This window comes from bacterium, from assembly GCA_035419245.1.
Taxonomy (GTDB): domain Bacteria; phylum Zhuqueibacterota; class Zhuqueibacteria; order Residuimicrobiales; family Residuimicrobiaceae; genus JAKPUX01.
In genome coordinates this window covers 1-81,108 of record DAOLSP010000018.1, presented here as the reverse complement: position 1 = coordinate 81,108, position 81,108 = coordinate 1, and the positions used below count along the sequence as shown (strand labels likewise).

General features: G+C 59.2%; 67 protein-coding genes and 4 tRNA genes. 36 read left to right on the top strand and 35 right to left on the bottom strand.

The window, feature by feature from the left end; all coding sequences use genetic code 11:
• Positions 1–115: 115 nt before the first annotated feature.
• The 13 genes from PLH32_15575 to PLH32_15515 all read right to left on the bottom strand — a co-directional run bounded on the left by PLH32_15575 (position 116) and on the right by PLH32_15515 (position 8,674).
• Positions 116–191 (bottom strand) — tRNA-Thr (locus tag PLH32_15575).
• Positions 192–239: 48 nt separating this feature from the next.
• Positions 240–316 (bottom strand) — tRNA-Gly (locus tag PLH32_15570).
• 202 nt (positions 317–518) lie between these two features.
• Positions 519–601 (bottom strand) — tRNA-Tyr (locus PLH32_15565).
• Positions 602–623: 22 nt separating this feature from the next.
• Positions 624–696, bottom strand: a tRNA-Thr gene (locus tag PLH32_15560).
• 521 nt (positions 697–1,217) lie between these two features.
• On the bottom strand, positions 1,218–2,702 hold the full coding sequence (gene cysS / locus PLH32_15555; protein HQJ66027.1) for a cysteine--tRNA ligase: 1,485 nt from the start codon (positions 2,700–2,702) through the stop codon (positions 1,218–1,220).
• Entirely contained in the window at positions 2,683–3,186 is a 504-nt protein-coding gene (gene ispF / locus PLH32_15550) for a 2-C-methyl-D-erythritol 2,4-cyclodiphosphate synthase (protein HQJ66026.1), read from the bottom strand. The genes cysS and ispF overlap by 20 nt, the downstream gene beginning before the upstream one ends.
• Before the next feature lies 1 nt (position 3,187).
• A complete protein-coding gene (ispD, locus tag PLH32_15545) occupies positions 3,188–3,877 on the bottom strand; it encodes a 2-C-methyl-D-erythritol 4-phosphate cytidylyltransferase (protein ID HQJ66025.1) in 690 nt (229 codons plus the stop codon).
• 18 nt (positions 3,878–3,895) lie between these two features.
• On the bottom strand, positions 3,896–4,924 hold the full coding sequence (gene queA / locus PLH32_15540; GenBank protein HQJ66024.1) for a tRNA preQ1(34) S-adenosylmethionine ribosyltransferase-isomerase QueA: 1,029 nt from the start codon (positions 4,922–4,924) through the stop codon (positions 3,896–3,898).
• A gap of 104 nt (positions 4,925–5,028) precedes the next feature.
• On the bottom strand, positions 5,029–6,057 hold the full coding sequence (gene ruvB / locus PLH32_15535) for a Holliday junction branch migration DNA helicase RuvB (GenBank protein HQJ66023.1): 1,029 nt from the start codon (positions 6,055–6,057) through the stop codon (positions 5,029–5,031).
• A 14-nt stretch (positions 6,058–6,071) separates the two neighbouring features.
• Positions 6,072–6,668, bottom strand: a complete 597-nt coding sequence (gene ruvA / locus PLH32_15530; protein ID HQJ66022.1) for a Holliday junction branch migration protein RuvA — start codon at positions 6,666–6,668, stop codon at positions 6,072–6,074.
• 18 nt (positions 6,669–6,686) lie between these two features.
• Positions 6,687–7,184: a crossover junction endodeoxyribonuclease RuvC gene (gene ruvC / locus PLH32_15525; protein ID HQJ66021.1), complete on the bottom strand. Its 498-nt coding sequence runs from the start codon at positions 7,182–7,184 to the stop codon at positions 6,687–6,689.
• A gap of 6 nt (positions 7,185–7,190) precedes the next feature.
• Positions 7,191–7,940: a YebC/PmpR family DNA-binding transcriptional regulator gene (locus PLH32_15520; protein ID HQJ66020.1), complete on the bottom strand. Its 750-nt coding sequence runs from the start codon at positions 7,938–7,940 to the stop codon at positions 7,191–7,193.
• A gap of 158 nt (positions 7,941–8,098) precedes the next feature.
• The gene (locus PLH32_15515) at positions 8,099–8,674 is read right to left on the bottom strand and encodes an SPOR domain-containing protein (GenBank protein HQJ66019.1); all 576 of its coding nucleotides are present in this window, start codon (positions 8,672–8,674) and stop codon (positions 8,099–8,101) included.
• Between the two features lie 148 nt (positions 8,675–8,822).
• On the opposite strand from PLH32_15515, the gene PLH32_15510 reads away from it, so the two are divergent.
• The 9 genes from PLH32_15510 to PLH32_15470 all read left to right on the top strand — a co-directional run bounded on the left by PLH32_15510 (position 8,823) and on the right by PLH32_15470 (position 21,119).
• Positions 8,823–9,491 (top strand): tetratricopeptide repeat protein, encoded by a 669-nt coding sequence (locus PLH32_15510; GenBank protein HQJ66018.1) that lies wholly within the window; start codon positions 8,823–8,825, stop codon positions 9,489–9,491.
• Positions 9,492–9,543: 52 nt separating this feature from the next.
• Positions 9,544–10,908 (top strand): 2-isopropylmalate synthase, encoded by a 1,365-nt coding sequence (locus PLH32_15505; protein ID HQJ66017.1) that lies wholly within the window; start codon positions 9,544–9,546, stop codon positions 10,906–10,908.
• A gap of 67 nt (positions 10,909–10,975) precedes the next feature.
• Positions 10,976–12,931 carry a gamma-glutamylcyclotransferase gene (locus PLH32_15500; GenBank protein HQJ66016.1) on the top strand — a complete coding sequence of 652 codons (1,956 nt, stop codon included), beginning with the start codon at positions 10,976–10,978 and terminating at the stop codon, positions 12,929–12,931.
• A 105-nt stretch (positions 12,932–13,036) separates the two neighbouring features.
• Positions 13,037–14,233: an isocitrate/isopropylmalate family dehydrogenase gene (locus PLH32_15495; GenBank protein ID HQJ66015.1), complete on the top strand. Its 1,197-nt coding sequence runs from the start codon at positions 13,037–13,039 to the stop codon at positions 14,231–14,233.
• 184 nt (positions 14,234–14,417) lie between these two features.
• A complete protein-coding gene (locus PLH32_15490) occupies positions 14,418–15,146 on the top strand; it encodes a (Fe-S)-binding protein (protein HQJ66014.1) in 729 nt (242 codons plus the stop codon).
• Between the two features lie 3 nt (positions 15,147–15,149).
• Positions 15,150–16,583, top strand: a complete 1,434-nt coding sequence (locus tag PLH32_15485; GenBank protein ID HQJ66013.1) for a LutB/LldF family L-lactate oxidation iron-sulfur protein — start codon at positions 15,150–15,152, stop codon at positions 16,581–16,583.
• A complete protein-coding gene (locus PLH32_15480; protein HQJ66012.1) occupies positions 16,580–17,278 on the top strand; it encodes an LUD domain-containing protein in 699 nt (232 codons plus the stop codon). Before PLH32_15485 ends, PLH32_15480 begins: the two co-directional genes overlap by 4 nt.
• A gap of 32 nt (positions 17,279–17,310) precedes the next feature.
• On the top strand, positions 17,311–20,013 hold the full coding sequence (gene acnA, locus PLH32_15475; GenBank protein HQJ66011.1) for an aconitate hydratase AcnA: 2,703 nt from the start codon (positions 17,311–17,313) through the stop codon (positions 20,011–20,013).
• 14 nt (positions 20,014–20,027) lie between these two features.
• Entirely contained in the window at positions 20,028–21,119 is a 1,092-nt protein-coding gene (locus PLH32_15470; protein ID HQJ66010.1) for an Ldh family oxidoreductase, read from the top strand.
• Positions 21,120–21,296: 177 nt separating this feature from the next.
• Here the strand turns inward: PLH32_15470 and PLH32_15465 are convergent, their stop codons facing one another.
• The 3 genes from PLH32_15465 to PLH32_15455 all read right to left on the bottom strand — a co-directional run bounded on the left by PLH32_15465 (position 21,297) and on the right by PLH32_15455 (position 26,472).
• Positions 21,297–22,517, bottom strand: a complete 1,221-nt coding sequence (locus PLH32_15465) for a C1 family peptidase (protein ID HQJ66009.1) — start codon at positions 22,515–22,517, stop codon at positions 21,297–21,299.
• 54 nt (positions 22,518–22,571) lie between these two features.
• Positions 22,572–23,846 (bottom strand): hypothetical protein, encoded by a 1,275-nt coding sequence (locus PLH32_15460; GenBank protein ID HQJ66008.1) that lies wholly within the window; start codon positions 23,844–23,846, stop codon positions 22,572–22,574.
• 514 nt (positions 23,847–24,360) lie between these two features.
• Positions 24,361–26,472: a GEVED domain-containing protein gene (locus PLH32_15455; protein ID HQJ66007.1), complete on the bottom strand. Its 2,112-nt coding sequence runs from the start codon at positions 26,470–26,472 to the stop codon at positions 24,361–24,363.
• A 394-nt stretch (positions 26,473–26,866) separates the two neighbouring features.
• On the opposite strand from PLH32_15455, the gene PLH32_15450 reads away from it, so the two are divergent.
• From PLH32_15450 to PLH32_15440, 3 genes are read left to right on the top strand one after another with little or no spacing between them, the layout of a single operon-like run.
• Complete coding sequence (locus tag PLH32_15450; protein HQJ66006.1) at positions 26,867–29,185, top strand: glycoside hydrolase family 2 TIM barrel-domain containing protein; 2,319 nt, start codon at positions 26,867–26,869, stop codon at positions 29,183–29,185.
• 24 nt (positions 29,186–29,209) lie between these two features.
• A complete protein-coding gene (locus PLH32_15445) occupies positions 29,210–30,715 on the top strand; it encodes a class I SAM-dependent RNA methyltransferase (protein HQJ66005.1) in 1,506 nt (501 codons plus the stop codon).
• Complete coding sequence (locus PLH32_15440; GenBank protein HQJ66004.1) at positions 30,712–31,152, top strand: GNAT family N-acetyltransferase; 441 nt, start codon at positions 30,712–30,714, stop codon at positions 31,150–31,152. The genes PLH32_15445 and PLH32_15440 overlap by 4 nt, the downstream gene beginning before the upstream one ends.
• Positions 31,153–31,349: 197 nt before the next feature.
• On the opposite strand, the gene efp is transcribed toward PLH32_15440, so the two are convergent.
• Complete coding sequence (gene efp, locus PLH32_15435) at positions 31,350–31,916, bottom strand: elongation factor P (protein ID HQJ66003.1); 567 nt, start codon at positions 31,914–31,916, stop codon at positions 31,350–31,352.
• A gap of 230 nt (positions 31,917–32,146) precedes the next feature.
• Between efp and PLH32_15430 the strand changes: the two genes are divergently transcribed.
• The 17 genes from PLH32_15430 (at position 32,147) to PLH32_15350 (ending at position 49,962) form a co-directional block, all read left to right on the top strand.
• Positions 32,147–32,608 (top strand): NfeD family protein, encoded by a 462-nt coding sequence (locus PLH32_15430; protein HQJ66002.1) that lies wholly within the window; start codon positions 32,147–32,149, stop codon positions 32,606–32,608.
• A gap of 61 nt (positions 32,609–32,669) precedes the next feature.
• Entirely contained in the window at positions 32,670–33,617 is a 948-nt protein-coding gene (locus tag PLH32_15425) for a stomatin-like protein (GenBank protein HQJ66001.1), read from the top strand.
• Positions 33,618–33,692: 75 nt separating this feature from the next.
• Complete coding sequence (locus PLH32_15420; GenBank protein HQJ66000.1) at positions 33,693–35,312, top strand: phospholipase D-like domain-containing protein; 1,620 nt, start codon at positions 33,693–33,695, stop codon at positions 35,310–35,312.
• 195 nt (positions 35,313–35,507) lie between these two features.
• Positions 35,508–36,206, top strand: a complete 699-nt coding sequence (gene radC, locus PLH32_15415) for a DNA repair protein RadC (protein HQJ65999.1) — start codon at positions 35,508–35,510, stop codon at positions 36,204–36,206.
• 159 nt (positions 36,207–36,365) lie between these two features.
• Positions 36,366–37,976 carry a M14 family zinc carboxypeptidase gene (locus PLH32_15410; protein ID HQJ65998.1) on the top strand — a complete coding sequence of 537 codons (1,611 nt, stop codon included), beginning with the start codon at positions 36,366–36,368 and terminating at the stop codon, positions 37,974–37,976.
• A 62-nt stretch (positions 37,977–38,038) separates the two neighbouring features.
• Positions 38,039–40,009 carry a DNA mismatch repair endonuclease MutL gene (gene mutL / locus PLH32_15405; GenBank protein HQJ65997.1) on the top strand — a complete coding sequence of 657 codons (1,971 nt, stop codon included), beginning with the start codon at positions 38,039–38,041 and terminating at the stop codon, positions 40,007–40,009.
• Between the two features lie 43 nt (positions 40,010–40,052).
• The gene (miaA, locus tag PLH32_15400) at positions 40,053–41,075 is read left to right on the top strand and encodes a tRNA (adenosine(37)-N6)-dimethylallyltransferase MiaA (protein ID HQJ65996.1); all 1,023 of its coding nucleotides are present in this window, start codon (positions 40,053–40,055) and stop codon (positions 41,073–41,075) included.
• Positions 41,059–41,559 (top strand): adenylyltransferase/cytidyltransferase family protein, encoded by a 501-nt coding sequence (locus PLH32_15395; protein ID HQJ65995.1) that lies wholly within the window; start codon positions 41,059–41,061, stop codon positions 41,557–41,559. Before miaA ends, PLH32_15395 begins: the two co-directional genes overlap by 17 nt.
• A gap of 522 nt (positions 41,560–42,081) precedes the next feature.
• Complete coding sequence (locus PLH32_15390; protein ID HQJ65994.1) at positions 42,082–42,402, top strand: AraC family transcriptional regulator; 321 nt, start codon at positions 42,082–42,084, stop codon at positions 42,400–42,402.
• Positions 42,403–42,476: 74 nt separating this feature from the next.
• Positions 42,477–44,906: a peptidase domain-containing ABC transporter gene (locus PLH32_15385; protein HQJ65993.1), complete on the top strand. Its 2,430-nt coding sequence runs from the start codon at positions 42,477–42,479 to the stop codon at positions 44,904–44,906.
• Positions 44,903–45,562, top strand: a complete 660-nt coding sequence (locus PLH32_15380; protein ID HQJ65992.1) for a hypothetical protein — start codon at positions 44,903–44,905, stop codon at positions 45,560–45,562. Before PLH32_15385 ends, PLH32_15380 begins: the two co-directional genes overlap by 4 nt.
• Positions 45,563–45,708: 146 nt before the next feature.
• The gene (locus PLH32_15375) at positions 45,709–45,909 is read left to right on the top strand and encodes a hypothetical protein (protein ID HQJ65991.1); all 201 of its coding nucleotides are present in this window, start codon (positions 45,709–45,711) and stop codon (positions 45,907–45,909) included.
• Positions 45,910–45,921: 12 nt separating this feature from the next.
• Positions 45,922–46,131 carry a hypothetical protein gene (locus tag PLH32_15370; protein ID HQJ65990.1) on the top strand — a complete coding sequence of 70 codons (210 nt, stop codon included), beginning with the start codon at positions 45,922–45,924 and terminating at the stop codon, positions 46,129–46,131.
• A 68-nt stretch (positions 46,132–46,199) separates the two neighbouring features.
• Positions 46,200–46,367, top strand: coding sequence for a hypothetical protein (locus PLH32_15365; GenBank protein HQJ65989.1), 168 nt, complete (start codon positions 46,200–46,202; stop codon positions 46,365–46,367).
• A 384-nt stretch (positions 46,368–46,751) separates the two neighbouring features.
• Positions 46,752–47,153: a hypothetical protein gene (locus PLH32_15360; protein ID HQJ65988.1), complete on the top strand. Its 402-nt coding sequence runs from the start codon at positions 46,752–46,754 to the stop codon at positions 47,151–47,153.
• A gap of 263 nt (positions 47,154–47,416) precedes the next feature.
• Positions 47,417–47,974 (top strand): hypothetical protein, encoded by a 558-nt coding sequence (locus PLH32_15355; protein HQJ65987.1) that lies wholly within the window; start codon positions 47,417–47,419, stop codon positions 47,972–47,974.
• A 137-nt stretch (positions 47,975–48,111) separates the two neighbouring features.
• Positions 48,112–49,962, top strand: a complete 1,851-nt coding sequence (locus PLH32_15350; protein ID HQJ65986.1) for a T9SS type A sorting domain-containing protein — start codon at positions 48,112–48,114, stop codon at positions 49,960–49,962.
• A gap of 289 nt (positions 49,963–50,251) precedes the next feature.
• Here the strand turns inward: PLH32_15350 and PLH32_15345 are convergent, their stop codons facing one another.
• Positions 50,252–50,686, bottom strand: coding sequence for a hypothetical protein (locus tag PLH32_15345; GenBank protein HQJ65985.1), 435 nt, complete (start codon positions 50,684–50,686; stop codon positions 50,252–50,254).
• 350 nt (positions 50,687–51,036) lie between these two features.
• On the opposite strand from PLH32_15345, the gene PLH32_15340 reads away from it, so the two are divergent.
• Positions 51,037–54,789, top strand: coding sequence for an ATP-binding protein (locus tag PLH32_15340; GenBank protein ID HQJ65984.1), 3,753 nt, complete (start codon positions 51,037–51,039; stop codon positions 54,787–54,789).
• Between the two features lie 374 nt (positions 54,790–55,163).
• Here PLH32_15340 and PLH32_15335 read toward each other — a convergent pair whose 3' ends face one another.
• Positions 55,164–55,373: a hypothetical protein gene (locus tag PLH32_15335; GenBank protein HQJ65983.1), complete on the bottom strand. Its 210-nt coding sequence runs from the start codon at positions 55,371–55,373 to the stop codon at positions 55,164–55,166.
• A gap of 217 nt (positions 55,374–55,590) precedes the next feature.
• On the opposite strand from PLH32_15335, the gene PLH32_15330 reads away from it, so the two are divergent.
• The 5 genes from PLH32_15330 (at position 55,591) to PLH32_15310 (ending at position 59,876) form a co-directional block, all read left to right on the top strand.
• Positions 55,591–56,487 (top strand): hypothetical protein, encoded by an 897-nt coding sequence (locus PLH32_15330; protein HQJ65982.1) that lies wholly within the window; start codon positions 55,591–55,593, stop codon positions 56,485–56,487.
• The gene (locus PLH32_15325) at positions 56,484–57,692 is read left to right on the top strand and encodes a radical SAM protein (protein ID HQJ65981.1); all 1,209 of its coding nucleotides are present in this window, start codon (positions 56,484–56,486) and stop codon (positions 57,690–57,692) included. The genes PLH32_15330 and PLH32_15325 overlap by 4 nt, the downstream gene beginning before the upstream one ends.
• 42 nt (positions 57,693–57,734) lie before the next feature.
• Positions 57,735–57,917 carry a hypothetical protein gene (locus tag PLH32_15320; GenBank protein ID HQJ65980.1) on the top strand — a complete coding sequence of 61 codons (183 nt, stop codon included), beginning with the start codon at positions 57,735–57,737 and terminating at the stop codon, positions 57,915–57,917.
• A 212-nt stretch (positions 57,918–58,129) separates the two neighbouring features.
• Positions 58,130–59,023, top strand: coding sequence for a UPF0489 family protein (locus tag PLH32_15315; GenBank protein HQJ65979.1), 894 nt, complete (start codon positions 58,130–58,132; stop codon positions 59,021–59,023).
• Between the two features lie 70 nt (positions 59,024–59,093).
• Positions 59,094–59,876 (top strand): class I SAM-dependent methyltransferase, encoded by a 783-nt coding sequence (locus PLH32_15310; protein HQJ65978.1) that lies wholly within the window; start codon positions 59,094–59,096, stop codon positions 59,874–59,876.
• Between the two features lie 365 nt (positions 59,877–60,241).
• On the opposite strand, the gene PLH32_15305 is transcribed toward PLH32_15310, so the two are convergent.
• The 16 genes from PLH32_15305 to PLH32_15230 all read right to left on the bottom strand — a co-directional run bounded on the left by PLH32_15305 (position 60,242) and on the right by PLH32_15230 (position 80,625).
• On the bottom strand, positions 60,242–60,985 hold the full coding sequence (locus PLH32_15305) for an ATPase domain-containing protein (GenBank protein HQJ65977.1): 744 nt from the start codon (positions 60,983–60,985) through the stop codon (positions 60,242–60,244).
• 28 nt (positions 60,986–61,013) lie between these two features.
• The gene (locus PLH32_15300; protein ID HQJ65976.1) at positions 61,014–61,880 is read right to left on the bottom strand and encodes an HD domain-containing protein; all 867 of its coding nucleotides are present in this window, start codon (positions 61,878–61,880) and stop codon (positions 61,014–61,016) included.
• 116 nt (positions 61,881–61,996) lie between these two features.
• A complete protein-coding gene (locus PLH32_15295; protein ID HQJ65975.1) occupies positions 61,997–63,835 on the bottom strand; it encodes an ABC transporter ATP-binding protein in 1,839 nt (612 codons plus the stop codon).
• A gap of 119 nt (positions 63,836–63,954) precedes the next feature.
• On the bottom strand, positions 63,955–64,665 hold the full coding sequence (locus PLH32_15290) for a YjbH domain-containing protein (GenBank protein ID HQJ65974.1): 711 nt from the start codon (positions 64,663–64,665) through the stop codon (positions 63,955–63,957).
• A gap of 103 nt (positions 64,666–64,768) precedes the next feature.
• Positions 64,769–66,400, bottom strand: a complete 1,632-nt coding sequence (locus PLH32_15285) for a hypothetical protein (GenBank protein HQJ65973.1) — start codon at positions 66,398–66,400, stop codon at positions 64,769–64,771.
• 34 nt (positions 66,401–66,434) lie between these two features.
• Positions 66,435–67,688, bottom strand: a complete 1,254-nt coding sequence (locus PLH32_15280) for a YjbH domain-containing protein (protein ID HQJ65972.1) — start codon at positions 67,686–67,688, stop codon at positions 66,435–66,437.
• A 178-nt stretch (positions 67,689–67,866) separates the two neighbouring features.
• Positions 67,867–68,991 (bottom strand): radical SAM protein, encoded by a 1,125-nt coding sequence (locus PLH32_15275; protein HQJ65971.1) that lies wholly within the window; start codon positions 68,989–68,991, stop codon positions 67,867–67,869.
• A 495-nt stretch (positions 68,992–69,486) separates the two neighbouring features.
• Positions 69,487–70,092 carry a hypothetical protein gene (locus PLH32_15270; GenBank protein ID HQJ65970.1) on the bottom strand — a complete coding sequence of 202 codons (606 nt, stop codon included), beginning with the start codon at positions 70,090–70,092 and terminating at the stop codon, positions 69,487–69,489.
• Positions 70,093–70,317: 225 nt separating this feature from the next.
• Positions 70,318–70,854 carry a GNAT family N-acetyltransferase gene (locus PLH32_15265; protein ID HQJ65969.1) on the bottom strand — a complete coding sequence of 179 codons (537 nt, stop codon included), beginning with the start codon at positions 70,852–70,854 and terminating at the stop codon, positions 70,318–70,320.
• Positions 70,855–71,342: 488 nt separating this feature from the next.
• Positions 71,343–71,573 carry a PqqD family protein gene (locus tag PLH32_15260; protein ID HQJ65968.1) on the bottom strand — a complete coding sequence of 77 codons (231 nt, stop codon included), beginning with the start codon at positions 71,571–71,573 and terminating at the stop codon, positions 71,343–71,345.
• Positions 71,527–72,801, bottom strand: a complete 1,275-nt coding sequence (locus PLH32_15255) for a radical SAM protein (protein ID HQJ65967.1) — start codon at positions 72,799–72,801, stop codon at positions 71,527–71,529. The genes PLH32_15260 and PLH32_15255 overlap by 47 nt, the downstream gene beginning before the upstream one ends.
• Positions 72,802–72,938: 137 nt before the next feature.
• Entirely contained in the window at positions 72,939–73,865 is a 927-nt protein-coding gene (locus PLH32_15250) for a hypothetical protein (protein HQJ65966.1), read from the bottom strand.
• Entirely contained in the window at positions 73,865–76,129 is a 2,265-nt protein-coding gene (locus tag PLH32_15245) for a polysaccharide biosynthesis tyrosine autokinase (GenBank protein ID HQJ65965.1), read from the bottom strand. Before PLH32_15245 ends, PLH32_15250 begins: the two co-directional genes overlap by 1 nt.
• 348 nt (positions 76,130–76,477) lie before the next feature.
• Positions 76,478–77,980, bottom strand: coding sequence for a hypothetical protein (locus PLH32_15240; protein ID HQJ65964.1), 1,503 nt, complete (start codon positions 77,978–77,980; stop codon positions 76,478–76,480).
• Positions 77,981–78,088: 108 nt separating this feature from the next.
• On the bottom strand, positions 78,089–80,092 hold the full coding sequence (locus tag PLH32_15235) for a sugar transferase (protein ID HQJ65963.1): 2,004 nt from the start codon (positions 80,090–80,092) through the stop codon (positions 78,089–78,091).
• Positions 80,093–80,193: 101 nt separating this feature from the next.
• Positions 80,194–80,625 carry a hypothetical protein gene (locus tag PLH32_15230; protein ID HQJ65962.1) on the bottom strand — a complete coding sequence of 144 codons (432 nt, stop codon included), beginning with the start codon at positions 80,623–80,625 and terminating at the stop codon, positions 80,194–80,196.
• Between the two features lie 202 nt (positions 80,626–80,827).
• Between PLH32_15230 and PLH32_15225 the strand changes: the two genes are divergently transcribed.
• Positions 80,828–81,073, top strand: a complete 246-nt coding sequence (locus tag PLH32_15225; GenBank protein ID HQJ65961.1) for a hypothetical protein — start codon at positions 80,828–80,830, stop codon at positions 81,071–81,073.
• The last annotated feature ends 35 nt before the right edge of the window (positions 81,074–81,108 follow it).

Sequence of the window (81,108 nt, the reverse complement as noted above, 5' to 3'; positions counted from 1 at the left end):
CAATCGTGCCGATGTTCACATGCGGCTTGGTCCGCTCGAACTTTTGCTTTGCCATTTTTACATCCTCCGGACAATAATCTAGTTTGAAAGCTGTTACTTGTGCGCTTGTGATGAATGGAGCCCGAGACCAGGATTGAACTGGTGACCTCATCCTTACCAAGGATGCGCTCTACCGACTGAGCTACTCGGGCATACGGAGTGATTCGAAGCGTGGCATGGAGCAACCTGGTTCCATCTTCTGGAGCGGGAGACGGGACTCGAACCCGCGACCAACAGCTTGGAAGGCTGTGACTCTAACCAACTGAGTTACTCCCGCCTGAAGGGGCTCTGCGGAGATAAAAAAAGCCGGCATCGATTAAAACAGCGCCAACCGAGACCGACCGGATAAACCATACCGAGAAATAGTAACCCTCCTCGCCTGGTTTGTCTTCCGGGTTGGGATGAAGACACAGGTTGTGATCCGCTCACACGCTTCGAGTCGTACAGGGCCGGCAGCATGCACCCCGCCGGACCGAGAGTGGAGAGGGGAGGATTCGAACCTCCGAAAGCGTCAGCTGACAGATTTACAGTCTGTTCCCTTTGACCACTCGGGTACCTCTCCATATCCAGACTTTATATCAAAGAGCCACCAGCAGGAATCGAACCCGCGACGTCCTCATTACAAGTGAGGTGCTCTACCTACTGAGCTATGGTGGCGCGGTTTCGCACCATAACCAAGTTAGCCGTATAAGTTAGCAATTTCTTGGAAATATGCAAGAAAAAAATTCATTCAGTACTAACAATATCGCCCCACACTGGCACGGCCTGCCGGCGCGGATCAGGGTGCATCGGCTCACCTCTGTCCGATCAGAGGTTATGTGCCCGATACCATCGGCCGGGACCAGCCGCTCTAAATGGCCTGCGATCGCTGTAAGTTTTGCGAGGGATGACGACATAGGAAGCCCATCCAGCCTTGGCGAACGGCATTTTGTCGCTTCAAAGTGCGTCGAGGATAATGGTGGTCATCATTATTTGGTACTCAAGGCACCCAGCCATTAAATAAGGCCTATGAAAGGACCCCAAATTCACGACTCAAGCAGAACAAACCGGCAAGGATGGGGATTGCCAATATTCGCCTCTGGCAAGATCGCGGCAATGCCGCAAATTTACTCCATGGAGGAGGATGCTTTACGTACTGATTCGATGACTTGTCTAGCAAATTTGCGAGATTGTTTTCGTCATCGCATCACCTTCCAGCGCGTCCCCTCCTTGCCGTCCTCTATCACCACCCCCAGTTCCTGCAGCTGATCGCGCACCTGATCGGCCATCTGGAATTCCCGCTTCTGCCGCAGCGCCGCACGTAACTTCAGCAGCAACTCGATGAAGGGCGCCGCCTCCACCCCGCCGCTTTCCTCCTGCTGCAGCCGCAGTCCCAATACCTCGCCGGCCAGGCTGGTCAGGGTCGCCCCAAAGAGCTGCGCGTCGGCTGGGCTGCCGCCCACATCGAGATGCTTGTTGATCTCGCGGCAGAAATCGAAAAGGTGACCGATCGCCGCGGGGGTATTGAAATCGTCGTCCATGGCCTCGAGGAAGCGGTTGCGATAGGTGTCGATGAGAGCGGCAGCCGCCTCAGAGGCCGTGGCGCTCCCACTATTGGAGGGTGTTGCCGCCGCAACAGCCGCCGCATCGGCAGTCCCGCCCCGCTCTGCAGCCCGCCGCCGGACAGCCGCCAGCGTGGTGCGCAGCCGCTCCAGCCCTTGGCCGGCCGCGGTGATCGCCGCATCGCTGAAATCAACCGGAGAGCGGTAATGGCTCTGCAGGATGAAAAAGCGCACCTGCTCGCCGCTGAACTTGCCCAGGGCCTGCTCGACAGTGGTGAAATTGCCCAGGGATTTGGACATCTTGATCCCATCGACCAGCACCATGTTGTTGTGCAGCCAGTACTTGACAAAGCGTTTGCCGGTGGCCGCCTCGCTCTGGGCGATCTCGCATTCGTGGTGGGGGAACTGGTTCTCCATGCCGCCGCCGTGGATGTCGATGCTCTCGCCGAGATACTTCATCGACATCGCCGAGCACTCGATGTGCCAGCCGGGAAAGCCGCGGCCCCAAGGACTGTTCCACTGCATGATGTGCTCCGGCTCGGCCTTTTTCCACAGCGCGAAATCGGCCGGATGGCGTTTCTCCTCGATCACATTCAGGCGCGCCCCCGCCATCTGCTCCTCCACCTTGCGGCCGGAGAGCTTGCCGTATGCAGGGAATTTGCCGACGTCGAAATAGACCGAGCCGTTGACCACGTAGGCCATCCCCTTCTCAATCAGTTTTTGCACCAGTTCGATTTGCTCGGGGACGTGGCCGCTGGCGCGCGGCGAGATGTCGGGGCGCAGCACATTGAGGGCGTCCATGGCGGCGAAATAGGCGCGGGTGTAGCGCTCGACCAGTTCCATCGGCTGCAGCTGCTCGCGTTCGGCCCCGCGCAGGATGCGGTCCTCGCCGCTGTCGAGCAGATGGCCGACGTCGGTGATGTTCTGCACATAGCGCACCTTGTAGCCGAGAAAACGGAGATAACGCACAATCACATCGAAGGAGACATAGCTCTTGACGTGACCGATGTGGGGATTGTCGTAGACCGTCGGGCCGCAGACGTACATGGTGACGCGGCCGGGAGTGATCGGCTCGAAAAGCTCTTTGCTGCGGGTGAGACTGTTATAGACTGTGAGTGGCATCCTTTTCCTCTCCTATCCGTTCGACCAGCACCACCGCATGACACGAGGCGCCCTCGCCGCGCCCCTCGTACCCCATCCCTTCGCTGGTCGTCGCCTTGACCGAGACCGCCTCGACGGCCACTCCCAGTGCGTGGGCGATATTCGCGCGCATCCGTTCCACATACGGCGCCACTTTCGGCCGCTGCAGGATGAGGGTGGCATCGACGTTGACTACCGCGTAGCCCCGTTCCCTTGCCAGTCCGGCCACCCGGCCGAGCAGCATCAGGCTGTCGGCGTCCTTCCAGCGCGGATCGCTGTCGGGAAAGTGCTTGCCGATATCCCCCAGAGCCAGTGCTCCGAGCAGGGCGTCGCTGACGGCGTGGCAGAGCACATCGGCGTCGGAGTGGCCGAGCAGCCCGAGTTCGCAGGGGATCTCGACCCCGCCGAGGATGAGCTTGCGCCCTGCGACGAGGCGGTGAACATCGAATCCGTGACCGATGCGCATTTCAGGGCTCCAGGAGGGCATGGACCAGAATCAGGTCTTCCGGAGAGGTGACCTTGATATTGCGGTAGTCGCCGGGGACGACCCGCACCGGATGGCCGAGCGCCTCGACCAGGGCGGCGTCGTCGGTGCTGAAAACCCCGCAGCGGGAGGCCTCTTCATAGGCGCTGCGGATGAGGTCGCTGCGGAAGACCTGCGGGGTTTGCACCAGCACCAGGCGGCGGCGGTCGAGAGTGGCCGTGATCCGCCCCGCCTCGGTCTCCTTGATGGTATCCTTGGGCGGCACCGCGGCGATAGCGGCACCCCCCTCCCGCGCTGCGGCAATGCAGGCGGAGATGATCTCCGGGGTGATCAGGGGCCGCACCCCGTCATGGATGGCGACCAGTGGGCTCGCCGGGGGCAGAGCGGCCAGGCCGTTGGCGACGGAATCGTGGCGTTCGGCGCCGCCCGCGAGGGCGAGCATGTATTTGGCAAATCTCCAGCCGGCGATCTCGGCGCCGCGTTCGGCGACAGCGTCGGGCGGGAGGATGACGATCACCGCCCCGATCTCCGGACAGGCCTCAAAGGCCCGCAAAGTGTACCACAGCAGCGGCCGCCCGTGCACAGCGATGAACTGCTTGCTCACCGCCCCGCCGAAGCGCTTGCCCTGGCCGGCGGCAACAATGAGGGCAGTACAGCTCGCGCTCTTTTCCATCCGTTCGAAGTCAGCCGGTTAGAGGATCAGCATGCTGTCGCCGTAGCTGAAGAACATGAACTTGTCGCGGATCGCCTTGCGATAGGCCTTGAAGACCAGATCGCGGCCGGCGAAGGCGGAGATCAGCATCAGCAGGGTCGATTGCGGCAGATGAAAATTGGTGATGAGCCGGTCGACGATCTTGAAATCGTAGGGCGGATAAATGAACTTATCGGTCCAGCCGTGGCCGGACTTCGCCCAACCCTCGGAGGTGACATTGGCTTCGAGAGCGCGCACGACACTGGTGCCGACGGCGATGACCTTGTGCTTGCTGCGCATGGTCTCGTTGATCGCCGCAGCCGCTTCATCGGAGATCTCAAAAAACTCGGAGTCCATCTTGTGGCGGCTCAGATCCTCGACCACCACCGTACGGAAGCTGCCCAGGCCGAGATGGAGGGTGAGCGGAACCACCTTGACCCCCTTGGCCTTGATCTTTTTTAAAAGGGCGGGTGTAAAGTGCAGACCGGCGGTCGGCGCCGCGACCGCGCCGCGGTCCCGGGCGTAGACGGTCTGGTAGCGTTCTTTGTCGCTCGGCTCGGGTTCGCGCTTGATATAGGGCGGCAGCGGCGACTTGCCGATGCGGTCGACGATCTCGTAAAAATCGCCGCTGTAATTGAAGCGGACGACGCGTCCGCCGGAGACGGTGTTATCGATGACGTCGCAGGCCAGTTCGTTGCCGATAGTCAGGCGATTGCCGACGCGCACCTTGCGCGCCGGTTTCACCAGGACCTCCCAGAGACCCAGTTCAAGTTCGCGCAGGAGAAAGACCTCGACGCGGGCGTCGGTCTTGTCCTTACTCCCCTCCAAGCGGGCCGGGAAAACCTTGGTCTGGTTGATGACCAGGCTGTCGCCCTTTTCCATGTAATCGATCACATCGGCGAAGATGCCCTCCTCCATGGTGCCGGTTTCTCGGTTGAGGATCATCAGGCGGCACTGGTCGCGCTCCTCGCTGGGATATTGCGCAATCAACTTCTCGGGCAGATTATACTTGAAATCGGACAATTTCATCGCGGCGATTCCTCCTCTATAGAGTGGTGAATCCGGATCGCGCCGGATTTCGCGACGGGGATCAGGTACTCCAGCATCGTAATGCTGTTTTGCCAGGGACAGCGTTACTCGAAGAGCTGTCCCTGCAGGGGATGGCCTTGTTTGCGGCCGAAATGGGCATAAGCGGCCGCTGTAGCGACCCGGCCACGGGGCGTCCGGTTGAGGAACCCGGACTGGATCAGATAGGGCTCGTAGAGCTCCTCGATGGTATCGCTCTCCTCGCCGATGGCGACGGCCAGGGTGTTGAGGCCGACCGGTCCGCCGCTGAACTTGTCGATCACCGTCAGCAGGATGCGCTTGTCCATGTCATCGAGGCCGGACTCATCGACGTCGAGGCGTTGCAGCGCCGCCATGGTGCGTTCGAGGGTGATCTCGGGTTCGCCGAGGATCTGGGCGAAATCGCGGACGCGGCGCAGCAAGCGGTTGGCCACGCGCGGGGTACCGCGGCTGCGCCGGGCGATCTCGAGGGCGGCCTCGGGCGCGATCGCCTTGTCGAGGATCCGCGCCGAGCGCAAGACGATCTCGCGCAGCCGCTCGGGCTCGTAGAAATCGAGGCGGAACGAGACCCCGAAACGAGCGCGCAGGGGCGAGGTCAGCAGGCCGGCCCGCGTCGTCGCCCCGACCAGGGTGAAATGGGGCAGCTTGAGCTGGATCGAACGGGCGTTGGCCCCCTTGTCGAGGATGATGTCGAGTTTGAAATCCTCCATGGCCGGGTAGAGATACTCCTCGACCACCCGGTTGAGGCGGTGGATCTCATCGATGAAGAGGACGTCATGCTCGCTGAGGTTGGTCAGCAGCCCGGCGAGGTCGCCGGCGCGTTCCAGCGTCGGACCGGACGTCAGGCGGATATTGGCGCCCATCTCCCTGGCGATGATATGGGCCAGGGAGGTCTTGCCGAGGCCCGGCGGTCCGTAAAAGAGCACGTGATCCAACGCCTCGCCGCGGGCGCGGGCGGCCTGGATGAAGATATGGAGATTCTCCTTGACCTTGTCCTGTCCGATGAACTCGGCAAAGCGTCCCGGCCGCAGGGTCGCGTCGAATTCCCGTTCGCCGTTGAGGGCGTCCGGACAGGTGGGACGGTCATTCGGATTCACCATACTCCTTCAGCTCAGCCCTGCAGGGCCGTGCGTAGCAGATCTTCCAGTTTGGCTTCAGCGCCCAGCCGGGCGGAGGCTTTATCGATGGCCCGTTGCGCCTCCAGCTTGCTGAAGCCGAGTCCGGTGAGCGCGAGGATAGCCTGTTCGCTGAGCTCGGGAGCGGCCGCGGGGGCCGGGGTGGCATCCGCACTGCCCTTTTGCAGATGCTGCGCCGCCTTTTCGCGGAGATCGAGGATCACCCGCTGGGCGGTCTTTTTGCCGAGGCCGGGGATGCGTGTCAAGGCGGCCTCATCGCCGCGGGCGATCCAGCCGTAAAGTTCTTCGGGGCGGCTGCCGGAGAGAATGGCCAGACCCGAGCGCACGCCGATGCCGGAGACCGAGAGCAGGAGTTCGAAGAGCTCCTTTTCGGCGGGAGTGGCGAATCCGATCAGGGTCAGGGCGTCTTCGCGCACATGAAGATGGGTGTGAAGCAAGACCTCGGCGCCCACCCCCGGCAAGGCGGCGAAGGTCGAGAGCGGAATGAGGAGTTCCATGCCCATACCGTCGCGCTCGACGACCACGCGGGTCGGTTCTTTGAGGGTGAGAAGGGCGCGCAGGAATGCAATCATCTTCAGGGTATCCGTCTCTCAAACAGGCACCTGGTGCCGTTGGCTCTGCCAGCGCAGGGCGTGGCAGAGGGCGATGGCCAGGGCGTCGGAGGCATCCAGGGCCTGATCCTGGAGGTCGACGCCGAGGAGCCGGGTCACCATGCAGCAGACCTGCTCTTTGCCGGCGCCGCCGCGGCCGGTGACGGCCATTTTCACTTCCGATGGCGCATAGGCTGAAACCGGCAGCCCGGCGTTCAAGGCGGCGAGAACGGCCGCGGCGCGCGCCTGCCCCAGCATCAGGGAGGAACGGGCGTTTCGGGCGTAAAAAATATCCTCGCAGGCCGCCACGTCCGGCCGGTGCTCCGCGATCAACCTCGCTACTCCGTCGTAGATCTCTTTAAGCCGCGCGAAAAAGCCATCGGCGCGGCCGGGGCGGATGGTCCCGCAGGCGAGATAACGGGGTCCATCGCCGGCGGTGATGGAGACGATGCCATAGCCGGTGACCTGACTGCCCGGGTCAATGCCCATCACCACCATGCGGCTTTACTCTTCCATCGCTTCCAGGGTTTTTTCGTCGATGTCGAAATTGGCATAGACATTCTGGACATCCTCGTGCTCTTCGAGAGCGTCCATCAGTTTGATCACCGATTCAGCGGCCTTGCCTTCGACCTTGACGGTATTGGCCGGCTCGCGGGTGAGTTCAGCCGAATCAAAGGCGATTTTGGCGCCATCGAGGGCTTTTTTAACCGCTTCGAGCTTGGCCGGATCGGTGGTGACGCGGAAGAAATCCTCTTCGAGGGTGATGTCCTCGGCCCCGGCATCAAGAGTAACCATCATCAGGTCGTCCTCGGTGGTGTTTTTGGCCGGGATCACGATCACGCCCTTTTTGGTGAACATCCAGGCGACGCTGCCCGATTCGCCGAGGGCGCCGTTATACTTGGAGAGCAGGTGCCGGATTTCGGCCACGGTGCGGTTCTTGTTGTCGGTCAGCACTTCTATATAGACGGCGACGCCGCCCGGCCCGTATCCTTCGTAGGTGATCTCTTCATAATTGACGCCCGGGAGTTCGCCGGTGCCGCGCTTGATGGCGCGGTCGATATTGGCGGCCGGCATGTTGGCGGCTTTGGCAGCGAGCACAGCGGTGCGCAGCCGGGGATTGGACGATTCATCGCCGCCGCCGTGGCGCGCCGCGATGGTTATTTCCTTGATCAGCCGGGTGAATGCGCGTCCGCGGGCGGCATCCGTTTTTTCCTTTTTACGCTTGATCGTTGCCCACTTGGAGTGGCCTGACATAGTACCTCCCAAAAATAAACCCGCCACCCCAGCGAAGGGATGAACGGGAGTTACCTTAAACCGGCGGTATTTTCATGCGATTTATGCCCGCTGCGGATAATTCACCAGTTTTTATAAAACGGCGTTAAATATAATAAAAAAATGGCTTAAAATCAATACTAATTTTGCTGGCGGTCCCATTCCAGTGCCGTGGAATCGGGAGGCGTGGTGTAGAAGATATTGAGTTTCGGGGTGAATTCATGCACTTGCGAGCGGACGATCCAGGCGCCGGAGAAGCCCTTGCTGATGGCGCGCTGCTGTAGCGAGTCGGCGGCGGCTCGGGTCAGACAGTCGCCGAGGCGCAGTTTGTAGTAGGGATTGTCATAGAGCAGATAACTGTTTTCGGGAAAAAAGCTGCGCGCATCGTCGCGGGCGCGCCGGGCCTCGCTCTCATCCCGGGTGGCGAGCAGCTGGATACGGAAGCCCTCGACCATGCGGCTGCTGTCGATGACGGCCTTGTTCTTGATGCGGCTGAGCAATTCGCCGCCGCTGATCGCGTCGCCGCGGCCGACGGTGAAGTCTCCGAGAAAGGCGCCGAGCTCAACCGGATCCCAGTTCTCCTCCTGCTGCAACGCGGAATCGGCCGGCGCTGCCACCGTCGTGGCGACGGCCTGCGCCGGGAGACGCTGCTGCGCGGCTGCGGCGCTGCAAAGAACGACGAAAAGCGTCAGGAGCCCATACATTCTGATTTTCATGGAATTCTCGCCGAAATTGTCGCGTTATTCAGTATGGACCGAATTTATTACTATTCCTGTTCAAAATCAATGAAAATATCCCTTGACTATCAAAGACAAAGGGCTTATAATACCAGCTACGCAAGCTGTCTATAATCAGGAGAGAAAGATGACCACTTCATCGGGTTTGATGGACGACATGGAGCTGCTGGAATCGGATCAGCTGGATGACCTGCTCCGCGATCTGGAGAAACAGATCACCGGGGATCCGACCGATCTGCGTTCGCTGCTTATGCTGGGCAACGGGTACTATTTGCGCGGCCGGATCGACGCCGCCGCGGAGACCTTCCAGAAAGCCATCGCCGTCAATCCACGCCTGCCTTACGCCTATTACTACCTCGGCATCTGCCATTACCGCGCCATGCGCCTGGAGAAAGCCATCGAGGCCCTCGAGCAGTCCATCGCCTCCTCCCCTACCATGATCATGGCCTATTATTGGTTGGGTATGGCCTACTATCACTGCGGCCATTATTACAAGGCGCGGCTGGCCTTCGAGAAACTCCTGGAGAATAATCAGGAATCGGCGATCGCCCACTATCATGCCGCCCTCGCCTGCATCGCCGATCAGGCCTACGATTGCGCCCTGCACCACCTCGATAACCTGCGCGAACAGGGCCACACCGATCCCCATATCATGCTCTATCTCGGCAATGTCTATTTCCGGCTCAACCGCACCCGCGAAGCCATCGCCGCCTACAAGAACGGTCTGGACAAATTCCCCGGCAACCGGCTTTTACGTGATGCTCTGGAACATCTCACTGAGGTCCAGGAGCCCTGAGGTTTGCTTTAGCACTGGAGGCAGCTCCATCCATGATCCTGTCGGAGGTCCCATGTCCATTCACCCAGCAAATTGGCAAAGAATTGAAAAGGCCCCAAGTCATCCCCTGGTGGATGTCGAAGAGCCCAACCTCATGCGCGATGTTTTTCCCTACGATGAGGTTCCCAGAACGGTCTTTGACGGGGTGACGGTCGATGCTCGTCCGGCCCCCGAGATCTGGATGACCGACACCACCTTCCGTGATGGACAGCAAGCGCGCACCCCCTTCACTGCCGAGCAGGCGAGCACCCTCTTTGATCTGATCCACCGCCTCTCCGGCCCCAACGGCATCATCCGTCAATCCGAATTTTTCATCTACTCCGAACGCGACCGCGAGGTCCTCGAGGAGGTGCGCAACAAGGGATACCGCTTTCCCGAAGTGACCGCCTGGATCCGTGCCAATCCCAGCGATTTTGAGCTGGTCCGCCAGGCCGGGCTCAAGGAAACCGGCCTGCTCACCTCCATCTCCGACTATCATATCTTTTTGAAATTTAAAAAGACGCGCCGCCAGGTGCTCGACGATTTCATGAAGGTCGTCCGCGCTGCCGCCGAGGCCGGCCTTGAAGCCATCCGCTGCCATTATGAGGATGTCACCCGCGCCGATTTCTGGGGCTGCGTCGTCCCCTTCACCGAGGAGTTGATGGAATTTTCGGCCCATAGCGGTTTGCGGATCAAAATCCGCCTTTGCGATACCATGGGCTACGGCCTTCCCTATGCGACTGCCGCCCTGCCGCGCTCGGTCCCCAAGATGATCTATTACCTGCAACGCGAATTCGGCATCCCCTCCGCCAACCTCGAATGGCACGGCCATAACGATTTTCACAAGGTGCATATCAACGGCGTCGCCGCCTGGCTCTCCGGCGTCGCTGCGGTCAACGGCACGATCCTCGGCTTCGGCGAGCGCACCGGCAACTCGCCCCTGGAGGCCCTGGCCGTCGAATACGCTTCGCTCACCGGATCAACCAATGGCATGGATCTTTCGGCCATCACCGACATCGCCAACTACATGCGCAGCATTGGCACGGTGATCGCCCCCAATTACCCCTTTGCGGGAGAGAATTTCAACGTCACCATGGCCGGCATTCACGCCGACGGAGTGATCAAGAACGAGGAGATCTATAACATCTTCGACACCGGCAAGATCCTCAACCGGCCGCTCGGCGTCCATATCACCGACCGTTCCGGCATCGCCGGCGTCGGCTATTGGGTCAGCCAGCAGCTGCAGAAACAGGGCAAGCCGCCGGTCGACAAGCGCGATGCCCGCGTGGCCAAAATATTCGAGTGGATCGAGGCGCAGTATGCCAACGGCCGCGTGACCGCGATTTCGCAGGATGAGATGCAACAGCAGTTTGCGCTCCATTTCAAACAGGACGCCTGACCCCACCGGCCGGGCCGCACACTAACCCTCGTGAGCGCGCGGCGCCAACCGCCGCGCGGCCTTCTCCATGGTCGTCGATGCCCAAACACCGCCCGCGCCCGCCGCGGCAGCCCGGGACAGCGCGCCGCAGCTTTCACCCCATTCCGGCGAGGAGCTCGACGCGCTCTTTGTCTATGGCTCGCTCAACGACGATCATCATTTCCGTCTCCTCACCGGTCAGACCCTGAAGGGCATCCCGGCCCGGCTCGACCATTTCCGCCGCGTGCAGCCGCAAAACGCCTTTTCCTTCGCTATTCCCTGGCGCGGGGACCACATCGACGGCCGGCTGCTCACCGGCGTCACACCCGCCTTGCTCGCCCGCCTCGACGACTATGAATCGGCCGGCGCCCTATACCAGCGCCAGGTGGTGGAGGTCAACGCCGATGGCCGCCGCTTCAAGGCCTGGGTCTATATCGCCGATCCCGAGGCCATCCGCCCCTGGCTGGAACGCGGCTTCGCCGAACGTGACCGCATCGAGGCCTTTGTCGAACGCACGGTGCAGCACTATCTCGAGGAAAAGGCCGACCGCTGCCTGCTGATCGACCGCAAGCAGCTCGCCCTCGCCGTCACCGAAGAGCTGCTCTCCGAGGAGATCCAGAGCCTGATGACTACCGCCTTCCGCGAGGAGGGCATCGCTCCCTGGATCCTCAAGCATGAGATCGAAAAGGCCAGCCTCCCGGACCTTGGCTGGCTCGAGAGCGACGCCAAGGCCCGGCGCTACGCGGGCGCCTACCTCAACCTCGCGGTCAAATTTATGATTTTCAATCAGATCGAGACCCGTTTCCGCCGCGACTTCCGCGGTCTCTCGCGCACCGACGCCACCCTTTACGAACATACCCTCTCCTCCCTGATGGCGCTGCGCCTGCTCGTCGATCAGGAGAGCGCCCTCAAGAACGCTATGAGCCAGCTCGGCGTCGACTCCCTCCGCCCCGATTACGCCTATCCGGACTATGCCGTGGCGGCGATCTTCATCGCCGAAGAACTCTGGCAGGAAGAGCGCGCCCGCGAGGTCGCGGCCTGGCTCGACCAGAACCGCCAGAACGGCCAGACCCCCCTCGGGGCGGAGCTGGAATTTTCCCCCCTGGGCGTTCGCGCCGTCCAGGCCCGCGAAAATGAGGATCCCCTCTTCGACAGCTTTTTCTATTTTCACGACTTTGACCTGCATCGCCGCGGTTGGAAACTGGGCGCCCACGTCGACGACCATGGCTTCGCCGCAAACCGCCGCGAGCGCTCGCGCGGCTTCCTCGAACTCGCCTTCGGCCGTTACCGCCTCTTCGGAGACGTCTCCAAGCCGGCGACGCAGGATCCCTGGGTCCTCGCCCAGCTCATCAATCTAGCAACGCGCTACCTCGGCATCAAGCCCCACAGCCTCCATCTCAGCCTTCAGGCCGACGAGACCATTCCTTTCCGCCCGCTGGACCGTTCCGAGTACTTCCTCTGCCTGGTGATGCTCGGCGGCGACCTGCGCGAGGACGCCGGCGGCCGGCTGCGCGAGATGCGCATTTTTCAGGAGGAGATCCTCCATCCCGATACCGGGCTCTATCTGTCCCGGCTCAACCGCCACAGCCAGGAGCCCGATGCATCGAGCCGCACCGCGGTGGTCGAGTTCCAGTTCTCCCGGCTGCATTACGATTACGATTACCAGCCGTTGATCATGGCCCTCAAGGGTTTCCAGCGGGCGGCCAATCCCGCACCCTTCAAGGACTGTAATGGCTGTCCGAACCAGGAAGCGAACCGCGACCTTGAGATCGCCTTGAAGCAGTGGGCCGCTTACCCGACGCCGGTATCGCCGGCGGATTGCAGCACCTTCCTGGGGCTTGTCGAGTCCGGACTCGAACAGGAGGCGACGGTTGCGGGACCCGAGTACGCCCGCTATGCCCGCCAGATTCTCGAACAGATCGCCCAGAGGCTCGAGCGCCGCAACCAGCGGATCATCGATTATCACCAGCGCTCGCGCCGACCCGAAGATCATGACCATTATTAACCAGCCCGCATTCGACCGGGTCGCAGGGCCAGAGGTCATCGTCACTCCCGCCGTCAACCACCGGACGGCGGCAACCTTTAACCGCATCATTCTACAGGAGCCGTTATGCAGAACGAGGTAATCGATCGCGCCAAAGAGCACTTTGCCAAAATCATCACCGATCAGCTCGCCCGTGTGGAGCGCATGAAAGCAGGAGAGCAACCGCTCAATTTCACCACCCTGAAGCCTATCATCATCGGCTTCTGCTGGGGCGACGGGATCGGTCCGATCATCTCGCAGGAGACCCAGCGGGTGCTGGAATACCTGCTGAAAGAGGAGATGGCCGGCGGCAAGGTGGACTTTCGCGCGATCGAGGGTCTCACCATCGAAAACCGGGTCCGGCATCTCAAGGCGATTCCGGATGATGTGCTGGCTGAACTGAAAGCCTGCCATGTCATCCTCAAGGCCCCGACCACCACCCCCGAAAAGGGCGGGCCCTATCCCAATATCGAGAGCGCCAATGTAGCCATGCGCCGCGAACTCGACCTCTTTGCCAACGTCCGCCCGGTCAAGGTGCCGAAGGATAACATCGACTGGATCTTTTTCCGCGAGAATACGGAGGGGGCTTATATCCTCGGCAGCAAGGGCATTCAGGTCACGCCCGATCTCGCCATCGATTTCACCGCCACCACCCTGCAGGGCTCGGAACGCATCATCCGCATGGCCTTCGACTATGCGGCGAGGAATGGCATCAACAAGGTGACGGTGGTGACCAAAGCCAACGTCATCAAAACCACCGACGGCCTCTTCCTCGAAACCGCCGAGCGCATCGCCAAGGAATACCCCGCCGTCAAATGGGACGCGTGGTACATCGACATCATGACCGCCAAGCTGATCGATCCCAAACGCCGCAGCCAGTTCCGCGTGGTGGTGCTCCCCAACCTCTACGGCGATATCATCACCGATGAGGCCGCCGAATTCCAGGGCGGCGTTGGCACCGCCGGCAGCGCCAATATCGGCACGCGCTATGCCATGTTCGAAGCCATCCATGGCTCGGCGCCGCGCATGATCTCCGAGGGCCGCGGCGCCTACGCGGATCCCTCCAGCCTGATCCGCGCCGCCGCCATGATGCTGCGCCATATCGGCCTCGGCGCCAAGGCCGACCAACTCGAGATGGCGCTCGACATCTGCGGCCAGTTCGAGAAGGAGGTGGTGATCACAGGCCGTGAGGACGGCGCCACCGGCCGGGAATTCTGCGATTACCTGCTCGAGACCATGCGGGATCCCTACCTGGCCAAGCGCTGGCAGGCACTGGCGGGCTGAGGCGGCTGGAAGGCCGTGCGCGGTGCGCGAATCCGCCGACGCTCTCACTTCTCGTCCCCACCCACCCGGGTGGGAATGGGAGGGGGGCGCCGGGCTCTCGCGGCTACCTGGGTTCTGGTGCCCACCCGGGCTCCTGCAGCCGCTGCATGGAATAATTCTATCCTATTAATATAAAAAGGTTTATATGAATGTCGCCCTTTTCATACCCTGTCTTTCCGAACACCTCTATGCCGAGTCGGCCCTATCGATGGTCAAGGTGCTCGACCATTTCGGCATCACCATCGATTATGTCGAGGATCAGACTTGCTGCGGCCAGCCGGCCTTCAACTCCGGTTACCGCAAGGAGATCGTCCCGGTCGCTGAGCGCCTGATCCGCCTCTTCGAGGGGCATGAATATATCATCGCCCCCTCCGGCTCCTGCACAGCCATGGTGCGGGTCTTTTACAAGGAGCTGGGAATCGATCCCGCTCTCAAACCGGCTCTCGAGAGTCTGGGCACGCGCATCTTCGAATTCAGCGAGTTTCTCGTCGATGTCGCCAAGGTGGCCACGGTCGACGGCTCCTTTCCGCACCGGGTCACTTATCATGACTCCTGCCACCTCCTGCGCGAGCTCGGCGTGCGCGAGCAGCCGCGCCGCCTCATCCGTGCCATCAGCGATATCACCTTCGTCGAGATGGAAAAACCCGACACCTGCTGCGGCTTCGGCGGCACCTTTTCCTACAAGATGGCGGAGGTCTCGCTCGCCATGGTGGAGCGCAAATGCCGCTACATCGAAGCCAGCGGCGCCGACTACGTCATCGGCGCGGACTCGAGCTGCCTGATGAACATCGACGGCTGGCTGCGCAAGCACAACATGCACGCACGCGGATTGCATATCGCCGATCTGCTGGCCCGGAGCCTTTCACTGGAGTGAACAATGCAAACCTCCCCTATCCACATTAAAACCTATCTCCACGAAGCCCTGGCGGACGGCCGTCTGCGCGAGGCGGTGGACAAGGCGACCCAGACCGCCCTTAAAAAGCGCCTCGACAAGGTCGAGCAGCTCCCCTACTGGGAGGATCTCCGTCATCAGGCCCACCAGATCAAGAAGGAGACGCTCGAGCACCTCGACCATTACCTCGAGCGCTTCGAATCCCGGTGCCAGGAGAACGGCATCGTCGTCCATTGGGCGCGCGACGCCGAGGAAGCGCGCAGCCTTATCCTCGAGCTGATGCGCGACAAGGGCGTCAAGACTGTGGTCAAGTCCAAATCCCTGACCACCGAGGAACTCCATCTCAATCATTTTCTCGCCGAAAACGGTGTGGAATCGCTCGAGACCGACCTCGGCGAATACATCGTTCAGCTCCTGGATCAGATTCCCTCGCACCTGACCGCGCCGGCCCTCCATCTCACCCGTGTCGATGTCGGCCGGATCTTCCATGAGAAGCTCGGGGTTCCCTACACCGAAGATCCCGACGCGCTGCTGCAGATCGCCCGCGCGCGCCTGCGCGAGAAATTTCTCTCCGCCGACATGGGCATCTCGGGCGTCAACTTCGCCATGGCCGAAGAGGGGAGCTTTTGCATCGTCGAAAACGAAGCCAACGGCTTTCTGACCCTGGGGATGCCGCGCCTCCATCTGGCGGTGATGGGCATCGAAAAACTCCTCCCTGATCTGGCCGCGCTTCCCCCCTTTCTCAAGCTCCTGCCGGCGAGTGCCACCGGACAAAAAATGACGAGCTACCTCCACCTCGTTGGCGGGCCGCGGCGGCAAGCGACCGGCGAAGGACCTGAGGAGGTTCACCTGCTCCTCCTAGACAACGGCCGCTCCAAGATCCTCGCCGACGGTCAGCTGCGCGAGACCCTCTGCTGCATCCGCTGCGGAGCCTGCCTCAACGTCTGCCCGATCTACCAGCAGGTGGGCGGCCACGCCTACGGCTGGGTCTACATGGGGCCGATCGGCATCACCCTGATCCCGCAGTATCTCGGCGAGGTGGAGGGGCGTTATGCTCCCTACGTTTCGAGCCTCTGCGGCGCGTGCTTCGAGATCTGTCCGGTGCGGATCAACATCCCGCATCACCTTCTCAAGCTGCGCAACCGGGTGGTGGAAACCGGCAACACCGGTGCCATGGAACGCGCTGTCTTCCGCGGCTTCGGCTGGCTCGCGAGCCATCCACGCCTCTACCGTTTTGCCACCTGGTTTCCGGGCAAGCTGCAGCAGCTGTTGCCCGGCGAGCGCGCCTTCGTGGTCCCCGGCTACGGCAGGGCGCGCGCCCTCGGCCGCTTCGACAGCCGGGGATTCCGCAAGCGCTACAAGGCCTGGCTCAAGCGCCGCTCGAATCCCGCAACCGCGGGAAAGGAGGTTCGGTCATGAACAACGCACGTGAAGTCATCCTCGCCCGGGTGCGCGCCGCTCTGGAACAGCCCTCCCATCTCCCGCAGGCCCCTGAGGGGGTTGTGGCACGGATCGAGGCCGCGATACGGACGCTGACGCCGCCGGACCTCCGCGGGCTCGCTGCACAATTCAAACGCGAGCTCGAAGCGGTCTCCGGCGAGTGTTACCTGCTCTCAAGCCCGCAAGCCGCGGCGGAAAAACTGAAGGAGCTGCTCGGGGCTGCGCCGGCCGCGGAGTTGGCCCTCGACGGCGATCCGCTCAGCCGTGCCGCAGCCGAGAGGCTTGAAACGACGGCGCGCTTCGATGCCAGCACCCTGGCAACGGAGGAACGCCGCAGCCAGCTGGCCGCCGCCTCCGCCGGCCTGGTGACGGCCGATTTCGGCATTGCGGACACGGCCACCTGCGTGCTCCGCCATGACGCGGCGCGTTCGCGCTGGGCCGCGGTGCTTCCGGAGACCCTCTATGTGCTGCTGCCGGCTGAGCGGCTGGTGCCGCATCTGCAGGCGCTGACGGCGAGGCCGGATGCGGCTGCAATCCGCGATATGGTGATGATCACCGGCCCCAGCCGCACCGCGGACATCGAAAAGATCCTGATCCTCGGCGCCCACGGCCCCAAACGCCTGGTCGTACTGATCATCCTGAACCAAACACACTTTCACCAGAGTAACTCATAAGAGCCTGGTTTTGCCAAGTGAAAGGAAAGCCCATGTCACCCGTATCACAGGATCCCTTCTCCGCAAAGCGCAAACTGAACACCGCCGCCGGGCCGGTCACCTTCTACGCCCTCGACACCCTTGACCAGCACGCTTCCGTCTCCCGCCTCCCCTTCAGTATCAAGGTACTGCTCGAATCCCTGCTGCGCAACTGCAACGGCTTTGACGTGACGGAAGCGGATGTGATCCATGTCGCCGGCTGGAATGCGGCCAAACCCGCGGAAGTGGAGATCCCCTTCAAACCGGCGCGGGTGATCATGCAGGATTTCACCGGCGTCCCCGCCGTCGTCGACCTGGCGGCAATGCGCTCGGCCATGCAACGCATGGGTGGCGACCCCAAAAAGATCGAGCCCCTCATCCCCGCCGAGCTGGTCATCGACCACTCGGTCCAGGTTGACACCTTTGGCAGCCGCGAGGCCCTCGGCCGCAACATGGAGATCGAGTTCCAGCGCAACCGCGAGCGCTACGAGTTCCTCAAATGGGGCCAGAAGGCCTTCGAAACCTTCAAGGTCATCCCCCCAGGGGTCGGCATCATTCACCAGGTCAACCTCGAATATTTTGCCCGCGGCGTTTTCACGGCCGACACGCCGCAAGGCCGGGTGGCGTATCCCGACAGCCTGGTCGGCACCGACTCGCACACGACCATGATCAACGGCCTCGGCATTGTCGGCTGGGGCGTCGGCGGCATCGAGGCCGAGGCAGTAATGCTCGGCCAACCCCTCTACATGCTCATGCCCGAGGTGATCGGCTTCCGCCTCAGCGGTCGCCTCCAACCCGGGGCCACGCCGACCGACATCGCCCTCACTGTAACCCAGATGCTGCGCAAAAAAGGAGTGGTCGGCAAGTTCGTCGAATTCTACGGCAGCGGCCTCTCGCAGATCACCCTGCCCGACCGTGCCCTGGTCGCCAACATGGCCCCCGAGTACGGCGCCACCATGGGCTTCTTCCCGATGGATGCCGAGGCCCTCGCCTACCTCACCCGCACCGGCCGCTCCAGAGAACTGGTCGACCTGGTCGAGCGCTACAGCAAGGAGCAGGGACTCTTCCGCAGCGATGAAACCCCCGATCCGATTTTCACCGACAGCCTCGAGCTCGACCTCGGCACGGTCGAGCCCAGCCTGGCCGGACCCAAACGGCCGCAGGACCGCATCCCCCTCTCGCGGGTCAGCAGTGCTTTTAAAACCACCCTCAGCGCTCCGGCCGAGCAGCGCGGTTTCAATCTGCCCGCCGAAAAACTGGACGAGAAGGTCGAGATCGAGCTGGCGGGACACAAGGCGGCCCTCGAGCACGGCAGCGTCGTTATCGCCGCGATCACCAGCTGCACCAACACCTCCAACGCCTCGGTGATGGTCGGCGCCGGTTTGCTCGCCAAAAAGGCGGTCGAGAAGGGGCTGAAGCAAAAGCCATGGGTCAAGACCAGCCTCGCCCCGGGTTCGCGCGTGGTCACCGCCTATCTCGAGAAGAGCGGCCTGCTGCCCTGGCTGGAGCAGCTTGGCTTTGCGGTGGTCGGCTACGGCTGCACCACCTGCATCGGCAACAGCGGGCCCCTGCCGGAGGCGATCGGTGCGGTAGTCAAGAGCAACGAGCTGGTGGCGGCAGCGGTGCTCAGCGGCAACCGCAATTTTGAGGGACGCGTCAATCCCCTGGTCAAGGCCAACTATCTCGCCTCGCCGCCGCTGGTGGTCGCCTACGCCCTCGCCGGCACGATGAACCTCGACCTGGCGACCGAGCCGCTCGGTACCGGCAAGGATGGCAAACCCGTCTATCTAAAGGATATCTGGCCCTCCCCGGAGGAACTGCAGGCGGCGCTGTCGTTTGCAGACGATCCGGAGAATTACCGAGCGATGTACGCCGATGTCAACGCCTTCAGCCCGGAGTGGAACGAAATTCCGGTCAAGGGCGGCGCCATCTTTGAATGGCAGGCCGATTCGACTTACATCCAGGAGCCGCCCTTCTTCGTTGGTCTGCCGGCGCAGCCCGGGGCGATCAGCTCCATCGAGGCAGCGAGGGTTCTGGCCCTGCTCGGCGATTCGGTGACCACCGATCATATCTCCCCCGCCGGATCGATCCCGGCCGAGAGTCCAGCCGGCAAGTATCTGATCTCTCTCGGGGTGCAGCCGAAGGATTTCAACTCGTACGGCGCCCGCCGCGGCAACGACCGGGTGATGGTGCGCGGCACCTTCGGCAACATCCGCCTCAAGAACCTGCTCGCCCCCGGTACCGAGGGCGGCGTCACCCTCCACCTGCCCGACGGAGAAAAAATGTGGATCTACGATGCCGCCATGCGCTACAAGGAGGAGGGAACGCCCCTGGTGGTGCTGGCCGGCAAGGAGTACGGCACCGGCTCCTCGCGCGACTGGGCGGCCAAGGGCACCCTGCTGCTGGGGGTGCGCGCGGTCATCGCCGAGAGCTTTGAGCGGATCCACCGCAGCAACCTGGTCGGCATGGGCGTGCTGCCCCTGCAGTTCAAGGAGGGCGACTCCGCAAAAAACCTCGATTTGACCGGCCACGAGGCGTTCACCATCCGCCTTGACGACCATCTCAAGCCGCGCCAGGAGGTACAGGTGGTCGCCCGCGCCGCGGATGGCAGCGAAATCGTCTTCAACACCCTCTGCCGCATCGACACCCCGGTGGAGGTCAGCTATTACCGCCACGGTGGTATCCTGCCGGCGGTGCTGCGGGAGATGTTGAAATAAATCGGGAGGTCCCCATGTCCATCATCGTCAACGATCAAAAGCTCCTCCAGTTCGTGCAGGCGGTTTTTCAGACCTTCGGGGTCGCGCCGGACCAAGCCCATATCTGCGCTGAAAACCTGGTTCTAGCCGACCTGCGCGGCATACCCTCACACGGTGTGGCCCGTCTGAAACGCTATGTCGACGGGATGATCAACGGCACGATCCTGCCGCTGGCAGCGCCCGAGATCGTCCGCGAGGCGCCCTCCACGGCCACAATCGACGGCCACGCCGGTCTCGGCCAGGTGGTTGCCCACTTCGCCACGGAGTTGGCCATCGCCAAGGCCAGGCAGAGCGGCGTCGGGGTGGTCACGGTGCGCAACTCCAACCACTACGGCATCGCCGGCTACTACAGCCAGATGATGCTCGAGGCGGGACTCCTCGGGATCTCGATGACCAACTCCGCCCCCCTGGTTGTGCCCACTTTCGGCAAGGAAATGATCATCGGCACCAACCCGATCTCCCTGACCGCGCCAACCAGGCGCAACCGCCCCTTCTTCCTCGACATGGCCACCGCGGTGGTGCCGCGCGGCAAGCTCGAGGTCTATGATCGCCTCGGCAAGGCGCTGCCGCAGGGCTGGGCGGTGGATGCCGAGGGCCGGGTGACCACCAGCGCCGCCGAGGTGCTGAAAAACATGACCAGCCGTGCAGGCGGCGGCATCCTCCCCCTCGGCGGCGCAGGCGAACTCTTCAGCGGCTACAAGGGCTACGGCATGGCCGTGCTAGTCGACATCCTCTGCGGCGTCCTCTCGGGCGGGGCCTATGGCGATAGGGTCGACAGCAAGGGTCCGCATGGAGAAAACCAGCCGGCCGAGGTGGCTCACTTTTTCATGGCCCTCCGGATTGAAAATTTTGTCGAGTTGGAGATTTTTCAGGACAAGATGGACGATTTCATCGACCGGCTCAAGGCTTCGGCCAAGGCCGATGGCGCCAACCGGATCTTCATCCACGGCGAAAAGGAGTATGAGCTCTTCGAAAAGCACAAGCAGGAGGGCGTGCCGCTGGAGGAGAAGGTTTACGAGATCCTCAAGAGCATCGGCGCGCAGCGAGGCGTGGCCTTCTCGCTCTGATGCGTACCAGCCCCGCTTTCTGGCGGACACCCGAAACGGAACGAGCTGAACCGGACCGGGTAGGACCGAAGCGCTCAAGTGGGACCGAAGTGCGCGCGTGCGACAGAGCCGCGCGGGTGAGATCGAGGCAAGCCCGGGTCCGGAGGGACCCGGGCTTTTATCGTCTGCATCCTTGTACTATTTGAATTTAGCCAGCACCTCTTTGGCGGCATCCTTGTGCAGGGTGCAGCCAAGCATCTTCAGCCGTACATAATCTTCGTGAAAGAAATAGTAGCCGGGATGACTGCTGTTGTAAGCCGAACTCCACGAGTCCTTGACCAGATACCAGTCTTTTCCCTCCTTCTCCACAAAGCCGACCAGGTGCAGGCCATGGTCATCGGCGGTGGTGCCGTTGCTGAAGCGGAACTGGCGCGCCGCGTTATCGATGTAGGCCGAGGGGATGTCCCAGGAGGGGACCACCGCCATACCAGCGACGCCGCGCGAGTAGCCGGGCTCGCTCATATCCCCGCCGATCTCGATCGAATAGCCCTTGCGGATGGCGCTTTTAATGACGGCCATGAAATCGTCAAGCGGGACATTGTAGTAGTCGGCGTTATGCCACCAGTTGTCCGGCACCTCGTACTCCACCCTCGCATACCAGGGCTTTTCCATCAGCGAAAGCAGATCGACATAGTCATCGGGATTGATCCGCACCACTTTGGCGAGATACTCCTGAGGGGTGTAGACAGCCCCGTCGGCCGTGACGGTTGCCGGCGGCGCGCCGAGGTAATGGTCGAGAATGGCGCGCACCGTGGCGACGACGGCCTCTTCATTCCAGCTGTTGGTGGATTTGACGCTCTCGAGGTAGGCATGGATCTCGGGGAAAAGGGTGTTTTCGTGGTTGTGATAGATCGCACCCGACCTGAGCCCGGTGTAAGCGGCCGCCGGGACGCAGCCGTACTTTTTCCAGATGCGGAAGACCGCATTGGCCTCCGAGCCCTCGCCGTGAAAGCTCTGGCCGCGGCTGCGCACAAACTCGCGCGCCTTTTCGACATGCTCCCAGTAGACCGTGTAGAGCTCGGAAAGGTCGATCTTGCGCCCGCTCTGGCGGTAGACCTCCGATTCGAGCATCGAGGTCGTCGAGAAACACCAGCACATACCCGAGAGGCCTTGCAGGATCGGCGGCAAATGCCAGACGCTCTTGAACTCCGCGACGGAGGCGGGCGCGGCAATCGTCGAGAAATCGAGCTGCATTACCTTTTTCGGTTCGCGGGGCGGTTTGGCCTTTTGCAGGGCAGCCGAAATCGAGTCGAGCTTCGCATCCCGGCGCACCTCGAACACCGCGCGATCGCGGCGCTCCTGGGCGCGCAGGGGGATCAGGAGGGAAAAGACGAGGAGGATGGGAAGGCATCGTTTCATGGTGGTTCTCCTTGTTACGATCCGTGAAAGGCCCTGAGCGATCTTGCGGGGGGGTCAGGCCGCTTCGAGGCCGACTCTTGCCGTCGCTGATCCGGGGAGCCGTTCGAGGCTGAGCGTGTAAACGAATTGATCCTTTTCCGTTTTACTGGATTCCTCCAGCACTCGGATTTGATTGGGGCTGAAACGCAACCGGACCGGGCTGCTGATTTTTAGGATGAAACGCCGGCCGGCAAGGGCCTCCGGCACCGGCCGGATGGCGCCGAAATCCAGATCAATTAAGGGCCCTTTGAGCGCAACCGCCGTGCCCACATGATGCGCCAGCTGCTGCTGGAAGAAGGTGGAGTCGGGGGCCAGCAGAGTCTCCACGCCGGTATTGAAATCCGCGAGATAGCGCACCCAGCCCTCCACCACCTCCCCATTGCGCGCCGGGTCCTCGTGCAGCAGGTTCGGCCAATGCATGCCGCAGGTCGGGCCGCTTATCCGGTTCGCCGGGGTGCCGCCGATGACATCCCAGTCAAAGAGATCCTCCCCGCGATCGACCGTCATCACTCCGTTATCGACACCCAAAACCGCGAACTGCACTGCCCCGGCGTTGGCCATCGTGCTGAAAGGGGTGTTGATATAGGTGATGCCGCGCTGCTTGAGCACTTGGGCCATGCTCACCGTTTCACCCGGAGCCGGGCCGAAGCCATGCAGGAAGGCAGTGGGGACGAAGGATTTGGGAAAGGGGCCGAGTTGGTTTTGCTCGAGCAGACGGGCGTAATAGTCGAGGTGGCGTTCGACTTGGTCCAGCGGCCGCATGCGGCCGCTCCGGTCGGCCCATTCGGCCCGGGTGAAGTGGCGGTCGGCCCAGTACTCATGTCCGAGGCCGTGCAGGGTCAGTTCAATATGGCGCGTGTTGCTGCGGATGATATCGGCGGCCTCTTCCAGCCAGGGTCCCACCCATTTACGGTTATCCCATTTCTCGCGCATCCAGGTGCTGGTCGGAACCTCGCGCAGAATATTATGCCGGTCCCATTCGCAGAGAATCGTCGCGGCTTGCGGCCGCACACCCAGCGTTTTGCCCAGATCGGCTATGGCCTGGTAATCCGCCGGGACATGATGGCGCCTTATGCCGGTTCGATAGGGCTCCTGACGGGCGCTGCCATCCTCGCCCGACCACCAGCCCACGTCATCGATCACGATCTGGATCGGCATCGGGACCTTTGCCGATATGCCGCGGGAATCGATCTTCGTCCTTCCTTTGCAGCCCGCCAGTCCGCTGAAAGCCAGTCCCGCCGTCCATTGGGCGGTCTGCCGGATAAACTCACGTCGCGGGATCTTCTTCATATTCTCTCCCTGTTGCGGTATCCCATCCGTTTCAAAAATCGCTTCATCGCCGGCCACCACTCCGGCGGAATGGCGTTGGATTTGTTCTTGAAGATCGAGGTATGCAGTTCGAGACAGACGCTGTCGATGAACGCTCACAGCCCGCGGCGAGCCACGTTTCCATGGCGCCGCAAGATTTCATCAGCATCTTCCGGAATGATCTGGGGCGTGTCCAGGCACCGATAAGATAAGACTTGAAACGAGCAGCGTATGAGTACGCATTTCGCTCTGGACGCCTTTCTTCAACCGGTTGGCGGTCATGCCTGCCAGGGGATGGAGAGCAGGCGCAGCTCCGGTTTGCGTCCAATTTAACCAGGGAGGCGGTGAAAAGCAAGCAAATACCGCATCGCGAGGCGTATCTTGCCCTTGCAGCCCGAAGACGGCGTACCTTAGAAGAAGGGATCGACAGGGACGAAGGGGGGAGGCGCTGCTGCACAGTGGTGGGGGCACTGGCAGCAGCGCCTTAGGGGAAACCTTATTTAATATATTCCATCCGCCGGGCGTGCTCGAAACCGGCGGTCTTCAGTTTATAGATGTAGGAACCGCTCGGGAGCGCGCTGCCCTTTGCGTCACAGCCGTCCCATACCACCGCATGCGATCCCGCGGGCAGAGCCCGCCGGACGAGCGAGCGCACCAGCTGGCCCTTCATGTTGAAAATATCCAGCGAGACAAAGCCGGCATTTTTCAGCTTGAAGGGAATGATGGTCGTGGGATTGAAGGGATTGGGATAATTCTGCCCCAGATCAAAGTCACTCGGCGCCGCCACGGTGATCTCGACCGGCGCGCCGAACTGCAGATGGCCGCTGCGGTCAAGGTCTGCCAGCTTGTAGCGGTAGGTCTTCCCGGGCTCGACCGCTTCATCCGCATAGCTGTAGGTGTGGGTGCCGGAGCTGGTGCCGGCCCCGTCGATCAGTCTTGCGGTGATCTGGGCGAACTCGCCTGAACCCTCGGCGCGGAAGAGATGGAAACCGAGATTCTCGGTCTCGGAACGGGTCACCCATTCGAGCACCACCGCCCCGGCCTGGATTCTTGCTGTGAAAGAGGACAATTCGACAGGGACGTCGAGGCGGATCTTGTAATCCTCGACCTCGCCGTCTTCGGCGGCCCCGGCAGGTTCAAGTTTGCCGGTTGAATTGAAACGGAACCGGGCGCACACAGCCCGGGTCTTGGCGGTATCCGGAATGTAGAAGCTCAGGGCATTCTCGCCGGCGTTGAGGATCTTATCCTTGAATATTTGTTCCCCGGCCTCGCTCCAGTGGCCGTTGTCGTTGAAATCGATCCAGGCGTTAAGAAAACCCGGAGAGGAAGCCGTCACCACCACCGATCCCTTGTGGCCGGTGATCAGGCTCTTCTCGTCAAAGACCACGCCATCCTCATCGGCCAGGCTGTCGGCATCATCCCCTTTGGCATCGGCAGACTGGAGGCCATCGGGTTCCGCATCGATGAGCTTACCGAGGCGCAGATTGCCGAGGCGGTGGCGGGCGCCGTCACTGGCGAGCAGGGTCGGGAATAAAGGATCGGGAGCATCGCCGAAGTCGTACTCAGCCGGGAGGATGGTGATCGGATAATCTTCAACCTCGCCGTCACCCGCCGGGCCGGTGAACGAGAGCGTCCGATCCGTGCCGAACCGGAAGCGGGCGAAGGTAACTCCGACCTTGGCTTCTGCAGGAATGGTGAAATTCAAGGTATTGGCGCCAGCCTGTAGCGCAACCCCGGCAAAGACTTGCTCGCCGGCTTCCGCCCAGCTGCCGTTACCATTAAAGTCAACCCAGGCATTGAGCCAGCCGGCCTTCGAGGCGGTGACGGTGAGAGCGGACGGACTGCCCTGAGTGAGATGATCGGGCTCCGCAAAGATGACGCCGTCCTCATCATCGCCGTTGAGGTCATCGCCGCTGGCATCGGCATTGGGCTGGCCATTTTCCTCCTTGTCGATGGCTGTGCCGAGAAAGCAATCGGCTGTGATGATGTGGCGCGCGCCATTGTTCTTTAACAGAGTCGGATAGGTGGGATCCGGGGCGTCGCCGAAATCCCAGTTGATGCAGACCGTCTGGATCTCGACCCGGTAATCGATGCGGCTGTTGGGTCCGACCTCGAACCGGACCTCAAGACGCTCGCAGGCCGGCTGCGGGGTGATCTTGGTGTAGGAGAGTTCGTAGCCGTTGGCGAAGCCAAATTCAGGGACAAAATCGCCTTCACATTTCATAAAGCCATAGCCGTCCGGTTCGGGATACTCCGTCTCGGGCGTGGGCGGGCACTGCTCGACACTGTTGAGCCATTTGATCAGGTGATCGGTGAAGCCGGTCATGAATTTGCCGGTGCCGTTGACCAGGCTCCACTCCACTTGGGCCCAAACATACTTGGAGTAATTCTCGCGGTAGGTATTGGGCACATCGATCTTGGCGATGATGTACTGGGCCTGGGGGCCGGTGTTGGAGGCGGTGCCCGTGGCCTCGGTTTTGGTCCAGTTGGGCAGTCCCTTGGGATTATCCCACCAGACCGGGGTTCCGGCCGCGAAGGACAGACCGGTCAGGGTAAGAAGCAGGCAAAGGCCCCTTCGGCCTGTAGCGATCACACTCTGCGGTTTCATCAACGCTCCTCCCATAAAAAGCTGACACCTGTCACTTCAGGATGACAACGGCGCCGGCTTCTGAAACCCCCGGCGCGTTAATTATGTGCTTAATCTCTTTATTTACAGCACCAGGAATTAAGGCGGCCCTGGTACGCTGCAAAGCTGGCAAACCGTGTGCCACATTCCTCTCGACCGCGCCCGTCACCGCAGCAGCCGAGGCCCATGCCGTTTCCGGGTGGGCGCGGGAGCCCGCCCTCCTCTCCTACCGACCCGGCTGGCGCCACCGCTCGGGCCCACCTCATCGACCGCAACCCCCTTCCCTGCTATTTTTATTTTTTATTCTCCTGCAAATCTCGTATATTATCACTGTTATCCTCCGCAGCGCCATTAACCCTCTGCAAAGGGCCCATCCATGAAACCCATGACGCTCCTGACCAGCCTCTTCCTGCTCGCCGCCGTCGCGTGCCAGAGCCAAACCGCCACCCTCGAGCCCACACTCGAACTGCGCACGGTGGACGGGGTCACGGTCCCCTATCAAAACAACATGCCCATGCCGGCCTTTGAAAAACAGCAGCGCCCCACAATCTCCCTTGCCGGCACCTGGCGCAAGAAACGCTTTGCCGCCAACGACGCCCTGACCCTGAGCAACCGCGCTGCCGCAATGCCCGGCATCCTCAGCGAGTCCATGGGGCGCGAAGGCCGCGATTATAACGACAGCGCCTGGCCGGTCATCACCCTCCCGGCTGTCGAGAACCGGATGAATGCCTATGAGGTGCAGCCCGAATTCTACGAGGACGGGGTATGGTACCGCCGCACTTTCTCAGTTCCCGACAGCCTCCGCGGCCGCTACATCAAGCTGATCTTCTACGCTGTCAATTACGTCGCCGACGTCTGGATCAACGGTGAATACATCGGCTACCACGAGGGCGGTTATACGCCCTTCGCCTTCGATGTCTCGGCCGTCCTCAATTATGGCACCGACAACACCATCGCCTTGCGCATCGACAACCCGGCTTGGGGCTCCCGCAAGGATATCGTCCCCTTCGTCAAGGTCGACTGGTTCAATTACACCGGGGTCATTCATGACCTCTACCTCGAGGCCACCGACCCGGTCAGCATTGTCCGCTGCCAGGCCGTACCGCAATCGACAACCGGCGAGTTGCTGATCCGCACGGTGATCGGCAACCAGAGCGAGAACGCCCAGAGCGCTACCGCCACCCTCGAGATCTTCAAGGCCAACGTCACGGCCGCCAACCAGGCAAGCGAGCAGGCCGCGGACCTTATCGGCGAGCCCGCCGCCTTCTCCGGCACGGCCGAGACGACGCTCGAAATTCCGGTTTATAACTGCCGGGTCTGGCAGACGAGCCTGCAGATTGCCGATCCCGCCCTTTGGACGCCCAAAAACCCGAATATCTACATCCTCCGCGTCACTCTGCGCCGGGACGGCAAAATTATCGACCGCTTCCACTCCCAGTTCGGGCTCCGCACCCTGGCCACCAGCGGCAACAAGGTGCTGGTCAACGGCAAGCCGATCTTTTATACCGGCGTGGCGCGGCACGAGGACAGCCCCGATTACGGCCGCAGCATTCCGGTAGCCAAGATCTTCTCCGACATGCAGCTCCTCAAAAAGAGCCTGGCCGTCCAGTTCGTGCGCACGGCGCATTATCCCAATCATCCCGCGACCTATCTCTTCGCCGACCGCCTCGGTCTGGCCATTGAGGAGGAGATCCCGGTCTGGTGGTTTGACGATCAGGAGGCCTGGGATATCCAGAACAACGTGCGCCACATCCATGAGCAGATGTGGCGCGAGATGGTCTTCCGCGATTACAACCGGCCGAGCATCTATCTCTGGAGCACCTGCAACGAATGCCTTGACGTCGACCACCGCAAGATCTTCATCGAGCGCGTCAATGCCGAGCTTGACAGTCTCTACCCCGATGGCCGCTTCGTCACCCAGTCCGCCGCCGCCGACCGGCCCGGGGCTAACGACGCTTCCCAAGGCGCCTGTGATGTGATGGGCTGGACCATGTACTTCGGCATCTTCCATGGCGGTGCCTACGGCTCCGGCACCGCCAGTTTCCTCACCAAGGTCGCCACTGCCTGGCCGGACAAACCCGCCCTCTGCACCGAATACGGCTACTGGTCCACCCCCGACGGCAGTTCGGAAGCGACGCAGGTCAAGGTTTTCAAGGACACCTTCACCGAACTCGAGGCGCGCAGCGCTGTGACCCGCACCGGCACCGTCCGCGACAGCGGCATGCTCATGGCCGCCACCTGGTGGTGCGCCTTCGACTGGTACTCCCACACCCAAGGCAACGACAGCTGGCAGACGATGGGGCTCTATCATATGGACCGCGTCACCAAAAAGAAGGTCGCCGGCGAGCTGATCCTGCGCTATTTGTCCTACAGCATCACGGGCGGCACGGTCAGCGCCGTCAAACAGCCGCAGGAGGAGGCTGCCCGCCCCGGGAGCTTCCGCCTCACCGCTGCTTACCCGAACCCCTTCAACAGCCGGACGGTCATCAGCTATGATTTGAGCCAGGCCGCGGAGGTCCACCTCGATCTCCTCAACCTGCGCGGCGAGGTGGTTGAGACGCTGTACCGCGGAATGCGCCCGGCCGGCCATTTCGAGCAGGTCTGGGACAGCCGCAGCGCAGCCAGCGGCCTCTATCTGGTCCGGCTGCGCAGCGGCGCCAGGGCGCAGATGCTCAAGGTCACCCTGTTGAAATAGGGTCCGTTAACCAAAGGAAAAACCGTGCCCCTTCGCACCGAGATACCTGCACTGCCGGTTTCCGGCCGCTTCGATTTCAACCGCAGCTTGGCGCAGCACCTCCGCCGCCACAAGGCCACCTCCCTCCTGCCGCTCGACTATGCGACCGAGCTGGAGGTCAAGCAGGGCGCTTTCGAGCAGTTCTGGGAGCAGCATCGCCTCCCCGGCAAACCGGAGCGGATCGTCCCCTCGCCGCTGCCACGCCATTACCGCACCACCAGCAAGCGGCGCATCGAGATTCGCGAAGGCCGGGTGACCGCCGAACTGGACCACATCGAACTCGAGGCCCTTCCCGAGCAGGCGCACCTGGTGCTGCTTGAACCCGAGGCGCACCGGCAAATCTATACCCTGCTCCTCGGCTATCTCGAAAAGCCGGCCTACCGCGAGTTCGCCCGGCACGTCAACTTTATCATCATCCGCGGCACCTATGAGCAGCACAGCGTCATTTTCAACGTGGATCAGTTCGACGCCGAGGTGATCCGCAAGGGGAAACTCCTCGCCGAACACCTCCAGGCCAGTCCCATCCCCATCCTTTCGGCTTTTATGTTTCTCGATCCCTCGCGTTCCGACTATTATTTCGAGAGCCGCCGGCCTGACGCCCCGCTCCATTTTAAAAAACTCTTCGGTCCGGAGACGCTCAGCGTCGAGGTCGAGAGCCGGCGATTTCATTATGCCCCTACCGGTTTCTCACAGGTCAACCTCGCCATCGTGCCGGATTTGGTCCGGACGGTGCGCGGCCTGCTGCCGCAGGATCCCGAGGGGATACTGCTCGACCTCTACTGCGGGTATGGTCTCTTCGGATTGAGCCTCGTGGCGGGATACCACGGCGTGGCTGGTTTCGATGCCGCACCGGGGGGCATTCGGGCAGCGGAGGAGAATCTGCGGCATTTACTCCCCGGGGCGAATGTTGTTTTCACCACAACGGCTATAGACGGACGGACTTTGCGGCGGCTCTTGCCGGAAGCCCCCGAGCGGAAGGAGTATGTTGTCCTCGATCCGCCGCGCCAGGGGACGGAGAAGGGGGTGATCGAAACGCTCGCTGCGCGCCGTCCCGCCGCGGTGGTCCACATTTTTTGCGGCATCGAGCAACTGCCGCGCGAGGTGCCCTCTTGGCTGAGCGCAGGCTACCGGATCGATCGGGTGGTGCCACTGGATCTCTTTCCCGGCACGGCCAATCTCGAGACCTGCGTGCTTTTTACGCCGCGCCCTGCCGCGCCGCCGCAGCAGGCTGCACTGCCGCGTCCGGAAAACGCCGGCCGGCCGGCCCACCGGTCTCGCTCCCACCCCCAAAATGGCAGCGGCAAACCAGTACGCCCGCGCAGACCCGCCCCGCGCTCTGGCGCCCACCCCCAAGATGGCAGCGGCAAGCCGGCGCGCCCGCGCAGACCCGCCCCGCGCTCTGGCTCCCACCCGGCGAGGCGCCCGGGCAAGCACCCGATCAGGCGGCCGGATGCCCAACGTGGACCAGGAAGAAAGGAAGCCGAAAAATGACTGTCGAACATCCGGTTTTCCACCTTTGCACCACTCTTGACGATTTTTCGAAAGCCCTGATGGTGCGCGCCATCGTTTTCCTCGAGGAGCAGCAGGTCGCCTATGCTGACGAAGTGGATGACTTGGAGTATAGCGCCCTGCACATCCTCGGCGAAATGGAGGGTGAACCGATGGCCGCTGCGCGGATGCGCTTTCTTGGCGAATACGCCAAACTGGAACGAATCGCGGTGCGCAAGGGTTGGCGCGGCCGCGGATTGGGGCATGAATTGGTCGAATATATGCTAAAAATCGCCCGGGAAAAGGGATTTCACAAGTTCAAGATGCATGCCCAGGCCCATCTTGTCGAATTTTACCGGATGCACGGCTTTGAGCCGAAGGGTGAGATGTTCCAGGAGGCGAAGATCGACCATTATCTGATGGTCCGGGAGGACAGATAGAGGCCGATGATAGCGAGAATTTGGCGGTTAGGTGTGAATCGGGAGTTGGGCAGAGAACTGCAGCTGAGCGCCGGTGCCACAGGCGGGTGACCGTGCCGCAGATGCAGCCGGCCGGGTGGGAGCGAGATTCAGGGGCCGGTGCGTCGGCAGCCGGCCGGGTGGGAGCGAGGGTATACGATCGGGGTACAAGGCAGGGATCAGCCGCGCGCAACCCTCTCGAGGTACTTGCCGGTGCGGGTATCGATCTTGATCACATCGCCCTCCTTGATGAAGAGCGGGACGAGGATCTTGGCGCCCGTTTCGATCGTACAATACTTGGTGACATTCGAGGCCGAATCACCGCGCACACCGGGTTCGGCTTCGATGACATTGAAATCGATGAAATTTGGAAGCTCCGCCGTCAGCGCCACACCCTCGAGGAAGCGGATGAAGCACATCCCGCCCTCCTTGAGAAAACGGGTCTGGTCGCCGAGCATCTCGGTGGGAATGAAGGTCTGATCGTAGGTCTCGGTATCCATGAAATAGAGATTGCCGTCGGATTCGTAGAGATACTGCATCTCCTTCTCGTCGAGGCGCACCGCCTCAATGTTGTCAGTCATACGGAAGGTGTTGTCGATCACCCGCCCGGTCTTGGCGTTCTTGAGCTTGGTGCGGACCATCGCCCGCCAGTTACCCGGGGTGACATGCTGAAACTCGGTGATAATCCAGATATCGTTGTTGAACCGGATAGCCATGCCATTGCGGAACTCGGAAATTGCAGCCATAGAGACTCCCTTTTGCATTTTTATCAGCTTTTATTTTACATACTTTTTTGAACAGATGCAAGAAAATATCTTGAAAGCCCCATGAAATAGGATTGCAGCCTCGGCGTGAAGATGGTGGAATTGGAGCCTGCGGATGCGGTGTCAGGTGGGAGCCAGAGGATAGCGGCCGGGGCGTCAGGTGGGAACCAGAAGTCGGAATTGACCAGGTATGGATCGATAAGGAGAGCACCATGTACGGGATCGACAGCGCCGTTGTGGCGTGGTTTCTAATCGGCTTTTTTCTCATCCTCACCGAGCTGGCCCTGCCCGGCTTCATCGTCATCTTTTTCGGCGTCGGGGCCTGGGTGACTTGCCTCCTGCTGGAGATCGGATTGATCCGCTCCTTCAATGCCCAGCTGATCGTCTTTCTCCTCGCCTCGGTGGCCTCGCTCGTTCTCTTCCGTAAAAAGGGCAAGGCGATTTTTGAGGGCAAAAAATCGGGCAAACTCGGCCCGTATGAATCGCTGGACGATTTCATCGGCCAAGGCGCCGAAGTGGCGCAGACGATCGAACCGGGTCAGCCGGGGGGCAAGGTGGAATTCCACGGCACCCTCTGGAACGCCGAGTCCGACCAGCACCTCGCCCCGGGCGAAAAAGTCATCATCCTCAAGCGCGACAATCTGACCCTGGTGGTCCAGGCTCAAAAAAAGTAAGGGCGTCCGGATCTCCGGACGCCATGCAGGTCCATCGTATCCTCGCTGAAAGGAGCAGTCCATGCTGCAACCCGAAACCCTGATCCTCATCGGCATCATCATCCTCGCGATCATCATCCTGACCCGGTCCGCCAAGGTCGTTCCGCAAAAAACCGTCTATATCGTCGAGCGGCTTGGGAAATACAGTGGCACCCTCGAGGCCGGATTCCATATCCTCATCCCCTTCATCGACCGCATCCGCTACATCCACTCCCTCAAGGAGAACGCCATCGACGTGCCTGAGCAGTCCTGCATCACCAAGGACAACATCCAGGTCGACGTTGACGGCATCCTCTATTATCTGATCATCGATCCGGTCAAGGCCTCCTACGGCGTCAATGATTACATCTTCGCCTCGATCCAGCTGGCGCAGACGACGATGCGCTCGGAGATCGGCAAGATCGACCTCGACAAGACCTTCGAGGAGCGAGAAAAGATCAACGCGGAGATCGTCTCGGCCGTTGACAAGGCCTCGCTGCCCTGGGGCCTCAAGGTGACGCGCTATGAGATCAAGAACATCGTCCCGCCGCCGAGCATCAAAGATGCGATGGAGAAGCAGATGCGTGCCGAGCGCGAGAAGCGCGCCCTGATCGCCGAGTCGGAGGGCGATAAGCAGGCCAAGATCAACCGCGCCGAGGGTGACAAGCAGGAAGCGATCGCCCGCTCCGAGGGCGAGAAAATGAAGCGGATCAATGAAGCCGAGGGCCGCGCCGCCGAGATCGAGCGCGTCGCCCTGGCCACCGCCCGCGGGATCCGCGAGATCGCGGCAGCCATCACCGCGCCCGGCGGCAGTGACGCTGTCAACCTGCGCATCGCCGAACAATACCTCAACGAATTCGGCAAACTGGCGGTCAAGAGCAACACCATGATCCTGCCGGCCAACCTCACCGACGTCGCCGGCACCGTCGCAACCGTGGCGCGGATCTTTAGCGAAACCAGCAAGGCGATGCCCGAAGCGCCGAAGAGCTGAGCGCACCGGGCCCGAGGCCAGTCCGGACAGCCGGCTGGAACACGGCACCATGGGAGATGAGGAAGGGAGGCTGCAATGCGCGCCCGCGCCAAGAAGAACGGTTTGACGCTGCAGGCCTATGCCGGCACCACCGGCGTCCTGCTGGCCATGAACACCTCGAGCGCCCGCCGCAAGGGCCTCCTCGGCTTCGCCATCGAACGCGAGGGGCCGGCAAGCGGCCGCGTGCGCTGGCTCCAGGGGCTGCTGCGCTTCCCCGGTGAAACCGCCGACCTCAACACGCCGGTCGACAGCAACCTCGGTCCCATCCAGAAATACCGCTGGTCCGATTATGCGGTCTATCCGGCCACGCCTTACCGCTATCAGGTTTACGGCGTCTACGGCCGGCCGGGCAAGCTCCGCTACATCGAAGGGCCCGAAGTGAGCCTGACGACCGAATCGCTGCAACAGGGGACGCACCAGATCATCTTCAACCGCGCTGCAGCCGCCAGCCAGGCCTACGCCCGCCGCTTCGGCAATGTCAATCCGGATGATCCCGGCCAGGAGGCCGCGCGCAAGTGGCTCTCCCGCGGCCTGCACGAGCGTCTCCTCGCCTTTTTTGATCAGGCCCTCGATGCCTCGTGGGCGCTCGATGTCGCCGTCTACGAGGTCGAGCTGCCGGAGGTCACCGCCGCCCTGGCGCAGGCGCTGGCACGCGGCGCCCGGGTCCGCATCGTCTACCACGCCCGCACAGCGGATCCCCAGACCACGCTCAACGAGCAGACACTCGAGCCCCTGCCCGGCTATGTCAAGGCCAGCCGACTCACCTCCGCCATCTTCCATCACAAGTTCTGCGTCCTCAGCCGCATCCAGGGCGACGGCAGCTGCGCCCCCCAAGCGGTCCTCACCGGCTCAACCAACTTCACCGCTAATGCCGTCTACCGCCAGGCCAACGTCCTCCACATCATGGAGGATGCCACCATCGCCGGCCGCTATCTCGAACTCTTCGACAAGCTCTTCGCCGGCACACCCCCCGGCGATACCCGCACGTATATCAACCGCGTCAATCCCGCCGTCGGTGGCCTCAGCCCGCAGGTGCTCTTCAGCCCGCGTTCCCACCTGACCGATCTCGCCGAGGTGATCGAAATCATCCAGCGAGCGCAGCGCGATCTGGTCTTTTGCACCGCCTTCAACCTGCTGGATGGCATCGAGGAGGCCTTGCTGGGCGAGGAGGAGAGCCACGTCATCCGCTACGGGCTGCAGAACAGCAAATCGCGGATCACCGGCACGCACCGTCACGCCCGTTTCGTCACGCCGGCTTTCCTGAACAAGGGACTGGAGGGATTTCTCCGGGAATCGATCGCCGGTCAGGAGGGAAACATCCTCATCCATCTCAAGACCATCATCACCGATTTCAGCTCGGAGGAGCCGACGATCATCACCGGATCGAACAATTTCTCGCGCAGCGCCTCGGCGAGCAACGATGAGAACCTGCTGATTGTCAGCCGCGAGACGGCTGTGGCCGACATCTATGTGACCGAGATGATGCGGCTCTATGACCATTACCGTTTCCGCTACAACACCAAAGCCACGGGCGGCCGCGGTCCCGCCGGCCGGCTGGTGCTCGCACCGAACGATCACTGGACCGACCGCTACTATGCCCCGCAGAGCCTCGAGTATTTCGAGCGGATGCGGTTCAGCCGGACGGCGGAGGCCTGAGCCGGTGCGGCCGCTCTCGCGCCCGCCACTCTCGCTCCCACCCGGCAGCCCTAGTCCCACTCGTGCACCAACCCGATTCCGCTCGCGCATCCATCCGGCAAACCGGCCAATATCGCCACTCGGCGCTTTTCACTTGCACGGCCCTCGCAAATTCCGTATCATCGAATAGAGGCCTCGTTGCTTGGGGAAAAGCCCATGTCCGATTATCCCAACCGTATCACCGACTGGCCGGAAGAGGAGCGTCCGCGCGAGCGGTTGCTGCATTGCGGCCCGGATGCCCTCTCCGAGGCGGAGCTGCTGGCGATCATCCTCCGGGTCGGCGCCGGCCGGACTACTGCCGTCGATCTGGCGCGCCAGTTGATCAGCCGATTCAACGGCCTCCGAGGACTCGACGCCGCTCCAGTCGCTGCCCTGCGAGAGGTCAAGGGGATGGGCGACGCCAAAGCCTGCCAGATCAAGGCCGCTCTTGAACTGGCCAAACGCTTCAGCCAGCAGCGCTGGAACCGGCAGGAGGTGCGGGTTCAGAATTCCGAAGAGGTCTACCGCTATCTCCATCTGCGTCTCCGCGACCTCTCCCGTGAGGTCTTCCAGGTCCTCTTCCTCACCACCCGGCATGACATCATCACCGACCGGATTCTGTTTGAGGGTTCGCTCACCGAGAGTGTAGTCTCGCCGCGCGAGATCATCGCCGCGGCTCTGCAGGATGCCGCGGCGGCGGTTATCCTCGTCCACAACCATCCCAGCGGCGATCCCCATCCCTCTTCAGAGGATAAAAAAGTGACGGAGAAAATCATTCTGGCCTGTCGGCCCTTTGATCTGACCGTACTCGATCATCTGATCATCGGCCGGGATTCCTACTTCAGCTTCGCGGATCAGGGATTGATTGCAGGGTAGCGCGGCAGGACGAAGTGGGCGCGAGAGTGCAGCCCGGCGCTCTGGTGCCCACCCGGTTGCTCCTCTGGTGCCCACCCGGCTGCGGATTTGTTCAGGCCAGGAGGCATCCGCATCTGTTTTTTTCATTGCATCGCAGCCTGCGGCGCCTTACTTTATGCCATGAAAAAAATCATCCTTCTGCTGCTGCTTTGCAGCCCCGCCGTTGCAGGCAGCGAGCGCCGCCTGGTGCGCATCCGCATCGACCGCCCGGAGCAGGCCCAGGCCCTTCTCAGTATGAATCTCGACCTCGCCTCGCGGTGCATCAGCGATCACGCCGATGCGGTCCTCTCGTCGGACGAGGAGCGGGCTCTGCAGCGGCAGGGCTTTTCGATCACCCCCCTGACCTCAGCCGCCAGCCTCGCCAAGACCACCGCGGCCCTCAGCGGGGATATGGGCGCATACCATACTTACCAGGAACTCGGCGAGGAACTGGCTGCGCTCGCCGAGAGCTATCCCGCCATCTTGCGCCTCACCTCGATCGGCCGGTCGGTCGAGGGCCGCGAACTCTGGGCGGTCAAGATCTCCGACCACCCCGGGCTCGAAGAGGCGGACGAGGCGGAGGTGCTCCTCACGGCGGCCATCCATGCCCGCGAAATCATCACCCCAGAGATACTCCTTGACCTGATCCATTATATCACCACCCAATACGGCCAGGACACCCTGCTGACGCGCCTGGTCGATGAACGCCAGATCTGGCTCGTGCCCATGATCAATCCCGATGGCCATGTCCGCGTCGAGGAGGGCGATATCTGGTGGCGCAAAAACTGCCGCATCAACGCGGATGGCAGCGTCGGCGTCGATCTCAACCGCAATTTCGGTTATAACTGGGGCTGGGACAATTACGGTTCCAGCCCGACGCCCACCTCGGAAACCTATCGCGGCACCGGCCCCTTCTCCGAGCCCGAGACGGCCGCCCTGCGCGATTTCACTGCGGCCCACCATTTCGCCGCGGTCATCAACTATCACAGCTACAGCCGTCTCGCCCTCTTTCCCTGGAGCTTTACGGCGCTCCATACCAGCCATCACGCCATTTTCATGGAGCTCGGCCGCAACCTGACCCGCGTCAGCGGCTACGAGTATGGCGACCTGGCGATGGGCGTCCTTTACAGCACCAACGGCGACGCAGATGACTATTTTTACGGCAGCAGTCTCGGGAATCCGCAGCCCACCTTCAGTCTGACCATCGAGGTGGGCACAGAATTCCATCCGCCCGAGAGTGAGATGGTCCAGCTCATCGCCGAGAACCGTCCCGCCAGCCTCTATATCTGCTACATCGCCGACCGGCTGCGGCTCGATCCCTGGCGGATCCTCCCCGACAGCGTTCGGACCACCGTGGCGCCCCGGATCCCGCCGCTGACCGGAGCGCCTTCGACCGGACTGCCCGCGGGATTCAGCCTAGCGCAGAACTGGCCTAATCCCTTCAATGCGACTACGACCCTGTCCTATACCCTGGCCCGGGAGGCCCGGGTGCATCTCGCCCTGTTCGACACCCGCGGCCGCCTGGTCCGCCTTCTCATGGCAGATCGTCAGACTGCCGGCGAACACCGGATCCGGATCGAGGCGTCAGACCTGCCGTCGGGCTTTTATTTCTGCCGGATGGAGGCCGGGGCGGTTGCGGGCACCACAGGCGCGGCCGCCGGAAATGACGAACTCGCCAGCGATGCCGAATCCTGGCCCGCCATCCCTGGAACGGCGGGGCATGCCGTCATCCGCTTGCTGCTGCTGCGCTAAATTCCCCTTGAATAAGTGGCAGGAAATCGCTACACTGTAGTTCATTGAGGATTTGGGCGAGCATGCAGAAAAAAAACCACACCATCAACGTCCTCCCCGAGAACCTGATCAACAAGATCGCAGCCGGCGAGGTCATCGACCGTCCCGCCTCGGTGGTCAAGGAACTGATCGAGAACAGCATCGACGCCGGAGCGAGCCGGATTGAGGTGATCCTCAAGGGCGGGGGCAGTCAGCTGATCCAGATCATCGATAACGGCAGCGGTATGAGTGAGGAGGATGCCATCCTCTCGCTTCAGCGCCATGCCACCTCCAAGATCCGCACCTATGCCGATATTGAAAAGATCCTCACCCTCGGGTTCCGCGGCGAGGCCCTGGCGAGCATCGCGGCGGTTTCGCGCCTCGAGTTGCGGACAGTGCCACGGGGAGCAATCGTTGGCACCGCCATCCACGTCGAGGGCGGCATTGTCTCCAGAGTGGAAGAGGCCGGCGGCAATCCCGGCACATCGATCGCCGTCAAGACCCTTTTTTTCAACACCCCGGCGCGACGCAAATTTCTCCGCGCCGAGTCGACCGAGTACCGGTCGATACTGGCCATGCTCAATCATTTTACCCTCGCGTTTCCCGAAATCGGCTTTACGCTCGTCCATGATGATGCGGAGGTCTTCCGCTACGCGCCGGCCGAGCTCTCCGACCGCATCGTCGAGGTGCTTGGCGCGCGCGTCCGCCATAACCTGGTCCAGGTCGAGGACAAGAATTCGCTGATGACCGTCAGCGGCTTTATCGGAAACTATGACGTCATGCGCAAAACGCGCAACGACCAATATCTCTTCCTCAACCGCCGCTTCATCAACGACCGCACCCTGAGCTATGCGGTCACCCAGGCGTTCGGAGAAAGCATCCCCAAGGGGCATTATCCGCTCTTCATCCTCTTCATCGAAATCGATCCCGAACGGGTCGATGTCAATGTCCATCCGACCAAGAATGAGGTGAAATTCGCCGACGCCCGGATCGTGTTCGATCTGCTGCGCAGCGCCGTCAAGCGCGCCCTGCGCACCGACCACATCATCCCCGAGATTCAGCAGTTCTATCCGCCGCGTTGGGGCGCCGGAGGCATGCCGGGGAGCGCGGCGGGGACACCATCCGTCAACCGTGGCGAGATCGTCAGCAGTGACGAGCAAATCCGCCTCGATTGGGAAGCCGGCGAGACGGTTTTCCCGCCGCCGGGCCTCTTTCCACCGCGCCGCACGTTCGTCTCATCCTGGCAGGATGAGACGGCTGCGGCCCGAAGCTCGGACAACACGCCCCATGAGGGGGATCCGGACATCTCGCGAGGAATCCCCGGCGCTGGGCCTGTTCAGCCGGGCGGAGGAGATTCGGCCGGCGGCGCTCCCGGCCAGCCCGGCACCACTCTGACAGCCAGACCCGGGACCTTCGCGCCGAGCGGCACCCCCGCGCCGCGGCCGCGCGAAATCGCCAACGTCTGGCAGGTGCAAAACAAATACATCCTTTCGCAGATCAAGAGCGGCCTGGTCGTGATCGACCAGCATGTCGCCCATGAGCGTATCCTTTACGAACGAGCAAAAAAGAACATCAGTCAGGCCGACGGGGCCTCGCAACAGCTCCTCTTTCCGCAGACCCTGGAACTCTCGCCCCAGGATTATCAGGTAATGGTGGAGATCAGCCCCTGGCTCGAAAAGCTCGGCTTCCAGATCAAACTCTTCGGCGGCCGCACCATTGTCGTCGAAGGGGTGCCCACGGGGATGCGGGTCGGCGCGGAGAACCGCCTGCTGCTCAACATCATCGATCAATACAAGGAATATGCGGCCACCGAAAGCGACATGCGCGAGCGGGTAGCCAAGAGTTTCGCCTGCCGTTCGGCCATCATGGCCGGAGAAAAGCTCTCGGTCGAGGCGATGAACGCCCTAATTGACCAGCTCTTCGCGACCGAGAATCCCTATTTCTGTCCCCATGGCCGGCCGGTGATGATCACGATTACTGTTGATGAACTGGACCGCCGTTTTGACCGGAAATGACCGACAAGCCGGGCGCCCTCCTTCCGGCTCCCGCCCGCAAGGCATGAGCGCGCCGGGTGAGACCGAGCGCGCAACCGCCGCGGACGCGCCGCCCCACCCGTCTCGCTTCCACCCGGAATCAGGGCGTGTCCCGATTCTGGTCGGTCCGACCGCCGTCGGCAAGAGCAGCCTCGCCCTGGCGCTGGCGGAGGCCCTCGGCGGCGAGATCGTTTCGGCCGACTCGCGCCAGATCTACCGCCACATGGACATCGGCACGGCCAAGCCCGCAGCGTCGGAGCTGCGGCGCGTCCGCCATCACTTCATCGACATCTGCGATCCCGATACGGAGTACAGCGCCGGCACCTACGGCCGCGATGCTCGGAGCTGTATCGAGGAGCTTTTCGCACGCGGCGTCCAGCCGGTCGTGGTGGGCGGCTCGGGATTCTACATCCGCGCCCTGGTCGACGGCCTCTTCGCCCCCCAGGCTTCGGACCCGGCCATCAAGCAAAAGTGGCGCTTGAAGATTGCCTCCGAGGGGGCGGCAGCAGTCCATGCCCAACTGGCCGGGATCGATCCGGAGAGTGCGGCACGGCTCCATCCCAACGACACCCAGCGGGTTATCCGCGCCCTCGAGGTCTGGGAGATAACCGGCCAGCCCATCTCCACCTTTCAGAGCGGCATCGCAGAACCGGCCGGCTTCCGCCCCCTCTTTTTCGGGCTGACCCGCCCGCGGGAGGCGCTCTACGAGCGCATCGACCGCCGCGTCGAGCAGATGTTCCGGGACGGCCTGCTGGAGGAAATCCGCCGGCTGACCGCGATGGGCTACGGTCTCCACAACAACGCCCTGCTCACGGTGGGCTACCAGGAGATCCTCGAATGCCCGGAGCTGCTCGAGCCGGGTGCCGACCTCGCGGCGGCTGTGCTGTTGATCCAGCAGCACTCGCGCCAATACGCCAAGCGGCAGATGACCTGGTTCCGCCGCGATGCGCGTATCGACTGGATCGATCTCGAGGGGCGCAGTGAACAGGAGAGCTGTGAGGAGCTGTTGGCAAGATGGGAAAAGGAAGAAGATGAGAATCAGCGCTGAGGACAAGATCGTCACTGAGGAGCCGCTCAAGCAGCGGCTGCAGCAGGCGCGGGCCCAGGGCCGCACCATCGTCTGGACCAACGGGGTTTTCGACATCCTTCACGCCGGCCACATCACCTACCTCGAGCGCGCCGCCGCCCTCGGCGATGTGCTGGTGGTCGGCCTGAATACCGACGCCTCGGTGCAGCTCAATAAGGGGCCGCTGCGGCCGATCGTGCCGGAACGTGAGCGCGCTCGCCTGTTGGCTGCCCTCGCCTGTGTCGACTATGTGATCCTCTACGGCGACCAGTCCCCGGTCGAGCTGATCGGCCGGCTCAAGCCCGACATTTACGCCAAGGGAGGGGATTATAACCTCGATACCATCAACCAGCCGGAACGGCGGCTGATGGAGCGGCTGGGCGGGCGGATCGAACTGCTGCCGGGCGTCCCCGGGCTCTCGACCTCGGCGATCATCGAACGGATCCTCAAGGCCTATCGGACGTGAGCCCGCTCCCGCCCTGGACGGTTGGCGCAGGCTGAGAACAGGCGGGAGCGAGAGGGAGTGACGGAGCGCCCCCATGGCTACACCGCCAGGACTGGCGCATCCTTTTCGTCACCGTTCCGCACCAATGCGTCAGGATTCTCTTCGTATTGGCGAAAATATCGGAAAAAATCGCTACACCGCCGATTTTTCTTGACCTGATATACTTTTTTTATTATCATTCAATGAGCACCGGGGGTACATCGCATTAAACAGCCGGCGCGGAGGGGGACGGCGCCGGCACTAATCCCCGCCTCGCCAGCCTCCAGACCCATAGGGCTGACGTCTCATCTCCATAGCGTACCTGCACACCTGGATGGATCGGAATCCAAACCGACTCTCACTGGAAATTCCTGCGCCAATATATTTTGCGGCAGCATGCCGCAGCAGCCCTGATCGAGCGCCTGCAGCGCATGGGCGCGATAACGACCTCGATGGCCTTCGCGTGCTTCACACGGGCCGTTCACCATCAGCAAGGAGGGTGATATGACACGGCGTGTTGTGGAGGGAGTGATCCTTGAAAATCTCGGTAATCCGCAGTTTTGTGTCAAGCGCCTCGCTCTGATATTAAACGTCTCCCGGTCGTATTTGCGCAAGGCCGTCCATCAGCACTTTCAAACCTCGCCGCAAAAGCTCATCCAGGAGATGCGGCTGGCGCTGGCCACCCGCCTGCTGCTTGAGGGCGAAAAGATCCAGAATGTCAGCCGCCACGCCGGCTACGGCTCCGACCGCTCCTTCCGCGCCGCATTCCGCCGCGACAAGGGGATGGCGCCGAAGGATTTCAGAAAAGTGATGCACGCCGCCTGACCCCGCGCCAGTCCGCCACCACGGCTGCGGATGAGTGCCGGCTGCAGCGCTTCTCTACGATCGATGGGGAAGGCATGATCCACCTCCGTTTCCGATATCCCCTGGTCCGACAGTATGACCAGCTCGACTGCGGCCCGGCTGCCTTACTCTCGGTGTTGCGCTGGTACGGGGGCGACACGACCCTGGTCCGCGCCCGCCAGCTCTGCCGCACCGACCTTCAGGGTACCACCATGCTCGACCTGGCTCGGGCCGCACAGAGGATGGGCTTTCTTGCCCGCGGCGCACGCGGCACAGTGGAAGAACTCGCCCGCGAGCAGCTCCCTTGCATCGCCCATGTCGTACTCCCCGATGGATTGAATCACTTCCTGGTCCTTTACAAAATATCGCCCAGGCGCCTCCTGATCGGCGACCCCGGTAAGGGCCGTTATACGCTCAGCCGCGCCGCCTTTGAGAAGCTCTGGCTGCAGCATGCCGTCCTCCTCCTCGAGCCCGCCGGCAACGGATTCCACCGCGGCGGGCTGCTGCATTCCGCCAAACTTGCGCCCGTCAAGGGCCTTCTGCGCGAGCCCGCCCCCGGCTGGCTGCGCTGGATCGGCGGCTACCTCCGTCGTCAAGCAGCCTGGCTTCAACAGATCCTCTTCACCGGACTGCTGTATACCGCTGCGGGCCTGCTGACCGCCCTTTTTGTGCAAACCCTCATCGACCGTCTCCTTCCAGCCCGGCAGATGGACAAGCTCCTCCTCCTCGGCACCGCCCTGCTCGGTGTGCTGGCCCTGCGCGCCGCCGTCGGTTACCTCCGCGACCGCCTCCTCGTCGCCGCCAACAAGCGCCTCAGCCTGGCGGTGACCAACGACTTTTTCGCCCACCTTTTTCATCTGCCCAAGGCCTTTTTTGATAGCCGTAAAACCGGTGATATCACCACCCGCATCGGGGACAGCCTGCGCATCCACCGCACCTGTCTGATGCTGCTGCAGAGCGCCCTGCTTGACCTCCTGCTCGCCCTCGGCGCCCTGCTGTTCATCTTTTATTTTTCGCGCCGGCTCGGGCTCCTCACCCTGGCGATGCTGCCCCTCTATATCGGCGTGCTCTGGCGCCAGGCCCGCCGCCTCAAGCAACAGCAGCGCGAAGTGATGAAAAGCCATGCGGCGGTGGAGTCCACCTACATCGACTCCATTCAGGGCATGCCGGAAATCATGAGCTACAACGCCGCGCCCGCCTTCACCCGCCTCAATCAGGGGGTTTTCACGGCCTTTCAGGAACAGATCGAGCGCCTCGGATTGCAGCAGGCGGGATTGACCCTGGCGGTGGGCCTGCTGGCGGCCGCCATGTCGGTGAGCCTGCTAGCCCTCGGCGCCTGGCAGGTGATGTCGGAGGAACTGCGCCTCGGCCAGTTCATGGCCGCCTACTCCCTGCTCGGCTATATCCTGCCCGCGATCACCAGCCTCGTGGCCGCTTTCGTCGAGTTCCAGAGCGCGGAGGCCGCTGCCCAGCGTTTACTGGATCTGCTGCTGATCGAGAGGGAATCCGAGACGGCGGAGGCGGCCGGCGGCGACCCGGCTGTTGTTCGGCCGCCGTCCATTAACCCAAACCAAGAATCCGTTCTGTCGGGAAAGGACCCGGCTGGCGGAGTGGATCGAGTGCAGCCGCTGGATGGGCCTGCCACCGGCCGCAGGCTTGCATCCACGGATTCTGCTGGCATCCCGCCCGCCGCAGAATGCACTGCTGCGCCCGGTCCGTCAGCCGCTCCTTTCCCCGTGGTTCGGGTGGAGGCGCTCGCCTTCGCCTGGCCCAAATCGCCCGAACTGCTGCGCGGCCTCTCGCTGACCATCCCGGCCGGCCGCATCACCGGACTCTGGGGTCCGAGCGGCGCCGGCAAAAGCACTCTGGTCCAGCTGCTGCAGCGCAAATACACGCCGCTCGCCGGGACGATCCGGTGGGAGGAGACCCCGATCACCCGCATCGGGCTCACAGAGCTGCGCCGCCGCATCGGCGTCGTGCCGCAGCAGATCAAGATCTTCAATGCCACCCTGGCGGAGAATCTCCTGTTGGGACGGCCAGCTGCCAGCCTACAGGAGATCAGCACGCGGCTGGCGGAACTGGGCTTATCGTTCCTGCCCGGCCGCTTCGCGCACGGCCTCCTGACGCTGCTCGGCGAAGAGGGGCGCAAGCTTTCAGGAGGAGAGGCCCAGCTACTCGCCCTCACGCGGGCGCTCTATGGAAAGCCGCGCCTGCTGGTGATCGATGAGGGATTCAGCGCTATCGACGCCGATCTGGAGAACGCTCTGGCGGGCATCATTGCGGAGTGGGCGCGGCATCAGGCGGTCCTGCTGATCACCCATAACCTGGAGTCGCTGCGGCGGACGGGGTACGTCTACCTCATGCGCGAGGGCCAGATCGCGGAAGAGGGCGCGCCAGGAGAGCTGCTGGAGCGGGGCGGCCTTTTCCGGGAACTGCTGTGGAGGAAGAACAGGATGCTTGCTGCAGCAGCGGAAGGCTGGTCATGAACGGCTGCCTCCTGCACCGGCCGCGGCTGGAGGCGATCAAGGGCTGGCACCTTTTCCTGCTGCTCATCGCCTGCGAGGCGCTACTGACCTGGGTGTACCAGGAGCAGATCCTGACGCGCGAGGTCTATCATGCCTTGCTCAAAGAGCAACTCGAGGTGCAGCGCATCGATGCCCTGTTCGATCTGCTCGAGCGGATGAACCTGTGGGGCTACGTGGCCATTCCGCTGGTCATCGGCATCCGGATCCTCTTTGTCGGCTTTCTGCTGCAGCTGCCGCTGGTGCTGCGCTTCATCGACATCCCCTTCCGGCGGCTATTCCGAATCGTCGCGGTGGCTTCGCTGCCGCTGATTCTGCTTGAGGGGATCCGGCTGCTTTTCCTCGCCGGGATCCCGGCAGCGCAGGTAACCCGGGCGGATCTGAACTGGATCCCGCTGTCGCTGGGTTCGCTGCTGGATCTTGCCACCGCTTCGGCTGCAACGCAGGGCTTCTTCAGCCATTTGAATTTGTTTGAGCTCGGATTTCTTGCGCTTTTGCTCATTGGATTGATGAGGACCAACCGGTTGAAGCGGCTGGACGCTGCCTTGGTCGTCCTGCTGATGTGGACCGTGGTGATTCTGTTTCAATGGGGCGTGACTGCCTATCTGGAGCGGATGTAGCGCCCCATTTTTCTCGCGCCGCCCCGAAATGGATAGGCATAGAACAACGAAGCAAGCTGGCATGGTGCCAGCCTATAAATGACTCCAGAGGTCCGGAACTCTGGAGGGGAGGTTGTCAGAGTGAGTAGAACTATCACGGAGGTAATATGAACACGCTTTCAATTGAAGATATGGAAAAAATCGCCGGTGGCTTGACGGATGACCAGATTGACTACATCGCAGGGGCTGCCTGTGCAGCCGGAATCATCTTTGGTGCACTGGTTTCTGGCGGTTTACTGGCCGGATTTCTGGTTTCCGTCGGTGTTCATTCATGTGCGTTTGGAATAATGAGGAATATCTACCTCTAAGGAGAAAAAACAATGCAGCCCATTTTATTAACAGACGAGGAGATGATGCAAATTTCCGCTGGCGATCTGCGCTCATTTGTCAATGGCCTTTGCACTGGCGTTGCCATCGCAGATGCGGCTGCTCTTATCGGAGTTATCTCAGCGACCGGCGTTGGCTGGGGGTTGCTTGTGACGGGCGGCCTATTTTGCCTGGGAAGAGGCATTTATCTCGAATTCAGCTGATAACACAAATGCCTGCTTGCGAAATCCGGCAGGCAGGCAATATTATTACTACATTTATGGAGGCATATATGAACAAGTGGCAGCGCATAACATTAGGAATCATGGCTTTGTTAATCTTTGCCCTGCAGTTCCTAATGGGCGATAAATTTCAACGCGATTTTATCTCAGGGGTACTTGTTATGCTTTTTCTCGCTTCGATAATCATGACCCTGCTAAAAAGAAGGGCTAATTCATAGTGAGGGCATGTTCGCTTCTTTGGATCGTATCAAACTGTCCATTGCTCTGAAAATCAAGAGTGCATAATGCCGTTATATCGTCCCTTTTCATTGGAGATGTACAAAGCGAGGTAACGACACGTTATGAATAGCGACCGCTCAAAACTGGGAAAGCTGCTTTCCCTGATTTTCCTTATGGGTCTTTCTGTAAAGGTATTCATCCACTGCCTGGAGAAAGGTACAATCCCATTATTTCTTTCTTTTGTGGCGATGGTAGCTTTCTTTATATTGCTCGGTGACTTTGTAAAGAAAGAATTCACTTCATAGCAGGCATCTCATTTATCAACCATAATCGTTTTAAGATTCAAGTTGCTACTTAATGTAAAGCAAATCAGAATGGTATCTATGCCCCGCACCCGAAAAACACTCTCCACCGCAATTCCCTACTTTCTGACCTGCACCGTGGTAGGCTGGATTCCCATATTCACCAATCCGGTTATTGTCAAAATCACCATCGATGTGCTTGCTGCGTGCCAAATCGAGCATGGGCTGTGCCCCCATGGGTATGTCATCATGAAGGGTCATCTTCACCTTATTGCCCGGCACGAAAATCTTTCCAAACTCATCCATCAGTTCAAGTCCTCCACAGCCTCCTGCTACCTCCGCTATTACTACTGGCATAACAAGATGGCTATTCTGGAACGGTTCGCAGAAGGCAACAAAGCGCGCCTACGGGACAAGTCGCACCAGATCTGGCAAGCGGACAGCCGGTTGGAGGAGATTACCCACGAAGCCGTATTTCTGTAAAACTGGATGTTATCCATTACCATCCCATCAAGGCCGGCTTTGTTTACAAACCGGAGGAGTGACCTTACTCCAGTGCGAGAAACTATGCCAAGATGAAATCGATCCTTCCTATTATGCCACCATGGGAGGAGTGTCTTGAAACGAATTCCCTGGATTCTATCTGATTCAAAATTACGGGTGGGAACGAGACGAACAGCGGGAACGAGACGAACAGCGGGAACGAGACCCGTAGTTTTGGATGCCGAACAGGATGGGAGTACCATTTGCCGGAAAAAGCCCTAAATAAATCCAGACGCAATGCGGCGCTGGTCATTACTCTGGCGATTTCTGCATTTTTTTTCTGGCTCTTCTACAACGCCCTCAAGCCGCCGACACTGCCGCTGGGAACGCCTATGCCCGCCCTCGCCTTCGCTTCCCCGGCCGGACCCGATAGCCTGAAACCTTTCCCAGGCAAAACCACGCTGATCATGCTCTTCACCAGGCACTGCCCCCATTGCCTCTATGAGTTGGATCTTTTCGAAAAGCACATCGGTGAGTTCGCCGGCACCGGCATCTATCTGGCCACGACCGACCGGGATTTCATTCCGGGAATTGACAATCTGCGCTGGCCCGCGCTCTCCCGCATGGAGAATTTCATCTGGGCCCGCCTGGACGAAAAGCAGTTCTCACGCCATTTCGGCGCAGCGATCGCGCCTTCCTTCTTCATCTTTGATCATGAGGGAGTGTTGAGAGATAAAATCCGCGGCGAGATCAAGCTGGAAGCCCTGCTGGCGAGGATCAAGCCGTCCGAGGCAGTGCGAGAAATGCAATTTATCCGTTGACTTTTTACATTGCGTTGCTTATACTGCATCAGGGGCATCCTCCACTCCAAAACCAGCCGCCCTCCTGTCCTCCCCTGTACACGAACGCATAGCAATCCAGACTTCCCCCTCTGCCGAATTGATCCAAAATCGCAGCTGTGCAGAATGGAATACTAAACGCATCATTCACCTGGATATGCCGGTCAGCCCAGCCCGAACCAGCTAAAAATCAGTTCCAGCTTTACAAGTACAAATCTTTTGGTGCTCCGGGAAAAGATCCGGGACAAACAGCCAGACCCTCAAACAAGGAGGACCACACCATGAATGCGCAAAAGCGGATTCTAGCATGGATCGCCATGCTGTCGCTGGCGTTTGCTAGCCATGGAGTCTGCGATTATATTTCCAACATCCGCATGACCCCTTCTTCACCGGCTTGCCTCCTTTTCAACCAGAAAGTTACGCTGACCTTCGACTTTTCAGTGAGCGAGGCGGCTGGCACTCTGATTTTTGTACGGCCCTTCTCGGGAGGGGCGCTTACACCCCATTACGCCGCGCACGCATCCCAGTCTTATCCAGCTGGCAAGGGAACGGGAACTGCCTTTTTTACGATCATGACGGGGGATATCACCGTCGATCAGTTGCGATTTCAACTCAAGAACGCGGATCAAAGCAAGGTACTGCTTGAATTCTTTATTCCGGTGGAATACCACTTTTCCGCCCATGCCATCGAAAATGTCCACATTACTCCCGATACGCCCTCGTCATTATTATTCGGGCAGGACGTCAACATCACCTTTGATTATACCACCAGTCAACCCGGGGGGGTACGTATATTCGCGCGCCCGATGACCAATGGTGCAACAACCCCTGGATATGGCGCGCACGGCTCGCCACTCTATCCCGTCGGAAGCGGCACTGGCTCCGGATATTTTACCATCAACTCCGGAAATGCCCTTGTCGATCATCTCCGCCTGCAAATGTATAACAACGACCAGAGCCAACTCCTGATCGAGTATTTTATCCCGGTCGAATTCCACTATGCCGCCCATGCTATCAAAAATATCGTCGTTTCGCCTGCCGCTCCCCATTGCATGCTGTTCAACGAGCACGTCAACCTCACCTTCGATTACAGCACGCCCGAGCCGGGCGGCGTGCGGATTTTCGCACGTCCATTTTCCGGAAGCGGCCTGCCCCCCCACTATGCCGCTCATGGTTCTCCACTATACCCGGCGGGAAGCGGCAGTGGAACAGGATATTTTACAATCACTTCCGGTAATGCCATTGTCGATAAAATCCGTTTCCAGATGTTTAACAGCGATCAGAGCCAACTCCTGCTCGAACTTTTTATTCCTGCTTACTATCCCTATTTCCCGCACAAAATTTCCGAAGTACAATTTGAACCCGCACCACCGGCTTACCTAACATCCGGGCAAAAAGTAGCGATAAAATTCAACTATCTTGCCAATCAGCCGGGAGGCGTGCGCATATTCGCCCGCCCGTTCAGTCAAGGAGGACTCACTCCCAATTATGCGGCCCATGGTTCGCCTCTCTATGCCGATGGCAGCGGGAGTGGAGACGGATTTTATGAGATTTCCAATCTGAGCATTCTTGTCGATGAGACCAGGTTTCAAATGCTCAACGCGGATCAAAGCCAGCTGCTGCTCGAATTTTTCCTCGTTTCACCATTTTATTTTGGCAATCAGGCAATTACCGGCCTGCACAACAGCCATCCAATCGAGCCGCAGACCTTTACGCTGGACCAGAATTACCCTAATCCATTCAATCCCACAACCTCGATACACTTTACTATCCCGGCACAGGCCCGGGTTTCGCTGTGCATTTTCAACAGTGCCGGCGAAGAGGTGGCCATTCTCTGTTCGGAGGTGCTGCCCGCTGGATCCCATACCAGAAAATGGGATGGGACACTCTTCCCGAGCGGCGTTTATTTCTATCGATTACAGGTCGATGGCAGCAACGTGGAAACCAAAAAATTTACCCTGATCAGGTAACTCTACGCACCAGCGGAAAATAGGCTTACAGTGAGAGATGTAAAGGAGCACAGTCGCACAATTCGGGAACGACAAGCAATCGCTTGCCAGGGCATCGGACGGGGCTGCGTCCAAGCGGAGAGACCTGGCGAAGCTTAACATATAGCCTTGCCCAAGAGATATTGAAAAAGATCTGCACCGGGTCAAGACCAAGCCCTGCTGGCGAAGATCGAGCCGGCCCGCGCAACGGCATAACGAGCCGGCATCACAAAGGGCAGGCAGGATGAATCTGACGCCTGGCGTAAACGCACTATGGCGCCCAGAGCGCCTTGATGGGCACTTTCCAGTTTGAACCGGTGAGCTTCCAGCAGTGATCACCTGAAGATAACATCATCCCGCAGCGGCAATCCTCGTGCTGTTTCATGAAGGACTGCAGACCAACCGTGTCTCCATGCTGGAGCTCTGCACCGGACTTGATTTCAAATGCCTTCACTATACATCCATGCTGACAAATAATATCCCCCTCTTCGGCTGTTCGGGTCCTCCAGAAGAAAAACTGTGGTTTCGGTGAGACCGTCTCGCATACCGCCTGAAGCTGCCGGCAAACAAAGGCCTCAACCAGTACCCGCCACTTCCGGCTCGTTTCGAGCTGCCCGGGATGCAAATATCCCGCCAGATACGCAGCCTCTCTGGCAAAATCGATCTGATGGATAACCTGCCCGGTTCGCAAGGCGGCCAGGCTCATCAGCCCATTCTATTCGATCAGGTTATCGACCTGGCTTATCTGATGGAGATCCCGCTCCAGACAGAACTTGTATATAGCCATCGCGCCAATCAGCACCGTTATCGGGGATTCCTCAACCATCGCCTGCAGCGTCTTTGCAATCCATCTGGGCCGGAAAGCTCTTTCATATAGGACAGAGATCAGAGCGGGAAAGAGCATGATGAGGAGATGGGCAGCATTATTGAATCATTTAATGAAAAATCCCTTGCCTTTTGAGCGCGGGTTGGTTATTATTCATTTACAAGGGCGCAGGAGTGAGATGGTGGATGGCGTCCCCGGCGGAAATGAGCGTATCCTGAAAGGGGAACCGCATGGACAATGTCCGGAAAATCCTGGTCTTTCTTCTGGCCCTCCTCTGCACACCGGCCCTGCCTGCCGAAACCGGCACGCCCTTTATGAGCCTCTACTCCGCCGTCCAAACCGGAGGCCATACCCAGAATTATGCCTTCGCCCAGGACAATCGCGGCATCATCTATGTCGGTAATGGCTACGGCATCCAGGAGTTTGACGGCTCAACCTGGCGCATGATCAAAATCCCCAACGGTTCCTTCGTACGCTCATTTGCCAAAGACTCCAGCGGCCGCATTTATGTCGGTTCCGCCACCGAACTCGGCTATCTCGATGCAGACACCAGCGGCGCCACCCGCTATATTTCCCTGCTCGAGCAAATCCCACCCGAAGACCGGGGATTCAATTATATCTGGTCCATTCATGCAGCGCCCGAAGGGATCTATTTCCAGGCGAGGGAGCGGCTGTTCCTCTTCGAGCACGTCGCCCCGGCTGGCACCAATGAAACCAGCCGGCTTGTCAAAATCTGGCGTCCAGAGAATCCCAAAAATTATTTTATCCATTCGTTCTATCTGGATCAGACTCTGTACGTCCTGCAGCGCGGACACGGCATGAAAAAGCTGGTTGGCGATTCCCTGATTCTGATTCCCGGCAGCCAGCAGTTCGTCAACGACCGTTCCCATGTCATGCTACCCTTCCCTGGCCGTCCCGGCACGGCATGGCTGGGAACCCTGAACCGCGGACTATATCTCTATGACGGCCATTCCTTTCAACCCCTGCACACGGAAGCGGACGAACTATTACAGCAAGGTACGCTCTACGACGCCAGGGTGCTGCCAAATGGCTCGCTTGCCCTGGGCACTCTCTCCGCAGGATTCCTGATTATCGACAGCACGGGGAAGATCAAGTTGCACCTTACCAGGGAAACCGGGCTGCTGTCCAATACCGTTGCGGCTGTATTTGTCGATCGCCAGAAAAACATCTGGCTGGGCATGGCCGGCGGCGTCGGCATTCTCGAATACGAATCCGGGCTGACCCATTTTCCCTTTGCCTCCGGGGGCGTGCCTTTCGATTTGCGCAGATACCAGGGCACCCTCTATGCCTCAGCCACGGATGGGATTTATTATCTGGACAGGCATGATTCGCAGTTCAAATATGTCGAGGGCATGAGGAATTCGGGGGCATCCAATTCCCTGGCTGTTGACCGCCACCTCTATGCCGGCAATGTGACCGGCATCTACCTGATCCAGGGCACAAAAGGGACGCTCGCCTTGCCGTATAGCGCCACGACTCCCGCGTTCATCTGCCTGCATAAATCCCGTCTCGACAGCAGCCGTATCATCGCCGGTGCAATCAATGGCCTCGCCACCCTGAAGTACGATGCCCATGCCCCGGGCCGTTTGAGGCTGGAAAGCATTATTCAGGTGGTGCATGAATATATCCGCCAGATTGTTGAACCTGTCCCCGGAACCTTCTGGCTCAGTACCTATAATTCCGGGCTCATCCGCCTGCACTTTGCCGGCAGCGGCATCGACCATCCCGTTATTGAAAGGTTCGGCCCGGATCAGGGCCTGCCGATCGGCATTACCTCGGTTTTTCAGGTGGCAGGCCGTCTGGTCTTCGGTACAGGTAAAGGAATCTACCAGTTTGATGAACAGGAACAGAAATTCTATCCGGATCCCTTTTTCAAGGCAGTGGGACTCGGCATCAACCCGGGTGAATGCGTGATCACCGAAGACGCCGACAGCAATATATGGGCGAATGCCGGCAAAGAGACAGCGTTTTATCGCAAAAAGGCTGACGGCAGCTATCAGCTTGAAAAAAACAGCACATCACGATTTGCCGATGAGCTCCTCTACGCCATCTATCCTGAAAGCGGCGCAACAGTGTGGTTTGGCACGACCCACGGCGCGATCCGTTTCACCGCAGCCCGGGGCACGACCTCACATCGTCCCTTTCCGGCACTCATCCGCCGCGTAAAAATCGCCAACGACTCGATCCTCTACAATGGCGGCTTCGGGCCGCTGCAGAATGCTTCAGAACACTATACCCTCCCCTACCAATTCAACGCCATGACTTTCGAGTATACCGCGACCTCCTATATCAAGCCCATGGCGAATGAATATCAGACCATGCTGGAGGGATTTGACCCGCGCTGGTCGGCATGGAGCAAGGATAGCAAGCGCAATTATACGAATCTCCCCCACGGTCCGTATGTTTTCCGTGTCAGGGCCAGAAATATTTACGGAGAAGAGAGCACCGAAACCTCCTTCGCCTTTTCGATTTCAGCCCCCTGGTACCGGAGCTGGTGGATCTGGATCGGATATCTGCTGTTCGCCGGCGGCACGATCACCGGTATTGTGCTCCTGCGCACCCGGCGGCTGCACCGGCTCAGAAAATCCCTGGAGAAAACCGTCATGAAGCGTACGGCCAAAATCCAGGAGCAAATCAGGAACGTCGAACAGCTCAGCAGCATCGGCCAGGACATCATCGATAACCTTTCCATTGCATCCATCATCCAGACCGTCTATGAGAATGTCAACAAACTCATCGATGCCCCGATCTTCGGCATCGGCCTCTACCACGAAGAGAAAAACAGTCTCGAATTTCCCGCCACCATCGAAAACGGCGAGACCCTGCCGCCGTTTAATTATGACCTGGCCGACGAGAACCGGCTGGCCGTATGGTGCTTCAAGAACCAGCATGACGTTATCATCAACGACAGTGACCGGGATTATAAAAAATATATTCAAATCCTCAAGTCCCCCATGGGCGGCAAGATGCCCGAATCGATTCTCTATCTGCCGCTGATGCACAAGGAAAAAGTGATCGGCGTCATTACCGCGCAGAGCTTCAGCAAAAACGCCTACAGCGAATATGATCTCAATATCCTGCGCAACCTGGCCACCTACAGCGCCATTGCTCTGGAGAACGCTGAATCCTACCGCCGGCTCATTGCAACTCTGGATGACTTGAAGACCACACAGGAAAAGCTGGTGACCCAATCCAAGCTGGCGGCCCTGGGAGCCCTGACCGCCGGGATCGCGCATGAGATTAAAAATCCGCTCAACTTTGTCAACAATTTCTCCGAGCTCGCTGTGGAGATGGTCGATGAACTGCGCCAGCTGCTGACCAAGGCCAAAAAGTCCCCGAATCAGGAAACGGACGCCGAGATTGACGAGCTGCTCGCGACGCTGCAACAAAACGCCGAAAGGGTCAAGGAACATGGCAAGCGCGCGGACAACATCGTGCGCAGCATGCTCCAGCATTCACGCGGCAAGGCGGGCGAGCGCCAGCCTACCCTTATCAATGCCATGCTGGAGGAGGACATCAACCTCGCCTATCACGGCATGCGCGCACAGGATAGCACCTTTAATATCAAATTCGAGACAGAGTTGGATCCGACTGTCGGTGAGCTGAAAATAGTGCCGCAGGATATCAGCCGGGTTTTTCTCAACATTCTGCACAATGGCTGCTATGAAGCACATAAAAAGAAGCGGACAGCGGGCGGTGAATTTACACCTACATTGCGGGTGCGCACCGTGAATCTCGGCAGTACGGTCGAAATCCGCATCCGCGACAATGGCAATGGCATACCGCCAGAAGTCCGCGACAAGATATTCACGCCTTTTTTCACCACCAAGCCGGCGGGGCTGGGCACGGGGCTGGGTTTGTCAATCAGCCATGACATTGTCGTGCAGGGGCATAATGGCCAGATCTGGTTCGAATCCGTGCAGGGCGAGTTTACCGAGTTTGTGATTCGATTACCAAAATAGGCGGGTGGACCGGGAGTGAAAGCCGAAGAAGGCAGTCGGGAGCGAGGAATCATCAGCCCGCAAGTCTGTACAGACCATAGCAGCCGGTACAGGAATCTGGGAAATTGAACGATCAAAAAGCCTGTATGGTGATTAGATCTGGCGAAAGCGCAATGGTTTTGCAATCGTTTATTTTCCAGACGGCACCATACGTTATGCAGAATTGGAGCGTCCCCACCGCACGATGATGGATCACCCCTTTACCAGAGACGAAGTCTGCTTGCTGCACAGGAATACAAGAGATCATCCTTGGCACAAACAATGGCAATGCATTATCGAGAGAATAATTGAAGATTCAGAAAAAGTACTTGCTTGGTGTTAATTTATGCCTTATACTACATAATAAAGCCTTGCATCGCCGGAGAATACCCCGCACCAAGTCCTGCAACCAAGTATCTATTATCCATGAAAGGACGGAATGAAGTAATTGGCCGTCCAATCCCAGAGCTAATAAACGGTTTTATTTTTGTTAACTCATTTTCCTGGTAGAACTGTGCCAGCGCCAAGAGTTCACAGGTAGCTGTTCCCTGGGCAGAGACTTTCATTCCTTTCCATTTTATTAAGCAAGTTGTCTACTTTCGTGCAACGATCTTGGAATTCACTTTAGACGCTGTGGAACAGCAGGCCAGCGAACTGATTCAATTCAAGGATCGATGTCACTCGGCTGAACCTTACGGATTACTATTCTCGGATCCAGGCAAGCTTTCCCACAATGGGCGAAACTGGAATCCACAGAAATCAGTTGGCACAAGGTGCGGATGTATGAAATCAACTAGCCGGTATTATTGTACTGCTGGAATGACAATTCAGGTTGATTCAGACTATCCGCTTTCAGATGAAACATTCAGCCCGAATATCTCTTCTTTCGAAATTGCAGAGCCGAAAGAAGTCATGGTCCGGATTGAACATCACTTTGGCCTGCCGATTATTGAAGGACAAGATTTGGGCCGGAAGGTATTCGAGCGCGAGAACCTGACCATCTACCGGCATCCTGATAAATGGATTTTCTTCTGCACGCTGCTTGACAATCAATCGAACCCCTTGCAGCAGGTTGCATTCGTACATCCATCGTTTACTCATCTGGTTATCTTTAATGAACGGGATGATATCTTCAGAGACGGCCATGTTGCCGTATTATCATTTTCTCAAACGGATCAACTTTTTATCACTCGAGTGCTGGCAACCTGCCATGGCTGCATGTTTCATGCTTCTGGCGTCGATCTGGAAGGCGAAGGTCTTCTCTTTCCAGGCCATTCCACGGCCGGAAAATCCACGATGGTGAAGATGCTCGCCGGCCAGGCGAAAATCCTTTGTGATGACAGAATTATCGTGCGAAAAGATTCGGCCGGTTTCCGTATTCACGGCACCTGGCATCATGGAGAAGTATCCATCGTTTCGCCTGATTCCGCTCCCTTAAAAGCCATTCTCTTGCTGGACAAGGCCGCAACAAACCGCCTGTTGCCGATTCATGACAAAACCCAGTTGATCAGCAGGTTGAGTGCGTGCACGATCAAAGCCATCAGACCACTTGGCACTTCCGATTGGTGGCATCAGACCCTTGCAGTTATCAACGACTTGATAAAAGAAGTGCCATGCCGAAGCCTTGAATTTGACAAAAGCGGGGCGGTAGTGGATCTCCTGAGGGAATTTAAGGTATGACAGGCAGCTCCTACATACGAAGAATGCCCCTCCCTCCATCCATCTCGGGTACCAAAGGCCGCCTCATCACACGGCTGGATATGGAACTCACGGAACGCTGCAACAACGACTGTGTTCACTGCTATATCAATCGACCAGCGGATGATCCATCCATCAACCAGGAACTGGCTTTCGACAAAATTCAAACGATTCTGGAGGAAGCTCTCTGCCTGGGATGCCAGAACATCCGGTTCACCGGAGGGGAGCCTCTGCTCAGAGAAGATTTTGAGCAGATCTATGTGTATGCAAAAAAGCTCGGACTGAGGGTGGAAATTTTCACCAACGGAACCAGAATTACACCACAACTGGCCCGGATTCTTTCCCGATTCCCGGCCGGTCATCCTCTGCAAATTTCGCTGTACGGGAAAGATCAAAAAACTTACGAGTCCATATCCCGCACGCCGGATTCATACAAAGCCGTGCTTAAAGGGATTGATCTGCTGACCACCTACAAGATACCCTTTGTGATCAATCCTGTTCTGCTCCCGTTGAGCAAAGGTACATTCCTCGCATTTGAGGCCTGGGCCGAGAGTCGTAAAGACTTGAATATTCTCAAGCCACAGGTGACCACCCTTCATCTGAGATGCAGGGGAAGGGATGTACAACGCAATGAAGAGATTAAAACCTTCCGCATCGCTCCATCACTTCAACTGGAGCTGGAGTCGAGAGATCAGAGAGCTCAGATCGATGGCCTCAAGGCTTTCTGTTCCCGGTTCTGCCAGGTCCATGGCACTGCTTTATTCCGATGTAATGCCGGGATCAACAAAGGCTGCGCGGATGCCTATGGAAAATTACAGATGTGTTTGCTGTTGCGCCACCCTGACACTGTATATGATCTGGGAAAGGGATCATTGCATGATGCTTTTCGCCAATTTTTCCCAAAGGTGAGGCAGCTTGAGGCTCAGGATAAGCTGTATCATGAACGCTGCGCGCATTGTTTTCTCGTCGATCTATGCGAGCAATGCCCGGCGGTTTCCTGGATGGAAGAGCGGAAACTGGATGGGTGGCTGGAACATTTTTGCCGTCTAACACATGCCCAGGCCAGACTCATCGGCCTTTTGGCCGAAGGTGAAAAATCCTGGATGGTTGCTGACTGGCAACACCGGGTAAAAGACCTGCAGCGGCCATCGCTGACTACCAGACAGCCTGCATCCGCACAAGTCTGAAAGTGGAAAATCCAAAGTCCCTAAATAAAGGAGAAAATGATCATGAAAAAACAATGGCAGAAACCCGAACTGGTCATCCTGTACCACGCCCGCCCGGATGAAAACCTGCTGCAAAAAATTTACTGTAAAAATCCCAATCCAAGGAACATGCCGGACCAGGCGGCCGGCGCGATCTGTGTAAACAGAAATAACACAGTTCAATGTGACACCTACGCCGCATCTTAAGTCCGAAGCAAAGCTGGAAAAACCGGAGCATCTTCCGGCGCAGTAAACGCCGGGGCGTTAGCCGGTATTGTACGATGTAGACCAGGGGCTGTTCATTGCATCCGGCTGCCGAATTCCCGACGGCTGATGAGATGGGACTGCATCCTCTCACCGGTGCATGCGCCGGTGAGAGGATATTTGATTACCCTTGACTGCTTTATTAAAGGTAGTGGATGTCCGGGAAAAAGGATCTCCCAATTTTTTGCTTCAACGAGCATCATGAAGCCTTTTATTTCTGGCATAAAGCCAGACTTGAAGGGTATCTTGCCGGTGCAACGGATCTGGTTCACATCGATGCTCACGATGACATGGCCCCGCCTCTCCAGTTTTCCGAGTCCATTTATCCAAAAGAACAGAGTGATTCTGCAATACTGGAATTCTATCGCCGGTTTACCTTCAGTCAACTGACGATATCCACTTTTATTCTCCCTGCTATCCTTAGCGGCGTTATCAGAAATGTCTATTTCGTTTATCCGGGATGGCGCAAGTTTAAACCCGCTCGTAAATTTACCACAATCGGTTCGGCTTTCGGCGAAGGTACGGTAATCAAACATGGAGTAAAGATAAGCCGCGCTGCGCATCCCCTCCTCCATAAAGCTATCCCTGATCTGACCCCCTATTATTATAGGTCTGGCGAAGCCCGGCACTTGCCCCGGAACCGACAGGTCATACTGGATATTGACCTGGACTATTTTTGCTGCCGGGACTCCATCACGAATCATTTTAGCTATGAGTTGGAGGTCACCCGATTTCAATTCGACAACAAAGCCCTTTTTCTAGCAGAAAAGACACTTCCCTTCAGTGGACTGAATTTTGAATTCTTTGAGCGAGAAGAGCGCTATTTCGCACGAATCGCGCACAAAAAAACACGTGATATTTCCCATCTGCCAGCAATGGCCGATATTGAGTGTGAACTGCAAAGGTTGATAACCATTCTAATCGCCAAGAAAATCAAGCCGGTCATCGTGACCATAAGCCGTTCCTGTGATAGCGGCTATTGCCCGCGCAGTATGGCTGAACAGATTGAACCCCTGCTCATGGCCCAGTTGAAACGATTTCACTCCTGAAATCTGCACGAGATTGCCTCTTGCTTGCATCAATTCCATTCTGCTGCAGATCAACAGATGGACGGACTCTATGAAACTGAGAATCAAGGCCGCAAATTTTCTTATCAAGTTTGGAAAATTTATCCAATCATGCGCAGTGATCGTTATGCGTCCGGATGACCTCGTTGAATTCAGCAGGCGGTTTTACTCAAATCCGGATGAAATTAACTATTGGTGTGATGAGCAGAGAAACGACTCCGGTTTGAGAGATCTGGAAGAATCGCTGCTGACTAGTACCGGATTGAGAAAAGGGCACGTGCTCCTGCTCGGCTTGGGAGGAGGACGGGAAGCAATCTCTTTGGCGAAAAGAGGTTTTGAGATCACAGGCATTGATTATGTTCCCCAAATGGTCGAATCGGCAATAGCCTATGCCCGAAGGCGTGGTGTGCAGATTTCCGGTATGGTCCAGGATATCACCGATCTGAATGTGCCGGCAAGCAGATTCGATTTAGCCTGGCTCTCCTCAGCGATGTATTCCTCCATACCAACACGAAAAAAGCGAATCGAGCTGCTACAGCGAGTGGGCAGTGCACTGAGGGCCGGGGGCTATTTTGTTTTTGAGTTTTCATGGCATCCCCAGGCAACCGGTTCCGCAAGTACAGACAGAATCAAAAAGATGCTGGCATGGCTTTGCGCTGGCAATGTGCAGTATGAAAAAGGCGACATGCTTAAATTTAACCGGGAATTTTCCCATTCTTTCACCAACATGGAAGAATTGCGGAAAGAAGTCGCCCAGGCTGAACTTGAACTCATTGAAATTCAAGCAAACGATACCTATGAGGTTGCTGGCGCGGTAGTACAAAAGCGGGTATAAAGAATCGGGAATGGGATATCAGAATTACAGAGAGAGGTAAACCGGGGCGATCGGGGAAAGGCAAGGACACTGCAGGCCGCCCAAAGTGAGCGGATTATGGGGGGATGGAAGAAGATGCCAGAAGGGGTCAGATGGATGGGCGCGAAAGAGGCCACCGCGTCCAAGCCGTCAGGCTGGACGGGCACGCACCAGCTGCCGCGACAGGACGGAATGAATAGGGATGGACCAGCAATTACGGGTCCATGGGTGCCGGGCAGCCAAGGGGAATGAGTGATTTCAGGATTAAAGTGCCGGCCCCGGCGGTATAGCTTCCTGCTTGCTGGCTGAATGGCAGGGCCGCGGTATTACCGCAGAGTGCTTGTTGGCTAAGCGGCCGGCCCCGGCACCCCTTCCGGCGGCGCCGGACTGGTTTCACGCTCCTGAGCCGCTGCGTCCTCCCCCCTACCCTTGTCAGCATCCGTGGGCCCGATCCCCAGAGGCAACAGGCGATCCCGGATATCCAACCTGAGCAGGCGCTTCTCGTTAGGAGTGCTTCTGCTGTGTACCAGATGGTTGTGAATCGAGGGGTAGATCACGATCCCCAGCCTGGGATCAAACGACTTGGTCGCGCTCTGTTCCGCCGATTTGAGCTTGAGGAGATGCTGGCCGAGAATCCTGCGGTTGTAGCGCGTCTTGGTCACTTCGATGGTCTGGTAATAATAATCATTGCGGTGCGCTTCATCGAGCTTGATGACGATATCCGCCAGATAGCGCGCCACATTGAACGGGATCTCTTCCTCCTTGATCGCCCAATGCCGCAATCGTTCGAGCGTGACCAGCAAAGGAATGTTAGCGGAGCGGAAGAGCGTGAACAGCCGGTGGATCTGGTTGCGGGTCAGAGGCGTCGGGGCGAAGGCGGAGAGGCTGTCGATAAAAAAGAAGGGCACGATCCCCTTATTCGTCAGCCAGTTGATCGATTTTTCCAGTTCAGAATAACGGCGCTGAAAGAGCGATTCCGGCGGCAGATTGCGATAGCCTTCCGCTCTTGGGGTCAGTTTGGGCAGGAGCAGCTTGTTGGCGATGGATTTCAAAGCGAAATAGGCGTGTGCGGAGTCTTCCAGGTCGAGCACATTTTGCGCAATGGTAAGCGCGTTATTTTCATTGAAGTAATGATGACTCTTGAGATGCTCGATGATCCACTCCGGCTCCTGCTCGAGGGAATAAAAGAGGCAGCACCAGATCGATTTTGCCGACCGCCTGGCCGAGAAACGACAGCTGCTTGTTATTCCACCGCTTCGGATCAAGGGAGAGCGTGCACAATTTGATGCACTGCCCGGCATGGTCAAAAAGCACCGCGTGAATGTGCCTGCGCCAGGAGAGCTCAGGGTCCTCCCCGGGCAGGCTGTCCCGCAGCCAATCCGGCACAGCGCGTTCGACCTGATTGTCAACTTCATCGGCCATGCGCAGCAGCGCAGCGAGCCAGCGTAGACGCACCGGACCGTCCAGGGCCACCGGGTCGGAATCCAGCTCGCTGAACCCGGGGACGCCGCCGCCGCTGCAGCATAAAGCACAAAGATCCCCGGCCAGGGCCGGGCAATCCGGAGGAGGGACCGGGGAGGGCCAGCCATGCGCACAGGTAAGAACGGCGATCCAGTGCGCGCATTCGAGATCGGGAATCCTGAGATAATACCAGTCTTTTAATATCTTGGTGCAGGACTGGATGTAGTGCGCTTCCTTTTCCGGATCCTTGACCGTGAGCTTGCCGATATCATGCAGCAGTGCCGCCGCCAGGAGGACAAAAATTTCTGTGCTGCTGAAAGAGGATTTGAGTCCATCATCGGCGAGATGGTCGAGATTGCGTTCGACATTGGTGAGATGAGGAACGCCATTATAGGATCCCCAAACCTGCCCGGTCTGACCCAGCCAGGATTTATGGGCCTCTTCCGACATGTTCTGCAAAACGGAAAAATAACCGGTTTCACCCTCTTTTTCCCGATCATTCAATATTTTTCGGAATGTTGCCATGCGGATTTCCTCCTGATGGCTCTTCGGTTAAATACCGGAAGCGAATGGACAGAAGCAGGTTAACGCGCGGCGCGGCCTGCCGCGGCAATGGCCGGTGGGAGCAAGAGGGGATGGCGTCAGGGCCGCCCCGGCACCGGCTGGTTGAACAACTCCGCATAGGGACCGCCGGCGGACCAGAGCTGCGCGTGGTTCCCGACCTCCGCAATACGCCCCTGGTGCATCATGATGATCCGGTCCGCACTCTGCAGGGTTGAGATGCGGTGGCTGATCAGAATCGCCACCCGGCCGCGCACCCGCTCCATCCAGGCACTGAGCATCTCGTACTCGTTGCGGGCGTCGAGGGCGCTGGTGGGCTCGTCAAAGATCATGATCGGAGCGTCGCGCAGAAAGGCCCGCGCCACCGCAATCCGCTGCCACTCCCCCTTGCTCAGCTCCTCCCCCTCATCGAACCATTTACCCAACATGGTCTCATAGCCCTGCGGCAGCCCGGCGATCACTCTGCTGGCGCCCGAGAGGTCGGCTGCCGTCTCGATCCGCCCGTCCCGTAGCGGCAAACGGATGTCCCCCAGCCAGATATTCTCACGAGCGCTGAGGTTGTATTCCTCAAAATCCTGAAACATCACCGCCAGGCGGCGCCACCACTCAACCTGCTCGAACTCGCGGATGTCGATACCGTCGATCAGAATCCGCCCCTCGGTGGGGTCGTAGAGCCGGCAGATGAGCTTCATCAAGGTGCTCTTCCCTGAGCCGTTGGCCCCGGCCAGGGCGATGCGTTCGCCCGGGGCGGCCGTGAACGAGACCGACTGCAGCGCCCAGCGCCCGCTGGCCGGGTAGCGAAAGGAGACGCCATCGATCGTCAACCCGTGCCGGATGACCGCCGGCATCGGACGCACCGGCACACTCCGCGCCACACCCGGAGTCAGAGCGAAAAAGGCAAAGAGCTGGGAGACAAACCGGGTGTCCTCGTAAATATCCCCGATCCCGGTGAAAAGCGTCCGCAAGGCATTCAAAGCCTGCTGGAAGGCTTGAAAGTACATCACCAGGCTGCCGAGGGTGATGGCCCCCGCCAGGGTTCGGCCGATCAGCACAATGTAAAATCCGTATGCCACGGCTGTCGCCAGCAGCTGGGCGATCAGCGTGCCGCGGGTCTGCCGGCCGTTGATACGGAACTGCTCAACGCGCAGCCGCCGCTGGATGGCGCGGTAACGGCGGCGGAACAGACGCCCCACCGCGAGAACACGCACCTCCTTGGCCCACGTCTTGTCGGTGAGCAGCCAGTGATAATGGTAGCTTTTGCGTTCCAGATTGCTGCTCTTGCGGCGCCACTCGAAGAGCACATCTGCAAAATGGAGGCGGAACAGCAGGGCGGGCAGGAGGGTCAGCAGCAACAGCAGCGGAATCGACCAATGAAAGAGGAAGAGCAGGCCGACCAGTCCGGCCAGGGTCAGACTCTGCTGGATGATGTTCTGGAGGCGGCCAACCAGCTGCGACGGCCGGTAGATCGCCTGATGCTGCGCCTGATGCAGGGTATCGAAAAACTCGGGATTTTCGTAGTAGGCGAAATCGATCTCCACCGATTTTGCATGCAGCCGCTCCATGATGCTCTCCTGCACCAGGGCGGACTGGTGTTGCTGCAGCCAGTCGTGCAAGCTGCTGGCCATCACCTGGAGAAAGACCAGTCCCGCCACCAGCGTGGCAAGAAAAAGCAGCGAGGGCGGCGTCGATGCGGCTGTGCCCGGTTTCAGGGCCGCGGCGACTCCGTCGAGGATCAGCTTACTGGTGTAGAGTATGCCCAGCGGCAGTACGCTCTGTAGCACCAGCAGCAGGGTGCTGATCATAAAGAGGGAGGGCGAGGCCTGCCAGACCAGCCGGATCGATCTCAGGATGTTGGGGAGTAATTCCTCGCGCAGCTGACGGGGCGTGAGCTTGCGAAGGGAGCGCAATCGTGGAGTCATCGGGATCGGCCTTCAAGAGATGTGCTTTTATCGGGCAACAACCGGTACGGGGAGAAAATTCCGCCGGGTGCGCGCGAGCGGGGGCGGGCGGGAACAGGAGGGAGAGGAGTACGGGGGGATTACTGAAGCTGAACCGAGAGCGCCAGGGTCGCCGTCACCACCCGCAGCTGCCACCAGGCCCACTGCAGCTGCAGGAACCGCGCCGGGTGCAACCGCACGCCGGCGTTGAGCGACTTCGCATCATACTCGGCCAGCAGCGTCACCATCCGCTGCGGCGACCAGGTCACCCCGCCGAAAAGCCCGGTGAGCATTTTGGTGCGCGCCACCAGCCAGTCCGGCCCGTAGCCGAGATGGAGATGCAGCGGCACGCCGCGCAGGGTCGTATGCCTGGAAGCCACCAGATAAAGCGCGCCGAAATGCTGCGCCGTCGCGGTCTCCCAATGCAAGGCCTTCAGGGCAAAAAAATCCTGTGCGCCCAGCGTCAGCGACGGCCAGCGCCCGTGCTCGCGCAGAATCTGCAGCTTGAGATAGACCGAACGGTCACCAAAGCCCCAGGTGTAATGATCCGGCCGAACGAACATCCCCCCCGCCTCGAGAAAGGGCAGAAAGCCGATCCGCCCCCACATCACCGTTCGCCGGTTGGGAAACCAGTTCGCATAGAGGATCGGGATGCGGCTGATCCCTGCGGTGATCTCGCCATCCGGGGCAAGATCCGCCACCGGGACCAGCATCAATCCGCTGTAACCAAAGACCGAGGCATTCTGGGCAAAAAGAACGCCCGGACAGAGTCCGGGCGCTATGAGCAGGAGGAAACCAACCCATAAAATCACACGCCATCGGCCACCGCCCGGACGCCGGGCGGCGCCAACCATGCTGCAGCCTTGATCGCCTGCCCTCGCCCTGTCGCCGGCGGGGGCAGGCGAAAAGACCGGCCTAATTGCCACTCACCGTGCCCTGATTGTGCACGATGACGCCCTGATTGTGGCTGAACGGAATCTTGCGGAAAATGCGGATGCTCTTGGTATAATCCACATCGTTCACCCGGCAGGTGAGCTGCACCACTGTGCCGGCGCCATACGTGCCGCCCGAAAAGACCACCCAGGCGCCGCCGTTGAGCCCGGTGACTGCCGAGGCGGCACTCAGGCTGCCAGGACCGGAGGTGATGGCATAGTTGACCGGAATGGAGCTGATGGGAATGCCGTCTTTATCCACCAGCACGCCCCAGACCTTGGTGCTGATCTGGTCGCGGAAATAACCCCAGATGTTCGGATTTCCGGCCTCACGGCCAAGGAAATCATTATCGGCGGTGACGGCGAAGCGCACGGGCGGGACTTTGCCAGGCACAGTGAAACCGGGCGCCGCGCCGCCATCGAGGATATCGATGCCGGGATCATAAGTATAGTTGCGGTCGACGTCCAGGATGACATCATATTCGCCGGGCCACATTCTGATGGGGGCGTCGTCACTGGCCAGGCTGCCACCGTGCATGCGGATCAGGGGCAGATAGCCGGCATATCCGTTCCAGATGCACTGCACCGGCATCTCAAAGGTGCCGACGGTGCGCATGCTGAAGAGGGCGTCCCCCTTGTTCCAGACCGGTTTGTGCGGCGTGATGAAAAGATTGACGAACTCGCTCGGCACATAACCGGGCCGGGTGAGCGCGTTCACCTTGGCATAGACGATTTCGAGCGAATCGAACTGGTTCTTGTAAAAACCGGTCGCATCGCAGGCGATGTCCTGGATGATATCGCTTGCACCCGAATGGTTCTGAACCAGGAGGCCGGGGAAAGCGGCATCGCTGACGACGTCGCCCGCATTGTAGACGCCAAAGGGCGCAGTATCGGCGACGATATCATACGCTCCGACCGCCGCGGCGTTGCAAATTTTGACCGGCCCGAGCAGACCGTTCTTCTCGGTCTTGGTCGTCTCGATGCCATTGTCGCTCAGGTCGGTGAGCACATCGCCCGTGGTATAGATGCTCTTGTCGGCCACCATCAGCAGCTGTACGGTGGCTTTGACGCCGATCTTGCTGCCGGCGACATAGACCGGGTTGCCGACAAATAATGCACCGCCCGCAAAATTGCCGGCCGCATCCGTCACCCGCAACTGCGGATCGGAGGGCAACGTTTCCTGGCTGTGGAAGAGAATGGTGAAGATTTTCCAGGGCCGGTCCACGCCCGGCTGCTCGAGGTGAACGAAAAAGTTATGTTCGCCGCCGAGTTCGCCCGGTTTGCGGTAGTTGTTGAAAAACCAGATCGGCAGATCGCGGATGGCGCCGGTGCCGTCGGTTATGACCAGCATACGCTTGATCATATGGCCGTCGCTTTTGCGAATGATCTGCACGTCGGTCTGTTCATTGGGATAGAGATCCTCGAAAGTGAGCAGGACGTTTTCATAGGAATAAAAGGTCGTCTTGCTCACGCCGGTCGCCGTGCTGAACAAAGTCGCGTTGCTCGCCGTCTGGAATTGTGCGACGGTTCCGGGATCGGAGACCTGTTCGCAGCCGATGGCCAGCACCATGAGCAACAGTGCCAGTACCCACCCGATTTTTGGCCATTGTTTCATGGTTTGTTTCCTCCCTGTTAGGTTGATATCGGTATCATTCATTGGCCGTGTCATCCCCCTCGCGCCACCCCTTGATATTGGCCAGGACATGCGCCGGAGTGAGCGGTTTGACGAACTCGCTGATAGCAAAACCCGGATCCACGCTGAGCCCGGTTTGCAGCACCCCCTCGTAGCGCGTCGCTTCGCTGGTGGCCTGGTAGCTCATGCCGTACTGGCTGGGCCAGGTCAGGCGCACCCGGGCGGGACGCATCCGCTGCTGCGTCGGCAGGGGAAAACGGAAGCGCACGCCGCCGAAGCGGTCGAGATTGGTGACTGCATAATACAGTTCGATATCGGTTTCAGAGAACGTCCGGCGCAGGGTGAAGCAGGGTCCCTTGTCGCCGATCAGATATTTGCTGTAATCGATCCCCACCATCATATCCAGGCTGGGGAGAAAATACTGCGCATAGACTTTATAGGTCAGGCTGTCCATGTTCGAGTAATACCACGTGCCCTCGCTATGGTAGAAAAAGCCGGTATAGTCCAATTTGATGCCGGTCAGGACCCTGCGGCCCAGCCAGAATTTTGCGGTCTCACCCGAGAAGCCCCAGCGCTCCGGCATAAAGATCCCGCCCTGAAGGGCCAGATAACTGTCGCGCGGCAGGCGTAAGAGCTGACTGACGCTGAGCCGGCCGAGCCGGGCGCCGGTATCATAGACGCCGATCTCGTCAAAGACCGGGATAAAGGCCTCCGCCTGGACCAGGGTGCCGTGCCATAGCTGGCTGCGCAGTCCGGGCTGGACCTGGCCGTAGAGCTTGACGCGGTCGTCATACTGCCCAAGCTGGATCTGGTGGCCGAAGGTCACATTGAGATCCAGCTTGAAAAAGGAGCGGTTCTGCCAGGCCTGCACCGCCGCTTCCGGCTGTTGCGTCGCTTCGCCGATGACCAGCGTCCGGCTGAAAGCCGGGGCATCCATCGAGCCGTCCATGAAGGCGCGGTAGGCGGCGCGCAGCACCATAATCTGACCGCGTGCGACGCCGCGGCTGCAGGGGATGATGTACAGGCGCTGCCAGGTTGAATCGGCCTGGCCGGCCAGCTTTAGCATCTCGCCGACGGCCTTGAGATCGTGGCGGTAAACACGGTTCTCAAAGGCGATGGCCAGACCGCTGTCGGCCGTGGCGGCGATGCGCAGATTCTCGAAACCGTGACGCGCGAGGCGGGCATAGAGATCACCGAACTCGCCGCTCTGCGCCGGTGCGGCTCCGGCCATGATGACAAAGAACAAGCCAAGGATGCGTCGGATCGTCATGAAGGTCCTGACAAGGTTGCGGACACGATGCAGTGCGGCGTTAAAAGGGGGGTTGGACGGTCAGGATGGCGGGCAAAGGATGCGGTACAACAGCAGCATAACCGTAAAGAGGTACTTCCCCACACTTCCCCTATTAACTGAAATTAGAAAAAAAACCAGCGAAAAGCAAGTAAATAATTCACTTTTCGTCAAATATTGCGCTTTGTAGCGCTTGCGCTCTGGCATGAGCGACGGCGCAAAAGAAGGGGGTTTCTCCGTCCATCCGCCCGGTCTCGAGATGGGCGTGGGCCGGGCACCACAGACAGAGATTCACGATCGCACATGCACGGCAGCTTTGCAGGAACTGCGGATCCCGGGAACGCAGGTCGCGCACGCGCGGCACCAGTTCCTCCCAGGCCTGACGCAGCGGCACCTCGCGCAAGTTGGCCGTGGTGCCCGGCGCCCAGAGCGACTGGCAGAGGCGGAAGGTTCCGTCATAGCCGATGCTGCAGCTGCCGTTGCCGGCGCCGCAGTGAAAAAGATGGTCGCAGCCGGCATGGGTGAAAGCTTCGTTTATCAGCTCATCGCAGCCCTTCAGCAACGAACCGAAGCGCTCAGCGTCGGCCCTCTCCATGTCCGTCACATCTGCGGGGGTGAGCCGCTCCGCCCTGATCTCCTCGTTGCGCACCGGATCGCGGTCATAGCGCAGGTGCAGCTGGGGATCGAAGCGATAGTAATCCTTGGTGCGGCTGCGGCCGAAGGCGGCGATCGCCTCCATATCCTCAAGATTGGAGCGCAGGGCCATCGCCTTAAGGCGCACCCTGATGCCGGCCGCGAAAAGGGCGTCGAGGCCGGTGATGAACTGTGCAAAGGCGCCTGGCCGGCGGGTGACGCGCTCATAGGTTGCGGCTGAGGCCCCATAGATGGTCACCTCGATATCGCGTGGCGGGTACTTTGTGAACAGCGCGATGTGCTCCGGCCGCACCAGGGTCGCATTGGTAAAGAGCGAGATCAGCAGCCCCTTGCGCTTGAGCATGAGGTAGATGTCGGGGAAATCAGGCCGCAGCAGCGGCTCGCCGCCGGTGAGCAGGCACCAAAGCGCGCCGAGTTCGATCGCCTGATCGGCGATGCGGCCGATCTCCTCCAGGGAGAGTTCCTTCGCCCGGGCCGCTTCATCTCCCGCCGGCAGGTTGATATAGCAGTGGCGGCAGTTGAGGTTGCAGCGGGCGGTCAGGTCCAGGTCAAAGCTGAAGAGGGCGCGTTTGGCCTCGAGTTTTTGCCAAAGAGCGAAATCCTGAATCTCTATCGATGACGTATGGGTCATGCAAAAAACCTTTTATAAACCGGCCGCAACAGCCGGCGCATTGCCTGTGAGAGGGGCCACAGTAGGCCGAGCCGTGAGAGTGCTGCGATCGGAATGCGCTCCCAGCCCAGGCCCAACCGAACCGTTCGCTCCCGATGTTCAATGCGGCTAACGCGGCCAAGAATATTCTCTGAGGGCACCCAACCATCATGATGGCAGCTGTTATCACCTTTGATAAGAAAAAGACCTTGACGCCGGCGGATGATCCGGTGCACCATCAGCCGCCCGGTTACAGGCTGACGAAAAGCTGCTATTTCCCCCAGACCAGGAGGTTTGGTGATTGGCGCAAAGGTAAGTACATCCCCCCCTCTGATGAAGGGGGCCATACTGCTGCCGCTGGCCTGAAACCTGAAAAGAGTGCCCTTGGCCAGAACCGCCGCCATCAGTTCAGCGAATTCCGGGTTGGGCAGGGTTTGCCGTGAAGGATCACTGATGAACGTGATATGACAGCCTTCGTTACTCAATTCCGCCCATGCCGGCCAGCATGCCCCTGAAATTGCGCGAATCAATGACGATATTATGTTTATTGAGCAGCCAAACCAGTGTGAGAAACTCTCTGCGACTCAAGGCAACAGCCGCCTGGTCTGTAAATCTCGTGAAAAGCTGCCCCAAAGTTTCCTTGTATGTAAAAAGGCCGATCAACAGCATCAACTTGTCATCATCGAGCAGCGGAGAATATAGATCATCTCTGCTGTTGAATTTGCCGCAACCGCCAACCATCTCTTTAACAAAAATAATAGACTGTTTGGGCCGCAGGTAAAAAACAGCATGTACCTTGATAAGCGGATGCGGCACAAATACTGCGTCATCCGTGATCTGGTCGAGAAAACGGTCCAGGGTGAGCGTCGAGCCTCCATCTCCCAATACGCTGGAATCGGGAAAGACCGAAGCGAGCTTCCAACCTGTCTGGCAGTGGAAATCGCGGCATACCTGCGGCCGTATTTCATAATTGGAGCAGCGATTGTCCTCAAGATAGACACAGCTATTATCGGTGCGTTTGCTGAGACGATAGATGCGGTAACGGCAGGTTTCATCCGACCTTTTACATTCTTTGTTGGTCAAGGAACAGATCACTTGAGCCTGGAATAATCCGTTCGCGTATTCTTCCGCTGTTATGCCGACAACCCAATCATTGCGGCAGCATCACGCTTAACACACTTCGCGCACCTCGGAGCATGTGCCCTGAAATGTCACCTTAGCCGAACGAAAATCCAGTTCCACCTGCTTCAAATTCAAAAATGCTCTTTCCAAAGTAATATTTTAACGTGGTTTGTCTGGTTCTGAAAATCAGAATACTTTCCGCATCACCAGCCGGCGTCGGCCATATACTTCCCGTTCCTTTTCAAGTGAGGGCTCTAGCGCCGGGATTATGCAGGGCTCAAATCCCATTTTGGCGTAGAGCCTGATTGCGCGCAGATTATCCTCGAAAACCAGCAAATCCAGAAAAGGCGCACTTTCATCGCAAGCACGATTTATTACGGTTCGTGTTAATGCACTGCCAATTCCCATTCCGCGCCGGAGCGGTTTGACATTCATGCTGAAAAGCCAATACCCCTGATAAAGTTCATTATCCTGCGGATAACGAATCAGTTGGACAAAGCCAACAATGTGACCACGATAAAGAGCCACCCATTCGGTCAAGTTCGGGGAGCGCTGCAGCTCGAAATCCCTGGTGCCGTTAAGCCATTGATGAACGAGGAGCAAATCTCTGTCTGATGCCTCTCGGAGCGTGAGTTGAGGGGCAAGCTTTCGCCAAAGAGAACGATAGATCGCCCTGTCCTGCAACCGGCGCAGCATCCCCTTTGCAATCTTGCCCAGGCGCATTCAATTCGTCCTCCATTCAGACGATCAGATTACGCTGGGGGTGTTTATGGATCACGATGACATCGTCGCTTTTATTTTCTCCATTGGAAGCGGGGGTTGCTTTACAAATGTGCACACTGCTTCCGCATGCTCCTGAACCCTGAATAATCCATGATATCTTCTCAGGATTTTGGAAGTCCTGTTACTTTATCAGTAACCAGGTGCTTGAGTGATCCTTCTCAGCCGTTTTCAACTGCCAGCTACGTTCGTACACTGGGCTACTGGCCCCTGACAGTATTTCTGTCCGGACTTAGGGCCATTAATAGTCACATTTTTACATCCGGTCAACACAGCCTCTTCCGGGTTACTGCGAGTCAGAACGAGCAATTCCGGCTTTTTCCACTGATTTGCATTGGTTTTCATCTTGGCTTTCCTCCGCTAAGATTGAAAGAGTGATTACGCCGGATCATTTCCAGCATGAATTAGACATTAAAACTAAAACTCATGATTTATGATTTTGCATGGATAATTTTCCGTCGAACCATTTCGTTGACCAATCCCAACACGTCCTGCTCGATCTCATTCAAGGGCGCATTGTACTCATCGGCCAATGCTGCTGCGATCTGCCCGAGCGTTGCACTCCCATCCATGCGGCCCCAGATCACCTTGCCGGTTTCGTTCAGGGTATATAGCTCATCCTCCATATCGCCGATTCCGGCGGCAAGAGGGATGATGATCAACTCGCCTTCGATCTCCCGCGCCACGATATCTTCCGACGGCGTACAGATGCTGTTCAAATTGAGAGCGGTTTCCATCATTTATCCTTTTTTCATTAAGTTCCATTTTGAAAACTTTACCTGCTTCTCTGCTGCTGAACCGGGCGATGCGCTCGCGCCAGTTTTTTACTTCCCAGGCTTTTTCGCCAGCTGCAAGGAGGCCCAGGTGCCGAGCCTGTGCATGAGCGACATTGCAAAGATACTCAACCGGCGTATCCAGCGTACCATGCTCCTGCCATGAACGCGCGGGACACTGTTCGCACAGCCCCTTGAGAAAACAACGGGCGCAACGGCTCAGATACTCCGGGTGGGCTGCCTTCATTTCGCGCCATTCAGGAAAAACATGTGTCAATGCAAATTTCAGTGGTGATATGCCAGCAGCCTCCGCTTGAGCGGTTTGGTACAAATCGTAGACATAATCCGGGTGGCGCAGCCCCATACACATCTGGGCTTTGCCATAAGCATCCACCATGACGCCCTTGCCTGCACCGCACTGAAAAACCAGTTCTCCTGGGGGAGCCATGAATTTGCTGCAGAACTGGCGCATCTCATCGATATATCCCGGACGCTCCGCCAGCAGGGCCACCGTCTCCTCCGGCGTGAGACGGAACGATTCGATGAGCCGGTTTTTGGCCGGATGATCGCGGCGGCCGCGCAGCTCGAAATTCATGCTGTATCCGGACAGCTGTTTCATTTCCGGCAGCGTCGCGGCCCAGGTTTCGAATTCCGCTCTCTCGCCCCGGTTGGGCGGCAGCAGACTCTGTTTGACCGTGAAACGAATGCCATACTCTTGCAACAGGCCGATGCCGCGCCAAAATTCCGCGAAAGCGCCTCGACAGGCAGCCACGGCGTCGTAGGATTCCGGGTGCATGCCATAGACCGTCACCTCCACCGGCTTGCCGGGCGGAATGATCGCCAGCAGCTGCGCCAGTTCCGGAGTGATAAGCCGGCCGTTGGTAAAGAGCGTCACCTGCATCCCCAAACGTCTGGCGAAGAGATAGAGCTCGGTGAAATCACTGCGCAATAAAGGCTCTCCGCCGGTAAAGCGAACAGAAATCGCACCTAAATCAGCTGCCTGCCTCAACAGATACTTGACAAACGCCGTATCCATCTCCCGGGCCGCCAATTCTGCGTCGTGCTCGGGCTGATTGATACAGCAGTGGATGCAGGCGTTGTTGCAGCGTTCAGTCAACTCGAGATCAAGATGCTCGAGCAGCGGCTCCTTGTGACAGGCATGGAATTCATGAGGGTACAATCGTCGAACATACGACATGATTTAAGAAATTCCCTCCCGAATCTGGTCTGATCCAACTTTCGTTTCTGGAAAATTCAGCCGTTCTGCTCTGATGAACGAGCTATCCTGACCAGATCACTGACGATTTTACCGCTCTTGTCAAAACGCATGAGAAAAAACCTGGCTTCCGCTGCCAGCTGCGCCACCACATCGATGGTTTTCTCCCACCACTCCGCGGTGACGAACGGCTTGATCACGCAGGCGAGTAATCGCCGGATGATCTCCTGCCGGTCGGTCAACGGCGTCAAACTGTTCTTGGCCGACTTTTCAATAAAACAGATTGCCCGCAGCGGCGCCAAGGCGGCGGAGACCACAGGAATATCACCATGACTCCAGGAACCATAAGCCCGCCAGCCGTCATCAAACCGCCGTACGATGTTGCGGTCATCGCAGAGGATCTCCGCCGCCAGATCTCCGCGCGCCCCGGCATCGATCAGCATTTGCGTGGTCGTCGATTTGCCCGCCTCGGAGTGGCCGACAAAGAGCATTCCATGGCCGTCCAGAATTGCCCCGGCTGAATGCAGGTAACATCCGGAACGGTCAGCCAGCAGCCGCGCCACCAAAATCTGATCCGAAGGAAACAGGGTCAACGAAGTTGCGCCGCCCTGGACAAACGCCAACTCATCCGGATGATAGATATCGGCCTGCGAGTGCTCCGGACTAAATACCACCACCTTCCACAGCTTTTCTCCGAATCCCTGCGGCAGAATCCCCAGGTAAATCCATCCCTTATCCGTCTGGTAGATCGCCCAGGGCTCGCGGCGGTATTTCTCCCGGCTGAGATCCCAACCGGCCATATCCGGCAGACCGAAATGGTGGCGCACGGTCACCACGTCCGGACCGGGTGAAGCTATGCGAAAGAGCTCGAGTTTATCACTGAAAGTATTGGAAGAAAAAGGCAGATCGCTCTCGACCTGCAGCGTAATATCTCCGATAGAATACCAGCGGCAGTGCTCCACCATCAGTTCACCTGCGCCGATTCTACAACCCGCGGCGTGTCGAGTTTTTCCCGGTACTCGGAGTAATAGTAGTATTTGTAATACCCCTTGCCACTGCCCAGCTCGATGCCGTTGAAGACAAAGCCGATAATCGTGGCTTTGATGTTTCGCAGATTGGCCACCACCTCGCGCACATAATGCTTTTCGGTTTTGGCGAAACGGAAAACAAGGAGCAGGTTCTCGACGATACGCGAGAGCGCCTTGGCATCACTGATGCTGAGCACCGGCGGCGCATCGACCAGGACAAAATCGTATTCCGCCTCCAGCCGTTCGACCAGATCGGCCATCTTTTGGCTGTTGAGCACCTCACCGACATTGGGCGGGACGGTGCCCGAGGGGATCAGATCGAGGCCGCGCACCGGCAGATGGCGGACAATGCTCTCGTAAGGCACCAGATCCATAAAATAATCGGTGAAACCCGGCTTGCGATCGACGCCGAAGACCGTGGGCTGCTTGGGCTTGCGGATATCAGCATCCAGGATCACCACCTTGTGGCCCAGCTCCGCATGGGAGATGGCCAGATTGGCGGTCACCAGGGTCTTGCCCTCGCCGGGGATCGAGCTGGTGACCAGCAGCTTGTTGAGCGGCTTGTCGATGCTGAAGAATTGCAGATCCGTGCGCAGGCTGCGGAAAGCCTCGGCAAAGGGTGCATGCGGATCATATTTGTTGATCAGGGGATAATAGGGCGTTTCCCCCTGGCCATCCATCCGCTTTTTGCTCTGCTTTTCGAGCATGGCTCGGACCCTGCCGGTGCGGGGCGTGTGGCCGTTGTTGCCGTTCAGTTTGATGGCCAGCGGGATCTGGCCGACAACCTGCACCCCCGTGAGCCGCTCGAGATCCTGCCGCGTGCGCACGGTCTGGTCGAGATACTCCTGCAGCATGGCGAGACCGAATCCCAGCCCCAGGCCCAGCATCGCTCCGATCAGCAGGGTGCGCGGCAGATTGCGAGAGTTCGGCCGCTCGGGCAGGGCCGCCGGATTGACAATACGGAGGCCGCCGGCGCCGGTCGCCGCCTTGATCTTGGCCTCTTCATGACGCTCGACGAGATAATTCAGAAGATTCTGGTGGACCGCCTGGGTGCGGCGCAGCCGCGCCAGCTCCATCGTCTTTTCGAGCCGCTCCGGACTCTGGCGGCGGTACTCCTCGAGCAGGTTGTTATAAAAGCGCTCGCGGTTGCGGGTCGAGCTGAGGTTGATCTGCTCGGCAACCACTTTCTGCGTCAGCATCGAGCGCATCTCATCGGTCTTCCGGTCTTCGGTCGGCATCGCCTCGGTCGAATGGGCGAGGATAGCGCGGCGCAGCTCGGCCTTGACGCTATCGATCTTGCGGTCCAGTTCCGCCGCGGCAAGGCTGTCCGCCTGAGGCGCGACCGCCAGGGCATTGCGCTGGTCCTCGAGCTGATCGAGGCGTTTCCGCAGGTCGGCCACCTCGGGGAACGATTCGGCCGACTGCAGGCTGCCTTGTTTTCCCGCAGCCTCCAGCTGCATGGTGTAGGAAGCGTAATTGCTCTCCGCCAGGCGGCGCTCGGTTTCGGCCTGTTCCAGGATGGACTCCACCTGGGCGACCTTGCTCATCATGCCGCCGTCGTCGCCGATAAAGACCACCTGGCCGGCGCCGCTGTACTGCTGCAGGGCGCGCTCCGCTTCCTCGAGGCGGTCCTGGGCCTCCTGGCGCTGTTTGTCGATGAAGCGCACTACGTCCTGGGCGCTTTCGACATCGATCTCCTGGTTGCGCTCGCGGAAGACATCGGTGGCGATCTGCGCCACTTTAAAGGCCACGAGCGGATGGAACGCCTGCACGGAGATGGTCATCAACTTGGATTCTTCATCCATCCCCAGGCTGATGCTGGCGATAGCGCGGTCGATCTGCTCACGGGTGACGCCGGGCGTGCCAAGGAGATCGGCATCGCGGCCGGCCCGCTCCCTGATTTTGACCTGATAGACCTGGCTCCCCATGATCGCCTGGTAGTATTCGATCGGTTTGCCCCGTTCCATCCAGTAGGCATAGGGATTATAGCGCTCCGAGCCGACGCCGGAGCTGCTGGCGGACTCGTCGATGATAAATGAGGTGAAGGCGCTGTAGACCGGCGTCCGCGTAAGCTGATAGGCCGCCGTGATCAGAAAGGTCAGGATGAAGGCTATAAGAATCACCGTTTTGCGCCGGAGGGCAAGATCGAGATAGTCGCGCAGTTCCCATTCTTTTGCCGTGGCAGCATCTTCAGGAGGCATGATTTCCCCTTGCTGGAACCGAGGTTATGGATGACGGGTGTGGTGGCACAATAATGTAATGCTCCGTATGGGTGGGAGATTGCTCGAGAGTAAGGGATGGAAACCGGTATCAGCTGAAGTTGAGCAATGGATTATGCAGGCAAAAGATGCATAGACAGAGGATGCTTGGTTGAGGGTAGAATGTCCGCCACAGAGCCCCAGTGCCCCGATGAAAAAAACACCCATGTAGCCCCACCCGAATGGATTTGTGGTAAACTAAAATAATCTATAAAAGTCATAAATGCAACACATTTTTTACATATGTAACGAACTGACGTCATAATGCCCGCAGCGAATCCCTGTAACCGCCTAAAATCGCCCCGCCACACTATACTTTACATGCAATACCGCGCCGATGCGGAAATGATCCACGGCCGCCGGCGCATCGCGGTGATCGATTGCGGCGAAGAGCCGCGCATCCCACCAGATTGCGGGCACATAGCTGACCGAGAGTTCGCCGCGGGTCCAGTAAGAAACCACACCGAGCGGAAAGGACTCGCGCGTGTCGCCGAAGGGGGCCGTCAGATCCTGGCTCCCTTGGCGGGCATAACCGGCCCGCAACTGCACTGCCCAGGCCTTCCAGCCGAACCAGGAGAGATCGATCCCCGCCTGCTCGATGCGGTTGGCCGGATAGCCCATGCTCAGGCCGTTGGAAAGATAATTTTCATAATTGCGGTAGGACATGTAGGTCCAGTTGCCTATGCGGGTATAGGTGAATCCGAGTTGCGCCCCCGCGGCCGGCAGATCGCTGACCACCACACGCGCGGTCACCCCCATGCGGTCGGGGTGGCGGGCGCGGTCGTTCTGGCCCGGCTCGTTATTGACGATGATATCGTCGATGAGATACTGCCCGTACAGGGTGAACCGGGGAGCGGGCTTCCAGAAGAGGTCGGCGCACCAGAGGCCGTTCATTTGTACCCGGTTGTTGCGCTGCTCGACGTAGTAGAGGTTGAAGGGGTTGAGATAGATCATCTGCCAGGTGCCGTTAACCGCGCCATAGACCGCCGCCTCGGCGAGGCCGATCTGCAGATTGGGACGCAGCGCCAGGTCGAAGCGCTTGATCGACCAAAAGCGGGTATACTCCTTCCAGGTGGAGTCAGCCGACTGGGTATCGATGCCGTGCATATCGTTGAGCCGGCTGGTATAAAAGGAGAAGCGGAAGCGCCGGCTGCCGAGCTGGAAACCGGCCGTATCATAGCTGTAGGGGTTATCGGAGAGGATCAGCCCCTTCTCGCCGGGCGGCCCCCAGTTGCGGCTGAGGCGGCCGAGAAAAAAAGCCGCGCCCTTGTACTGCGCCAGGAGATAGCCGGTTTCGGCCCGGCCGTAGATCCACTCGCCGGTGTCGCCGCTGAAGGCGGGATCGAATTTGAAATGCTGGTCGAGGACGGTCTTTTGCGCCAGGACGAACCACGGGGTGGTGAATTTGCCCTCTAGTTCGCCGCGCGCCTCGGTCCATTGATCCGCATCATCGCTGAAGCCTCGGTACCAGCCCTGAGCGCCGAGATAGCCCAAGCCGTCGGTTTCGTTCTTCTCCACGCGATGGTACAAAGCGATCTCTTTGATCAGCAGCCGCAGCCAATGCTGCTGCCAGGGGGGCATGCCCTTGCGGGCGCTGCCGAGCGCCGCCTGGAGGACCTCGAGGGTGGTCCAGGGCTGGTTGAGGACGAAGGGGAGCTGCATCCGGCCCGACTGCACGGCATAGCCGAGGAAAGGCGTCAAAGCCGGCGTATCGAAATAAGTAGAAGCCTGATCCTGGGCCCGGGCGTAAAGGGGAAGGAGTGTCAAAAGTGCGAGCAGCAGATGCCTGTTCATGGATGCCTGGTTATACTCCGGTTCGTACCCGCAGATTACTCTGGTTACGCTGGTTCCCACCCGCCCATTCTCTCGTTCCCACCCTGCTTCTCCAGGGTAGGAACGGCCTTACTTGCTTCTCGCCCGTTTGACGAGAATATTATACATCGCCTTGAAGAAATAGATCCAGTCCGTTTTGAAGGGATGGGCCAGCTTGGCCGCGAAATAGCGCCGTTCGGACTCCTGGATCTCCTCCAGGCTCTGTGGCAGGTCGGCATAGTAAGGCGGGATGAGCCCCGGCTTGAACTGGATGCGCAGCGCCTGCAGATCCTCGGGATAGAGGCTGAAATAGTGCGGCGAGAGGGCGCGCGCACCCACGATCTTGAGGTCCCCGTGCATCCAGTTGATCAATTGCGGCAGCTCGTCGAGCCAGAGCTTGCGCAGCAGCCTGCCCCAGGCAGCGACGCGGAAATCGTCCTTGAGCTTGCCCCCGTTGTCGAGCTTGTGATGGTTGTAAACATAGGCCTGGATGAATTCGGAATAGGGGTGCATGGTGCGCAGTTTGTAAAGCAGGATAGGCCGCCCCTGAAAGCCGACACGCGGCAGCCGGATCAGCATGCCGTAGGAGGGATCCTGGGCATGTTTCAGTTTCTTGTCCTTTTGCGCCACATAATAGAGCTGGCCCTCATGATTCTCGGCGGCCAGCACCCGGAAACCGCAGAAATAGAGGCGGCCGAGCAGTTCCGCCTTGGAGAAGAGGCGGCGCCGGCCGCGCGAGATGGAGAAATAGATCTTGTTGAGGCCGGGGATCTTGGGCATCATCCGCCGCCAGAAAAAATCGAGACCGTAGAGGGCATAGGCCATATATTTGGGATATTTCTTCTGCAGCCGCAGCATGGCGGCATCGACCGTGTCCATGAGGCCGATAAAATAGCCGCCCTTGACCAGTTTTTGATGCACCTCGAGGAAATAGTAATTGAGCCGTCGGAAATCGTTGACGCGGTGGAGGTTGACGAACATCTGCAGCGACTGGTTTTCGAGGGTATGGACGTTGAAGGAGGTGCGGGTATCCATCACCTCCAGGCCTTCGACCGCGATAGTGTCCAGTTTGCAGCGCCGTTCGATCAGGGCATGCAGGGCCGGATGGCTGACGAGGATATACTCGCCCAGCTTGCTGCGCGCCGATTCGCTGAAGGAATCCGCTGCACTGACCTCCAGGGCCGTCTCCTCGAGGAAGCGCTGGATGCCCTGGGCGCTCTCGATATCCTCCTCGTCCGCCGGCTGTTCCACCGAGCGGACGCGGTGCCAGATCAGCACCACCGGGGCCTCCAAAAGCGGCAGCAAGGCCACCGGAGCGAAAAGGATGGTGCGTGAGTAATTAAAGATATGGAAGGAATATAGCAGCAGCGCCGCCGCGGCGGCCAGGATGAAGGCGGCCTTGACAAAGGGCTCGCAGGCGTGATAAAAGCTGGGGTGATTGCGTTTCTCGAATTTCCCGGTCCATTTGGCACTGAGCACCCACATGCCGGTCATGATGCCAAAGAGCTGCCAGTGCCGCAGCTCCAGCTCGAAGGTAGAATACTTGAAAAAATAGACAAACAGGAAGAGCAGGATAAAGAGCAGCAGGTCGAGAAAGATCAGGGGGATGGAATAGGGGTAGCGCATGCGCGCCGGCGCCTGCTCCGCCGCCTGCAGCATGCCCGCATAAACCCGGGGATAATTGAGGCCGACGATGAACAACTCGCCAAGCAATAAGCCGGCGAAGGTGCCGAGGATATAGAGCCGGTTGAAATCGCGGGCGTCCTGAATAGTCAGCAGCAGCGAGACGGCGAGCAGCATGAGCAGGGTAATTTGAACGAGTTTGAACGCCAGTTCAGCAAATGAATGGATATGGCGCAGCGAAAACTTGTGTTCCAGCAAGGAAAAAAAGAGCCAGGCGCTGTTAAGTAGCAGTAGCAGTTTAAAATAAACAGTTGGCAGGCGCAGAGTGCCGGTGACGAAAAAGTGGATGGCCAGAAAGAGCACATTCAGCAGCAGCCCATCAAAAAATGCCAGTTTGCGCGGACTCATCACCCTCCAGTTTTGCCTGGCAGCCGCAACTGCCGGCTGTAAAACCTGTACGAAAAACAGCATTTCCCCCTCCCCGAGTGATACCTGACCTTCCGTAAGAGATGAATAGATGCCGTTACGGAGAATTCATCATTGAGTCGAAAAAACCTGGTCAATTCTCTGAATTAACCAACAAGCAGATTTTTCATTAGAAAGTGGTTTTCCAGCCGGTGCCGCGCCGCCTCTTTCAATTCGCCCGCCGGCGCCAGCGCTAGCTCCTTTTCCTCCAGCAGCAGGCTGACGGCCGCCGCGTCTTCCACGTCCCGCTCCTCCGCCTTGACCGAACGGATGCGCATCCAGATCAGCGCCAGGGGCGCCTCGGCCGCCAGCAGCAGCAGGACCGGCGCCAGGAGCAGGGTGCGCGAGTAGGCGAAGAGCTGAAAGTCCCAGATCAGCACCGCCGTCGAAGCGGTCATGATAAAGGCCGCCTTGACAAAGGGCTCAAAGAGATAGTAAAAATTGGGATGCTGGTGTTTGATAAATTTGCCGGTCCACTCGGCGCTGAGCAGCCACATCCCCGCCATGATGCCCAGCATCATCCAGCTGCGTGAATCCATCGCGGTCGTGCCGTACTTGAGCTGATGCACAGCGGCAAAGAAAAGGATGAAGAGCAGCAGATCGGTCAGCGCAAAGGGAATGGACTGCCGTGCCGACCTCCGCCGGGAGATTATGGCCGATGCCGCGATGTGCCGGTGCAGATTCGGGTAGATCAGCCCGGCGATGAGGATCTCGGCCAGCAGCAGCAGGGAGAAAGTGCCGATGAATGTGGAGGCGGGCGAAATCGCGCAGGTCCCAGATGACCAGGGTCAGCGAGGTAGCGAAAAGCATCGGCAGGGCGGTGCATACCAGCATCAGCAAAATATCGCTCAAGCCGGTCAGCCCTTTGAACGTAAATTTATGATTGAAGAGCGATATCACCAGCCAGGCGGCATTCATCAGCAGCAGCAATTGGGAATAGGAGTGCGGCAGCTGCAGCGAACCCTGACTGAAATAATGCAGAGCTAAAAAGATGATGTTCAGCAGTGCAAAATCGAGGATAA

Bases quoted from the DNA above. Each gene is read 5' to 3' on its own strand.
- cysS (HQJ66027.1), bottom strand. From the start codon at position 2,702: ATGCCACTCACAGTCTATAACAGTCTCACCCGCAGCAAAGAGCTTTTC.
- ispF (HQJ66026.1), bottom strand. From the start codon at position 3,186: ATGCGCATCGGTCACGGATTCGATGTTCACCGCCTCGTCGCAGGGCGC.
- ispD (HQJ66025.1), bottom strand. From the start codon at position 3,877: ATGGAAAAGAGCGCGAGCTGTACTGCCCTCATTGTTGCCGCCGGCCAG.
- queA (HQJ66024.1), bottom strand. From the start codon at position 4,924: ATGAAATTGTCCGATTTCAAGTATAATCTGCCCGAGAAGTTGATTGCG.
- ruvA (HQJ66022.1), bottom strand. From the start codon at position 6,668: ATGATTGCATTCCTGCGCGCCCTTCTCACCCTCAAAGAACCGACCCGC.
- ruvC (HQJ66021.1), bottom strand. From the start codon at position 7,184: ATGGTGGTGATGGGCATTGACCCGGGCAGTCAGGTCACCGGCTATGGC.
- PLH32_15520 (HQJ66020.1), bottom strand. From the start codon at position 7,940: ATGTCAGGCCACTCCAAGTGGGCAACGATCAAGCGTAAAAAGGAAAAA.
- PLH32_15515 (HQJ66019.1), bottom strand. From the start codon at position 8,674: ATGAAAATCAGAATGTATGGGCTCCTGACGCTTTTCGTCGTTCTTTGC.
- PLH32_15510 (HQJ66018.1), top strand. From the start codon at position 8,823: ATGACCACTTCATCGGGTTTGATGGACGACATGGAGCTGCTGGAATCG.
- PLH32_15505 (HQJ66017.1), top strand. From the start codon at position 9,544: ATGTCCATTCACCCAGCAAATTGGCAAAGAATTGAAAAGGCCCCAAGT.
- PLH32_15500 (HQJ66016.1), top strand. From the start codon at position 10,976: ATGGTCGTCGATGCCCAAACACCGCCCGCGCCCGCCGCGGCAGCCCGG.
- PLH32_15495 (HQJ66015.1), top strand. From the start codon at position 13,037: ATGCAGAACGAGGTAATCGATCGCGCCAAAGAGCACTTTGCCAAAATC.
- PLH32_15490 (HQJ66014.1), top strand. From the start codon at position 14,418: ATGAATGTCGCCCTTTTCATACCCTGTCTTTCCGAACACCTCTATGCC.
- PLH32_15485 (HQJ66013.1), top strand. From the start codon at position 15,150: ATGCAAACCTCCCCTATCCACATTAAAACCTATCTCCACGAAGCCCTG.
- PLH32_15480 (HQJ66012.1), top strand. From the start codon at position 16,580: ATGAACAACGCACGTGAAGTCATCCTCGCCCGGGTGCGCGCCGCTCTG.
- acnA (HQJ66011.1), top strand. From the start codon at position 17,311: ATGTCACCCGTATCACAGGATCCCTTCTCCGCAAAGCGCAAACTGAAC.
- PLH32_15470 (HQJ66010.1), top strand. From the start codon at position 20,028: ATGTCCATCATCGTCAACGATCAAAAGCTCCTCCAGTTCGTGCAGGCG.
- PLH32_15465 (HQJ66009.1), bottom strand. From the start codon at position 22,517: ATGAAACGATGCCTTCCCATCCTCCTCGTCTTTTCCCTCCTGATCCCC.
- PLH32_15460 (HQJ66008.1), bottom strand. From the start codon at position 23,846: ATGAAGAAGATCCCGCGACGTGAGTTTATCCGGCAGACCGCCCAATGG.
- PLH32_15455 (HQJ66007.1), bottom strand. From the start codon at position 26,472: ATGAAACCGCAGAGTGTGATCGCTACAGGCCGAAGGGGCCTTTGCCTG.
- PLH32_15450 (HQJ66006.1), top strand. From the start codon at position 26,867: ATGAAACCCATGACGCTCCTGACCAGCCTCTTCCTGCTCGCCGCCGTC.
- PLH32_15440 (HQJ66004.1), top strand. From the start codon at position 30,712: ATGACTGTCGAACATCCGGTTTTCCACCTTTGCACCACTCTTGACGAT.
- efp (HQJ66003.1), bottom strand. From the start codon at position 31,916: ATGGCTGCAATTTCCGAGTTCCGCAATGGCATGGCTATCCGGTTCAAC.
- PLH32_15430 (HQJ66002.1), top strand. From the start codon at position 32,147: ATGTACGGGATCGACAGCGCCGTTGTGGCGTGGTTTCTAATCGGCTTT.
- PLH32_15425 (HQJ66001.1), top strand. From the start codon at position 32,670: ATGCTGCAACCCGAAACCCTGATCCTCATCGGCATCATCATCCTCGCG.
- PLH32_15420 (HQJ66000.1), top strand. From the start codon at position 33,693: ATGCGCGCCCGCGCCAAGAAGAACGGTTTGACGCTGCAGGCCTATGCC.
- radC (HQJ65999.1), top strand. From the start codon at position 35,508: ATGTCCGATTATCCCAACCGTATCACCGACTGGCCGGAAGAGGAGCGT.
- PLH32_15410 (HQJ65998.1), top strand. From the start codon at position 36,366: ATGAAAAAAATCATCCTTCTGCTGCTGCTTTGCAGCCCCGCCGTTGCA.
- mutL (HQJ65997.1), top strand. From the start codon at position 38,039: ATGCAGAAAAAAAACCACACCATCAACGTCCTCCCCGAGAACCTGATC.
- miaA (HQJ65996.1), top strand. From the start codon at position 40,053: ATGAGCGCGCCGGGTGAGACCGAGCGCGCAACCGCCGCGGACGCGCCG.
- PLH32_15395 (HQJ65995.1), top strand. From the start codon at position 41,059: ATGAGAATCAGCGCTGAGGACAAGATCGTCACTGAGGAGCCGCTCAAG.
- PLH32_15390 (HQJ65994.1), top strand. From the start codon at position 42,082: ATGACACGGCGTGTTGTGGAGGGAGTGATCCTTGAAAATCTCGGTAAT.
- PLH32_15385 (HQJ65993.1), top strand. From the start codon at position 42,477: ATGATCCACCTCCGTTTCCGATATCCCCTGGTCCGACAGTATGACCAG.
- PLH32_15380 (HQJ65992.1), top strand. From the start codon at position 44,903: ATGAACGGCTGCCTCCTGCACCGGCCGCGGCTGGAGGCGATCAAGGGC.
- PLH32_15375 (HQJ65991.1), top strand. From the start codon at position 45,709: ATGAACACGCTTTCAATTGAAGATATGGAAAAAATCGCCGGTGGCTTG.
- PLH32_15370 (HQJ65990.1), top strand. From the start codon at position 45,922: ATGCAGCCCATTTTATTAACAGACGAGGAGATGATGCAAATTTCCGCT.
- PLH32_15365 (HQJ65989.1), top strand. From the start codon at position 46,200: ATGAACAAGTGGCAGCGCATAACATTAGGAATCATGGCTTTGTTAATC.
- PLH32_15360 (HQJ65988.1), top strand. From the start codon at position 46,752: ATGCCCCGCACCCGAAAAACACTCTCCACCGCAATTCCCTACTTTCTG.
- PLH32_15345 (HQJ65985.1), bottom strand. From the start codon at position 50,686: ATGAGCCTGGCCGCCTTGCGAACCGGGCAGGTTATCCATCAGATCGAT.
- PLH32_15340 (HQJ65984.1), top strand. From the start codon at position 51,037: ATGGACAATGTCCGGAAAATCCTGGTCTTTCTTCTGGCCCTCCTCTGC.
- PLH32_15335 (HQJ65983.1), bottom strand. From the start codon at position 55,373: ATGAAAGTCTCTGCCCAGGGAACAGCTACCTGTGAACTCTTGGCGCTG.
- PLH32_15330 (HQJ65982.1), top strand. From the start codon at position 55,591: ATGAAATCAACTAGCCGGTATTATTGTACTGCTGGAATGACAATTCAG.
- PLH32_15325 (HQJ65981.1), top strand. From the start codon at position 56,484: ATGACAGGCAGCTCCTACATACGAAGAATGCCCCTCCCTCCATCCATC.
- PLH32_15320 (HQJ65980.1), top strand. From the start codon at position 57,735: ATGAAAAAACAATGGCAGAAACCCGAACTGGTCATCCTGTACCACGCC.
- PLH32_15315 (HQJ65979.1), top strand. From the start codon at position 58,130: ATGTCCGGGAAAAAGGATCTCCCAATTTTTTGCTTCAACGAGCATCAT.
- PLH32_15310 (HQJ65978.1), top strand. From the start codon at position 59,094: ATGAAACTGAGAATCAAGGCCGCAAATTTTCTTATCAAGTTTGGAAAA.
- PLH32_15300 (HQJ65976.1), bottom strand. From the start codon at position 61,880: ATGGCAACATTCCGAAAAATATTGAATGATCGGGAAAAAGAGGGTGAA.
- PLH32_15295 (HQJ65975.1), bottom strand. From the start codon at position 63,835: ATGACTCCACGATTGCGCTCCCTTCGCAAGCTCACGCCCCGTCAGCTG.
- PLH32_15285 (HQJ65973.1), bottom strand. From the start codon at position 66,400: ATGAAACAATGGCCAAAAATCGGGTGGGTACTGGCACTGTTGCTCATG.
- PLH32_15280 (HQJ65972.1), bottom strand. From the start codon at position 67,688: ATGACGATCCGACGCATCCTTGGCTTGTTCTTTGTCATCATGGCCGGA.
- PLH32_15275 (HQJ65971.1), bottom strand. From the start codon at position 68,991: ATGACCCATACGTCATCGATAGAGATTCAGGATTTCGCTCTTTGGCAA.
- PLH32_15265 (HQJ65969.1), bottom strand. From the start codon at position 70,854: ATGCGCCTGGGCAAGATTGCAAAGGGGATGCTGCGCCGGTTGCAGGAC.
- PLH32_15250 (HQJ65966.1), bottom strand. From the start codon at position 73,865: ATGGTGGAGCACTGCCGCTGGTATTCTATCGGAGATATTACGCTGCAG.
- PLH32_15245 (HQJ65965.1), bottom strand. From the start codon at position 76,129: ATGCCTCCTGAAGATGCTGCCACGGCAAAAGAATGGGAACTGCGCGAC.
- PLH32_15240 (HQJ65964.1), bottom strand. From the start codon at position 77,980: ATGAACAGGCATCTGCTGCTCGCACTTTTGACACTCCTTCCCCTTTAC.
- PLH32_15235 (HQJ65963.1), bottom strand. From the start codon at position 80,092: ATGCTGTTTTTCGTACAGGTTTTACAGCCGGCAGTTGCGGCTGCCAGG.
- PLH32_15230 (HQJ65962.1), bottom strand. From the start codon at position 80,625: ATGGATTCACGCAGCTGGATGATGCTGGGCATCATGGCGGGGATGTGG.
- PLH32_15225 (HQJ65961.1), top strand. From the start codon at position 80,828: ATGAATGTGGAGGCGGGCGAAATCGCGCAGGTCCCAGATGACCAGGGT.